123 protein-coding genes, 1 pseudogene and 3 riboswitches are annotated in these 115,092 nt (G+C 43.4%); of the genes and pseudogenes, 71 read left to right on the plus strand and 53 right to left on the minus strand.

What is annotated here, in order from left to right; translation table 11 throughout:
* Both JOD03_RS05550 and JOD03_RS05555 read left to right on the plus strand, forming a co-directional pair.
* Positions 1-249 (plus strand): hypothetical protein (locus JOD03_RS05550; protein ID WP_204589851.1); only part of this gene is annotated, 249 nt, incomplete at its 5' end.
* 223 nt (positions 250-472) lie between these two features.
* Complete coding sequence (locus JOD03_RS05555) at positions 473-694, plus strand: hypothetical protein (protein ID WP_204589852.1); 222 nt, start codon at positions 473-475, stop codon at positions 692-694.
* A 1,085-nt stretch (positions 695-1,779) separates the two neighbouring features.
* On the opposite strand, the gene JOD03_RS05560 is transcribed toward JOD03_RS05555, so the two are convergent.
* On the minus strand, positions 1,780-4,440 hold the full coding sequence (locus JOD03_RS05560) for an HAD-IC family P-type ATPase (protein ID WP_204589853.1): 2,661 nt from the start codon (positions 4,438-4,440) through the stop codon (positions 1,780-1,782).
* Positions 4,441-4,522: 82 nt separating this feature from the next.
* Positions 4,523-5,464 carry an IS30 family transposase gene (locus JOD03_RS05565; protein ID WP_204589854.1) on the minus strand — a complete coding sequence of 314 codons (942 nt, stop codon included), beginning with the start codon at positions 5,462-5,464 and terminating at the stop codon, positions 4,523-4,525.
* A gap of 282 nt (positions 5,465-5,746) precedes the next feature.
* Between JOD03_RS05565 and JOD03_RS05570 the strand changes: the two genes are divergently transcribed.
* The gene (locus JOD03_RS05570; protein WP_204589855.1) at positions 5,747-6,457 is read left to right on the plus strand and encodes a hypothetical protein; all 711 of its coding nucleotides are present in this window, start codon (positions 5,747-5,749) and stop codon (positions 6,455-6,457) included.
* Between the two features lie 775 nt (positions 6,458-7,232).
* On the opposite strand, the gene JOD03_RS05575 is transcribed toward JOD03_RS05570, so the two are convergent.
* Positions 7,233-7,433 carry a CsbD family protein gene (locus tag JOD03_RS05575; protein WP_204589856.1) on the minus strand — a complete coding sequence of 67 codons (201 nt, stop codon included), beginning with the start codon at positions 7,431-7,433 and terminating at the stop codon, positions 7,233-7,235.
* 122 nt (positions 7,434-7,555) lie between these two features.
* Here JOD03_RS05575 and JOD03_RS05580 point away from each other — a divergent pair, with 122 nt between their 5' ends.
* From JOD03_RS05580 to JOD03_RS05600, 5 genes are read left to right on the plus strand one after another with little or no spacing between them, the layout of a single operon-like run.
* On the plus strand, positions 7,556-7,759 hold the full coding sequence (locus JOD03_RS05580) for a PLD nuclease N-terminal domain-containing protein (RefSeq protein WP_204589857.1): 204 nt from the start codon (positions 7,556-7,558) through the stop codon (positions 7,757-7,759).
* The gene (locus tag JOD03_RS05585) at positions 7,756-8,658 is read left to right on the plus strand and encodes an ABC transporter ATP-binding protein (RefSeq protein ID WP_204589858.1); all 903 of its coding nucleotides are present in this window, start codon (positions 7,756-7,758) and stop codon (positions 8,656-8,658) included. Before JOD03_RS05580 ends, JOD03_RS05585 begins: the two co-directional genes overlap by 4 nt.
* Complete coding sequence (locus JOD03_RS05590; RefSeq protein WP_204589859.1) at positions 8,655-9,437, plus strand: ABC transporter permease; 783 nt, start codon at positions 8,655-8,657, stop codon at positions 9,435-9,437. Before JOD03_RS05585 ends, JOD03_RS05590 begins: the two co-directional genes overlap by 4 nt.
* A gap of 12 nt (positions 9,438-9,449) precedes the next feature.
* On the plus strand, positions 9,450-10,166 hold the full coding sequence (locus JOD03_RS05595; RefSeq protein WP_392455102.1) for a CBS domain-containing protein: 717 nt from the start codon (positions 9,450-9,452) through the stop codon (positions 10,164-10,166).
* Between the two features lie 36 nt (positions 10,167-10,202).
* Entirely contained in the window at positions 10,203-11,006 is an 804-nt protein-coding gene (locus JOD03_RS05600) for a metallophosphoesterase (protein ID WP_204589861.1), read from the plus strand.
* 128 nt (positions 11,007-11,134) lie between these two features.
* Here the strand turns inward: JOD03_RS05600 and JOD03_RS05605 are convergent, their stop codons facing one another.
* Positions 11,135-12,178: an acyl-CoA dehydrogenase family protein gene (locus JOD03_RS05605; RefSeq protein ID WP_204589862.1), complete on the minus strand. Its 1,044-nt coding sequence runs from the start codon at positions 12,176-12,178 to the stop codon at positions 11,135-11,137.
* 22 nt (positions 12,179-12,200) lie between these two features.
* The gene (locus JOD03_RS05610; protein ID WP_204589863.1) at positions 12,201-12,728 is read right to left on the minus strand and encodes a DUF4242 domain-containing protein; all 528 of its coding nucleotides are present in this window, start codon (positions 12,726-12,728) and stop codon (positions 12,201-12,203) included.
* A 146-nt stretch (positions 12,729-12,874) separates the two neighbouring features.
* Between JOD03_RS05610 and JOD03_RS05615 the strand changes: the two genes are divergently transcribed.
* On the plus strand, positions 12,875-13,318 hold the full coding sequence (locus JOD03_RS05615) for a winged helix-turn-helix transcriptional regulator (RefSeq protein WP_204589864.1): 444 nt from the start codon (positions 12,875-12,877) through the stop codon (positions 13,316-13,318).
* A 20-nt stretch (positions 13,319-13,338) separates the two neighbouring features.
* Here JOD03_RS05615 and JOD03_RS05620 read toward each other — a convergent pair whose 3' ends face one another.
* The 7 genes from JOD03_RS05620 to putP form a co-directional block, all read right to left on the minus strand.
* Complete coding sequence (locus tag JOD03_RS05620; protein WP_204589865.1) at positions 13,339-14,100, minus strand: ABC transporter permease; 762 nt, start codon at positions 14,098-14,100, stop codon at positions 13,339-13,341.
* A gap of 6 nt (positions 14,101-14,106) precedes the next feature.
* Positions 14,107-15,069 (minus strand): ABC transporter substrate-binding protein, encoded by a 963-nt coding sequence (locus tag JOD03_RS05625; protein ID WP_204589866.1) that lies wholly within the window; start codon positions 15,067-15,069, stop codon positions 14,107-14,109.
* A gap of 30 nt (positions 15,070-15,099) precedes the next feature.
* Positions 15,100-15,885, minus strand: a complete 786-nt coding sequence (locus tag JOD03_RS05630) for an ABC transporter ATP-binding protein (protein ID WP_204589867.1) — start codon at positions 15,883-15,885, stop codon at positions 15,100-15,102.
* Between the two features lie 248 nt (positions 15,886-16,133).
* A complete protein-coding gene (locus tag JOD03_RS05635; RefSeq protein ID WP_204589868.1) occupies positions 16,134-16,733 on the minus strand; it encodes a response regulator transcription factor in 600 nt (199 codons plus the stop codon).
* A gap of 5 nt (positions 16,734-16,738) precedes the next feature.
* Positions 16,739-17,860, minus strand: coding sequence for a sensor histidine kinase (locus tag JOD03_RS05640; protein ID WP_204589869.1), 1,122 nt, complete (start codon positions 17,858-17,860; stop codon positions 16,739-16,741).
* 100 nt (positions 17,861-17,960) lie between these two features.
* Complete coding sequence (gene desA / locus JOD03_RS05645; protein ID WP_204589870.1) at positions 17,961-18,986, minus strand: Delta(5) desaturase DesA; 1,026 nt, start codon at positions 18,984-18,986, stop codon at positions 17,961-17,963.
* A gap of 133 nt (positions 18,987-19,119) precedes the next feature.
* The gene (gene putP / locus JOD03_RS05650) at positions 19,120-20,610 is read right to left on the minus strand and encodes a sodium/proline symporter PutP (protein WP_204589871.1); all 1,491 of its coding nucleotides are present in this window, start codon (positions 20,608-20,610) and stop codon (positions 19,120-19,122) included.
* Between the two features lie 124 nt (positions 20,611-20,734).
* Here putP and JOD03_RS05655 point away from each other — a divergent pair, with 124 nt between their 5' ends.
* The 6 genes from JOD03_RS05655 (at position 20,735) to JOD03_RS05680 (ending at position 27,353) form a co-directional block, all read left to right on the plus strand.
* Positions 20,735-21,880, plus strand: coding sequence for an exonuclease SbcCD subunit D (locus JOD03_RS05655; protein WP_204589872.1), 1,146 nt, complete (start codon positions 20,735-20,737; stop codon positions 21,878-21,880).
* Complete coding sequence (locus JOD03_RS05660) at positions 21,880-24,927, plus strand: AAA family ATPase (protein ID WP_204589873.1); 3,048 nt, start codon at positions 21,880-21,882, stop codon at positions 24,925-24,927. Before JOD03_RS05655 ends, JOD03_RS05660 begins: the two co-directional genes overlap by 1 nt.
* Positions 24,928-24,934: 7 nt before the next feature.
* A complete protein-coding gene (locus tag JOD03_RS05665) occupies positions 24,935-25,390 on the plus strand; it encodes a YaiI/YqxD family protein (RefSeq protein ID WP_204589874.1) in 456 nt (151 codons plus the stop codon).
* Between the two features lie 63 nt (positions 25,391-25,453).
* Positions 25,454-26,410 (plus strand): oxygen-dependent tRNA uridine(34) hydroxylase TrhO, encoded by a 957-nt coding sequence (gene trhO, locus JOD03_RS05670; RefSeq protein ID WP_204589875.1) that lies wholly within the window; start codon positions 25,454-25,456, stop codon positions 26,408-26,410.
* 180 nt (positions 26,411-26,590) lie between these two features.
* Complete coding sequence (locus tag JOD03_RS05675) at positions 26,591-26,944, plus strand: hypothetical protein (RefSeq protein WP_204589876.1); 354 nt, start codon at positions 26,591-26,593, stop codon at positions 26,942-26,944.
* Between the two features lie 115 nt (positions 26,945-27,059).
* Complete coding sequence (locus JOD03_RS05680) at positions 27,060-27,353, plus strand: hypothetical protein (protein WP_204589877.1); 294 nt, start codon at positions 27,060-27,062, stop codon at positions 27,351-27,353.
* Between the two features lie 365 nt (positions 27,354-27,718).
* On the opposite strand, the gene JOD03_RS05685 is transcribed toward JOD03_RS05680, so the two are convergent.
* Positions 27,719-28,153: a peptidylprolyl isomerase gene (locus tag JOD03_RS05685; RefSeq protein WP_204589878.1), complete on the minus strand. Its 435-nt coding sequence runs from the start codon at positions 28,151-28,153 to the stop codon at positions 27,719-27,721.
* A 77-nt stretch (positions 28,154-28,230) separates the two neighbouring features.
* Here JOD03_RS05685 and JOD03_RS05690 point away from each other — a divergent pair, with 77 nt between their 5' ends.
* Together JOD03_RS05690 and nhaC are read left to right on the plus strand one after the other, a co-directional pair.
* The gene (locus tag JOD03_RS05690) at positions 28,231-29,328 is read left to right on the plus strand and encodes an amidohydrolase (RefSeq protein ID WP_204589879.1); all 1,098 of its coding nucleotides are present in this window, start codon (positions 28,231-28,233) and stop codon (positions 29,326-29,328) included.
* Between the two features lie 129 nt (positions 29,329-29,457).
* Positions 29,458-30,870, plus strand: coding sequence for a Na+/H+ antiporter NhaC (nhaC, locus tag JOD03_RS05695; protein WP_204589880.1), 1,413 nt, complete (start codon positions 29,458-29,460; stop codon positions 30,868-30,870).
* A gap of 34 nt (positions 30,871-30,904) precedes the next feature.
* Here the strand turns inward: nhaC and JOD03_RS05700 are convergent, their stop codons facing one another.
* The gene (locus tag JOD03_RS05700; protein WP_204589881.1) at positions 30,905-32,131 is read right to left on the minus strand and encodes a hypothetical protein; all 1,227 of its coding nucleotides are present in this window, start codon (positions 32,129-32,131) and stop codon (positions 30,905-30,907) included.
* A gap of 82 nt (positions 32,132-32,213) precedes the next feature.
* Between JOD03_RS05700 and JOD03_RS05705 the strand changes: the two genes are divergently transcribed.
* From JOD03_RS05705 to JOD03_RS05735, 7 genes are all read left to right on the plus strand, one after another.
* Positions 32,214-33,329 (plus strand): mandelate racemase/muconate lactonizing enzyme family protein, encoded by a 1,116-nt coding sequence (locus JOD03_RS05705; RefSeq protein ID WP_204589882.1) that lies wholly within the window; start codon positions 32,214-32,216, stop codon positions 33,327-33,329.
* 35 nt (positions 33,330-33,364) lie between these two features.
* Complete coding sequence (locus JOD03_RS05710) at positions 33,365-34,000, plus strand: hypothetical protein (RefSeq protein ID WP_204589883.1); 636 nt, start codon at positions 33,365-33,367, stop codon at positions 33,998-34,000.
* A gap of 46 nt (positions 34,001-34,046) precedes the next feature.
* Positions 34,047-35,927, plus strand: coding sequence for a putative bifunctional diguanylate cyclase/phosphodiesterase (locus JOD03_RS05715; protein ID WP_204589884.1), 1,881 nt, complete (start codon positions 34,047-34,049; stop codon positions 35,925-35,927).
* An 87-nt stretch (positions 35,928-36,014) separates the two neighbouring features.
* Positions 36,015-36,818: a squalene/phytoene synthase family protein gene (locus tag JOD03_RS05720; protein WP_420837247.1), complete on the plus strand. Its 804-nt coding sequence runs from the start codon at positions 36,015-36,017 to the stop codon at positions 36,816-36,818.
* The gene (locus JOD03_RS05725) at positions 36,815-37,015 is read left to right on the plus strand and encodes a hypothetical protein (RefSeq protein WP_204589885.1); all 201 of its coding nucleotides are present in this window, start codon (positions 36,815-36,817) and stop codon (positions 37,013-37,015) included. Before JOD03_RS05720 ends, JOD03_RS05725 begins: the two co-directional genes overlap by 4 nt.
* 5 nt (positions 37,016-37,020) lie before the next feature.
* Positions 37,021-38,100: an AI-2E family transporter gene (locus JOD03_RS05730; protein WP_204589886.1), complete on the plus strand. Its 1,080-nt coding sequence runs from the start codon at positions 37,021-37,023 to the stop codon at positions 38,098-38,100.
* 27 nt (positions 38,101-38,127) lie between these two features.
* Positions 38,128-38,448 (plus strand): chemotaxis protein CheB, encoded by a 321-nt coding sequence (locus tag JOD03_RS05735; RefSeq protein ID WP_204589887.1) that lies wholly within the window; start codon positions 38,128-38,130, stop codon positions 38,446-38,448.
* Positions 38,449-39,042: 594 nt separating this feature from the next.
* Here the strand turns inward: JOD03_RS05735 and JOD03_RS05740 are convergent.
* The 7 genes and pseudogenes from JOD03_RS05740 to JOD03_RS05770 form a co-directional block, all read right to left on the minus strand.
* Entirely contained in the window at positions 39,043-39,720 is a 678-nt protein-coding gene (locus tag JOD03_RS05740; protein ID WP_204589888.1) for a hypothetical protein, read from the minus strand.
* 187 nt (positions 39,721-39,907) lie between these two features.
* Positions 39,908-40,360, minus strand: a complete 453-nt coding sequence (locus tag JOD03_RS05745) for an efflux RND transporter permease subunit (protein WP_204589889.1) — start codon at positions 40,358-40,360, stop codon at positions 39,908-39,910.
* Positions 40,361-40,385: 25 nt separating this feature from the next.
* Positions 40,386-40,940, minus strand: a complete 555-nt coding sequence (locus tag JOD03_RS05750) for a TetR/AcrR family transcriptional regulator (RefSeq protein WP_204589890.1) — start codon at positions 40,938-40,940, stop codon at positions 40,386-40,388.
* 87 nt (positions 40,941-41,027) lie between these two features.
* Positions 41,028-41,333, minus strand: a pseudogene (locus JOD03_RS05755) (multidrug resistance efflux transporter family protein); the annotation flags it as partial.
* Positions 41,334-41,357: 24 nt separating this feature from the next.
* Positions 41,358-42,587 (minus strand): peptidase T, encoded by a 1,230-nt coding sequence (pepT, locus tag JOD03_RS05760; RefSeq protein WP_204589891.1) that lies wholly within the window; start codon positions 42,585-42,587, stop codon positions 41,358-41,360.
* An 11-nt stretch (positions 42,588-42,598) separates the two neighbouring features.
* Positions 42,599-43,438 (minus strand): STAS domain-containing protein, encoded by an 840-nt coding sequence (locus JOD03_RS05765; RefSeq protein WP_204589892.1) that lies wholly within the window; start codon positions 43,436-43,438, stop codon positions 42,599-42,601.
* A gap of 97 nt (positions 43,439-43,535) precedes the next feature.
* Positions 43,536-45,236, minus strand: a complete 1,701-nt coding sequence (locus tag JOD03_RS05770; RefSeq protein WP_204589893.1) for a M3 family oligoendopeptidase — start codon at positions 45,234-45,236, stop codon at positions 43,536-43,538.
* 173 nt (positions 45,237-45,409) lie between these two features.
* Positions 45,410-45,523: riboswitch (SAM riboswitch) on the plus strand.
* A 100-nt stretch (positions 45,524-45,623) separates the two neighbouring features.
* Between JOD03_RS05770 and JOD03_RS05775 the strand changes: the two genes are divergently transcribed.
* Positions 45,624-46,922 (plus strand): O-acetylhomoserine aminocarboxypropyltransferase/cysteine synthase family protein, encoded by a 1,299-nt coding sequence (locus JOD03_RS05775; protein ID WP_204589894.1) that lies wholly within the window; start codon positions 45,624-45,626, stop codon positions 46,920-46,922.
* A gap of 114 nt (positions 46,923-47,036) precedes the next feature.
* A complete protein-coding gene (locus JOD03_RS05780; RefSeq protein ID WP_204589895.1) occupies positions 47,037-48,023 on the plus strand; it encodes a homoserine dehydrogenase in 987 nt (328 codons plus the stop codon).
* 555 nt (positions 48,024-48,578) lie between these two features.
* On the opposite strand, the gene JOD03_RS05785 is transcribed toward JOD03_RS05780, so the two are convergent.
* From JOD03_RS05785 to JOD03_RS05795, 3 genes are all read right to left on the minus strand, one after another.
* Positions 48,579-49,136 (minus strand): hypothetical protein, encoded by a 558-nt coding sequence (locus JOD03_RS05785; protein ID WP_204589896.1) that lies wholly within the window; start codon positions 49,134-49,136, stop codon positions 48,579-48,581.
* A 109-nt stretch (positions 49,137-49,245) separates the two neighbouring features.
* Positions 49,246-50,775, minus strand: coding sequence for an AbgT family transporter (locus JOD03_RS05790; RefSeq protein WP_204589897.1), 1,530 nt, complete (start codon positions 50,773-50,775; stop codon positions 49,246-49,248).
* Between the two features lie 166 nt (positions 50,776-50,941).
* Positions 50,942-51,172, minus strand: a complete 231-nt coding sequence (locus JOD03_RS05795) for an excisionase family DNA-binding protein (protein ID WP_204589898.1) — start codon at positions 51,170-51,172, stop codon at positions 50,942-50,944.
* A gap of 64 nt (positions 51,173-51,236) precedes the next feature.
* Here JOD03_RS05795 and JOD03_RS05800 point away from each other — a divergent pair, with 64 nt between their 5' ends.
* The gene (locus JOD03_RS05800) at positions 51,237-52,124 is read left to right on the plus strand and encodes a DMT family transporter (RefSeq protein WP_204589899.1); all 888 of its coding nucleotides are present in this window, start codon (positions 51,237-51,239) and stop codon (positions 52,122-52,124) included.
* A gap of 168 nt (positions 52,125-52,292) precedes the next feature.
* On the opposite strand, the gene JOD03_RS05805 is transcribed toward JOD03_RS05800, so the two are convergent.
* Entirely contained in the window at positions 52,293-52,634 is a 342-nt protein-coding gene (locus JOD03_RS05805) for a LytR/AlgR family response regulator transcription factor (RefSeq protein ID WP_204589900.1), read from the minus strand.
* A gap of 168 nt (positions 52,635-52,802) precedes the next feature.
* Here JOD03_RS05805 and aceA point away from each other — a divergent pair, with 168 nt between their 5' ends.
* The 13 genes from aceA to JOD03_RS05870 all read left to right on the plus strand — a co-directional run bounded on the left by aceA (position 52,803) and on the right by JOD03_RS05870 (position 62,825).
* On the plus strand, positions 52,803-54,086 hold the full coding sequence (gene aceA, locus JOD03_RS05810; protein ID WP_204589901.1) for an isocitrate lyase: 1,284 nt from the start codon (positions 52,803-52,805) through the stop codon (positions 54,084-54,086).
* Between the two features lie 20 nt (positions 54,087-54,106).
* Positions 54,107-55,732 carry a malate synthase A gene (gene aceB, locus JOD03_RS05815; RefSeq protein WP_204589902.1) on the plus strand — a complete coding sequence of 542 codons (1,626 nt, stop codon included), beginning with the start codon at positions 54,107-54,109 and terminating at the stop codon, positions 55,730-55,732.
* On the plus strand, positions 55,713-55,835 hold the full coding sequence (gene yhfH, locus JOD03_RS05820; RefSeq protein WP_094944531.1) for a protein YhfH: 123 nt from the start codon (positions 55,713-55,715) through the stop codon (positions 55,833-55,835). Before aceB ends, yhfH begins: the two co-directional genes overlap by 20 nt.
* 231 nt (positions 55,836-56,066) lie before the next feature.
* Positions 56,067-56,768, plus strand: a complete 702-nt coding sequence (locus JOD03_RS05825) for a DUF421 domain-containing protein (protein WP_204589903.1) — start codon at positions 56,067-56,069, stop codon at positions 56,766-56,768.
* 117 nt (positions 56,769-56,885) lie between these two features.
* Positions 56,886-57,578 carry a response regulator transcription factor gene (locus tag JOD03_RS05830; protein ID WP_204589904.1) on the plus strand — a complete coding sequence of 231 codons (693 nt, stop codon included), beginning with the start codon at positions 56,886-56,888 and terminating at the stop codon, positions 57,576-57,578.
* Positions 57,556-57,723 (plus strand): hypothetical protein, encoded by a 168-nt coding sequence (locus tag JOD03_RS05835; protein ID WP_204589905.1) that lies wholly within the window; start codon positions 57,556-57,558, stop codon positions 57,721-57,723. The genes JOD03_RS05830 and JOD03_RS05835 overlap by 23 nt, the downstream gene beginning before the upstream one ends.
* Positions 57,720-59,834 (plus strand): sensor histidine kinase, encoded by a 2,115-nt coding sequence (locus tag JOD03_RS05840; RefSeq protein ID WP_204589906.1) that lies wholly within the window; start codon positions 57,720-57,722, stop codon positions 59,832-59,834. The genes JOD03_RS05835 and JOD03_RS05840 overlap by 4 nt, the downstream gene beginning before the upstream one ends.
* 2 nt (positions 59,835-59,836) lie before the next feature.
* Positions 59,837-60,313, plus strand: coding sequence for a DUF4825 domain-containing protein (locus JOD03_RS05845; RefSeq protein ID WP_204589907.1), 477 nt, complete (start codon positions 59,837-59,839; stop codon positions 60,311-60,313).
* Positions 60,314-60,345: 32 nt separating this feature from the next.
* Positions 60,346-60,717 carry a DUF2750 domain-containing protein gene (locus JOD03_RS05850; RefSeq protein ID WP_204589908.1) on the plus strand — a complete coding sequence of 124 codons (372 nt, stop codon included), beginning with the start codon at positions 60,346-60,348 and terminating at the stop codon, positions 60,715-60,717.
* A 4-nt stretch (positions 60,718-60,721) separates the two neighbouring features.
* Complete coding sequence (locus JOD03_RS05855; RefSeq protein WP_204589909.1) at positions 60,722-61,090, plus strand: MmcQ/YjbR family DNA-binding protein; 369 nt, start codon at positions 60,722-60,724, stop codon at positions 61,088-61,090.
* 113 nt (positions 61,091-61,203) lie between these two features.
* Positions 61,204-61,656 (plus strand): MarR family transcriptional regulator, encoded by a 453-nt coding sequence (locus JOD03_RS05860; RefSeq protein WP_204589910.1) that lies wholly within the window; start codon positions 61,204-61,206, stop codon positions 61,654-61,656.
* A gap of 18 nt (positions 61,657-61,674) precedes the next feature.
* Positions 61,675-62,205 (plus strand): GNAT family N-acetyltransferase, encoded by a 531-nt coding sequence (locus JOD03_RS05865; protein ID WP_204589911.1) that lies wholly within the window; start codon positions 61,675-61,677, stop codon positions 62,203-62,205.
* Positions 62,205-62,825, plus strand: coding sequence for an FMN-binding negative transcriptional regulator (locus tag JOD03_RS05870; protein ID WP_204589912.1), 621 nt, complete (start codon positions 62,205-62,207; stop codon positions 62,823-62,825). The genes JOD03_RS05865 and JOD03_RS05870 overlap by 1 nt, the downstream gene beginning before the upstream one ends.
* Positions 62,826-63,410: 585 nt before the next feature.
* Here the strand turns inward: JOD03_RS05870 and JOD03_RS05875 are convergent.
* From JOD03_RS05875 to JOD03_RS05915, 9 genes are all read right to left on the minus strand, one after another.
* Positions 63,411-64,223: an aldo/keto reductase gene (locus JOD03_RS05875; protein WP_204589913.1), complete on the minus strand. Its 813-nt coding sequence runs from the start codon at positions 64,221-64,223 to the stop codon at positions 63,411-63,413.
* A gap of 60 nt (positions 64,224-64,283) precedes the next feature.
* Positions 64,284-65,078, minus strand: a complete 795-nt coding sequence (locus tag JOD03_RS05880; RefSeq protein WP_204589914.1) for an ABC transporter permease subunit — start codon at positions 65,076-65,078, stop codon at positions 64,284-64,286.
* A complete protein-coding gene (locus JOD03_RS05885) occupies positions 65,075-65,956 on the minus strand; it encodes an ABC transporter ATP-binding protein (RefSeq protein WP_204589915.1) in 882 nt (293 codons plus the stop codon). The genes JOD03_RS05880 and JOD03_RS05885 overlap by 4 nt, the downstream gene beginning before the upstream one ends.
* Before the next feature lie 80 nt (positions 65,957-66,036).
* Positions 66,037-67,479: a magnesium transporter CorA family protein gene (locus tag JOD03_RS05890; protein WP_204589916.1), complete on the minus strand. Its 1,443-nt coding sequence runs from the start codon at positions 67,477-67,479 to the stop codon at positions 66,037-66,039.
* A 63-nt stretch (positions 67,480-67,542) separates the two neighbouring features.
* Positions 67,543-68,178, minus strand: coding sequence for a response regulator (locus tag JOD03_RS05895; RefSeq protein ID WP_204589917.1), 636 nt, complete (start codon positions 68,176-68,178; stop codon positions 67,543-67,545).
* Positions 68,175-69,194, minus strand: coding sequence for a sensor histidine kinase (locus JOD03_RS05900; RefSeq protein WP_204589918.1), 1,020 nt, complete (start codon positions 69,192-69,194; stop codon positions 68,175-68,177). Before JOD03_RS05900 ends, JOD03_RS05895 begins: the two co-directional genes overlap by 4 nt.
* Positions 69,191-69,889 carry a cell wall-active antibiotics response protein LiaF gene (gene liaF / locus JOD03_RS05905; protein WP_204589919.1) on the minus strand — a complete coding sequence of 233 codons (699 nt, stop codon included), beginning with the start codon at positions 69,887-69,889 and terminating at the stop codon, positions 69,191-69,193. Before liaF ends, JOD03_RS05900 begins: the two co-directional genes overlap by 4 nt.
* A gap of 50 nt (positions 69,890-69,939) precedes the next feature.
* Positions 69,940-70,605, minus strand: coding sequence for a PspA/IM30 family protein (locus tag JOD03_RS05910; RefSeq protein WP_204589920.1), 666 nt, complete (start codon positions 70,603-70,605; stop codon positions 69,940-69,942).
* A 12-nt stretch (positions 70,606-70,617) separates the two neighbouring features.
* Positions 70,618-70,959 carry a lmo0954 family membrane protein gene (locus JOD03_RS05915; RefSeq protein WP_204589921.1) on the minus strand — a complete coding sequence of 114 codons (342 nt, stop codon included), beginning with the start codon at positions 70,957-70,959 and terminating at the stop codon, positions 70,618-70,620.
* Positions 70,960-71,179: 220 nt separating this feature from the next.
* Between JOD03_RS05915 and JOD03_RS05920 the strand changes: the two genes are divergently transcribed.
* The 4 genes from JOD03_RS05920 (at position 71,180) to JOD03_RS05935 (ending at position 76,497) form a co-directional block, all read left to right on the plus strand.
* The gene (locus JOD03_RS05920; RefSeq protein WP_204589922.1) at positions 71,180-71,791 is read left to right on the plus strand and encodes a DedA family protein; all 612 of its coding nucleotides are present in this window, start codon (positions 71,180-71,182) and stop codon (positions 71,789-71,791) included.
* Between the two features lie 9 nt (positions 71,792-71,800).
* Positions 71,801-72,628: an undecaprenyl-diphosphate phosphatase gene (locus JOD03_RS05925; protein ID WP_204589923.1), complete on the plus strand. Its 828-nt coding sequence runs from the start codon at positions 71,801-71,803 to the stop codon at positions 72,626-72,628.
* 287 nt (positions 72,629-72,915) lie between these two features.
* A riboswitch (cobalamin riboswitch) is annotated at positions 72,916-73,098 on the plus strand.
* Positions 73,099-73,229: 131 nt separating this feature from the next.
* Positions 73,230-75,446 carry a ribonucleoside-diphosphate reductase subunit alpha gene (locus JOD03_RS05930; RefSeq protein WP_204589924.1) on the plus strand — a complete coding sequence of 739 codons (2,217 nt, stop codon included), beginning with the start codon at positions 73,230-73,232 and terminating at the stop codon, positions 75,444-75,446.
* A 13-nt stretch (positions 75,447-75,459) separates the two neighbouring features.
* Complete coding sequence (locus JOD03_RS05935) at positions 75,460-76,497, plus strand: ribonucleotide-diphosphate reductase subunit beta (RefSeq protein ID WP_204589925.1); 1,038 nt, start codon at positions 75,460-75,462, stop codon at positions 76,495-76,497.
* Between the two features lie 37 nt (positions 76,498-76,534).
* Here the strand turns inward: JOD03_RS05935 and JOD03_RS05940 are convergent, their stop codons facing one another.
* From JOD03_RS05940 to JOD03_RS05975, 8 genes are all read right to left on the minus strand, one after another.
* Positions 76,535-77,188, minus strand: coding sequence for a hypothetical protein (locus JOD03_RS05940; protein ID WP_204589926.1), 654 nt, complete (start codon positions 77,186-77,188; stop codon positions 76,535-76,537).
* 52 nt (positions 77,189-77,240) lie between these two features.
* Positions 77,241-78,098, minus strand: a complete 858-nt coding sequence (locus tag JOD03_RS05945) for a hypothetical protein (protein WP_204589927.1) — start codon at positions 78,096-78,098, stop codon at positions 77,241-77,243.
* On the minus strand, positions 78,099-78,569 hold the full coding sequence (locus tag JOD03_RS05950) for an RNA polymerase sigma factor (protein ID WP_204589928.1): 471 nt from the start codon (positions 78,567-78,569) through the stop codon (positions 78,099-78,101). It abuts the gene before it with no gap.
* Positions 78,570-78,668: 99 nt separating this feature from the next.
* A complete protein-coding gene (locus JOD03_RS05955) occupies positions 78,669-79,571 on the minus strand; it encodes a DMT family transporter (RefSeq protein ID WP_204589929.1) in 903 nt (300 codons plus the stop codon).
* A 49-nt stretch (positions 79,572-79,620) separates the two neighbouring features.
* Positions 79,621-80,328 (minus strand): energy-coupling factor transporter transmembrane component T family protein, encoded by a 708-nt coding sequence (locus tag JOD03_RS05960; protein WP_204589930.1) that lies wholly within the window; start codon positions 80,326-80,328, stop codon positions 79,621-79,623.
* Positions 80,291-81,685, minus strand: coding sequence for an ABC transporter ATP-binding protein (locus tag JOD03_RS05965; protein ID WP_338032439.1), 1,395 nt, complete (start codon positions 81,683-81,685; stop codon positions 80,291-80,293). The genes JOD03_RS05960 and JOD03_RS05965 overlap by 38 nt, the downstream gene beginning before the upstream one ends.
* Positions 81,678-82,256, minus strand: coding sequence for an ECF transporter S component (locus JOD03_RS05970; protein ID WP_204589931.1), 579 nt, complete (start codon positions 82,254-82,256; stop codon positions 81,678-81,680). Before JOD03_RS05970 ends, JOD03_RS05965 begins: the two co-directional genes overlap by 8 nt.
* Positions 82,246-82,839 (minus strand): YkoF family thiamine/hydroxymethylpyrimidine-binding protein, encoded by a 594-nt coding sequence (locus JOD03_RS05975; RefSeq protein WP_204589932.1) that lies wholly within the window; start codon positions 82,837-82,839, stop codon positions 82,246-82,248. Before JOD03_RS05975 ends, JOD03_RS05970 begins: the two co-directional genes overlap by 11 nt.
* 84 nt (positions 82,840-82,923) lie before the next feature.
* A riboswitch (TPP riboswitch) is annotated at positions 82,924-83,029 on the minus strand.
* A gap of 227 nt (positions 83,030-83,256) precedes the next feature.
* On the opposite strand from JOD03_RS05975, the gene JOD03_RS05980 reads away from it, so the two are divergent.
* Positions 83,257-84,303 carry a bifunctional glycosyltransferase family 2/GtrA family protein gene (locus JOD03_RS05980; protein WP_204589933.1) on the plus strand — a complete coding sequence of 349 codons (1,047 nt, stop codon included), beginning with the start codon at positions 83,257-83,259 and terminating at the stop codon, positions 84,301-84,303.
* Positions 84,304-84,341: 38 nt separating this feature from the next.
* Here JOD03_RS05980 and JOD03_RS05985 read toward each other — a convergent pair whose 3' ends face one another.
* Together JOD03_RS05985 and rpsN are read right to left on the minus strand one after the other, a co-directional pair.
* Entirely contained in the window at positions 84,342-84,671 is a 330-nt protein-coding gene (locus tag JOD03_RS05985; protein WP_204589934.1) for a hypothetical protein, read from the minus strand.
* A gap of 8 nt (positions 84,672-84,679) precedes the next feature.
* Positions 84,680-84,949 carry a 30S ribosomal protein S14 gene (gene rpsN, locus JOD03_RS05990; RefSeq protein ID WP_204589935.1) on the minus strand — a complete coding sequence of 90 codons (270 nt, stop codon included), beginning with the start codon at positions 84,947-84,949 and terminating at the stop codon, positions 84,680-84,682.
* A 137-nt stretch (positions 84,950-85,086) separates the two neighbouring features.
* Between rpsN and JOD03_RS05995 the strand changes: the two genes are divergently transcribed.
* Positions 85,087-86,013, plus strand: coding sequence for a CobW family GTP-binding protein (locus JOD03_RS05995; RefSeq protein WP_204589936.1), 927 nt, complete (start codon positions 85,087-85,089; stop codon positions 86,011-86,013).
* 18 nt (positions 86,014-86,031) lie between these two features.
* Here the strand turns inward: JOD03_RS05995 and JOD03_RS06000 are convergent, their stop codons facing one another.
* The 3 genes from JOD03_RS06000 to JOD03_RS06010 all read right to left on the minus strand — a co-directional run bounded on the left by JOD03_RS06000 (position 86,032) and on the right by JOD03_RS06010 (position 88,416).
* Positions 86,032-87,321 carry an ABC transporter permease gene (locus JOD03_RS06000; RefSeq protein WP_204589937.1) on the minus strand — a complete coding sequence of 430 codons (1,290 nt, stop codon included), beginning with the start codon at positions 87,319-87,321 and terminating at the stop codon, positions 86,032-86,034.
* Positions 87,311-88,006 (minus strand): ABC transporter ATP-binding protein, encoded by a 696-nt coding sequence (locus tag JOD03_RS06005; protein ID WP_204589938.1) that lies wholly within the window; start codon positions 88,004-88,006, stop codon positions 87,311-87,313. The genes JOD03_RS06000 and JOD03_RS06005 overlap by 11 nt, the downstream gene beginning before the upstream one ends.
* Before the next feature lie 185 nt (positions 88,007-88,191).
* The gene (locus JOD03_RS06010) at positions 88,192-88,416 is read right to left on the minus strand and encodes a deoxyribodipyrimidine photo-lyase (protein ID WP_204589939.1); all 225 of its coding nucleotides are present in this window, start codon (positions 88,414-88,416) and stop codon (positions 88,192-88,194) included.
* A 108-nt stretch (positions 88,417-88,524) separates the two neighbouring features.
* Between JOD03_RS06010 and JOD03_RS06015 the strand changes: the two genes are divergently transcribed.
* The 11 genes from JOD03_RS06015 to JOD03_RS06065 all read left to right on the plus strand — a co-directional run bounded on the left by JOD03_RS06015 (position 88,525) and on the right by JOD03_RS06065 (position 98,719).
* A complete protein-coding gene (locus JOD03_RS06015) occupies positions 88,525-89,820 on the plus strand; it encodes a DASH family cryptochrome (protein WP_204589940.1) in 1,296 nt (431 codons plus the stop codon).
* A 136-nt stretch (positions 89,821-89,956) separates the two neighbouring features.
* On the plus strand, positions 89,957-90,607 hold the full coding sequence (locus JOD03_RS06020) for a methyltransferase domain-containing protein (protein ID WP_204589941.1): 651 nt from the start codon (positions 89,957-89,959) through the stop codon (positions 90,605-90,607).
* Positions 90,604-91,080: an S-ribosylhomocysteine lyase gene (locus JOD03_RS06025; protein ID WP_204589942.1), complete on the plus strand. Its 477-nt coding sequence runs from the start codon at positions 90,604-90,606 to the stop codon at positions 91,078-91,080. Before JOD03_RS06020 ends, JOD03_RS06025 begins: the two co-directional genes overlap by 4 nt.
* The gene (locus tag JOD03_RS06030; RefSeq protein ID WP_204589943.1) at positions 91,077-92,015 is read left to right on the plus strand and encodes a PLP-dependent cysteine synthase family protein; all 939 of its coding nucleotides are present in this window, start codon (positions 91,077-91,079) and stop codon (positions 92,013-92,015) included. The genes JOD03_RS06025 and JOD03_RS06030 overlap by 4 nt, the downstream gene beginning before the upstream one ends.
* Entirely contained in the window at positions 92,008-93,144 is a 1,137-nt protein-coding gene (locus JOD03_RS06035; RefSeq protein WP_204589944.1) for a bifunctional cystathionine gamma-lyase/homocysteine desulfhydrase, read from the plus strand. The genes JOD03_RS06030 and JOD03_RS06035 overlap by 8 nt, the downstream gene beginning before the upstream one ends.
* Before the next feature lie 232 nt (positions 93,145-93,376).
* A complete protein-coding gene (locus tag JOD03_RS06040) occupies positions 93,377-93,721 on the plus strand; it encodes a zinc ribbon domain-containing protein YjdM (protein WP_204589945.1) in 345 nt (114 codons plus the stop codon).
* A 19-nt stretch (positions 93,722-93,740) separates the two neighbouring features.
* Positions 93,741-94,706: a Gfo/Idh/MocA family protein gene (locus tag JOD03_RS06045; RefSeq protein ID WP_204589946.1), complete on the plus strand. Its 966-nt coding sequence runs from the start codon at positions 93,741-93,743 to the stop codon at positions 94,704-94,706.
* 215 nt (positions 94,707-94,921) lie between these two features.
* Entirely contained in the window at positions 94,922-95,272 is a 351-nt protein-coding gene (locus JOD03_RS06050) for an ArsR/SmtB family transcription factor (protein WP_204589947.1), read from the plus strand.
* Positions 95,273-95,286: 14 nt separating this feature from the next.
* A complete protein-coding gene (locus JOD03_RS06055) occupies positions 95,287-96,585 on the plus strand; it encodes an arsenite/antimonite efflux transporter (RefSeq protein ID WP_204589948.1) in 1,299 nt (432 codons plus the stop codon).
* Between the two features lie 14 nt (positions 96,586-96,599).
* A complete protein-coding gene (gene arsC, locus JOD03_RS06060) occupies positions 96,600-97,022 on the plus strand; it encodes an arsenate reductase (thioredoxin) (RefSeq protein WP_204589949.1) in 423 nt (140 codons plus the stop codon).
* A 77-nt stretch (positions 97,023-97,099) separates the two neighbouring features.
* Positions 97,100-98,719: a Na/Pi cotransporter family protein gene (locus JOD03_RS06065; RefSeq protein ID WP_204589950.1), complete on the plus strand. Its 1,620-nt coding sequence runs from the start codon at positions 97,100-97,102 to the stop codon at positions 98,717-98,719.
* Positions 98,720-98,748: 29 nt separating this feature from the next.
* Here JOD03_RS06065 and JOD03_RS06070 read toward each other — a convergent pair whose 3' ends face one another.
* Positions 98,749-99,291 carry a recombinase family protein gene (locus JOD03_RS06070; RefSeq protein WP_204589951.1) on the minus strand — a complete coding sequence of 181 codons (543 nt, stop codon included), beginning with the start codon at positions 99,289-99,291 and terminating at the stop codon, positions 98,749-98,751.
* A gap of 107 nt (positions 99,292-99,398) precedes the next feature.
* Here JOD03_RS06070 and JOD03_RS06075 point away from each other — a divergent pair, with 107 nt between their 5' ends.
* The 7 genes from JOD03_RS06075 to JOD03_RS06105 all read left to right on the plus strand — a co-directional run bounded on the left by JOD03_RS06075 (position 99,399) and on the right by JOD03_RS06105 (position 105,814).
* Complete coding sequence (locus JOD03_RS06075) at positions 99,399-100,862, plus strand: SulP family inorganic anion transporter (RefSeq protein WP_204589952.1); 1,464 nt, start codon at positions 99,399-99,401, stop codon at positions 100,860-100,862.
* An 18-nt stretch (positions 100,863-100,880) separates the two neighbouring features.
* The gene (locus JOD03_RS06080) at positions 100,881-101,297 is read left to right on the plus strand and encodes a universal stress protein (RefSeq protein WP_204589953.1); all 417 of its coding nucleotides are present in this window, start codon (positions 100,881-100,883) and stop codon (positions 101,295-101,297) included.
* A 115-nt stretch (positions 101,298-101,412) separates the two neighbouring features.
* Positions 101,413-101,736, plus strand: coding sequence for a PadR family transcriptional regulator (locus tag JOD03_RS06085; RefSeq protein WP_204589954.1), 324 nt, complete (start codon positions 101,413-101,415; stop codon positions 101,734-101,736).
* Positions 101,737-101,915: 179 nt separating this feature from the next.
* Positions 101,916-102,929: an LD-carboxypeptidase gene (locus tag JOD03_RS06090; protein ID WP_204589955.1), complete on the plus strand. Its 1,014-nt coding sequence runs from the start codon at positions 101,916-101,918 to the stop codon at positions 102,927-102,929.
* A 169-nt stretch (positions 102,930-103,098) separates the two neighbouring features.
* On the plus strand, positions 103,099-104,136 hold the full coding sequence (locus tag JOD03_RS06095) for an ArsR/SmtB family transcription factor (RefSeq protein WP_204589956.1): 1,038 nt from the start codon (positions 103,099-103,101) through the stop codon (positions 104,134-104,136).
* Positions 104,133-105,350: an MFS transporter gene (locus tag JOD03_RS06100; protein WP_204589957.1), complete on the plus strand. Its 1,218-nt coding sequence runs from the start codon at positions 104,133-104,135 to the stop codon at positions 105,348-105,350. Before JOD03_RS06095 ends, JOD03_RS06100 begins: the two co-directional genes overlap by 4 nt.
* Before the next feature lie 20 nt (positions 105,351-105,370).
* Positions 105,371-105,814: a GNAT family N-acetyltransferase gene (locus JOD03_RS06105; RefSeq protein WP_204589958.1), complete on the plus strand. Its 444-nt coding sequence runs from the start codon at positions 105,371-105,373 to the stop codon at positions 105,812-105,814.
* A 411-nt stretch (positions 105,815-106,225) separates the two neighbouring features.
* Here the strand turns inward: JOD03_RS06105 and JOD03_RS06110 are convergent, their stop codons facing one another.
* The 3 genes from JOD03_RS06110 to JOD03_RS06120 are packed head-to-tail and all read right to left on the minus strand — an operon-like array spanning position 106,226 to position 107,414.
* A complete protein-coding gene (locus tag JOD03_RS06110; RefSeq protein WP_204589959.1) occupies positions 106,226-106,699 on the minus strand; it encodes a DinB family protein in 474 nt (157 codons plus the stop codon).
* Entirely contained in the window at positions 106,680-106,913 is a 234-nt protein-coding gene (locus JOD03_RS06115) for a helix-turn-helix domain-containing protein (protein ID WP_204589960.1), read from the minus strand. The genes JOD03_RS06110 and JOD03_RS06115 overlap by 20 nt, the downstream gene beginning before the upstream one ends.
* A 9-nt stretch (positions 106,914-106,922) precedes the next feature.
* Positions 106,923-107,414, minus strand: a complete 492-nt coding sequence (locus JOD03_RS06120) for a DUF2975 domain-containing protein (protein WP_204589961.1) — start codon at positions 107,412-107,414, stop codon at positions 106,923-106,925.
* Between the two features lie 170 nt (positions 107,415-107,584).
* Between JOD03_RS06120 and JOD03_RS06125 the strand changes: the two genes are divergently transcribed.
* Entirely contained in the window at positions 107,585-108,532 is a 948-nt protein-coding gene (locus JOD03_RS06125; RefSeq protein WP_338032440.1) for a sensor domain-containing diguanylate cyclase, read from the plus strand.
* A 32-nt stretch (positions 108,533-108,564) separates the two neighbouring features.
* Here the strand turns inward: JOD03_RS06125 and JOD03_RS06130 are convergent, their stop codons facing one another.
* Positions 108,565-110,133 carry a sensor domain-containing diguanylate cyclase gene (locus JOD03_RS06130; RefSeq protein WP_204589962.1) on the minus strand — a complete coding sequence of 523 codons (1,569 nt, stop codon included), beginning with the start codon at positions 110,131-110,133 and terminating at the stop codon, positions 108,565-108,567.
* Positions 110,134-110,478: 345 nt separating this feature from the next.
* On the opposite strand from JOD03_RS06130, the gene JOD03_RS06135 reads away from it, so the two are divergent.
* From JOD03_RS06135 to JOD03_RS06150, 4 genes are all read left to right on the plus strand, one after another.
* Positions 110,479-110,694, plus strand: a complete 216-nt coding sequence (locus tag JOD03_RS06135; RefSeq protein WP_204589963.1) for a hypothetical protein — start codon at positions 110,479-110,481, stop codon at positions 110,692-110,694.
* 222 nt (positions 110,695-110,916) lie between these two features.
* Positions 110,917-111,672, plus strand: coding sequence for a GTP cyclohydrolase II (locus JOD03_RS06140; RefSeq protein ID WP_204589964.1), 756 nt, complete (start codon positions 110,917-110,919; stop codon positions 111,670-111,672).
* On the plus strand, positions 111,665-112,759 hold the full coding sequence (gene ribD / locus JOD03_RS06145; protein WP_204589965.1) for a bifunctional diaminohydroxyphosphoribosylaminopyrimidine deaminase/5-amino-6-(5-phosphoribosylamino)uracil reductase RibD: 1,095 nt from the start codon (positions 111,665-111,667) through the stop codon (positions 112,757-112,759). The genes JOD03_RS06140 and ribD overlap by 8 nt, the downstream gene beginning before the upstream one ends.
* A 12-nt stretch (positions 112,760-112,771) precedes the next feature.
* A complete protein-coding gene (locus tag JOD03_RS06150) occupies positions 112,772-113,347 on the plus strand; it encodes a 5' nucleotidase, NT5C type (protein WP_204589966.1) in 576 nt (191 codons plus the stop codon).
* A 47-nt stretch (positions 113,348-113,394) separates the two neighbouring features.
* Here JOD03_RS06150 and JOD03_RS06155 read toward each other — a convergent pair whose 3' ends face one another.
* Positions 113,395-113,946, minus strand: a complete 552-nt coding sequence (locus JOD03_RS06155) for a GNAT family N-acetyltransferase (protein WP_204589967.1) — start codon at positions 113,944-113,946, stop codon at positions 113,395-113,397.
* A 169-nt stretch (positions 113,947-114,115) separates the two neighbouring features.
* Here JOD03_RS06155 and JOD03_RS06160 point away from each other — a divergent pair, with 169 nt between their 5' ends.
* Positions 114,116-114,325 carry a helix-turn-helix transcriptional regulator gene (locus tag JOD03_RS06160; protein ID WP_204589968.1) on the plus strand — a complete coding sequence of 70 codons (210 nt, stop codon included), beginning with the start codon at positions 114,116-114,118 and terminating at the stop codon, positions 114,323-114,325.
* Positions 114,322-114,705 carry a hypothetical protein gene (locus tag JOD03_RS06165; protein WP_204589969.1) on the plus strand — a complete coding sequence of 128 codons (384 nt, stop codon included), beginning with the start codon at positions 114,322-114,324 and terminating at the stop codon, positions 114,703-114,705. Before JOD03_RS06160 ends, JOD03_RS06165 begins: the two co-directional genes overlap by 4 nt.
* The last annotated feature ends 387 nt before the right edge of the window (positions 114,706-115,092 follow it).

A 115,092-nucleotide genomic window follows, 5' to 3' on the forward strand; every position in this document is an offset into this window, starting at 1 on the left:
AGCGCCGATGGTAGTTGGGGGTCTCCCCCTGTGAGAGTAGGACGTCGCTGGGCAACAGAGAAGAAGGTCATCCCGTCAGGGGTGGCCTTTTTTGTGTGCAAAAAAGTAGACATAATCTATTCCCGCGCTGTTTGTTCATCTGAATTCATCATTTTGATTTTCATGAAAAGTCTTTTTTCATTAAAAAGAAATGCATCCTCTACAAACTTCTACCTAACAAAAGTAGAAATTTCCCTTTTTGTTAGATAGTCTACTTATTTTCTTGATAAGATTTTCATTACTAAAACTGCTAATTTGCATGTGTATAAGAATCGTTTAGAATAACAAAAGTTAAAGAACTTTATTAGTAAAAACTTGAATGTCAAAGAACTCTTTCTAGGAAGACCTTAAATGTTCCAATGCCTTTCTATGTACCAACACAAACCGGATCTTACCTATCGATGAGTTGACGGAGCGTTATCATGTAGTAAATGTGTTAGAGAATAAGGGACAGCTCGCCACTGAATACAAAAAGGTAGAGGATATCGTAGAAGTGACGAAACTTGATGAAGGAAAATACGCTGTGACGATCGAAGGTGGAGAAAGCTCGCAACGGACGTTCTTTAAGAAATCCGAGGCTGAACGTTTCATCGATAAATCAGGTATTGCACAGTCTCTCAATACAGACAAATTCTTGAGTCAGACAAAGCACTAAGATGTACCAATACTTGAACAACTCAACTCGAATCATCTGAATGCTCAACTTGCGAAGGTTATTAAAGCAACCAAACCTTCAAGCCAAATCGAAACACGGGATTACGATAGGCTGGCAACTTGTTAAGAATCCTCAGATTCAATCAAAGATGGATTTTGAGAAACATTTAGAGGGTTTAAATCCCCATCTAAGCTCGACTAAAGAGTTGAAGCATACATTTTTACAATTAAATCGAGATACTAAAGAACAAGAAAGAGAGCTTGAAAGATAGTTTTCTCCCCTCAGAAAAAAATTCTGAGGGGATTTTTTTACAGATAGCTAAATCCGCTTATTCATCTAAAAGTTTAATAAAAAGATTTTATAGTAACCAAATAACATTATATAGATTTCAAGTTATATCTAGTATTCAGTTAGAGGTTATAGTTGATTATATTCACAATTAGTTTCATTATAAAATAATAATCAATGAGTTAAATAGAATTCATAATGAGAGCGTAAAATATCTTGTGTAAATAACTATGCAAGGAATTCTTATAGTGTATGAAGTTAATATATGAGGAATTATCGATAGGGAAGTGATTTTATTGAGGTCACTTCCTTTGCTGTTCGTTTAAGTGTACTTATACGAATTGTTTACTTTCAAATTAACTTACTAGATTTCAACAATAAACCGGTTCGTTCAAATTTAATCAAGTGAACAGCAATGAAGAGACAACACTATCAACTGTCTATCTTAATAAACGCTAAGTATGTGATGGTAAGCATTAAATGACGTTGCTGCGCTTACAACAGTAATCTGTGTAGTTTGTTCAATGTACATAGGAGCCCTTTTAACATTTTCATCATCTAAACAATATACATAAGATATCCTCACAAAGTTAAACTATAGATGTTCTGTGAATTATTCAAAGCTGTATCCGCAAAATTAAAATTTTCACATTTTTTTATACATAACTTAAAGTAAAAGCAAGCTCAAGAATAGCAAGACGACTCATCTAAAACTGAAAACCAATGAGTTCATCCCTTCTATTCCAGAACTTGCTGTTAACTAAAACCAGTATTTTGTTTCATTTCTCTGGAGTGTATCAAGTCCTTCTTTTCATAATTAATCGAGTAATCGCTTTCTCTAACTCGATGATACTGAAAATCACAACTCCGAGTGCTGCTGGAATTATCCAGTACTCAATTCCAAGCGGTACGGTTCCAAATGCAGTGTTCATAAAAGGCACGTAAAGGATGAGCACCTGCAGGAGAATAAGCACTCCAGACACGAGAAATGCAACTTTGTTTTTGAAAAAGTTCTTGTTAAACGCGAAACCTGTTTCATTTCGTACATTATACAGATGGAACAACTGCAGAATGACAATCGTATGCAGCACGACGGAATTGAGCAGTGCCTGATCATTCGTTTCATTTAGCAGCAATCTATAAAACCCAAAGGCAGTACCACCGATTAAAAGAGAGACGAAGATGATGCGGAAAATATAATAAGGTGTAAGGAGCGGTGTTTTTATTGGGCGTGGCGGCTTGTCCATCGCTCCTTTTTCCAGGGGCTCAAATGCTAAAGCAAAAGAAACGGTAATTGCAATCACCATGTTAATCCAAAGAATCTGCACCGGTGTAACCGGCATAACAGTGGCTCCGATTAAAATCGCGATGATAATTAAGAGCGCCTGCGCACCGTTAGTTGGCAGTAAAAACAGAATCGTTTTCTTCAAATTTGCATAGACTCTGCGTCCTTCCTCGACTGCTCCAACTATCGTTTCAAAGTTGTCGTCTACAAGGACCATTTGTGCCGATTCCTTTGCAACTTCTGTTCCTTTTATACCCATCGCAACTCCGATGTCCGCACGCTTCAGCGCAGGGGCATCGTTTACTCCATCGCCTGTCATTGCAGTAACATTGCCTTTTTTCTGTAATGCTTTAACGAGGCGAAGTTTATTATTGGGACTTGTTCTCGCAAACACATCGTTAGATAGAACAGACTCTTCCAGTTCTTCGTCCGACATTTTATCAATTTCTCTTCCTTCAATTCCATTTTTTCCATCACCAATACCTAACTGGCTGCTGATTGCAAGTGCTGTATCAAGATGGTCCCCTGTGATCATCTTGACGCCGATACCTGCTCGGTGGCAGTCTGCAACAGCGGAAATTGCTTCCTCACGTGGCGGATCGATGATGCCTGTCAATCCAAGCAAACGAATGCCGCTGGTGAGGTCCGCGTGCTCAATCTCCTCTTTCATCTTGTCCACTTCAATGACCCCAGCTGCAAGTACACGCTCTCCTTTGGATGTTCTGCTGTACATTGCTTTTTCCCAGGGCTCACGTGTGAAGTCCCCAGCTGCTTCTGCCATATCAAACAGACGATCTGGTGCACCTTTTACAAAAATCCGCTTTGTATCCGCCACTTCAATTAACACAGCCATGTACTTATAGTCAGAATCAAAGGGAATTTTAGAAATGATGGAATGTCTCGGAATTGGAGCAGAAGCTTTTTCAGCAACAGTTAATAGGCAACCCTCTGTCGGCTCTCCGCTCATTGTCCACGTTCCGTCCTCTTCTTGCTGCAGAGAAGCATCGTTACATGTTTTCATTGCAGTCAGTAGCTCATATATCTGCGCGTGTTCCTTTACTTGCAATACAGACCCATCCTCGAGTATTTCTCCATTCGGATCGTAGCCAGTGCCAGTCACTTCGTACATTTTTTCATTTGTAAGCAGGGTGGTGACAGTCATTTCGTTTTTTGTCAGTGTCCCGGTTTTATCTGAGCAGATGACAGAAACAGCGCCAAGCGTTTCCACAGAAGGAAGATTCCGCACAATGGCGTTGCGCTTCACCATATTCTGAACTCCGAGAGCCAAAATAATCGAGATGATTGCCGGGAGCCCTTCCGGAATCGCTGCTATAGCGAGACCGATAGTGTAGAGCAGCAAGTCCGTTGGAGCATAGTCGCGGAAAAAGAATCCGAATGCGTAGATGAATAGTGAAGCACCGACGATAAACAAAGCAATTGTTTTACCGAAGCGGTCCGTCTGATTCATAAGCGGCGTTTTCAACTCATCTACTTCACTGACTGACTCATTAATTTTTCCTATTTCCGTATCTTTACCGGTAGCTATGACGACACCGGTTCCGCTTCCTGACGTGATCGATGTGCTCGAGAAAAGCATGTTTGTTTGGTCACCTAATACAGTATCTTCACTCAAAGGACCGGTCTGCTTTCTTGCAGAAACAGATTCACCGGTAAGTGCGGCTTCTTCTGCCCCTAAATTCGCAGCAGTTAGAATTCGAATATCTGCCGGTACTTTATCTCCTGCATTCAGTATCACTATATCCCCTGGAACCAGATCTGCAGCTTCAATTTCCTGGCGTTTTCCTTCTCTGATAACTACTGCATGAAGAGACAGCATGTTTTTTATTCCTTCAAGCGCTTTCTCTGCCTTGCTTTCCTGCAAAAACCCAATGGTGGCATTAATTACGGCTACTAATACAATAATCCCCGTGTCAATGTAGGACCCGAGCAGAAATTTAATAACTCCTGCTACAAGCAGAATATAGATCAGAATATCATTAAAGTGTTTGAAAAATTTAACGAAACTATTCTCCGCTTTTTTTTCAGGCAGTTCATTTTTTCCATACGCTTCTAATCGCTCTTCAGCATTTGAAGCGGTGATCCCCTGATCAAAATCCGTCTTTAACTCTTCTACAACGTCTTCTACTGATAGAGAAAACCACTTTTTGTTCATAACTCCTCCTTATAGTGAATTTGACTTTTGATATAATTAACCGAGTATATACAATATGCCCGTATATTTGTAAATTGTCAACTCAAGTCGAACGAGGCAAGAAACTCATGAATACCTCAAATGGCGTATTGTAATTCAGTACTTTCCGGGGGACCTGATTGAATACTAGGAGAAAGTCCATAATCTCCTTCTGGGTCATTCGGCTGAAGTCGGTTCCTTTTGGATAGGTGCGGCGAACACGGCCATTGCTGTTTTCGTTGGTGCCGCGTTGGCCCGGCACGCCAGGATCGGAAAAGTAAACGGGAAGTTCCAGGGCCTTCTCCACCTCGACCCATCCGTGGAATTCCTTGCCCCTGTCGGCGGTGATGGATTTCACCATTTTCTTTGGCAGGTTTTTCAACACATGGATGATTGCCTGCGTTGTTTCACTTGCCGTCTTCGCAGCCAGCTTGTAGATAATCTCAAACCGGGTGGTGCGTTCAGTCAATGTGAGGATCTGGCTCTTGTGCGACTTGCCGATGACGGTATCGACTTCCCAATGTCCCACCTGGCTTCGTGGCGCCAGACGTGCATGAATCTTTTTCAGACGGGGCATCTTGCCTCGCGTCTCCACTTCATTGTTCTTTAACTTTCTCCCTTTGCGGATCAGAAGCTTTTGGGACAGCTTGAACAGGCCGAGTGCAGCGTACCGGTAGATGCTCGAGACACTGATAGGAAAGGGTTTCTTATGCGTTTTCCAGTACCGTCCAACGATGCTTTCGGGCGACCAGCCCAACTTCAGTTTGGACAGGATATAATCGACGTCTTCTTGATTAACTGATCGTCTGGAGCCGCAGTTTTCACGTTTGGCATCGTAGTCAGCCTGCGCCAAAAGGGCGTTATACGGCTTACAGTGTTTCAACTCATAGTTGATGGTGCTTTTACTTCGTTTCAACTGTTTCGCCATGTAGGACAGCGATTTTTCTTCTAGGCAATAACTCTCGATTAGCACACGTTCCCGTGATATAATGTGGGCATAGCTCATTTGGGGACACTCCTTTAGTTGATTCGCGTTAACTATTGTGTACCCATTTGAGCTATTTTTAATTTCTAACCGTTCGACTTAATATGATAATCTACAATTAATTAAATAATATTCATGTTTTTTGAAATGTGTGAATTTTTTATGACGTTAGAGTGCTCTTATAACAGGATTTCCAATTTAGAGTGACGCTTTTATTCGAAATAAACGAACTGCAAATGTATAATATATGTATACATATTCCTTGAAGAAAAAAGGGATACCATTCTGACTGGAGGTATAATAATGTCATTTATTCCGTTTGTCGTCGGGATCGTTTATATCATCATTCATTTTTTTGCTAATGTACTCCTCCCGTCAGAAAGATTAAAGCGGATCAGATGGTTTTCTTTTTCCGGGGGACTTGCTGTTTCTTACATTTTCGTATACCTACTCCCAACGCTTCATAAAGAGCAGGCTAATATTGAAGAGCCTTACCGTCATTTGACCATGGAATCGGAGATTTATTTTGTTGGACTTATCGGCGTCGTTGTTTTCCACGGACTTCAGATTGTTATCACACAGAATTATGTATCCCATACCTCCTCGTTTTGGTCCGCGATTTCTTTTTACGCATTATATAATGCCCTCGTTTCCTTTACAGTTCTTTCTTTTGAAGTTTCTGTTATTCAGGCAATCTTTTACTGTATAGCGATCGGCCTGCATTTCATTGCAGTAGCGCATGATATGTGGAGAGAATTCCCTGTAGAATATAATAAATACGGAAAATACGTACTTGCATTGGGAATCGTCGCCGGCTGGATTTTTGCCCTTACTGTAAACCTAAGCCCTATCCTAAATTCAATTGTTTTCGCTTTTATCGCTGGAGCAATGATGTTTCACGTATTTACACATGAGTTGCCAAGCGAAAAAGAAACTCACTTTCCTACTTTCGCAGTTGCTGTCGTCATGTACTCTGCCCTTACGATGTCTTTGAAATTTTTCTTCGAGTGGTAGAAAAAGTGCGATCGGTTTTCGTGTTGTTTTATGTACCTAAGAAAAAGGCTGTTCACATCCCGCAAAAAGCCCTACTATAATTAAGCAGACATCCTTAGAGAATGATAATCATTAAGGCAACCTGCTTATTTATTTAATGCTTGTAAGAAATTATCTTAATATCACTCAGAATTTTTAAATATTAGGTTTACATATGATAATTTATCGGTAGTAGCATTAAATGGAATAATAGAACAAAAGAGGAAGACGGATGCTGATTGACCCTTTTAAAGTTATCAATGTCTAACGTAAAATAACCGAACAGTTCTTTATGTGATTCTATATTTCTAGTAAATACTGATCTGTCAGTGGTCGAACGCCAGTTTACAAAGATTAAATAAGAAATTAAGAGTGATGACTTCTCAGTGGCAATCAATCCCGGAGTCCAGGTCGTCATTTCCCGGGCTATCTGAGTTTTCCCGAGACCCGGCAACGAAGATGAAAGTGCTCTTCTTTCAGCTTACGTGGGGAGGCTCGGGGAAACTCACCCAGGAAATGGCGGCCTGGATGGAGGGATTGACAGCTAAGAAACACCTCCACCTGTCCTCTTCGTTCTTACTTTAATCTTTAGAACAAGCATCGTAAGATGGATCTGGCTTTTTGAAATACATTCCGCTATACCAAACGTCTTAAGATGAATCTAGCAGTTGTTTTTATTCAAAAATAAAAAGCACAAGACACGCTACTCAACGTGTCTTGTACTGAAAACATATAGTGAGAGAAACATATCCGTCAATTAACGACGATCCTTCGTAACATCTTCGAAATCTTGCTGTACTTTTCCTGCCTTTTCTTGAACATTCCCTTTAAGCTGCTCTTTCTTCCCTTCACGCTCCAGTGAACGGTTATCTGTAGCATCTCCTACCGCTTCTTTAATTTTACCCGAAACTTTTTCAAGTTTACCTTCAACTTTATTCGTGAATCCGTCTTTTGCCATTGTAAAATCCTCCTTAAAAGTTCATTCTAGTTTTAATAATACCCTTCTTACCAAAAATCAAACGAAACGAACTGACATCTAAAACGTATACTTAAATAAGTACTAGACTAGGGGGAAGAAAAATGCAAATGACACTTAGTGAAATTCCGTGGGGATTGGTAGCACCTATTCTAATTTTGCAATTTATTCTTATAGTAGTTGCGCTTATTGACTTAGTTCGAATTGAAGCAACAAATGGCCCGAAGTGGGTGTGGGCGATTGTGATTGTTTTAGGTAACTTGATTGGTCCCATCATCTATTTTGCTGTAGGGAGGAATGCGCAATGACAGGAACGATTCATGTAGAGAATTTAACAAAAAAGTTTGGCCAAGAGACGGCTGTAGAAGATGTTAGTTTTACATTGACACCTCATACAGCAACGGCATTGATTGGTCCGAACGGCGCTGGGAAGACGACGACATTATCAATGCTTACGAAACTATTGGATCCGACATCGGGAACAATAGTTGTAGAGGGACGATCAGATTATGATTACCGGGATAAGATTGGTTTTCTATCACAATATCCAAAGTTCTATGGGTGGATGAATACTTTAGAATATTTGGAAATGGCCGCTCGTTTAAGCGGTGTCGATGCAAAATCGGCGCGAGTAGAATCTGAAAAAGCATTGCAATTTGTTGGCCTTGGCGATGTCATGAAGAAGAAAATTGCTGGGTTTTCTGGTGGGATGCGGCAACGACTAGGTCTAGCACAAGCTATTGTACATAAGCCACACTTTTTATTTTTAGATGAGCCTGTATCTGCGCTTGATCCGATTGGTCGAAGAGAAATGCTGAACTTAATCAAAGAATTGCAGCAATCGACCACCATTTTATACTCCACACATATTTTAAATGATGCGCAGGAGATGACGGATCAATTGCTGTTCATGCGCAAAGGGCAACTAATTGAGCAGGGGTCTTTGCGTGATATTCAGAAAAAATACGAAGATGCACATTATGAAGTGCATTTCACAACGGCGGAAGATGCGGCGAGCTTTGTAGACGCCTCGCTCCTTCCCGCACGTCAAGAAGACCATATTGTGTATATCGCAATCGAGCAGGAACAACCTACGATGCAGGAAGTTCTTCATCAACTCGTTAGACAACAACATGCGATTACAAAAGTAGAACGCGCACGTGTTAGTTTAGAAGACATTTTCTTAAAGGTGGTGAACGGACGATGAACCAGTTCTCAGTGTTGGCTTTAAAAGAATGGCGCGAAGTCGTCCGCAGTTTCAAATGGCTATGGATTCCAATTGTTTTTATTTTGTTAGGGATCATGGAACCTGTGATTACATATTTTCTTCCGCAGATTTTAGAATCTGCCGGAAACATGCCGGAAGATGCGGTTTTTCAGCTTCCTGATATGACACCTGAACAGATTTTCTTGTCGACATTAGGACAGTACCAATTTATCGGGATGCTTGTAGTTGCTTTTGCTTTCTCAGGATTGATTGCGCGAGAACGAAAGAATGGCACGGCTGCATTTTTATATGTACGGCCTTTGTCGTATCCATCTTATGTTTTAAGCAAATGGGCAGTTAGTAGTGTCGTCCTTATCGGCAGTTTCATTCTCGGTATCAGTGCGAGTGCCTACTACATCATGCTGTTGTTTGGCGAGTTTTCGTTCACGAACTTTTTGGGGCTAGTAGGCGTCTACTCATTATGGATTGTGTTAGCGATTAGCCTAACCCTTCTCATGAGTGCTCTATTTACTCCTGGAATCGCGACAGCCTTGTCCCTGTTTCTTATTGTATTCTTTCCAATGATCGACGGTTTAATTTTCCGGTATTGGCCGTATACGCCTTGGAAACTTGCCAACTATGCCGGAATGATCATGGTCGGTGAAGCGTCAACCTCGGATGTTGTCTGGACGATTGCTATTGCTGTACTTCTAATTGCTGTTTGCGTTACGCTATCCATACTTATTTCAAAACGACGAGCTGCAAGCGTCACTATCTAGGGTGGGATGAAATTGGCACAGAAGAGTCCGGAACGTAATTCAGACCGATTTATTTCGGCATACAATCGAATCGATCAAGAGATGAAAGAGATAGCAGGGGCAAAAGAACACCATTCTTTTTTCCGTTTAATCGATATGGCCAAAAAGAAAAGCGCTGTTATTCGTCGGTACGAGGCAGATTTGCGCGAATATGGGGACTTGCGAAATGCGATTGTCCACCACCGTACATCGGTAGAATATGTGATTGCGGAGCCACATGATGATGTTGTAGAGAAAATGGAAGAAATCGAGCAAGCTCTTCTTCATCCAAACTCAGTAGGTGAAATTTTTCAGCGAAACGTACTTACATTTCAATTGGGAGATTCGTTAAGCTACGCTCTTAAAATCATTCGTGAGAAAAAATTTAATCAATTTCCGGTCTATTTAGGCTCAGAATTTAAAGGCCTGATTACGCCTGTCGGAATCACGGCATTTTTGGCCAGCAATATTAAGGAAGACACCATTTCTCTGCGAAAGACAACACTTGCAGATATTCTGGTACATGAGAACAAACGAGATAATCACCGTTTTGTCCGATCGAATACTTCAGCTTATGTGGCGGAGGAAATTTTTAAATCGGAACTTTCTAGAGGCCATCGTTTAGAAGCTTTGTTAATCACTGAAGACGGTGCGTCAGCAAGTGAACTGATTGGTATCGTCACCCCGTTCGACATATTAAAACTAAATTAGCTATTTCCCGGGAAATAATTCAACAAGGAATGACATATGAAAAAATTAGCAGTGTTCATAGCAGTACTAGCAGTTTTAGTTGGTAGTTTTTATTACAGCAATACAGGTCTTTCGGTAACAGAGATGACATTACAGGTTGGGGAAGAAGGTGCTTCCTTAGAAGGTCTTCAGATTGCGCATGTTTCGGACTTACATGACGCCACATTTGGTGAAGAGCAAGTAGATCTGATTGATGCAGTAAAACAGAAACAACCAGACCTCATTTTTATAACAGGCGATTTAATTGATAGTAATCGGTATGATTTGGAGCAAAGTCTAGCGGCAGTTCGGGGATTTGTTGATATTGCGCCTATCTATTATGTCACGGGGAATCATGAGATTGCTACAGGTGAAGAAAACGCCATCAAATCAAAATTGACGCAACTTGGCGTAACAGTGCTATCAAATGAACTCACGACAATCTCTTATCAAGGACAGTCAATTGAGATTTTAGGAATTGAAGATCCGCTGAGTGGCACCTCTGTTTCAGATGTATTATCTCTTCATCCACGGAGTGAGCTTCCAAGACTTACATTGTCGCACCGTCCTGAAGTGTTTGAGGACTATGTCGCAGCTAGAGAGCAGCTCGTGTTTTCAGGTCACGCACACGGGGGACAATTGCGCATCCCTGGAGTTGGTGGATTGATTGCACCTGGACAAGGGTTCTTTCCGTCCTATACAGCAGGTGTTTATGAAGAACAAGGGACACAAATGATTGTCAGTCGCGGGCTAGGAAACAGTCTTTTTCCATACCGTATTTTCAATCGACCAGAAGTCATTTTCATTACACTAGAACGTTAAAAGGCTAGTTCTCATAATTCCAGTTCTACTATTTACGATTTACCTCACAAAAAAGGCAAAGAACTTTGTAAAGAGTTCTTTGCCTTTGAATTTACCTATTGAAATACTACTAGCTGCCTTCTTCAGAATCAGTTTGAGTGAAGGAGTTTTTCTAAATGTTTTACCGTAGGAGTCAGGTTTAACAAGAAATAGGACTCACGCAATCTCCGTGACGGACCACTAGACATTAAATAACCTGCCCCTCCTTGATGCAACATCGTACCGTGAGTAGCTTTGGCTGCCAAATAAGCGACATCAAGCCTTAGCTTGAGTAACTCTTTCCAATCCTCAACACTAGGACCGGCTTTTGCTATAGCGTAGACGCTGTTTTTTAGCGTAACCAATTGTTCCTCAAGTTCTTCAGACTGGATCGGCAAGTAACTATTACACCCCATCTGTTTATTGCAGACTTGGAGAATCGAGTCAATGGATCCTCTCGTGACCCCAAACCCTAAGGGAGTTTGATAAAGAACAAATGCAGGTCGGATTATAGGGATGAATACGTCAGCATCTTCTGCCGCAATCCAATTGTCCGGAATCCAAACCTCTTCAAACGAACATGCAAAAGTAGCACTACCGTTGACTCCCAAATACTCCGCTTTTGCCTTTAGAGACAAGCCCTCTGTTCGGCAGGGAACAATAGCCATTATGCGTCTCGTGTCATCCACTTCGGCCACTATTCCAAACCAGTGGTCGTCACCTAAGTTCGAGACTGAAGGTAACTTCCCTGAAATGATATAACCGCCGTCCACCTTCTTCGCCCGCAAATGTAGCTTTTCAAGTCCTGCATAATATTTCATCGGGTTTGAGAGCCCTGTGGCACCTAAAATTGAGCCGTTTTCAAATTGTGGCAGTAGATGTTCCTTCAGATGAAGGTTTGTACTTTGACGGATGTAGGTCATCGCAGCCAAATGGCACCAAAAATTAAATGCCGTGGTCATACATACCTTCGCAATTTCCTCTACCATCATCACCTCACGTGAATAGGGAATACCTTCAGAAGAATCGAGGAACCCATTTTGCCCTAAACTTTTTAAAAAGTCAGATGCATAATACGCCTCTGTATCGATTCTCTTCACATATGGCTTTAATTTTTCAGCAATCAGCTCTTGCAAACGGTCTGTGTGTGCCACAGGAACTCCCCCATTTCCATACTTACGATAGTTCAGTCAATGTATCAATCGGTGCCATTACAGCCTCACGCGCCTTCTTAACGGTTGATTCATCAGGAGAATCATAGAAGCATAGACATTTCGTCATATCTTCACACACATAAGTGCGGGAGAACTTCACTTCAGGGACCTCATCATAGTGAACCGAGTTCTTCGATTTTCTTTCTAAGTAAGCATCCATTGTAAGGTTCTCTGGAAGGTTCCACTCTACCAAATAATTTACCGTTTCCGCCTGTTTTTTCACTTCTTCTAAATCCGTACCGACCAGTCGAACCGGTTTGATCAGAGTGACCGGAACTTCTAGTTTGCGTAATGATTCATTCACTAAAGTTCGTTCTTCAGCTTCGATAATGAAAAAAGCACGTGATAAGTCTTTTGCTACCTGGACTTCGATCAAACCAGCACCTTGAGTGCCAATTTCGTCACGAACAGCTTCTACTTTTTGCTCGAAGGATGCCTTGTCCGTGATAGTGCCATTAAAAACAGATTCGACTAGATATAAAGTGGTCATTGAAATTCCTCCTTTTGATTCAAAATCCAACCATTGAAGTGGGATATCGATTAAAGATTATTTTAAATGACTAAGTAATAAAAAACAACTTAGTTGTATCAAAATTTTCTATATGATTAAATAAGTAATAATGGAGGGAGCACAACATGCGCGAAACACGATACAATTTGCCTTGCAATATAGCACAGACTTTAAACTTGATTGGGGACCGCTGGACGTTACTCGTCCTCCATGAGATTTTGGTCGGCACAAAGACTTTCAATGATTTAAAAAAAAAACTGCTAGGAATCTCATCGAATATACTTTCTGACCGATTGAAGCACTTAGAAAAATCGGGACTCGTCCGTTCATCTCTTTATTCGGAGCATCCACCTCGATACGAATACGCTCTCACAGAAAGCGGGAAGGCACTAGAACCCGTATTTAATGCCATGGTTCTATGGGGGAGCGAGCACCTGGACCCTTGCTATAAAAAGCTAGTCCATACTACTTGTCAACATGAAGTGGAGATTGCCTATTATTGCCCCCATTGCGAAGAAAATGTAACACAGCTCGAAACGACTGTTTTGAGAGATGAAGTAACAGAGTAGAGCAGAGATGCTCTACTTTTTCATGTGGCCCGAATACCCCATTGTCTATTGATCCATCTTTCGAATACCCCTACTACCTTATCTAAAAGCAAACCTAAGACCCCTATAAATACAATTCCCGCCATCACAAAGTCTAGCCGCATGGAATTTCGTGCATCCACAATGAGATAGCCAAGTCCAGATTGTGCCCCGACCATTTCACCAGCTACTAAGAATATCCACGCTGTTCCCACTGCTATATGAAGTCCATTCGCAATGAATGGAAAGGCTGCAGGGAAGATCACCTTAAAAAGGAGCGGAAACCCTTTCACCTCAAAATTCTCAGCCACCTTTAGATAACTGGCATCTACTTTACGGACTGCCCCAACTGTTGATAGCAGAACAGGGAAGAAGGCAGCAATAAAGATGATGACGATGGCTGGAATATCCCCGATTCCAAACCATAGGACAATAAATGGGGACCAGGCGATGGGAGATACAGGTCGAATCACTTGGGCAATCGGGTCGAGTATGCTCCAAAGCAGTGGTAGTCTTCCCAATAGGAGTCCTAGACCGACAGCAATAACAACAGCAGATAAATATCCTAGCAGGAAACGATAGAGGCTAACTTGAATGTGTGTTATCAGTGTCCCATCTTGTATGAGACTCAAAATGGCTGCACCCACTGCTAGTGGCGGTGGGAACAATACAGCATCGTAATTGCCAAAGGTATAGACCATTTGCCACACAGCGATGAGGAGTATAAAGCCAATCCCTGCCGGCGCTAAAAATTTTAGTTTCATTTGTCGTCACATCGCTTCATCTAGTAATGAGTGGTCTACAAAATCAGTGTAACTTGGTGGATTGTCCATAAGCCCCATTTCTATGAGACTTGCACGTAATGCTTCATACTCATCTTCTCGAATCACCAGATCATCATACGCGATCCACTCAAATGATAAATCCAATACCTCTTCTTCGACGTTCATATATTTTGATGACATTTCATGTGTATGTTCATCTTTTGCTTCTGCCACTTCGCCGGCAGCCACATAGTAATTGACGAACTCCTGAGCGACCTCTTTCTCGTTTTGAATGAAATCATTACGAAGCACAAGAGTACAATCGATGGAGTTCTCCCAGACATCTTGATCCTGATACAGGACTTTGCCCTTTTCAAGCGAGACGGAAATAGCACCAAATGGCTCAGCCACCACGTAGCCTGCAATACGGCCCTCAGCAAGAGCAGCTGGCATCTCTGCAGGTGGTAGTTCAATGACATTCACATCTTCATACGCCATCTGGTTTTGCTGTAGCATTTGGTACAGCAACACATTATGCGTAGAAAATTTATGAGGTATGGCAAAGTTCTTTCCTTTCAAGTCCTGAGCTGTATCGATTGAAGGGTCTGCAACAAATACATTGCCGTCACGATGTCCCAGGGCTACTGCTTTAAGATCGATTCCCTGCTCTTTTGCTCTCATCGCTAATGTGACGAGGACAGAAGCCCCATCAATACGGCCTGTATTCAAGGCATCCATCAACTCAGGCCATGAACCAAACTTCACTAATTCCAATTCAAAATTTTTATAGTCTTCTAGCTCTTTTTCGATGTACAACGGTACAGCATGAGTTATGGGTAAATACCCTATTTTGACCACGCGTTTTTCATCGTTTGAACCAGAGGATGAGCTATTCTCCGTACCGCAAGCCGTGAGGACCAGGGCAAAAACCAAAAGTAGTGTGAGTAGCAATGTGAATGATTTTTTCATCGGATTCTCCTTATTGAGTTTAGTCATTGGTCAAATATGAAATTCTATGGCCGATTCCTGTCGGCTGAAATGGAATTCATCCAATATTTGTTTGCGGTATGCATAAAAATCCGGATGACTTCGATCGCGAGGTTTCGACAGTTCAACATGGATCTCATGGTGAATACGACCTGGATTGGAATGCATAATAAAGATGCGATCAGCTAGATAGATAGCTTCATCAATGTCGTGAGTCACCAACACGATAGTAGTTTGTTCCTTGGCTTGTATGTTGAGTAGTTGATCTTGCAGATGGTATCGATTAAATGTATCCAACGCAGCAAATGGTTCGTCCATCAAGATCAGTTCGGGCTGTGGTGCGAGTGCCCTCGCTATCGCGATACGTTGTTTCATACCGCCTGACACTTCATGGGGAAACATTTGACTCTTGCCTGAAAGACCTACCAGGTCAAGATAATGGCGTGCTCTTTCTGCTCGTTCTTTGGCTGATAGAGAAGAACTTTCGAGACCGAATTCCACATTTTTTAACGCGGATTTCCACGGAAGCAATCCGTAGTGCTGAAAAAGCATGATTGCTTTTCGGCTAGGTTTTGTAATGGGCTCATTCTGCAGCTTCACAAAGCCCTGATCTGGTCTTTCAAATCCTCCAATAATATTTAGAAGGGTACTTTTCCCACATCCACTCTCTCCCAACAGAGCAATAGTCTCTCCCCGTTGGATAGTGAATGAAATGGAGTCAAGAACCTGGTTCACTACTTGGTCAGAGTGAAAAGTCTTTGAAATTTCTTCTACCGATAAAAACGGTGCATCTCCCATACCTATGATCCCAACCTCCCGTTAATTTATTATTCCTATTGATATACTATGATTTAACTTTAGGTTATTTTATTATACTCTGTTGTTTTTTACAACTCATTATTCAGAATATATTAATTAATGTATTAAAATAACCCTAGGGTCTAACGAGGTCTAGGTGTAATCAAGACTTCGGTAGACTCTAGGGTCTTACTGTAGTTATGGGTATATTTGTATCTTCTATAATTCTTTGTTTTTCATCGCCCACCTCATTTGAACCAGCCTTTTTCTTTTGCACGGGACAGGGCTTCGATTCGGTTGTTGACTTGCAATTTATCGAGGATGACAGATATATAGTTGCGTACAGTTCCGGAAGATAAGAAAAGTACTGAGGAGATTTCTTTTGAACTTTTTCCTTCTGCCATCAGTTCCATAATTTGAAGCTCGCGCTCGGTCAAAGGGTTTGGCGCATCGAAAGCAAGCTCCATCAGTTCTGGAGAATACATCTTGCGGCCGCTTAGGATAGAACGGATTGCGTAGGCGAGCTCTTCACTCGGGCTATCTTTGATCAAATACCCGTCGACATCCGCTTGTCGGGCTTTTTCAAAATAGCCAGAGCGAGCAAACGTTGTCAAAATGAGGACTTTGCATGAATGGCCTTTCAACTTCTCTGCGAGCTCTAGGCCGGTCATTTTCGGCATTTCAATATCTGTGATACAAATGTCTGGAGAAAGGTCTTGAACGAGCTGTAAGGCCTCTTCTCCGTCGCGTGCAAGGCCAACGACCTCCATATCTTCTTCAAGCTCAAGCAGGGAGCCCAATGCGCCTAAGAGCATACGCTGATCTTCGGCTAATACAATTCGAATCATACTCTCTACTCCTTCCGTGGGGCAACATGTGGAACAGCAATTGTGAGACGTGTTCCGTGATGAAGTTCAATCGTTAATGAGCCGTTTACGAATTCAATTCGTTCTCGCATACCAGCGAGACCATTGCCTTCTGTAAAACGTTCTCTATCACCGCTACCTACACCATCATCTTCAATCTGCAGGACGGTCAGTTGTGAGGAGCTGTTTAAAACTACACGACAATAGGTCGCTTGACTGTGCTTGACCACGTTTGTCACGGCTTCTTTTAAACACATACTTAAGATAGACTCCATCAATAGGGGTAAATTTTCATGGACGCGTCCACCTTCTCGGATGAGCTGGATATCTGCGGCTTCGAGCAGTTGCGCGGCAGCTTCAACTTCATCTTCAAAGTGGATGGTGCGGATTGTGGAAACGAGCTCACGTACTTCTTTTAATGCAAGACGCGCAGTTTGATGCACTTCTTTTAATTCTTTTTTCGCGCGGTCGGGATCTTTATCTATCAATTTTGAAGCCAGCTCACTTTTAAGACCAATCAGAGAAAGTTTTTGACCAAGCGTATCGTGAAGGTCTCGGGCGATCCGTTGACGTTCCTCGACTACACTCATATGGGCGATTTGTTCATGTGCAGTTTCAAGTTCTCCCGTAAGATAGTCTTGCCGTGCTTTTGAAAACGTCGCAAATGGCAACAAGACGATTCCAATTAATGTAATGATAACAAAAGGCAAGTAGGACATAAAGACATCAAATTCTAAAAAGAAGCCAAACACGACGCTAAGCGTTACGATTAAAACATGAATCCCGTAGAGAATAAAAAATCTTGTCTTGCTTTCGATAAAGCCGATAAAGAAGGACAAGAAGATACTCAAATAGACGTACCCGAACAACAAGGTCATCGCGGCGGCTATTGCCATTTCCAAAAAAACAGCTATGTAAAAGAGTGTGCCTTTTAAAAAAAACGTAAATCGGTACAACAAGAAAAACAGACCAAGTAGACTTAGGCCTAAAACGATTTCTTCCCAGCCTGTCGAGCGAAACAGGAAGAAGAAAGGCAAGACGCAAAACACGATCCAGGCGTAGAGACTGAGCCATGGGGACCGAGGGAATAGCTGATACCATTTGGGCATGATTCGGACCTCCAACTAAAAATTGCCTGGCCAGAGAGCGGCCAGGCAAGCAATTCTCTGCTTCCTCTAGTATACGTTTTGCTTCTTGGGAGGGAAAGGCTTAGCTCTTTACCCCTGAAGTGGAAGTGCGTAGTTGACGTTGCTTCCAGTCTTTGAACGAAATGAATGTTTTTGCTGCTTCGTCATAGAGACGGAACTTTAAAGATGTCAAACTAGTTGCCAAAGTGATTGTTGTCGCTTTGTGTAGAGGTGGAGTCTTTTCATGCGCTTCTTCAAGTAAGTAGTTCGGGACACGCGGGCTTAAGTGATGCACATGGTGGTACCCAATATTTCCTGTCAGCCACTGAAGGACTTTCGGTAGTTGGTAGAACGAGCTTCCGTCTACAGCTGCTTTGACGTAATCCCACTCTGACTCTTCTTCGAAATACGAATCTTCGAATTGATGCTGGACGTAGAATAACCAGATACCAAGAACTCCAGCAACATAAACTGTTGTACCTTGGATAATCGCGAACTCTTTCCAGCCTAATAAGAAACCAGCTAGTGTGTAAAGAATAACCACACTTAGTGTGATGAAGTGTGTGTTCCAACGCTCTTTTGGACGTGCATCCTTACGGTTGATACGGCTTGATACTAAGAATAAGTAAAGGGGTCCAATCCCAAACATGACGATTGGATTGCGGTAAAGACGATACGCTAAACGCAAACCTGGAGAGGCTGCAGTATACTCTTCAACTGTCATGACCCACATATCGCCAGTGCCTCGTTTGTCTAGGTTACTGCTCGTTGCGTGGTGAATCGAGTGCTCGCGTTTCCATTTCTCATAAGCAAATAGAGTCAAAATTCCTGTGATATTTCCCATGATGTTGTTGGCTTTTTTGTTTTTAAAGAATGATCCGTGTGTACAGTCGTGGAAGATGATGAATGTACGTACCATGAATCCTGCTGCGATGACTGCAAGTCCAAGGCTTAGCCAGATTGATACGTCGAACGCCATATAAGCAAGTGCCCATACTAAAAAGAGGGGCGGAATTGTGTTTAGGACCTGTGTAACACTTTTGCGAAGCTGTGATTTTTCAAAGGGAGCGACTTGTTTGCGTAGCTCACGAATGCGTTGCTTATCCATGTGAAGCCTCCTGGTCGTAATGTAGTACTCTAAGTTTACGAAAGATTAGGACCAGATAGTAGAAACAGATGTAAGCAAAGCAAGGTGACAGTTGTCATAAAAAAATCTCCGCCGAGGCGGAGATTAAGAACAATTATTTATTTTCGTTGATTAAACGGTTTGTTTCATCAAACTCACGTTCAATCTCTAGGTTTGGTTTATACGTTAAGATACTTACTATGATTGCAACAAGTAAGCTTAGGATGAAACCAGGGACAATTTCATACATGGCGTCTTTCAAGACAGGTACGTTTGCCCAAATGATAACAACAATTGCACCAATAAGCATCCCTGCTAATGCACCTTCAGACGTCAGCTTTTTCCAGTAAAGAGAAAGTAGGATGACTGGACCGAATGAAGCACCGAATCCTGCCCATGCAAACTCAACTAAACCTAAAATTGTTTCATTTTGTTCCCAAGCAAGAGCTCCGGCAACAAGTGCTACTAGAAGAACAGCGATACGTCCAAGTAAGACGTATGTTTTATCCTCTGCATCTGATTTCACAACTTTTTTATATAAGTCTTCAACTAAAGCTGAAGACGTCACAATCAATTGAGATGAAATTGTGCTCATGATTGCCGCTAAAATTGCCGCTAGCATAAGCCCAGCGATGAATGGATGGAATACAGCTTGTCCGAGGACGATGAAAACTGTTTCAGCAGTCGTCTCTGTTAGAGGTGTTTGCCCAGCTTGGTTGAAGTAAGCAACCCCAACTAATGCTGTAGAAATCGCACCTAGTAAGCTGAAAATCATCCAACCAATTCCAATGCGACGAGCAGATTTTGCTTCACGCACAGATTTGATAGCCATGAAACGTACGATAATGTGTGGCTGTCCAAAATAACCAAGACCCCAAGCGGCTGTTGAAATAATGCCAAGTACAGTTGTACCTGCAAATAAGCTAAAGTGGTTTGGTTCTACAGCTTGAATCGCATCTACAGTTTCGCTAAATCCACCGAGTGCAATTACACCAATAGATGGTACCAAAATCAAAGCTATAAACATCATAAGACCTTGCAAGAAGTCCGTGTAACTTACAGCTAGAAATCCACCGAACAATGTGTACGCGACTACAACAGCCGATACAATCAGAAGTCCTGTGTGGTAATCGAGACCAAATGAACTGTCGAAGAATTTCCCACCAGCTACCATTCCAGACGATACATAGAACGTAAAGAATAGTAAAATGATGATACCTGACGCAATTCGAATAAGAGAAGATTTACCTTTTAGACGGTTATCCAAGTAACTTGGGATAGTGATAGCGTTACTTGATACTTCTGTATAGACACGCAGGCGAGGGGCTACATACACCCAGTTTAAATAAGCTCCGATTGTAAGTCCGATGGCAATCCAAGCACTTGTTAAACCAGATAGATAGATTGCTCCTGGTAGACCCATGAGCAACCAAGCGGACATATCTGCTGCCCCGGCACTTAATGCAGTTACTGCTGGACCAAGATCACGTCCACCTAACATATAGTCATTTAAGTTTGTTGTTTTGCGGTAAGCGTAGTAACCAATAGCAAGCATGGCAATCATATAAATGATAATGGCAATAATTTGATAAGTTTCTGCTGACATGATAATACCCTCCTTTTCAAATTTCATAGTAACAAGTATAGTGCATTCTGTATAGAGCATTTTGACTATTATAGTCATATAGGAAATAACCCGATAAAATCTACCTGACAGAAGGAGACATGATATGAAAATTTTACATACAGCCGATTGGCATTTAGGTAAATGGTTACAGGGAATATCATTACTTGATGATCAGCGCCACATGTTGTGGAAGTTGTTAGAAGTTATCGACGAAGAACAACCGGACGTCATTGTACTGGCGGGTGACATTTATGACCGAGCAATTCCTCCTGTAGAAGCGATTCAGCTCTTTGGAGAGTGGTTGCAGGAAGTCATTGAGGTGCGTAAAATCCCTTTCTTAGCAATTACGGGTAACCATGATAGTCCGGGGCGTGTCCATTTCGGTTCGGCATTTATGAAATCGACGGGGCTGCATCTTGCTGGAGACTGGCTGCCCGGAAATCATATCGTCCGTCTTGAAGACGAAGCAGGACCAGTAGACTTTCACCTCGTTCCGTATATGGACCCCGCGCAAGTCAAATTTCGTTTGCAGCAAGAACAATCAATGAGCCATCAACAAGCGATGGAGAATATCCTGGAGACATGTCTGCCGCTAGATAAAAATGTACGGCATGTATTTGTCGGTCATGCGTTTGTCACGCCATACGGAGAGCCGGAAGACAACACGAGTGAAGCGGAGCGACCCCTCGCAATCGGCGGGGCGGAATATGTCTCTGCTCAACTGTTCCATGACTTCAACTACACTGCTCTCGGACATCTTCATCGTGCCCATCATTGTGGGACGGATCATGTACGCTTTGCCGGAAGTCCGATGACCTATGCCATCTCAGAAGCAGGAACCGATAAAGGTGTTTTGCTCGTGGACTTAGCAGCAGATGGAAAAGTGGACGTCTCGTTTCATGCCCTCGAACCGCGTAGAAAAATGCGTCGGATTGAAGGGAACTTACAGGAGGTATTGCAACATGAAGTCAGTGAGGACTATGTCATCGTTAAATTACTCGACGACGGGCCTATCCTTTCCCCGATGGAGCAACTACGCACGGTGTACCCGAACACGCTTCATGTCGAACGCCAATTGGTGGCGATGGATGCTAAACCGTCTGTTGCACTTGCTGAACGAAAGCAGTTAAGTGAAAAAGCGTTGTTCACAGCGTTTCTTCATGAACTGGCGAGTGAAGAGCCGGATGAAGATACAATGGCTCTCTTTCAAGAGGCATGGCACCATGCAGAACAGGAGGGCGACAACTGATGCGACCACTTCATTTAAAAATGACCGCTTTTGGTCCTTACCGCGAACAAGAGACAATTGAATTTTCGGAGCTAGGCGGGCATACATTATTTGTGATTGCAGGTCCAACTGGTGCTGGGAAGACGAGCATTTTTGATGCGCTGTCTTTTGCGTTGTTTGGTACAGGAAGCGGGGAAGACCGACAAGATACGCGCATGTTACGTAGTGACTTTGCACCAGATGATTTGCATACAGCAGTTGAGCTAACGTTCGAAATCCGTGGACGCACCATTCGGATTTATCGGCAAATGGCTCATATCAAAGCTGGAAACAAGACAGCGACTGGTGAGAAATATGAACTTGTCGAAATTACAGAAGAAGGTGAAATTCCTCTTGTCGAGCGGTATACGATTCGGGAAATCAATGCAAAACTGATGGAACTTGTGGGGATGACAGCCGATCAGTTCCACCAAATCGTCATGCTCCCTCAAGGAGAGTTCCGCAAGTTCTTGACGTCGTCCACCGATCAAAAAGAAGTGATTTTACGGAAACTCTTCCGAACAGAACGTTTTCAAAAGATGACCGATTACTTGCGGGAGAAGCGACAGCATCTCGTGGACGTATCTGCACAGCACCGCGCTGTTCAAAGTACACTCGTCAGTCAAGCAGCAGGTTTGTTCCCAGAAGAACCTATATTTATGCAGCAAGAAGTGAACTTGTATCAAATCGAGACCGCTTTGCAAAAAGGAATGGATGAGACGACTGCGCAACACGCCACTTCCAGACAGCAAGAAGAAAACGCATGGAACCTGTTTCAGTCGGAACAAAAAAAGCTTCAACAGCTTGAATGGTTGGCTGCTAAACAAGCGAGACTTCAGGACCTTTTAAAGAAGCACGAGACACTTACGAACCAACAACCGCTCATGAAGAAAGTACAAGTGCGTATCGAAGCAGCTGTGCGTGCCGCCGCCATTTCGCATATTCATGGGATGAAACAAAAAGCTTCTAAAGAGTTGTTGGAAAAACGTACACATGTTGAAACTCTTCGCCAGAAGCTTGCACAGACAACGGACACCTTTACAAAGCTGGAAGAAGAATTTCAGGAGTTAAAAAACCAAGAACCAGCACGTCAGGCTTTGCGCCAACAAATCGAGCGATTAAATGAACGGATAGGGCAGCTTGAAAAGCTTGAACACCTCATGAAACAAGAACAAGAACTCGCCACCACTGTTTCGGAAAAACAGGCAGAACACAAGAAGCTTCAACAGACTGTCGAGCACAAAGAGCAGCGACTACAGCATTTGCTGGATCAGTACCAAGAGCTGCACAGCGAGAGTAATGCATTACCGGAAGTGAAAGCAGCGTACCAGTCTCTCGGTGAACAGATTCGATTGGTCGACCGGTACAATGAACAAATGATGGAACGAAAAGCAGCCCAAGAAAAGGTAGAGCGTGCGACCGCAGCTAAACAACAAGCCCATCACGACTGGCAAGCCTTTCAAGCAGAGCAAGCTAACCAACTTGCACTGCAGCTTGTGGGACACCTTCATGATGGAAAAGCCTGCCCAGTATGCGGATCTATAGAGCATCCGGACCCGGCTCGGCCAACCACTAATACGGGGAACGGTGATGGACGCGCCCTCGAGCAAAAGCTAGAACAAGCTAAAGCACAAGAGCTACGCTTTACTTTAGAGATGGAACGGCTTGACCAAGATCTTACCAATTTTCAAGCCAACCATTCCGAACTCGTTGATAGTCGGGAACAGGTAGTACTAGAGCAGGAACAAAAAGCGCAACAGATTCAAGTGCTTGAAAACAAGCGCCAACAAGCAGAGGCCTGCATCAAAGAAGGCAAGCCACTTCGTCAAGAAGTAAATGACTTAAAAAAGGCGCTTCCTGAAAAAGAACACCAACTGGCAACCGTCATGCAACAGTGGCAGCAGTTACAAGGCCAACTAGTGGCGCTCCAAGAGTCACAGGACGGGGCATCCCTTCAGGAGACGAAACAACTGTCTGCTTCTAAAATAGCGGAACTGAATGAACAATTGACACGTTGGCAGCAAACGGAGCGGACTTATGGGGAAGTGCGTGATGCCTATCAGTCTCTGACCCAACAAGTGAGCTGGGAGACCGAGCAACTCAAGCGTGTTGAAGCGGAATGCACGCAACTTGAAACAGACTGGGAGCAAGCCCTTGCCGAGCAACACTTCCAGACAGAGGACGACTACCGACAGGCTGTCCTGCCAACTGGAGATATTTCACGTTACCAGAAGGAGCTTCGGGACTATGAACAACAAGTGCAACAAGTCACAACCGAACGTCAACTATTAGAGAACGAACTGGAAGGATACAAAGAAGACGGCTCGCTCGAAGTACAGAAAGGCTTGGTGAGCCAAGTCAAAACGCAGTGGGAAACGTACAAACAGGAGACGCAACAACTAGCGAACAAGCTACAAACGGCGAATCGCCTCGTTGTTCAGTTCGTTGAATTGAAAGAGAGAGTCGGGGATACAGAGAACAAACTTGCGACAACCACAGCCCTATACGATGCACTCCGGGGACAAAACGCAAAGAAGCTTTCATTTGAGCGCTATATGTTGGTTGCCTACTTGGAGCAGATTACAGAAGCAGCCAATCAGCGTCTAGAGTCACTTTCCGGTGGGCAATTCCGTTTGGTCCGTAGCGAGAGACAAGAAAGTCACGGCAAGCAAAGTGGTCTGCAACTCGATGTCTATGACGGATATACGGGCCAGTTCCGTGATGTCAAAAGCTTGTCAGGTGGCGAAAAGTTCCATGCTTCCCTTAGCCTCGCACTTGGTATGGCGGACGTTATGCAAGAGATGAACGGTGGTATTCAAATCGATACGATGTTTATCGATGAAGGCTTTGGTTCACTTGATGAAGAATCGCTTCAAAAAGCAATCGATGCACTGGTACAACTGCAACGAACCGGCCGTTTGATTGGTGTCATTTCACACGTCAAAGAATTACAAGCGGCCATTCCAGCCAAACTGAAAGTCCACAAGTCTGCGAGTGGGACGAGTTCTACTCGCTTTGAAATAAGCTAGGGGGAAAATGATGCGAATTATTGTAGATGCAGACGGATGCCCCGTCGTTTCAGAAGTCATTGAAAGTGGGCAAAAACTTTCTCTACCGGTTCTCTTGATTTGTGACACAGCACACGTCATGGAACGAGAAGGAGCCGAGACGCTTACTGTTTTAAAAGGGGCGGATGCCGTCGACTTTGTACTAGTGAATCAAATGAACAAAGGAGATGTCGTCGTCACCCAGGATTACGGGCTTGCAGCGATGGTGCTAGCACGGGGTGGCTATGTCATGGATCAAAATGGGCATGAATACACGAATGACAACATCTTGGGTATGCTCGAAAGACGACATGTCGCGAAAAAGATTCGCCAAGCAGGCGGGCGAATGAAAGGGCCGAAAAAACGGTCTAAAGAAGCCAACGCACATTTTCAACAAAATTTTGAACACTTGCTTTTGCGCTTACAAAATGAGGAATACATCTAGAAATTTTGATAAACCTTTGGTATACTGTTTTGATGAATAAAACTAAAGGTGGAACAAGCTAACATGAAAGAGTATCGTGTATTACTTTATTATAAATATGTCGCAATCGAAGACCCGGAAACATTTGCAGCAGAACATTTGGCTGCGTGTAAGGAAATCGGATTAAAAGGACGCATCCTCGTGTCGCATGAAGGAATCAATGGAACGTGTTCAGGAACAATTGAACAAACCGACGCCTACATGGATATGATGAACAACGATGAGCGCTTCAAAGACATCATGTGGAAGATGGATGACGCAGATGAGCATGCCTTCAAAAAAATGCATGTTCGTGCGAAAAATGAAATCGTTCACCTCGGCCTTGAAGAGGACATCAATCCAAATGAATTAACAGGCACGTATCTGTCGCCTAAAGAATTCTTCGAGCAGATGCAACAAGAAGATACGATTGTATTAGATGCACGCAATGATTACGAATATGACCTTGGTCACTTCCGTGGTTCTGTGCGTCCGGACATTCGCAATTTCCGCGACTTGCCACAATGGATCAAAGACAATAAAGACAAATTAGAAGGTAAAAAGATCCTTACGTATTGCACAGGCGGAATTCGTTGTGAAAAATTCTCTGGCTGGTTGAAACGTGAAGGGTTTGAAGATGTGGGTCAATTGCACGGTGGAATTCACACATACGGGACAGATCCAGAGGTGAAAGGACAGCTTTGGGATGGTCAAATGTACGTATTTGATAACCGTATTGCTGTACCGATCAACCGCGTCGAGCATGTAATCGTCGGGAAGGACCACTTTGACGGAACGCCATGTGAACGCTACGTAAACTGTGCGAACCCAGAGTGTAATGACAAGATTTTAACTTCAGAAGAAAACGAACACAAATACATGCGTTCTTGTTCACACGAGTGCCGTACGCATCCACGCAACCGCTATGTCGTCGAGCACAACATGACACCGGAGCAAGTGGAAGAGCGTTTAGCAGCAATTGAAACAGCAGACGTAAACTAATACTGCTTAGGAAGCCCCTCTTATTTGGAGGGGTTTTTCTTATAACCTAATTTATACCGAATTGTCAGAAAAGTGGCTTATTATACACAAGTGTTTGATAAATTGCAAATGCGGATATAATAAGAGTGCTAAGCAGGAATAGACCCTCCGCAACATAAGGGTCTGGCAGGAGTGAACGCAATGGAGAAAATCGGATTTTTTATTCAAAATTTTATGGAAGTGCTAATGGATCAAGCGGCAATTGTAGACCCGGACGGCACGATACTATACACAAATCCTGAATGGGATCTTTACCACTTAAATCAAGTGGAAACAGCGCCGCTATTTACTGGAGAGAATATCTTTACATTGACAACATCACGGCAAGTGGAGGAATTATCAGTAGGGTTAGAAGGTCTGAAACAGCGCAAGATTGATGAAGTGAGGATTGACCTCGATTCTGCACACCAACTGATTGCACGACGTTGTCTACTAGACTCAGACAAGGAAGGATTTGTACTTTTCAACCGTGAACACACATCATATCCAAATTAATCGAACCTAGCTCTTTCTCATGAATTCATTCATGCTGAGGGAGCTATTTTTATTTTCTTAAAAATAGTAAATATGTTGGAAATCATCGTATAATGAGACAAAAGGAGGGGGGATTATGGATCAAGTGTTGCTCGACTCTTTTCAAGAGAACCTGGCGCTTATACACCCAGACGGCAAGATTTATGCGACAAATTTGGCATGGAAAAAATTTGCTCTAGAAAATGGTGCGGACCCTTCTTATTCTGATATTGATCGCAACTACATAGAATTATTGGAAATAGCTGACTCATTCGAAGAGATAGCGGGTATTCAAGCAGTCCTGGACGGAAAACTATCTATGTATGAGTCAGGGTATGAATGTCCAGCTCCAACAGAAGAACGCTGGTATTTGATGCGTGTCGTTTTTTAGGTACCTGTCCCACAAACTATTCTGATATTCATGACTATTCACTAAGTATGCATTGTGAACCCGCATTCCTGCGTTGATTTCTACATTTTCATAAATTGTGTTGGAATTGTGCGGGTACCAGGTACCTTTTGGAAGTTGATTCCAATTATTCACAAACGACTACTTAGCTAACAAAAAAACTCCGACACACACCAAATCGGTGTATGCCGGAGTTTCTAGAGTGGCGTTCTCCACATCTAAATGGAATCGAGTTGCGCCTCCTAGAAATCCCGCAAACTACCATCGCGTTCTATGAAGCAAAAAGCGCTTCACAGCCCACGCTGGTAGTTCGCACAATTTCTGAACAGTCGGCTCCACATCTAAAATTAAGCGTGAACGCGTACTTCTTTCATTTTGTCGCCATTCGACATATTGCGTGCAACATCCACGCCAGACGTTAATTTGCCGAACACTGTGTGGACGCCATCTAAGTGTGGTTGTGACTCATGCACGATGAAGAATTGGCTTGACCCTGTATCACGGCCAGCGTGTGCCATAGAAAGGCTGCCTGGCTCATGCTTATGTGGGTTGCCTTCTGTTTCACATTTAATTGTTTTGCCGCTGCCGCCCATACCTGTACCAGTTGGGTCGCCACCTTGTGAAACGAAACCTGGGATAACGCGGTGGAAGATGACACCATCGTAGAATCCTGAGTTTGCAAGTTGTTCAAAGTTTGCTACTGTGTTTGGTGCTTCGTTTGGAAATAGTTCGAATTCTAGCTTGTCGCCAGATTCCATTAAAAAGTAACCTGTTTTCGCCATTGAAAAGTCCTCCATTTCAAATTATCATCAGTACTAGTATAGCACGGATAGAGAGCGATACAAAAAGGGGGAGCACGATGACAAGAGTACAACAGATTTTAGAGTGGTACACACACTTTCACACACATGCTGAGGTCAGCTGGAAGGAAATCAAAACGACGAACAAGCTTGCGCAGATCATGGACGAGCTTGGTGTTCGCTATCAAACCTTCGACGATGTGACAGGACTTGTTGCAGAAATCGGCCAGGGGGAGGAGGTCATTGCTATCCGAGCGGACATCGATGCTTTGTGGCAGGAAGTAAACGGCGCCTATCAAGCCAATCATTCCTGTGGTCACGATGCTAATATGGCGATGGTGCTGGGTGCGCTCGCAGAACTCAAAGATGAAGACTTCCAAAAAACAATCCGGTTCATTTTCCAGCCGGCAGAAGAAAAAGGGAACGGAGCGAATGCGATGATCGATCGCGGTGCTGTAGACGGCGTAACGCATCTTTTTGGTGTGCACTTGCGACCTGCAGAAGAGCTAGACTTCGGTAAGTTTTCACCAGCCATCCATCATGGGGCCGCGATGTTCTTGAAAGGAAAGATACATGGTGTGGATGCGCACGGTGCACGACCGCATCAAGGGAAAAATGCGATTGATGTCATCGTAGCGATTCATCAGATGCTGAATACGATTTACTATTCTCCATTCGAGGCGTACTCTGTAAAACTGACAAATATTCATGCCGGTGGAGAGAGTTTAAACATCATTCCAGGGCAAGCATCTTTCGCTATTGATGCGAGGGCACAAAAAAATGAGGTGCTGCATCAGATGAAAGAGCAACTCGAGCGCAAGTTACGTGCAGTCGGACAACAATTTGACGTGACGATTGACTGGGAATGGCAAGACATTACACCAGGAGCAGAGGTCGCAGATGAAGCAGCTAATCTAGCGCGCGAAGGAATACTTGACTCAGTTGGAGACGAGGCCTTAGAACCAGAAGTCCACACGTCGGGAAGCGACGATTTCCATTGCTATACGGTGCGACGCCCTGACTTGAAAGCAGCTATGATTGGTGTGGGTGCTGGTATGACACACGGTTTGCATCATCCGGACATGTCGTTTGATACATCAATTTTACCGGAAGCTTCGCGTGTACTAGCGCAAGTCCTCCGTCACGCAACAAAATAGGGCTAGAAAGGAGGTCCCTGAATTCACGAAACAGGGACCTTTTTTCTGCATATTTATCATTGACAAAATTCTGTCACACTCGTATGATTACTCCATTACCGACATATTACCGACATAAGGGGTGTTGAAATGGAAAAACCAACAATCGAGAAAAAGGAAATGGCACTGGGATGGGCTGTTCTTCCTCTATTTCTCATGATTCTTGTGATGTTTTACACGATTGTTGTCCTCGAACAAGGACCGCATATTCCATTGATTATTGGAACATCCATAGCTGCATTAGTAGCATGGAAACATGGCTTTAAGTGGAAAGAAATCGAAGAGATGATGTATAAAGGGATTCGCTTAGCGCTCCCAGCTGTCGTCATCATTATTTTGGTAGGGCTTACAATTGGGGCTTGGATCGGTAGTGGCGTCGTTGCTACGATGATTTACTTCGGGCTGAAAATTATTTCACCGGCGTTTTTCCTTGTCACGATTACACTCATCTGTGCGGTCGTAGCGCTTGCGATCGGTAGTTCGTGGTCAACGATGGGAACGATCGGTGTAGCCGGTATGGGAATTGGTCTTAGTATGGGGATTCCTGCACCGATGATTGCAGGTGCAGTTATTTCTGGTGCTTATTTCGGAGATAAAATGTCTCCGCTTTCCGATACGACGAACTTGGCTTCTGGACTGACTGGAACTGATCTCTTTGTACATATTAGACACATGTTGTTTACAACGATTCCGGGAATTTTGATTGCTCTTGCGGTGTACTGGGTACTTGGTCAGAACTTTGCAGACGGAGCAATTGACCAACAGGCGATCAATCAAACGATTATCGAATTGAATCAGCAGTTTGATATTTCCGCTTGGTTACTCTTGATTCCTTTAGCGGTTATTGTACTGGTCGCTCTAAAAGTACCAGCTATTCCAGCGCTGATTGTTGGAATTGTGCTCGGTGTTCTCGCTCAAATTTTTGTGCAAGGTGGATCTTTAGCTGGTGCAGTTTCGGCACTGCAAGCAGGTTATGTGATTGATAGCGGGAACGAACTCGTAGATGATTTGTTCAACCGTGGTGGTCTTGATTCCATGATGTATACAGTATCCATGACGATTGTTGCGATGACGTTTGGTGGGATTCTTGAATATTCAGGAATGCTTCAATCTATCATGTCGCACATTCTTCGTCTGGCGAAATCGACCGGATCTCTTATTGCGGCTACGATTGCTGCTGCAGTCACAACGAATGCAACATGTTCTGAGCAATATATATCGATTGTTGTTCCGGCACGTATGTTTGCAGATTCATACGAAGAGAAGGGTCTCGATTCACGTAACTTGTCTCGTGCGCTTGAAGACGGTGGAACATTGACATCCGTTTTCTTCCCATGGAATACGTGTGGTGTGTTCATACTTGGAACACTAGGCGTTGGTGCATTTGAATACGCACCTTACGCAGTACTAAACTTTGTTGTTCCAGTAATTTCGATCTTGTATGCATTTACTGGATTTACAATTGTCAAAATCCAACAACAAGTCGCGGTTCAAAGCGCATAAAAAAATCCGGCCCACTAGTGGGTCGGATTTTCTCTCAACTAAGGTAATCAGGTAGTGTAAACGTGTAAATTGTACGAGGTCGTCCTTGTTGGTATGTCATTTCCTCACCGCTAGCTATAATAAGGCCATGATCTACACATTTTTTGATGATTCGTTCCGTGGAGCGACGCGTGACTTGTAAATGGTTTTCGAGATCTTGCGCTGTAAATTGATTTGACGGATGAATCGCATGGAATCTGAGAAGCTTGGATAAGTTTGCAGGACTCAGTCCCATTCGTTTGGCAAGTTGCACTTGATTCGGTTCCGTGAGCTTCAACGAAATGCGTGCGGAGGATATCGGACTGGATAAGTTCTTTTGGGCATCCATCATGAAAATTTCGCCAGGTCCACTGTAATCAAGCGCGTCTACTGCGTGTTTTGTGGCAGAAAGAATATCGAGTCCATAGCCGATTCCGGTCTGTGCTCCAGAAGTTTCAAGGTACTCACGAAACTCGGAAAGGCCGATGACATAATCGACATGCTTACGTGTCGTAATGAATTGAGCCGTATCTGCGTCGTAGGAAAACCAAGGACTTTGGAGATACTGACGAAGCATTGTTGTAAAATGTGGATCATTTCCGGAATGACGAGCAAGTAAGACCGCTGGCTCTGCTTTTTGGCTTTTGGCTAGTCGTGCAAGATACGCTGTTTGTGCAAGTGCTCGTGACAATGTGCGACGCAATTCATGCATGAACAGAGAAGGCATTCCTCTGCTTGAGAGTTCTTCATGCACCGCATGTATGCTCGTAACAGCGACTTTTGCGCGACCACTCGTTTGCGCGCGTGTGTGAAATTGAACGATTGCTGATAAAGGCATTTCCGGCGTAATTTGCAGCACGGGGCCAACAGGGTGCGAAGGAGAAATTTCTCCGATTATTTCATGAACTAGTTGTGGCTCCGTCACATCAATTGAAATTTCATCAGACGAAACTTGATAAGTCCAGCTCGCTTGTAACAGAGACGCCGTAATGACCGCTTCATCTTGGCGCATCACATAGACGGGAATACCTCGTTCTTCAATAATAGGTTTAGCGTGGTAGTACGGAAACGTTCCGGCAAAAAAGATAGCATCTACTTCACGCATCGTTTGGGCAATCTCTCTTGCGTCGGAGGCTTGTTTATACGTATAATAATAAAAGTGAACATCAGAAAATTCTGAAGATACCTCCTGAATTCTTGGAACAAATAACTCAGAACTGACAATGCCGATTGCAAATGCCATGAAAAGCCCCCTTTCTTTTTATATAACGACTATTTAACGACAACTATAAACAACCCAACTCTTTTTGTAAAGGATGATTGTTATGAAAATTACTCAAATTGACCTCTATGCTATTCGACTGCCACTCATCAGTCCGTTTATTGTGAGTTATCACACGTATGATGATATGCCATCGATTATCGTGAAAATTACTACAGATGAAGGGATTGTGGGCTACGGAGAAGCTGTTGCGGATGATCATGTGACGGGTGAATCTTGGGAGAGCACATTCGCACTTCTTCAACACTCCTTGGCACCAGCTCTGATTGGCCACAATCCGATGCACTTTGAGACGCTTCATGACAAGATGGATGCCATCGTCTATCAAGCACCTGCTGCAAAAGCTGCACTGGATATTGCGTGTTATGACGTTGTCGGTAAAAAACTAGGTGTACCCGTTTATGATTTACTAGGCGGACGTTTCCATGAACGTTTCCCTATTACACATGTGCTAAGTATCGGTGAGCCAGAAGCAATGGCACAAGAAGCTCGTGAGCGAATGGAACAAGGGTATTCCTCATTTAAAATGAAAGTGGGGCGTGATGTGACAAGTGATGTCGCGCGCATTCGTGCTGTACGTAATGAAGTGGGACCTGATATCGCCATTCGCGTAGACGTGAATCAAGGATGGGTCAATGCGTCGTCCACATTGCAAGCTATTGAACAGATGAAAGACCTAGGCATTGATTGGTTAGAGCAACCTGTAAAAGCGGATGACCTAGACGGAATGGTAGAGATCAAGTCAAAGTCTGCTATTCCATTGATGATTGATGAAGGGCTCAAATACAAGCGGGAAATGTTGCAAGTTATTAAGCTAGGCGCAGCACACAAAGCGAACATTAAACTCATGAAGTGCGGAGGGATTTATCCAGCGATGAAACTCGCGCATATGGCGGAGATGGCAGGGATTGATTGTCAGATTGGCTCGATGGTCGAGTCTTCAGTGGGGTCAGCAGCTGGTTTCCATGTGGCCTTTGCTAAAAAGATTTTCTCTAGTGTAGAACTGACTGGCCCATTAAAATTCTCAAAAGATATTGGCAATCTCCACTATGACGTTCCGTTTATTGCACTAAATGACCAAGCAGGCCTTGGCGTCGATGTAGACGAGTCGGTGCTTGAGGAGTTAACAGTACGTCACCAAACGGTCATTGCGCCATGATATCACTAGGTGATAAAAAAGGTGTTATGAGACTCTTGGGAAATCAAGATCGAGATGCACTGTATGAATTGCAAGAAAAAGTAGCGCAGTCCTTAGATGATCCGTCGAGACTGCAAAAGCTCACCACGGATGAAATAAATACGATTATTGAACAAAAGTTATTTGCAGGTGTGTGGGGATCTGAAAAATTAGTCGCAGCACGGGCCTTTTTAGTACCACCACCAAATGACCCGGAACACTTAGCACTCGATGCACACATTCCCAATGAGTTGTGGCCCCAAGTGATTTATTCTGAAATCTCATTAGTTGATCCAGACGTACAAGGATTTGGTCTACAGCGCCAGATGGGAGAGTGGTGGATGGAGCAACTTACCACTACTCCGTACCGCTACGTTTGTGCGACGGTTGCACCTTTTAATATTCCCAGTTTAAAAGACAAATTTTCACTCGGCATGCACATTATCGCATTGAAAGAAAAATACGGCGGGAAGATGCGCTATGTATTTTTAAAAGATTTCCAGAACAAAGTGGAGGAAGCCTTTTTCGAAGACATCCCGATGGCAGACATAAAACGCCAACAACAGCTGTTAAAACAAGGCTATGTTGGACTCGCACTTTTACAAAAAGATTCTGAATGGGTTGTACGCTATTCCCACTACCCAATTTCATAACAATCCGGTAAACTGAAGCTAAACGCAAAAAGGCGGTGGCAAACGAATGACGACCCGATTCTCGATGGTGATGTTTGGTCTTATTTTGTCTGTTGCTGCCTTTTTCTATTCTTTTTTTGGAGCGGATCTTCCTACGTATCACATCGCATTAGATGTTGCAGGGGCAGGGGCAATTGGAGTGGTGATTGGGTGGTTGGTGTCTTCCCGAAATCGCTTGTCAAAAGAGAAGATTCTGACCTTTTACGACTTGGAAGGTAAACAGGCCGAACTAAAAAAAGTTCAAACAGAACTGGATGCACTTTATTTTAATTCAAGTGCTTGGATTTGGAGCATAGATGTAGCGACCAAAAAACTAAAAGTATCTACAGGTATTGTGCAATTGTTTGGCTATTCAGAGGAAGAAATAGATGAAGATTACCAGATTTGGTATACCCATGCTGTAGAGGCTGACAAGCATATCGTGAAACGTCAATTTGATCGATTGTTGAGTGGCGAGCGCTCGGAAGCAGAGTGGCGTCTTCACAAAAAAGACGGATCAATTGCCCACGTTCGCTCTGTTGGAGAACCTATTAAAGATGATGCAGGGAAGGTCATACGAATTGTCGGCGTTACATTTGATTTCACGAAAGAAGTTGAACTGCAAGAAACGATGCGTCGAATTGCGATGACAGATACATTGACGCAACTACCGAATCAAGTCTTTTTTAATCGCCAGTTAGAGCAGCAATTAGAACGAGCAGAAGATGGAGAGCAAATTGCACTTCTTTATTTCAATGTAGACCGATTAAAGTTTATTAATGAAATGATGGGCTTCGAGACAGGTGATGAAGTTTTACAACTTATTGCAGAACGAATCCCTATGTATTTTGGTCAAGAGACATTGATGGCACGTTATGGTGGAGATGAATTTATTATTGCTTATCCATTCTATGACCGGGAAGCAATGGGACTGAAAATCCAACAGTTTATGGAGTCCTTTCAAAGCCCGTTCCTTGTGAAGCAAGAGGAGTTATTTGTTAGTGTAAGTATTGGGGTTGCAAGCTTCCCTGAGGATGCTACAAACGTAGATAGCTTATTATCGAAAGCAAATGCAACACTTAAGAGAGCCAAGCGAAAAGGAAAAAACAATGTGCAATACTACGTACGGGAAAATGAAGAGCTACAAAAACGACGCTTGCGTATCGAACACGATTTGAAGCGGGCGCTTGATTTTCAAGAGTTTGAGCTGTACTATCAGCCGAAAGTGTCTTTAGTCTCCAATAAAATTCAAGGCGCTGAAGCACTGATCCGTTGGCACCATCCGATACTCGGAGAAATCTCACCTGCAGAGTTTATTCCGATTGCAGAAGAATCTGGCCAAATTGTAGCGATAGGAGAATGGGTATTAAAACAGGCTATTCGCCAAGTGAGCATTTGGGATAAAGCGGGAACACCACTCCGTATAGCAGTAAACGTATCGAGCGCACAGTTAGAAGTGTCGAACTTTATGGATCGATTGGAATTGATGCTGATTGAAAGTGGCATTCCCGCAAAACTGTTAGGCATCGAATTAACGGAAGGCATGGTACAAAATATTGATGCGGCAATTCCTATTTTGTTTAAACTCCGTCAACTTGGTGTGAGGATTTACATTGATGACTTTGGGACAGGGTATTCATCGCTCGGTATTTTGAATCAGTTACCGATTGATTTTATCAAGATCGATAAGTCGTTTATTAAAGAAGTACCCGCTAACAAAGGACAAGCTACCCTAGTTAAAACAATTATTGAAATGGGTAGAAATCTTGGATTTGAATTGGTCGCAGAAGGAATTGAGCGTGAAGAGCAAGCCGAATTCTTATTGCAAAACGGGTGTACAAAAGGGCAGGGCTTTTATTTTTCGCATCCACTGCCCGTTCAACAATTTGAGCAGCGCTACCTAGGCTGACCTCTCCGTCTGGGGAGGTTTTTTGGTACAATGAAAGAGATGAAGGATATAGAACGGAGGATTCACTTGACTAGTACACGTGATGCGATGCGTGTCTTAAAAGAGACGAGCCGCACATTTTACATACCGATTACCTTTTTACAACGTGATTTGAAAAAAGCAGTTGCATCCGCTTATTTATGTATGCGGGCAATTGATGAAATTGAAGACCATGAAGAGATTCCGAAAGAGCTAAAGGCAGATATCTTGAAGAAAACCGCTGCCTTATTAGAAGGGCCGTTTGATGACGTGGCTTACCAACAAGTACTCCAACCCATTCTACCTTTGATGCCAGAAGTGACGCGCCGTCTGGGAGATTGGATCGACTACTGCCCAGCAGGTGCTCGGATGCGAATGCAACTGGCAACAGCTGAAATGGCTGAAGGTATGGCCAAATGGGCACTAAAAGAATGGAAAGTCGAAACACATGAAGATTTAGACGATTACACGTACTACGTCGCGGGTCTTGTAGGGGTCATGTTATCGGATTTATGGGAATGGGATTCCGGAATCCGCACAGACCGTGATCTTGCCATTGGTTACGGACGTGGCCTACAAGCCGTGAATATTTTGCGCAATCAAGAAGAAGATTCTGAACGTGGAGTAGGTTATTTTCCGAAAGAATGGACGCGAGCGGATATGTTTTCTTATGCAGAAGAGAACCTTGCGAAGGCGGATGCGTATATGGAGGATATCTCAAAAAGGAGTATCCGCTTGTTCTGTCAATTGCCACTGACGTTTGCGCATAAAACATTAGATGCGATGAAGTCCGGTCGCGAGAAGATGACGCGCGCTGAAGTCGAACGAACTGTGCAAGAAGTCGCAGGCGATGATTGGGAGGAGAACGCATGAAAAAAGTGAAATGGCTCGTTCCAATCATGGTTATTTCCGCATTTTTCTCCGTCTTAATCTTACGTGATCATCCGGACGTAACTTTTCAAAACAAAGTACTCATTACGATGGGTGCATCTTTAGTATCTGCAGTCATTGGCTTCATCTTATTGAAACAAGATATTGATAAAGTGGATCCAAAACCACCAAAGGAGTAGATGGAATGACAAAAAAGCTTTGGTTCCAAGTAGGCGTCGCGATTCTTTTGACGCTTCTCATTATTCGAATGGTAATAGAGGTGCAAGCGATATTCAGTCCGCTGTTTATTGTCCTTAGCACAATTTTCATACCTGCCTTATTAGGTGGCGTATTATTCTATCTGATGCGCCCGTTAGTCAAATTTTTAGAAAAGCGTAAAGTCCCTCGTTGGGGATCTATCTCGATTGTTCTGCTTTTACTTGTAGGTGCAATCTCTGCATTTGTTGCTGTAGTCGCTCCTCCACTTACAAAACAGGTGAATCAATTAGTAGAAAACGCACCTGTTATTATACGGGAAGTAGAGAATATGACGGCCTATTTGTTAGATCAACGTGATCGACTCCCTGAAAATATGCAAGACTCTATTCAAGAAGCAATTGGTCGTGTGAACGAATTTGCAGTTATGGGTGGAGCCGTACTAATCAACTTCTTCCAAAGCTTGTTCCAAGGAATCTTTATGCTTGTCTTAGTTCCGTTTTTCCTAATTTATATGTTGAAAGATCATGAACGCTTTGCACCATTTGTTGCAAAGTTCTTCAAAGGTGAGCGCAAGACATGGATTCGCAAAACGCTAGCGGACATTGATGAAACATTGAAAACATACATACAAGGTCAGTTACTTGTTAGTTTTTTAGTAGGAGTTATGCTGTACATCGGATACTTGATTATCGGCTTAGAGTACTCTCTATTGCTTGCTCTATTTGGAATGCTGACGAATGTTATTCCATTCTTAGGTCCATATTTGGCTGTTATTCCGGCTATGGTGATTGGGTTTATCCAAGACCCGATTATGGCCGTTTGGGTAGCGATCATTATGCTCGTGGCACAACAGATTGAAAGTAACTTGATTACACCGAACGTCATGGGGAAATCTTTGGACATCCACCCATTGACAGTCATCACAATTATCTTGTCTGCAGGAAGTTTAGCGGGTCTTTGGGGAATTATTTTAGCTATCCCAACTTACGCGGTTATCAAAGCAATTTTAAGTAATATTTACGCACATCGAACGGAAATACGCGACACAGCGAACAAAGACGTTTAGACCTATAGGAGAGATGGAGGAAAGACGATGACACATGTACCGGAGTATTACATTGGTATTGGCGCATCTGCTGGTGGGTTAGAGGCACTTGAACAATTTTTTCGAAAACTTCCATCCTCAACGGGAATGGCGTATATCGTTGTGCAGCACTTGTCCCCTGACTTTAAAAGTTTAATGGATGAATTACTCGCCCGCTATACAAAAATGCCGGTCTTGCTCGCAGAAGCCGGAATGAAAGTAGAAGCCGATCACGTCTACTTGATTCCGCCCAAAAAGAATTTAACGATTTTTCATGGCAAGCTCGATCATGCTGGATATGTTTCGCTAGAAAGGCGAGCTGGGGAGTAAGCAACTTGAGCTTGGCAAATTAGTTTCAATAAAACAACTTCGAGCACAAAGTCGCTCGATCAGGGCACAAAACCTTTAGCTACCCAATCCGTTACTAGTAAGATTTTAAGAAATTAAGGGTTTGACTTGCGAATTAGTTTCCATAATATGACTTCGGTAGAAGAAATGTGGATTTGGGTAGAATAAATCTCAGTTTCGGTAGAAGAAAGTATGGTTTCGGTAGAAGAACGACCGCTCAGTTCGCAAACAAAAAACCGGCATACACCCAAATTGGTGTATGCCGGCGTTCTCCACATCTAAATCTAAAGTTGAGTGGAATGGAGGGGTTGACTCCAGTGGGATTACAGTCTGCCGTGAGATCCCGCAGGAGCCTGCGACGAGGAAGCTCACGCAGCGCCCACGGAAAGCAGCCCCGCAGTGGAACTCAACGTCTTACTTTGCACAATTTCTGAACAGTCGGCTCCACATCTAAATGGAATCGAGCTCCGAACGCCAGAAACACGCTCCGGAATCAGCCGCACCCGCAAAGGCTGAAGAGCGCCTTCACGGGCACGTCTGATTTCCTCGGAGTTTCTAGAGTGGCGTTCTCCACATCTAGTTAGGTAATGGGCAAAAGCCACAAGTAAGTTGCCCAGGAATATCTTTTGCAAGACAACAAGTAGAGCGTACCGGCATGCGGACGAGTTCACCCGGTGTGCGACCTTGAACAAACGCTTCAAATGGATTGTCCGTTACCCAGGAATCGGCATGTTGAAGCAATAACCAATCGGTCAAAGCTTTTTCACGTAAATCGGATTGCTGCATGAAAACAGAGTAGTGCCAAACGATATACCCAAAAACATTTTCCCAGTGAATGCGCTGCAATGCCTTCGAGCTTGACAGAGATTCAATACAAATCCGAGCAAACTTCCAAATCTCAGCTACCACTTCTTGCCGACTCTGATCAGAAGCAAGAGACCTCCACTCTTCCTCCTCACAAAATGCACTAATTGCAGGATAGCCATACTCTCTGACGGCAATCCAATTTAAATCTTCTGGTCTACCACTCCAATACTCATCATAAAGAGTGAGATTCCAAAATTGCATCGAAACAAACATCCCTAAACGGCGTGTCAGATAGGAGGCTGCAGCCGTGCGGTGAGGGGCCTGGATGATTTCTTGAACGACTGTAAGATGCTCTTTCCATTCTCCTGTATGAAAGAGTACCGGACCTGCTGGCTGCATATAGACACTGTATTGTCGGAGTTGTTGGCGTTGGTATGAGGTTAACATAGCTTCAGTATAAGGGATTTTTAAGAAACTTGCTTGACTTTATAATTGAAAATGATTATCATTACCATAAGGTCAACAAACCATCGTGCTTTTCTCCAAAAACACGATTCTCACACCCCCCTCAGATGTGAGAAAGGACGCTACCCATTATCGGTTAGCGTCCTTTTATTAGGCTTTTTTTGTCTGCTTACGTACCCACAGAAACAGAATTGATGCCTGGAATTTTCTCAAGAGCTGGGATAACTTCTGAATCTAGAAATTCATCTAAATCTACATCTTCTTCCCCGAATAAGGAGATATTGAAAATTGGGAAGGCACCGAATGATAAACGACTTACTTCAACCGCTGCTTCATCTGGAAGACCCGCTTCCGCAATCGTGTCGTAAGAAGCACTCTGTATTTCTTGAACACCTTCTAGACCTTCAAACGCCTGCTCGAGCGGTGTGATCACTTGTTCATTTACCGCATCAAGAGAAGCTCCTGGATAGACGATTTGTGCAGAGAGTTGTGGAAACTCAATGTTTGGAAGTAGATCGATTTTCAAACGACTGAATGAAAAGATTCCTAGCAAAATTAATAAGAACGAAAAGATAAAGATAGCTACAGCATTGCGTAAGCTAAATCGCGTGATCCACCCCATAGTGGCTCCTTCTTAAAGTGAAAGTTTAAAATCCGTTGATAACAATTTGATCGATTTGATTTTGAATTTCTTCTAACCTGGCTTCGTTGAAGGTAGGGTCCATAAAAATCTCATTACGAAAACTATCAAGCATTCCCGTATACAGTCTGGCCTTCATGTCTGCGTTTTCAATCCCGTGTTTCTCAAAAAATTGCTGAATAACAGCGATGTACTCTTCAATAAAGGCCATGAGAGCATCCATCGCCTCTTCATGTTTATGATTGAGTTGCAGATACATACCAGACCGGTGTCGCTGTTTCCACGTATTTTGAAGATGTGTCTTTGTAATGGCTTGAAGTGTCTCTTCAAATGAATGGTTTTGATTGATCTGGTGCTGGATGTTGGATAAAAAAAGTGAAAATGTAAATTTCATCATCTCCGTATAAAGGTCTTCCTTTGAAGGAAACATCGCATATAAAGTTGATTTTGAAATTTTTGCGAGCTTGGCGATCGTCAGCATTTTAGCCTCGAAAAACCCTTCTTTTCCGAAGGTTTCAAGAGCTGCAAAAAGAATGCGTGAACGCAGTTCTTGCTCGGTCATGAAACTCCTCCTTTCTTATCAGTACCCATGAGTACTCTGAATGTACACCCTCTGTATAACTTCTGTCAAACAAAAACCACATTTCTTTTAAGAAGAAATGTGGTGACTTGTCGACATATTAATTTTGCGCTGTTCCCAAACCGTATGAAGACTGTGTGCCACTAAACCAATGATGATAATGCCCATCCCTGCGAGTGCGATCGGAGCAGGAAGCGGGAGGCTAAGTAGGAGCATTTCACCCGCAACGACGAACAAGATTTCTGTAGACTGAGTAGCTTCAACAGAAGCAAGGCGGCTCTGGTTGTGTCGTGCTAAATCAGTTGCCATGAAAAACAAGACAGTCGCAATGACACCCGAGCTAATTCCGACTAAAAATGATTGGAAAAGCTGATTGCCTTCATTGCTTCATCCCGTCCTTTAATTTGTTGGTTGTACGGCGCGTTTCACGATTTCTTGTACGACTTGTGTCGCTTTTTCCATGTTTTCAATTGAAATATATTCATATTTGCCATGATAGTTTTCGCCGCCTGTGAAAATGTTTGGCGTCGGCATGCCCATGTAAGATAGTTGTGAGCCATCCGTACCACCGCGGATTGGAATAATAAGAGGTGCAATTTCTAAATCTTCCATGATTGCTTTCACATGATCGACGATATGCATAACAGGCGTGATCTTCTCACCCATGTTGTAGTACTGGTCGTTTAGTTCAACTGTGATTGCGTCCTCTCCGTACTGTGCACGGATTGCATTTGCCGCATCATGGAAACGTTGTTTTTTCTCTTCAAATTTTGCTTTATCAAAGTCTCGGATGATATAGTCCATCACAGTTTTTTCGACTTTGCCGTGAATGTCCATCAAGTGAACGAACCCATCATAGCCATCCGTCTTTTCTGGTACTTCTTGTGGAGGCATATGCGACTGGAATTTCATCGCCATCGTGATGGCATTGACCATCTTATCTTTCGCAGAACCTGGGTGAACGCTGACTCCATGTGTTGTCACGCGTGCGCCTGCTGCATTAAAGCTCTCAAATTGTAGTTCGCCAAGAGGGCCACCGTCCATCGTGTACGCATAATCTGCACCAAATGCTTCCACGTCAAACTTGTGCGGGCCTCTACCGATTTCTTCATCCGGTGTAAAACCGACACGAATCTTACCATGCGGAATATCTGGGTTTTGTAAAAAGTAATCCATCGCTGTCAAGATGATGGCGATACCTGCTTTATTATCTGCACCTAGAAGGGTTGTTCCATCCGTCGTCATCAGTGTGTGGCCTTTGTAGTTTTTGAGTTCTGGGAAGTCGGCCACTTTCATGACCGTTGAGTCGTTTAACGGAAGATCTTCGCCATCATAGTTTTCGACGAGTTGAGGCTTCACATCTTTCCCCGTGTAATCTGTCGCAGTATCCACGTGTGCTAAGAAGCCGATCGTTGGAACGTCTTCAGTAGTTGTCGCAGGAAGAGTAGCAAATAGATAGCCGTTGTCATCAAGCGTGATCTCTGTCATTCCCATCGTTTCAAGTTCTTCTTTGAGTACATGAAGCAGATCCCATTGACCTTCAGTTGAAGGGGTGGACGTGCTTGCTGCGTCAGATTGTGTATCAATTTTCACGTAACGCGTCAGGCGTTCGATTAATGTGTGTTTCATCTAAATCCTCCTTATTTTTCAGTGAACAGACGCTGAACAGCGCGTTCAATTGTAGAGATCGTGTTGACATCTTGGAAGCTGATGCCGAGTTGAACAGCTGTTTGGGCAATCTCTGGACGAATTCCCGATAGTGTCGATTCAACACCTAGAAGGCGTAAAGCCTCAATCAATTGGAAAATCTGTTGAGCAACCATTGTATCGATGATGGCCACTCCAGAAATATCTATGAGTAAGCTGTGGACACGCTTTTGTGTACATTGAGAAAGTGCGTTTTCAAATATGTATTTCGCGCGGTTTGTATCAATATCGCCAACGAGTGGTAATAGAGCAACCCCTTTACTGAGCGAAATAACTGGCGTGCTGAGCTCATTGATCATCTCTTGTTGTGCACGTAACTTAGAAAGTGAGTAGTTATGATGCTCTTCTGTGAACCATGTCATGAGCTTGCCAAACATTTTTGTGACACTTGCAATCCACTTCTGTACAGTCTCATGCGAAAGGTCTTCAGCTTGTCGTTCATATTTAAACAATAACTCTATATATTGTTGTTGGGTATTGAAAAATTCTTGCAGGATATGGTGAAGCGGTGTGTTTAGATGTTCTGGGTCACGTGCAATCTCTAACACCCATTCTTCAAAGTGTTTTACGAATACCTCTTCGTCTTCAATAAAGAGTTTACAAAAACGCTCATGAAATCCGTGGTTTTGCTCTTTGATTGTCTGAATCACTTTAGGGTCGTTCGATGCGTAGACCCCGCTTGTCGAGTTTTTATCAAGGGCTGCATACCACGCTTCTGTTAAGTCCCATGTGTTGTTCACTAGATAGTCGTAGAGCTTTTGTTCGGGTGTCATTACACAATCTCTCCTTTAAGGTAGAATCACTTAACTCCTAGTGTAGAGGACAATCATGAAAATAGGCAAGTCCGCGCGGGACCTGCCTACTTACAAGTTAAAGTGCCTCGTCATTCACGCTGTTTAAATACGCTTCGATTTCTTCAATGACGCCTTCGATGCTGCCTTGTTCAAACGGTGATTTCAGGTTTGCCGCTTCTACTAACTTTGTGAATGGAAGAGATCCTCCAAGAGTACAAAGGTGAAGGTAGTCTTTCCAAGCGCCCTCAAAATCTTCACGTGAACGTTTCCAGAACTGGAATGCACAGATTTGCGCGAGTGTATAATCAATGTAGTAGAAAGGTGATGCATAGATGTGGCCTTGGCGCTGCCAGAATGACCCTTCTTCTAAATATGCATTCCCATCATAGTCGCGATGAGGAAGATACGTTTGTTCGATCTTTTTCCAGGCTGCTTTACGCTCAGCGGGTGTCATTTCAGGGTTTTCATAAACAACATGCTGGAATTCATCGACAGCTACCCCATAGGGTAAGAACAATAGCCCGCTCATCAAGTGCGAGTACTTATATTTTTCTGTCTGATCTTTAAAGAAGTTTTCCATCCATGGCCATGTGAAAAACTCCATACTCATCGAATGAATTTCTGCAGATTCATAAGTCGGCCAAATGTACTCAGGAATTCCAATGTTGCGGCTTGAGAATACCTGGAATGCGTGACCCGCTTCGTGTGTCAACACGTCGATGTCCCCAGATGTCCCATTAAAGTTTGAGAAGATGAACGGAGAATCGTGGTTTTCGATAAATGTACAGTATCCGCCTGCTTCTTTCCCTTTTTTCGCGACAAGGTCCATCAAATTACGGTCGAGCATGAACTGGAAAAACTCGTTTGTCTCAGGAGACAGCTCTTCGTACATCTTCTTTCCACCTTCAATGATCCATTCGGGCGAACCTTGTGGCGTTGCGTTTCCTGTTAAGAAGGTTAGTGGCTCATCGTAGTGTTTTAATTTCTCTACACCGATGCGCTTTGCTTGTTTCTCATACAGTTTAGTCGCGACAGGTACAATATAGTCGCGCACTTGGTCGCGGAACGTCTTTACCATCTCCGCATTGTAATCGATACGGTTCATACGGATATAGCCAAGTTCGACGAAGTTTTTATAGCCCATCTTGTGCGCAATCTCTGTACGTACTTTTACAAGCTCATCATAAATTGCATCGAATTTCTCTGCGTGAGATGCGAAGAAACCAAACGATGCTTCTTTTGCCTTTTTACGCGTTTCACGGTCTGTCGATTCTGCAAACGGTCCTAGTTGAGCAAGTGTCAGCGTTTCGCCGTTAAATTCAACTTGAGCAGAAGCCACAAGCTTTGAATAATCCGATGCCAATTTATTTTCTTTTTGAAGAAGTGGCATGATCTCTGGTGAGAACGATTTGATTTGGAACTCGGCTAAATCAAACAATTGTTGTCCCCAACGTTCTTCTAAATTTGAACGAAATGGTGAGTCTACAAGGGCTTTGTAATAGTCTGTCACGATCTCTTCCATCTCAGGAGAGATTTCATCAAAATAATCCCGTTCACTTTGATAAAATTCATCGTTCGTGTCAATGGATGCGCGGATGTAGACAAGGTTTGCCATTGTCGAAAAGTCTGCACGCAGTGTGTTGAGAGTTTGAATCGCTTCATTTTGCTCTTCATAAGAAGACGCGGCCTTGAATGCTTCTAATGCCTCTTTTGCGCGTGATTTGAGAGCACCCATATCGGGACGTTCGTATGTATACTCTTGGAATTGTGTTGTCATGCAAAATCCTCCTTGGATTCTTCGATAATCGAAGGTCTCACCGTCTATTCTTTCGCAATTCAGAGTGTTTGGCAAGCGATTTCTGGCTGAAAAAACAGAAAATTTCAAATGGGGTGTTGACAGATGTTTCCTTGCTGTTTTATACTTCAATGCAATAGACAGACGTATATGTACTCTTATCCAGAGTGGCGGAGGGACTAGGCCCTGCGAAGCCCGGCAACCAACAAGCAATTTTGCTTGGAAAGGTGCTAATTCCTACAGATCGATTTCGGTCTGGAAGATAAGAGGAGGACAAGCTGAGGCTCCTCTTCTTAATTGAAGAGGGGCCTTTTCATTGTCTCTTCCTCTCTGGATGTCTGCTCTACCCAACAAAAAGGAGGAAGAACAATGACAAACTTACGACCAGAAACGATTTTACTTCACGGAGGCCAACAACCAGACCCCGTCACAGGATCACGCGCGGTACCCATCCATAAGACCACTTCATTCGTTTTCCAAAACACAGAGCACGCGCAAAATTTATTCGCACTGAAAGAGGCAGGCAACATTTACACACGTATCGGCAATCCGACAGTCGATGTGTTTGAACAACGCGTCGCCCAACTTGAAGGAGGGACAGCTGCCGTTGCATTATCCTCTGGAATGTCTGCAATCGCCTTTTCTATTTTGAATATTGCAGGGGCAGGCGATGAAATTGTTGCCGCATCGAACCTGTACGGTGGAACATACAACTTATTCGCCCATACACTTCCACGCTACGGAATCACTGTGAAGTTTGTCGATTCCACAGATCCTGAGAATTTCCGTGCAGCGGTCACTTCGAACACGAAAGGTTTCTTTGCTGAAACGATTGGAAATCCAAGTTTGAACGTACTGGATATCGAAGCAGTCGCGCAGGTTGCGAACGAAGTGGGTGTACCTCTCTTGATCGATAACACATTTGCTACACCGTACGGAACACAGCCGATTCGCCACGGTGCCCACGTTGTCATCCATTCCGCTACAAAATGGATTGGTGGGCACGGGACTACAATTGGAGGTGTAGTGGTCGATGGCGGAAATTTTGACTGGAACTCAGATAAATTCCCGGGATATACAGAGCCAGACGTGACCTACCACGGTCTGCGTTACGGAATTGACGTACCACAAGTAGCATTTGCTATCCGACTTCGCGTGCAATTGCTGCGTGATTTTGGACCCGCTCTAAGCCCGGAATCGGCTTTTTCTTTCCTGCAAGGTCTGGAGACACTTCACTTACGCGTCCCAAGACACAATGAGAACGCACAAGTTGTGGCAAACTATTTGAAGCAACATGAAGAAGTAGAGTGGGTGAACTATCCGGGACTTGAAGAGCATCCTTCTCATGAACTGGCGAAGAAGTATTTAGGACAAGGTGCCGGCTCGATTCTAACGTTCGGAGTAAAAGGTGGGAAACAGGCAGGGCAATTATTAATTGATTCCATTCCATTGTTCTCACATGTAGCAAATGTAGGAGATGCCAAATCATTGATCATCCATCCGGCCTCCACAACACACCAGCAATTAGGTGAAGGTGAAGAACTTGCGCGAACAGGTGTGACGCCAGAACTTGTTCGTTTGTCGATTGGATTGGAGCATATTGACGATATTTTAGAAGCACTAGATGCAGGATTACAAGCTGTTAAAAAAGCCGCTCTTCCTGTCTGATTTGTCCGTACAAGAAAAACAAATGTATCCTCAGGAAAGATTTTTCTTGTTTTCTTTAAAATCTTCCTCTAAAATAGGAAAAATACTACGGTGAATGGACTTGGAGGAATGAAGATGGCAAAACTACGAGCAGCAATTTTAGGATACGGGACAGTGGGACAAGGGATTTACCGCATCTTGCAAGATAAACGAGAAGAGTTGCAACGCTCTCTTGGCCTCGACATTGAAGTTGGCGCAATTCTTGTGAATGATTTGGAAAAACCTCGTCCTGCAACCCCGGGCGTTCTCATCACAGATAAGTTCGACGACATCTTGGCCATTCCTGGATTGCAGGTCGTATTTGAAGCGATTGTAGGGGAAGACCCAGCCTATGGGTATTTATGCCAGGCAATTGACAAAGGGTGCCATGTCATCACAGCAAATAAAGTCATGTTCTCGCGCTATCATATCGATCTTCATGAACGAGCGAAATCAAAGGGTGTCTATATCGGCTACGAAGCCACTACAGCAGGGGGCGTACCGGTCATCAAGACACTCAAGAACCTGTTGCAAGTCAACACGGTCCATCGCATTCAAGGGATTTTGAACGGGACGTCGAATTATATCCTGACTTCAATGCGCACAGACAATAGTGCCTTCGACGCTGCACTTCGTGATGCGCAAGCACTTGGCTATGCAGAAGCAGATCCTTACAACGATGTATCCGGAATGGATGCGTTTCATAAGCTGATGATTTTGAGTGCGCTCGCATTTGATAAGCAACCAGAACGAAGCGAGGTGGATGTAAGAGGAATCGATACAATCACATTAGAAGATGTTCAGCGTGCGCAATCTGAAGGGTTACGCTACCGTCATGTCGCTGAAATCGTTCAGCACCCCGATGGACGTTTAGAAGCTTCTGTAGGCCCACAACTAGTGGGACCAGACCACCCACTGTATGCAATCGAAGGAGTGAACAATGCAGTGGCAGTCGATACAAACTACATCGGCACATTGACACTTGTTGGCCCTGGAGCAGGGATGTACCCGACGGCGAGTGTGATGGTAGAAGATTACGCGGAGATTATTGGGAAGCGGGCTGGGTTTATGATTTCGATTTAGTTTTAGATGTGGAGCCGACTGTTCAGAAATTGTGCAAAGTAAGACGTTGAGTTCCACTGCGAGGCTGCTTTCCGTGGGCGCTGCGTGAGCTTCCTCGTCGCAGGCTCCTGCGGGATCTCACGGCAGACTGTGATCCCTACTGGAGTCAACCCCTCCATTCCACTCAACTTTAGATTTAGATGTGGAGAACGCCGGCATACACCAATTTGGGTGTATGCCGGTTTTTTGTTTGCGAACTGAGCGGTCGTTCTTCTACCGAAACCATACTTTCTTCTACCGAAACTGAGATTTATTCTACCCAAATCCACATTTCTTCTACCGAAGTCATATTATGGAAACTAATTCGCAGGCCAAACCCTTATTTTCTTAAAATCTTACTAGTAAGGGCTTAGGTAGCTAAAGGTTTTGTGCCCTGATCGAGCGACTTTGTGCCAGAAGTCATATTATGGAAACTAATTCAGATCCCAAACGTCCACTATCCCAAAATTTTTCCTAGCAAGGGCATCAATCTAACGAAAAAAAAGTATCCTCTCTTTCGAGAAGATACTGATTTTTTTAGTTCTCTATAATTTGTTCAGCAAAGTTGAATGCCTCGTCAATCGTTTGATTAACTGCTAGATAGTACGTAATCATATAACCAGCGCCGTCTTTATCAAACCCAAGGACAGCAGTGTCCCGTACAGGGCCAGGAATCACTTTATAGGCCACTTCTTTGCCTGCAATTTCCTGCGTTTCCGCGTCAGCTAGTTCTCCAAAAGTTTCTGGAAAGATATCAAGTTCTGCTAATGGTGCGTCTTTAAATAAGTCACCGTGTAATACTTCATACTCATTTTGCTCACTCCACGTATCTACGTTGAATCCATCTGCTGGCTTCGTCGTTGTTTGATAAATCAAGTGAGCCGACGTAGACTCAGCCGCCGAGTCCAGATACGCAAGACCGATATCATGATTTTGCATAGTAGGGATTGAAACGTCTGTCCCCAATGCTTCTTCAATTTTTGTTTCAACTTCTCCAGCAGGACCTGTCGCTTCTGAGGATGGTGTCTCTACTGTTTCATCTTGACACCCAACTAAAAATGCGAGGGCTGCCATAGGTAAAAGCCATTTCTTCATAATCTGATAATTCCTCCTCTTCTCTTCGTTACTTTATCACTGATTGAAAAATCTGAAAAGAGGGCGAGAGAACTAAAAAACCGACTCTCAAAAGAGAGCCGGCTAGTAATTATTCAGGCATGTAAATGCCAGAACCAGGACCTAAGTCGATCCCAAACGCCATCCACACAAACAACATGATCGTCCAAACGACGAAGAATGCAATAGAATATGGAAGCATTGTAGCGATCAGCGTACCAATCCCAACTTTTTTATCATACTTCTGAGCAAACGCAATCACGATTGCGAAATACGGCATCAATGGTGAAATGATATTTGTAGATGAATCGGCAATACGGTAAACAACTTGCGTCAATTCTGGTGAATAGCCAAGTTCCATCATGATCGGCACGAATACCGGCGCCATGATTGCCCATTTCGCCGATGCGCTTCCGATGAACAAGTTAATGAAACCAGTAATCAATAAGAATGCTAAGATAAGCGGATAGCCTGTAAATCCTGTACTATCTAAGAATTCAGCCCCGTTTACTGCGAGCACAAGGCCGAGATTCGACGTTGTAAAGTAAGCAACGAATTGAGCAGCTACAAACGCAAGAACGATGTATGAACCCATTGTTTCCATCGTTTCAGACAACTGATTCGCTACATCTTTGTCGTTGCGGATTGCTTTTGTGATGACACCATATACAAACCCAGGGACAATGAAGAGAATCAAGATAACCGGAACAAGTACTTGGAAGAATGGCGCGTTGACGATTTCTTCAGCACCTGCACGAAGTGGTCCCCAAGAAGGAACAACTAGTAGAGCGATTCCGATTGAAACGACGATGATGGAAGCAAGAGCTCCCCAAAGTCCTTTTTTCTCAAGAGAAGAAAGTGTATTGACTTCTTCTGTAACCGTTCCTTTGTATGCACCTAAACGTGGCTCAACAATTTTCTCAGTTACAAGTGTACCTACGATTGTGATCATGAATACAGATGCAATCATGAAGTAGTAGTTCATCGCGTAGTTGATGGACTCTGCGTATTCAGGATTCAAAATTGCAGCCGCATCTTGCGTGATTCCACCTAACAATGGATCAAGAGATGTTAGCAACAAGTTTGCACTGAATCCACCAGATACCCCAGCGAACGCAGCAGCTAGACCTGCAAGTGGGTGACGACCCATCCCAGCGAAAAGAACGGCTCCAAGTGGAGTTAGAACAACATACCCAGCATCTGCAGCCATGGATGACATAACACCACCAAATACTAATGCAGCTGTAAGAAGTTGTTTTGGCACAGACGTGACTAGTCCACGAAGAGCGGCACTGATCAAACCTGAACGTTCAGCAAGACCAATTCCGAGCATTGTGACAAGAACAGTTCCAAGGGGTGCGAATCCTGTGAAGTTTGTGACCATGCTCTGGAACAGGTACAAGATTCCTTCTGAATTAAGTAAGTTTCTAACCGTTAACGTTTCTCCTGGATTCATCGGATCTTCTACACTTACGCCGAGTGTTGAGAAGATAGCGGAAAGCACTAAGATGAGAACAGAGAAAATCGCAAATAACGTAACCGGGTGCGGCAATTTATTTCCTGTACGCTCGATACCATCGAGGGAACGAAGAATGAAGCCACGGTTTTTCGTGTTTTCCATTTCAAAACCTCCAAATCATATCACTATTCTGACAATTACCTGTATAGGCATTTGTTTATTATAAGAAGAAATGCTCCGAATAGAAAGTCATCTGCAAATATCCGGAATTGCAAAAGGATTGTGAATAGGGGGAACAGTAAAAATCCCAATCGCATCAGGATTGGGATTAGTCTTCATCTTTTATGTCCGGATCTTCAGGGATTGGCGTATTCCGCCACTCCTCAATTAAAGCTTTGACATGTTCCAGCTGTTCAAAGTGACGTGTGAATTGTTCGTCATTAATCAGAAACTGTTCCCCGTCATGTACAGCTTTGATGCGTCTTTCGAGAATATAGCGCCGAACTTGTTCTTCTGGCATACCGAGGTAAGCGGCTGTTTCTTCAAGAGTCCTATACATTTTTAGGTGACCTCCTTGTATACTGAATAGATAGAGTGATTACTAGCTGCAAGGAGCGATTTCATTGTCTAGTTTACCATACCTACTTGTTTTACTTGGCGCAATCTTATGGGGAACGACGGGAACTGCGCAAACATTTTTACCTGAAGATGCGCATCCATTTGTTGTTGCGGCAGCACGTTCTGCAATTGGGGGATTTGCTTTGTTGATTCCGCTCGTCGTGATGCGGAAAATTGATTTTCGGAATTGGTCGTGGAAAGAAACAATTCTCGCAGCGCTTTGTATCGGTCTCTTTCAAATGCTGTTCTTTAGCAGTGTTAAACTCACTGGTGTTGCGATTGCGAGTGTAGTTGCAATCGGGAGTGCGCCCGTGTTCTCGGGTCTTGTCGAGTGGTTCATCTTTAAACAAAGACCGACTCGTATCTGGATGGTGTCGACATTGTTTGCACTTGTCGGATGCGGTTTTTTGTTCTTAAATTCTGGTGCAGTCACCGTAAATCCAGTGGGCGTGATGCTCTCTCTTGGAGCCGGAATCGTGTTTGCAATCTACACGATGTCGAGCAAAGTACTTGTTGCGAAACAAGATGCCATGTCAGCAGTCGCCATGACATTTAGCGTCGCGGCTATTTTGTTGAGTCCATTCTACGTAGTGAATGGAGCAGCGTGGACCGTTGAACCTACAAATGCAGGGATTCTTCTGTATCTTGGGATTGGCACGACGACTATTGCCTATGTGTTTTACACGACAGGTCTGAAAAAGATTCCGTCGAGTTCCGCACTTACATTGTCCCTTGCTGAACCGACGACTGCCGCTGTGCTAGGAGTGTTAGTTGTTGGAGAAATCTTTACATGGAATTCATGGGTGGGGATTGTTCTTCTTCTCGGAAGTATTGTTGTTCTAACTATAGGTGCGAGGTACCAACGTCCACTAAAAAACCCTGAGGCTGTTTAAGTGCTCAGGGCTTTTTTTTGTCTTATAGCGTTTGTTCACCAATTGTGTCGGGAGATTCGCAGTCTAATGCTTGCCGTTCACCAATTGTGTCGGGAGATTCGCAGTCTAATGCTTGCCGTTCACCAATTGTGTCGGGAGATTCGCAGGAAGGTGATGTTATGGAAACTATTACATCCCTAAAATCCGCTTCACGTCCGCTAAATACGACTGGCCCACGGGCAACTCGCTGCCATCTTCAAGTACCATGATGAGATTCGAGGCGAGGTCCCGCGTGATTCGATCGACCGCTACTAGATTTACAATAAACGACCGGTGGATCCGGACAAAATCTTCTGGCAGTCGTCGCTCGAGCTCCTTCAGCGGATGTGTGACAGAATAGGCTTCCCCGTCTGCGTACACCCACGTCTTCTTATGTAAACTCTCCACGTGTGTTATAGAAGAAAGGCGCAAAGGCTTCCAATCCTCCTCTTGTCGAACCGTTAAAAAGCGAGTTGCAGTGAGCTGTTCCATTGTGTTCCTCCTTTGATTTTCAAGTTTATCGCGAAAAAAAGTGGGTTTATCCAAAAATTTCAGCGGTTTATCAAAAAGCCGTGTCATTTTGAATTATCTGTTATATATTAATTTACAAGAACTATAACTGTTATGCAACAGAAACTTACGCGAAGGGTGAGATACAGGATGATGACACGACAAGAGCAGGTTGAACAACTACGTAAAGAATGGAACGAAAATGAACGTTGGCAAGGAATTGAACGTCCATATTCTCCGGAAGAGGTTGTAAAGCTACGCGGTTCGGTTGTAGTAGAGCAGACGCTGGCACGACGTGGAGCAGATCGACTTTGGAACTCACTTCATACAGAAGATTTTATTAACGCGCTGGGTGCACTTACTGGGAACCAAGCCGTTCAACAAGTGAAAGCAGGCTTGCAAGCTATCTATTTAAGCGGATGGCAGGTAGCAGCAGATGCAAACCTTTCCGGTCAAATGTATCCAGACCAGAGCTTGTACCCGGCAAACTCAGTCCCAGCAGTGGTGAAGCGGATCAACCAAGCACTACAGCGCGCGGATCAAATTGATCATGCAGAAGGACGCGAAGATGGATTTGACTGGTTTGCACCAATCGTTGCAGATGCAGAAGCAGGATTTGGCGGACCACTGAACGTATTCGAATTGATTAAAGGGATGATTGAAGCCGGAGCAGCGGGCGTCCACTTAGAAGATCAACTCGCTTCAGAGAAAAAATGTGGACACTTGGGCGGGAAAGTTCTTCTCCCAACACAGAATGCTATCCGCAACTTAGTGGCAGCTCGACTAGCAGCAGACGTACTAGACGTTCCAACCTTGATCGTAGCACGCACAGATGCAGATGCAGCGGACATGGTGACAAGTGATATCGATGAGCGCGATCACGCATTCATTACAGGCGAGCGTACACCAGAAGGATTCTTCAAAACAAACCCTGGTATCGAACAAGCCATTGCACGTGGACTTGCGTACGCTCCGTATGCAGACCTTGTCTGGTGTGAAACGTCTCACCCGAGTTTAGAAGAAGCGAAACAATTCGCAGATGCCATTCACGCGCAGTTCCCAGGAAAGATGCTCGCGTATAACTGTTCACCATCCTTTAACTGGGAAGCAAACCTAGACCAGGAGACAATTGCGAAATACCAAGTCGAACTTGGCAAGATGGGCTACAAGTTCCAGTTCGTGACACTTGCAGGTTTCCATAGCTTGAACCACGGTATGTTCGAACTAGCACATGCTTACAAAACAGAAGGAATGGCTGCTTACTCTCGCTTGCAACAAGCTGAATTTGATTCAGAAGTAAAAGGATACACAGCGACGAAGCACCAACGCGAAGTTGGAACAGGATACTTTGATGAAGTATCACAGATCGTTTCAGGTGGTATGTCATCGACAACCGCAATGAAAGGCTCAACAGAAGTCGCGCAATTTGCGTGATTCGGGAAGGAGGGAAACTGATGACGCAACTGACTACTTCGATTGCAATCAAAGCGCCTCAGGATGAAGCCGTCCGCCAGGTGCTGACACCGGAAGCCCTGCAGTTTCTAGAAGGACTCCACCGGACATTCAATGCACGTCGAAAAGAGCTTTTAGAGGCACGTGAAGTGCGTCAAAAAGAACTAGACTCAGGTAGCAAGCTCGACTTTTTACCAGAGACGAAAGAGATTCGGGAAGGCGACTGGACGGTCGCCGAACTCCCGAAAGATTTACAAGACCGCCGTGTGGAAATCACGGGACCTGTTGACCGGAAGATGGTTATCAATGCCTTGAACTCAGGGGCAAAACTATTCATGGCTTGTTTCGAAGATGCGACAGCACCGACGTGGCATAACATGATCCATGGTCAGATTAATATGTACGATGCGATTCGGAAGACAATTTCCTACACGCAGCCTGGGACTGGCAAGACCTACGCATTAAACGATGAGGTCGCAGTATTACAAATTCGCCCCCGTGGGTGGCATTTGCTAGAGAAGCATGTAGAAGTAGACGGAGAGCCTATGTCAGGGGGACTATTCGATTTCGGACTCTACTTTTTCCACAACGCCAAAGAACTGTTGGCCCGAGGAAGTGGCCCGTATTTCTATCTACCGAAGCTCGAGCATCATTTAGAAGCGCGTTTATGGAATGACGTGTTTAGATATGCACAAGATACACTTGGGGTTCCCCAAGGCTCGATTCGTGCAACGGTGCTGATCGAGACGATACCTGCAGCTTTCCAAATGGACGAGATCTTGTACGAATTACGTGACCATTCAGCAGGTCTCAACTGTGGGCGTTGGGATTATATCTTCAGCTACATTAAACGTCTGCGGAATCAACCGGACGTTATCTTGCCGGATCGTGGTCAAGTCACGATGACCTCACCATTCATGCGCGCGTATACATTACTTGCCATTAAGACGTGCCATAAACGTAATGCGCCGGCAATGGGTGGGATGGCTGCTCAAATTCCGATTAAAGGAGACGAAGCAGCAAACGCGGCGGCATTTGATAAAGTACGAGAAGACAAACGCCGTGAAGTGACGGATGGGCATGACGGCACATGGGTTGCACACCCAGCGTTAGTTGCCGTGGCAATCGATGAGTTCAACGAGCATATGCCAGAGCCGAATCAGATTTTGCGAAAGCGAGACGATGTAACTGTAACGGCTGAAGACTTAGTGGAAGTATTGAAGGGCACTATCACAGAAAATGGTTTACGTGTGAACTGCTCAGTAGGTGTCCAGTACATCGCTTCATGGTTACGAGGGAACGGAGCAGCACCTATCAATCACTTGATGGAAGACGCTGCAACAGCCGAAATCTCTCGCACCCAAGTCTGGCAATGGATTCGCCATCCGGAAGGGAAGGTAGAGGATGGTCGTAAAATTACAGCTGACCTTGTAGACCAGGTCCTCGAGGAAGAATTGCACAAGCTACAAGAGCAATTTGGAAACGATGTATATGCCAACGGACGATTTGAAGAGGCTGCTAGTCTCTTTAGACGATTAGTTCTAAACGATGAGTTTATCGAGTTTCTCACAGTACCTGGCTATGACCAGTTGGAGGAGGTGACTGACCATGAATCAACCGAATCGTGAAGCGAACCCAAAAGTATGCCGCGAGTGTGGCACTGTCATTCGTGAGCAAGTCGAGTCTCAACTATTTGAATGTGAGCGTTGCTTGAACAACCAACCGGAATAACTTAGAGTGCCCCTTCTGCTTCGGCAGAAGGGGTTTTTTCTAAGGAAGGCCGAGTTTAGTTTCCATAAAATCATTTGGGGCGTTAAAGAAGGAAGTACGGTCTTTAATGAGGGAAGTACGGGCGTTAAGTGCTGCATTTGGGGCGTTAAAGAAGGAAGTACGGGCGTTAATTCAAGTTTACAGTCTAACGCCGATTACTTCCGCTCATACTATCCACAAGAGGTGATCCCCATGTGGACCGAAGACATCAACGCACTTGAAATGATCCTGCGTACCACCGTAACGTTTATAGCTCTACTTCTACTCACCCGCTTTCTAGGAAAAGAACAACTTAGCCAGCTCACTATGTTCAACTATATTACCGGCATCACCATCGGATCCATTGCTGCCGATTTGGCCGGGCAAGCAGAGACACCATTCATCGACGGTATGATTTCACTCATCATCTGGACGCTGCTCACACTTCTCGTTAGTTGGATCTCTTTAAAATCCATGCGTGCAAAAACCTTACTAAATGATGAACCATCCGTTGTCATTCGAAAAGGAAAAATTCTGCATCGTGAACTGAAAGCCAGTCGTCTTCCGGTAGAAGATTTGAAGATGCTGCTCCGCCTTCAAGGAATTTTCTCCATTACAGAAGTCGAGCACGCCATCCTTGAAACAAATGGAGAACTGAGTGTCTACAAAAAATCGGCGAACCAACCCGCCACCAAAAAGGATATGCAGTTGCCGACGAAACCGACATATTATATTCCCACTCAACTCATCACGGACGGGGTGATCATTGAACGTAATTTAGTGGAACTTGGTCTTTCGAAAGGCTGGCTTTTGAAAGAACTCAAAAAAGCGGGGTACCAAGAACCCGATCAAATATTCTATGCGGAACTTCAAGAGAACGGTAAACTCTATATCGACAGTGGCAATGACGAGTAATCTCTTCGCAAACGCGAGGGGATTTTTTGATTTCTTAAGAATTTCTTCAGAAATCTCCCCCTTACTTGTTAAGAATTGAGAGGTACAATAGAAATAGATGGAAGGAGGCGGTCGAACATGACACCATTTACAGTACTCGTCACAGATGATGACCAAGAAATTCGAGATGGGATTGAAATCTATTTAAAAAATGAAGGGTACCAGGTGCTAAAGGCCGCTAACGGACTAGAAGCACTTGCACTATTAGAACAACAGGAAGTTCACTTGATGATTATGGATATTATGATGCCTCAGATGGACGGAATCCAAGCGACATTTAAAGCGCGGGAAACACAAAACATCCCCATCATCATGCTCTCTGCAAAATCAGAGGATACCGATAAGATTCACGGCTTATCCGTTGGTGCAGACGATTACGTAACAAAGCCATTCCACCCGATGGAGCTCGTTGCTCGCGTGAAATCACAGCTACGTCGGTACACAAAGCTGGGGACCTATGAAGGTTTGCAGTCGGTAATTGAGAAAGATGGTTTAGTGTTAAACCAAGAGTCGAAAGAAGTCACGCTCGAGGGAGAACCCCTAAAGTTGACACCAACGGAGTTCAAAATCACGGAGCTGTTCATGCGTAACCAAGGGCGTGTGTTCTCGATTCCGGAAATCTATGAACGTGTGTGGCAAGAGCCTGCGTACAATGCAGAGAACATTGTGGCGGTACATATTCGAAAGATACGTGAAAAAATGGAAGCGGATCCGAAAAATCCGCGCTATATAAAGGTGGTGTGGGGCGTTGGCTACAAGATGGACAAGTAAATGGGAGACGATTCTTTCGGTAGTTGTCATGTTAATCGGCCTCGCCACCATTGGCTATTGTGCGTACTGCTTCACACAAGCGGCGGAGACATCGAGCTGGCTTGCTCAGTTGAAGCGTTTTATTGATCGAGGGGGATTAGGATGAAAAAAGAACGACATTTGGGGAAATGGATCACGGTGGGAGTGCTCATCACACTGATTTTGACGACCCTGCTCACTTGGACAGGAAACCGTCATGAGTTTTTGAACGACTTTCAAGATACAGATAGTTTTCACGGCACTATTGATTATGAAATCTTGGAGCGGTTGGGAGCTCTTTTAGTAGAACCCTTAACAGAAGAAGAGTTGTTAACAATGTACTCTGTTTCTTCTGGAGACATCGAAGAATATCGATTTCGCTATGGAAATCTAAATACACAAATTCAAAGTATCATGGACCAATATGAGCCTGTGGAAGGACAAGAACTTGGTCCAGAGTTACAAGAAGAGCGCGACGCGAAAATTGCGGATATCCGTAAAAACTTTAGTGATGATGACTATGTGAGCGAGAAGTTGGAGGCAGAGTGGGAACGAGATGTAGCAACATACTTGGCGAATCTTAAAGTTGCGCAGCGCAACTATTTGTCGAACTATCCTGGCATTGGTTACTCTTTGACAAACAATGAGACAGGTGAGACCTTTGATCGAGAAGGTTCAGCTGGCGTTAAGTTTACGTATGGTAGTGATGGTAGATGGCTACAAATGTCTCGCTTTGATAATTACGGGGAAAACACAGTATCTCTCAATGAAAAAGTGGATACAATCTATGCAAATTATAGCGGAACAGTTACGATTCCAAATGCATTTGTTGGCCAACCATTACAGCAGTACAAGGTTCGCCAAACATTGTTTTGGGTTCTCACTGTTCTGGGGTTACTTTCCTTATTAGGGGGAGTGATTGCCTGGAGAAAATGGAAGCAAGATCTACTAGCAAGTTCATTGGTGTCAGATTTAAATTCGAAACCGCAAGAAGTCCGAGCGTTATTCGCAGGAGCTACAATGTGGCTAGGCTACTCTATTACAGAAATGATTGCTAGAGGTTTAGCTTATTCTAGTTCGTATCAAACCATCCCGATTCTTGAATTTGGGTTTGCTGTACTCTTTTTTACTGTATTTATGATTTTGTTAATCAGTATTACGCAAACAATAGACGACTATTCATATGAAACTTCACTGCTGAAAAGAGTGGTTGAAGGCTTAAAAGGTTTATTTCTAAACCGAAGTCTTGCTTGGCAAGCCATCATTATCTTGGTCATTGTCTTCTTCTGGGGATTTGGAACAGTATTGTCTGGTATAGTCGGCGGATTGATTCTCGTTTGGATTCCTGCTACGGTATTCATCGGGATTCCAGCGCTTTACTTCCTATTTAGTCGAATTGCTTACTTGAATCGAACAATGGTGCAAACGGCTCGATTAAGCGATGGTGTGGTGAATGAGCCATTTGAAATCAAGGGGCGTTCCCGATTAACAGAGCATGCAAAAGTGCTGAATGGCTTGCGCGACCAACTAGTGACGTCACAGTCGTCTCAAGTGAAGAGCGAACGATTAAAGTCCGAGCTGATTACAAACGTGAGTCATGATTTACGTACACCATTGACTTCTATCATTACGTATACAGATTTACTGAAGAATCCAGAGTTAACTGCTGAACAGCGTGAGCAGTATGTAGGTGTTCTGGAACGGAAATCCGCGCGTTTGAAAACATTAATTGAAGATCTATTCGATGTGTCGAAAATGGCTTCCGGCAATATCGAATTGCACAAAACAAAAGTCGATGTCGCTTCCTTACTGCAGCAAGCCATTGCGGAGCAGCAGGAAGCACTGGATAAACAAAATCTAGATGTACGTGTCAGCATCGCTTCTCAGCCGGTACATGCATATATGGATGGACAGAAAGTATGGCGCGTGTTTGATAATTTACTTCTAAACATCAGCAAATATTCAATGCCTGGAACGCGCGTATACGTGGCGTTACAAGAAACACCAACGCACGCCGTCGTCACTTTCAAAAACATTTCGCAATATGAGTTAGGGGACGATACGGCAGAACTAACGGAACGGTTTAAACGAGGAGATCAAGCGCGTCACACAGAAGGATCTGGTTTAGGTCTTGCTATTGCGCAATCGATTGTGACGTTGCATAACGGTGAGTTTGATCTGAGCTTGGACGGAGATTTGTTCAAAGTGACGATTCTGCTTCCTAAAGGGGCGATGTAGGTATGAAGAGAGTGCTGATAGTGCTAATGTCAGTAGTACTACTAGCTGGATGTGCCAATGAAAATGCTGGGGAAACGAAGGTGGAACTGTTTGACTATGAGGGCTCCTATGTAGGATCTCCAATGTCGACAACCAATATTTTAAAGCTTCTACCGGACTATGGCCTCGAGTGGAAACAAATGGCCCTAGAAACAAAGAAAGAACCTTATGGCATTGAGCTCTATTACGAGAAAGCAGAACCGGAAATTGCGAGGGAAGCGGCTCGAACTTATAGCCTGCACTTGCTACGATTGATTACGAATGCTGACTTCGTAACACTACATGCAGGAACTACTTCCTATACGTATACACGTGAACAATGGGAATCGTGGCTCGGGCTTCCTCTTGAACGCTACGCATCAGAAGAGGAACTGAAGCAAGCGGTTCAAATGAAAGTGGAGCAAGATCCGGGCAGAGAAGGTCTCAACGAAACCTCATAATGTGGTACGATGGGGAAAAGGAGGCGGTTCGGATGAAAAAAGAATTGCATGAACTGACACGTCTACCAGCAGATACGCGGTATGAGGTCTTTTTACACACAGTAGTAGAGAACAAAGAAGTGTGGGGACTGTTCCAAGAAGGCTGGGCAACAGCTGAAGATACAAAAGGTGCTCAACGTATTTTCTTCTGGCCTTCAGAAGAATTTGCCAAGCACCAAGCGGCAAAAGAATGGCCCGGGTTCACACCTAAACCGATTGCGCTGGATGAGTTTATAGAAGCGTGGCTACCAGGTCTTGAAAAGGATGAGATTCAAATTTCAGTGTTCTCAACTGCAAAAGATGAAATTTTGGTTGAGGCAGAGACGTTGCTTGAGGATTTGGAAGATCTAGAAAGCGAGGCGTAATCAGATGCTGAACGATAACGAAGCTCTCCATGCGTTCTTTCTATCTTTACCAGGAACTACTCATGATTACAAAGAAGAGTGGACCGCTGACCGCTATATGATTGGTGACAAGATGTACGCGATGCTTGGCGGAGACAAAGAGGGAACAGCTATATTGACGTTAAAAGCAGAACCTTCGTATGCAGAAGAACTTCGTACAGAGTATGAAGCGATTGTCCCTGGCTACTACATGAACAAAACACACTGGAACTCAATCTATCGTGACGCAGGATTACCAGATGAATTGATTGGAAAGTTAATCCGACATTCGTATGAACAGGTTTTGGAAAAGCTTCCGAAGCGCACAAAACGTGAAATTTTAGGCGATTATTAAACTCAACCCCCTTTCTCTTTTCGAGAAGGGGATTTATTTTATGGAATTTTTGTTGCATTTGCAATAAAATGCATTTACAGTGAAGAGAACGACTAGTAAATAGGGGTGGCAAGGTGGCAGAGATTTTAAGAGAGATTGGAATGATTGCGAGGGCCCTCGATTCCATCAGTAATAGTGAGTTTAAAGAGTTTGAATTAGCAAAAGGCCATTATTTGTACTTAGTCCGAATCTGCGAACAGCCAGGAATTATTCAAGAGAAGGTGGCCGAACAAATCAAAGTGGATCGCACTACGGCAGCAAGAGCTATTCAGAAGTTGGAACAAAATGGACTGATTGAAAAACGACTTGAACCGTCGAATCGTAAAAATAAATATTTATACCCGACTGCAAAAGGTTTACAGATATATCCTCAGATTTTAAAAGAACATAGACATTCAGAGAATGTTGCGCTAAATGAATTAACTGAACGTGAAGCCGAGCTATTAGAACAATTGTTGGTTCGAGTAAGGCATAATATTGAGAAAGACTGGGAAGCCGTAAAAAAAGGACAGAAACGAATCTATTGAGAAGGGTTGAAGGAAAAGATGACAGTGACACTACGAAAATGCAGTATAGAAGACATTGAAACGATTCAACAGATAGGCCGCCAAACCTACTTTGAAACATTTGTTGCTTACAACACGGAAGAAAACATGAATGATTATTTGCAAAAGGCATTTGCAAATTCAAAACTTCATAAAGAACTAAAGAACCCTGACTCAGAATTTTACGTGGCAGAAAAAGACGGGAAAGTCGCCGCTTATTTAAAAATCAACCAGTCGGGCGCACAAACTGAACCTATGGATTCTGATCATCTAGAAATTGAAAGAATCTATGTATTGAAGGAATTCCAGAAGCTCGGATTAGGAAAATTACTTTATGATAAAGCGCTTGAAAGAGCGAAGGAACTTGCGAAATCTAAAATCTGGTTGGGTGTCTGGGAAAATAATCACAATGCGCTCGCCTTTTATTCAAAGATTGGATTTGAGCGAATTGGACAGCACTCCTTCTTCATGGGAGACGATGAACAAATTGACTACATCTTACTCAAAGTAGTGAAAGAAGAGGTGTATTGATGTATATCCCTAAACGATTCAACGTAAAAGATCCCGAAGAAATCTTTTCTTTTTTGAAGACGCACAGTTTTGCCACACTCATCACAACTAAGGATGGACGACCCGTAGCAACCCATATTCCTGTAATCGTGCATCAAGAAGGTGGGAACTTGCTAATCAGTGGGCATGTCGCTTATGGAAATTCACAATGGCGGACGTGGGAAGAGATAGAAGAAGCATTGCTTATCTTTCAAGGACCACACTCCTATATTTCATCCTCTTGGTATGCTGAAGAACAAGTCCCAACCTGGAACTATCAAGCAGTACATATCTACGGGGCCATTCGTGAACAGACAGATGAAGAGTTGCGAGCAGATTTGAAACAATTGATGTTTACATATGAACAACAGCGAGAAAACCCTGTCTTGTGGGAGACCGTAACACCGGAACTTCTTGAGCGTGAAATCAAAGGAATCGTAGGGTTTGTAATGGAAGCAAGCCAAGTACAAGCTGCCTACAAGATGAGTCAAAATCGAAAAGATCACGACTACGCGAACATCATCGAGCAATTAAAGGAAGAACCCGATGCTGGGTCTCACCAAGTTGCTAGTGAGATGGAGCGACTGCGAGAAAAAGATTAACAGTATTAGAAGGTGAATGCTGCTTTCTGGAAACCAATCCTTTTTAGTGTCAGTCAAATTTTCTAATTTAGAAAGAAGGAGCACCTACGCGTTGGCGTAGGTGCTTTTGGCATTTAGAGGGAGTTCCCGGGCTTGGTACTGGGTTTCGATAGATTCTGTGCGACTTTTTTACGTTACACTTTTGAGTTTCTGGAAAGATAAGAGAAATAGAGGTCCGTTCGTCGCTAGAATTGCGGTTTGCGTCGCTGAAATCGGCGCATTCGTCGCTCAAAGTAGGATTTGCGTCGCTGGAAACACGATACGAGGTCCGTTCGTCGCTAGAATTGAGATTTGCGTCGCTGAAATCGGCGCATTCGTCGCTCAAAGTAGGATTTGCGTCGCTGGAAACACTATACGGGGTCCGTTCGTCGCTAGAATTGCGGTTTGCGTCGCTGGATTTTCATGATTCGTCGCTGGATTCGTAACTTTCGTCGCTGGAAACACGATGGCGATTCTGAACAGGTGATGCCTGTAGCCTGTTTAAAATGAATTACAAAAACCCCTGAATCCATTCACAGATTCGGGGATTCATTTCTATACATTTACTTAAAAATCAATTTCGTCTGGATCTGGACCTAAACGAACATCTGTTGCAATGGCATCAATTGCTGCCATGTCGTCTGCAGAAAGCTCGAAGTCAAAGACAGCTAAGTTTTCGTGGATACGAGCAGGTGTCACAGATTTCGGTAAAGCGATGTGACCATGCTGCAAGTGCCAGCGAAGAACCACTTGAGAAAGGGCTTTGCCGTGTTTTTCTGCAAGCTCTTCAAATAGTGGAAAGTCTAAAAACTTCCCTTGCATCAATGGACTCCATGCTTCCACATGAATTCCTGCCTCTTGTAGAGACGTCACAAACGCACGCTGTGGGTTTTGTGGATGCAATTCAATTTGATTCACCATTGGTTTCATCAAACCAGCTTCTTCTAATTGATCCAAGTGATGTTGCTTGAAGTTTGAAACACCAATCGTCTTGATTTTGCCTTCTTCATAGAGGTCAACAAGTGCAGCCCATGCTTCAACGATGCCATCTACTGGCCAGTGCAATAAGCAAAGGTCCATATAGTTCGTCTGCAGACGCTCAAGGGATTCAGCGAATGCTTCTTTTGTGCGACGTGCACGGATATCGTCGTTCCAAATCTTACTCGTCAAGAAGATTTCTTCACGGGCAACGCCAGAAGCTGCAATTCCTTTAGCAACGCCTTCTTCATTTTTATAAACAGCTGCTGTATCAATGTGACGGTAGCCTGCACGCAACGCTTCTTCTACAGCTGCCGGTGCTTCTGTGTCATTGTCGACACGCCAGACGCCAAACCCGATTTGGGGAATCTTTGTACCATTGCTTAATGTAACAAAATCCATGAAAACCTCTCCTTTCGGTTCGGTCTTCATTTTACCACTAGTATTTCGATTATCAAAACATTATAGCGTGAGGTTGCGACGTTTAAACGTAAACAATGAAAGACTAAAAAATATACCTGCAACTAACACTAATAAGCCACTGTGCCATATCCAATCGGGTTGGTCTTTAAGAATGCCGTTCGCATCAAACAATGTAAATAAAGAGAGAATCTTCAACCATTCCAAGTCGCTACTCAAGCCACTCATAATAACGGAGATGACCATGAACCCGAATACACCAGCCCCGAGCATATACGATTTTCCGCTTTCATTGAACAATGTTGCGAAGAACAGGGCGATCGCTCCGAGTGCTAAAAGTAAAGTAAAGCTATTGATGAGAAGCGCGAGTACATAGGAGTAGTTCAGATCTAAATTCCAAAGAATATCTGCTAGAAATAAGAATGCTCCGTTTAAACCTGCTACAAGTAACGATGCACTGACTAAAATGCCTCCTACAGCTACTACGTACGTGTTTCGAGATATAGGGGCACTCAAATACAACATGAGTTCACCGGAGTCAATTGGACGCGCTAAAAGACGAGAGGCCATCGTTAGTGCAAAGAGTAACGCAACAATTTGAAAAATAAGCCCGTAGTAGTTACCGGATAAAATGTTCAGGACACTATCCATCATCGTGGCAGGATCATATTGAAAGATATCGAGCAACTCTTTCGGGAGTGAATCAATCTTAGCGTCAATCAAGCCAGTTTCCGCGATAGAAGGATAAATCGCTGCAATCATAAAAATGTAAAGGCTTGTCCCAATACTATAGCCTAGAATCCAACCAAGGTTGTCTTTCACAAGTGCGCGAATCATACGGACTCCTCCTCTGCATAATAATGGATGAAGACAGTTTCAAGGTCCGCTGGTGCTGAACGGAACGAGATGACTCGGTAAGTAGCAAGAGATTGAAGTAAGGTGTTCAATTCATCTGTCGTAGAAACCGAAACGTCGACTCGAGTTCCCATAGATTTTCCGTGCATCGCCTCAGAGAACTGTTGGGCAGACTGAGTATTCTCAAACTCAATGTGAAACAGTTTTCTGCTAGAAGCAATTAGGCCATCGATTGAATCCGACACGACAATCCGCCCGTTGCGAATCAAAGCGGCATGATCACATGTCTTTTCCATCTCAGGAAAGTGGTGAGAACTCATCAAAATCGCTTTGCCGGCCTCTTTCTCGCGGAGTACAAGTTCTAAAAATCGTTCTTGCATGAGTGGGTCGAGTCCACTGGTCGGTTCATCCAACAAGTAAACAGGTGCATCTTTCATAAAGCAGCGAATGATTGCGAGCTTTTGCTTCATACCTTTAGACATCTTACGTACTTTAACTTTTGTATCAAGCGGAAAAAGTGCGAGTAATTCGTTTTCACGTTCCGGAGATGTACGATCCATTCGGCGTGTAAGCGTCAAGATGTCGTCACCCGTCAAATCAGCAGGAAAGCTGATTTCACCCGGAAGGTAGCCGACGAGTTTTTTCACGTTCGGGGAAGAAGACCAACAATCGTAGCCACCAATCGTTGCTTTTCCAGAATCGGGTTGCAGAAGACCCATGAGATGGCGAATAGCTGTCGATTTTCCAGCACCATTTGGTCCGATAAAGCCAAATACGGTTCCAGGTTCAACAGTAAACGACACATCAAACAATCCCTTGTTTTGTGCAAATTTCTTGGTAAGGTTCTTGAGTTGTATCATGTTCATCACTTCTTTCTCTTGACGTCGTTGCTTATATACTTCTACAAATCAAAAAAGAATCCTCCAGAATAACGGAGGATTCAAAATTGGCTCCGTCGATAGCGACGGTATTTTTTCTTAATAGTTGTAGCAATAGTCGTCACGATTAATAGGAATGAGAGAGCGATTCCCGAGAGTGCAACTACTAGTGCGACCCACTCGAAGAAGGAATACCCAGGTGCTTTGCCCCAATCCGTAAATCCTTTCCAATCTTCAATGACGAGATTCATTCCGTAAATCCCAGAGACTACAGTAAACGTTGTGAGCATAAATAGTAAAAAGTTTTGTTGTTTGTCTGCTTGGTTTTCTTGCGTTCGGTAAAGCTCTTGTAATGTATCCCGTACTTCTTGGAATGTTTCGTCAAGGTGAAAGACGTCGACAAATGTCTTTGCGTGTTCCTTCCCAGTAGTACGGACGGATACTTCTCCAAAATAGTAGCGAGCGGAAAATTTAGAAATCATCTCAATCAACTCTTCCACATACGCCTCGTCCTTCTTCCAGCTGACGTTACTATGTTCGAAAGAAAGACGAAGTAACATGATACGGTAGAAGTAATGTAAGAGCAAATTGTAATAATGTGTACTCATAAACTGACGTAATTCATCCTGCATATCAGATGGATCACATACGGTGACTGTCGAGTGCGTGTACTCGGAAGTGACCGTATAGGTAAAGGGCGCAGATCGGTCATTTGCATGGCGCTTTAGGTAACGTTCTACATAATTAGGGGATGTGCTAGAAATGAAAGGCTCGCCTTTTAGGTTAATGCCGTCTAATTGCCCTAAACGATAGATCTGATCATTCGTTAGTTGTTGTCCAGATTTCGCAAAGATGAAGGCCGAACTATACATTCGTTCATCTTCAAAATATGGCAGTGTGCCAAAATAGCCTGGTAAGCGGTGTTCTCGTAAAATAAACGGATGCAAACAAGGAATCATATGTTGAAAAATATAGTCATTTGTCGAATTGAATGTGCGTTCTGCAGCACGTATAATAGCCCCTTTTTCTTCATCAAGTTTTGCTTCAACTACACGGAAATGATGAATGAAATTTAGCATATGATGCAAAGCCATCTCATTGTTTACTTCTAATCGAATTGTTAAAAGACCGATACCAAATGGGCACAGGGTAATGTCTAAACTATGTAATTGGAAAGGTGTAGTAGACCCATCAACCAAGAGTTCTCCGTGCTCTTCAAAAGAGCGGGAAAAGCGACTAAAGCTATTGTCGTGTGGAGAGGAAGGGAACAACTTGTCTTCGACGAATGGAAAAAAGAATTGTTCGAGCTCTGCATGGCGAACCGCGATATCAGGTCCATAGAAGGCATCTTCCAATTCCGTTTTATTCAAGCAAAAGAATGTATAGTCCTCTCGCTCCAATTCATCAATCAGCTCTTGGCGTTTTTTCTCATGAAACGCAAAAGGGAATAGAAAATTCACATACCCATGTTCAATGTCTAATGGTGTAATTTCCACAGGTTTCATAAGACTACCTCCAATTCGTCAAGTCTTTCCTCACTTTTCCACTCTTCCGTCAAACGTAAACGTCTAACTACGAGAAATGAGCTGATGTTCATAGGCATAAATAACAGCTTGTGTCCGGTCTTGTACATCGAGTTTTGATAAAATGTTGCTCACATGTGTCTTGGCTGTTTTGAGTGTGATATAGGCTTGATCGGCGATTTCTTGATTGCTTAAGCCTTTTGCCATGAACAGTAAGATCTCCATTTCACGCTCGGTTAGGGAGTCGTGTAACGCATGTTGAGGAGAGCGCATACGTTGCATCATTTTTGTCGTCACTTCTGGTTCTAACACCGCTTGACCTATATAAGTCTTTCGAATGGCTTCTGCGATATGAGAAGCTTTTGAGGTTTTTAAAAGATAACTGACAGCACCCGCTTCAAGAGCAGCGTACACTTTGTCGTCATCAATGAAACTGGTCACCATCATGATGCGAGCTTCCGGCCAAGCTTTCACAATTTCAGCAGTCGCTTCTGCACCCGTTAGAATGGGCATCACCATATCCATCAAAATCACATCAGGTTTATGTTCAAGAGCCAAAGACACGGCTTCTTGACCATTAGAGGCTTCTGCTACAACATCCATATCGGGTTGCGCTTGAAGATACGCAGCGACACCGATACGGACCATTTCATGATCGTCTGCGAGCAATATTCGAATCATTGGATTTCCTCCTGACGTTTTGGTACTTGAACTTCAACAAATGTTCCTTGGTTTGGGACAGAGACGACTTTTGCTGTAGCACCCATCTCTACTGCACGTTCATACACATTTCCTAATCCATATGCACCTGGTTTTAACTGCGTGGAATGAAAACCGACTCCATTGTCTTGTACCCGGAAAATCACGAGTTGGGGTTGATCCATCAAGCGAATCTCCATCTCTGTTGCTTGCGCGTGACGCAGTGTGTTAGACAAAGTCTCTTGCGCAATACGAAATAAATGGTCTTCAGAAGCTTTGGTTAACTTCACAGGGTCTAACTTCCATTTCAGTTGAAGCTGCACTTTTTGTTGGAGTTCTTCTAAAAGTTCCTCCAGGCCTTCTGCTAGCGTCCGGTCATGCAATCCTGCAGGACGTAAGTGAAGCAAAAGGGCACGCATTTCGAGTTGCGCTTGGTGGATAGCCCGCTCCAATTGTTCCATACTGCGCTTCGGCGGATTTTCGAGTTCCACCATACTAGAAGCGAGCATCGATGCACCAAACAGCTGTTGAGAAACCGAGTCATGTAATTCACGAGCTAAGCGTTGGCGCTCTTCTACCACTCGCTCTTGAATGAGCTTCGCTTGCGAATCTGCTTTTTGCTCGGAAATTCGTGTGAGTGTCTTTCGTTGTGTGGCCAGAAGATGAGAGGTTTTTTCAAACGCCTCGTTTAGACGTTTACTAAAGTTTGGTTGTAAACGTTTCGGGAATCCATCTCCTTCATAAAGAGAAACAAGTCCTGTTTGAACAGATCGATCCAAACTCCGCGTGCTTTGGCGAGCGAGTAAATAGGATAAAAAGCTGAATGCAAAAATTGAAAAACTCAGCCAAAACGCGAGTGGCAGGTCTGCAAATGTGATGTCATAGAGTGGAGCCCATGTTTCAAAAGTAGGCGTTCCCAACAGAACGACAAATAAACTGACGAGGAGAAGGTGCCAAAGCAGTGCAAAGCCAAGGAACAGCGTTGTAAACTGTCTCATTTGCGCAGCACCTCCAAATCCCCAAGCCAGCTAGCTACAGTAATTATCAGTTCAGGTGAATCCGCGTCTGTCGAACTGCGGTCTTCTTTATAAAAACTCTGATTCCAAAGTCGTGTTACGGGTTCATCGAATACACAGACTTCCCCAATGATAGTTGAGTAGTAAACTCGAACGTTCACGCCATATGGGACAAGGATAGTCGTCTTGCCGACTACTTTTCGAATCGATATAAAACAAGTATCTTTTGGCAAGATTGTGTTCGTAAGATCTAAATCATATTCTCCAAACACGCTTTGGATATGCACATCTTTCCATGCGTATGGTTCGGAAGAGGTGACTTGAGTTGAAAACATACGTTGTTGTAAAACAGGTGAATCCGCTGTCGTATCTGAAAAGTGAAGTTGTTCCCAAGTCGGAATTGGTTCCTTTTTCCAGACTTTATAAAGGATATAGAGAACAATTCCAAAGAGTAGTAAGCGCGTGGTGACCATCGAGAATACCGAGATAAACAATAACACGAGACCGATCCAAAACAATACGCGATTGTCTCTGCGTAATCCCATGTAAATCAGCACACACCCAATGATGACGACCACGATTGAGCCGTTTTCAAACAGCAATGTCTCGGCTGCAAGTAATGTGAGGAAGCCGATTAGAATAAGCGAGTACTGGTTGGTCTGGTTGTCTTTCGTCATTTGTGTTCCCCCTCTCGTTGGAAAAAACAGAGGGGAGTTCCCTCTGCTTTCTATTCTACACGTGATTGTTCATTTGTCTCTTGCTTTTTTGATAGGTTCTCCAGGCGTTCTTCTAAAGTCGAAGCTGGTGTTGTCTCCTCAGCAGGTTCTTGCGCTTTCGGTGATTCAAAATAACGCTCCATTTCTTCGTGAGAAGCAAGTGGGCGAGCGTGCAATGATTCCTCAATCACTTGATCCATGTCCCGGTGTGCTTTTGCAACATTTTCCGTGCTCATCAGTTGTAGTTGACGCACTTTCATATTTTTCACTTTATGCTTCATTTCCTCATGCTTGCGTTCTAGAATAATTAATTCATCCGTCGCGCGTTGAATGCTAGATGTTAGCACGTGGATACGGTTTTCATACGTGTCTACTTCCATTTTCGCAAAGTCAATCAAGTCCTGCTCATTTGTAAGAAGAGCCAGTTCATATTGTTCTTGGCGTTTCGTCAACAAATCTTGTGCCTGCTTTTGTTCTTCTTCCAGTTTTGCTTTTAAGTGAGCTTGTCGGTCGACCCATCGTTTGGTCTGTTCTGTACGTTTTTCTGCCTCCCGTACATAGACGTTTAAGGCCTGAATAGGGTTGTCACGTCGCTCCTGCTCAGTTTTCGGTCTGTCGAAAAGTTGGCGTACATCGTGTTCAAAGGTTTCAGCTAGTCGAGTAAAAATGTTTGTCATGGAAGTTCCTCCTTAGTTTTTGTTGATTGTTTTCCATTCACGTTCAAAGTTTTCAAATGGATCGTTTGAGCTGCGTGTAAGTGGTGCGTCACTGCATTTGCGGATCGCATACCAGACAAGTGCTAGTGCTGCGATGCCGATGAAAGCTGGGATGTTTGAAACAGCTGTCAGTAATCCGACGATTCCAACAGTTGCCCAAAAGACCTTACCAAGCGTGGAATGACTTTGAAGGAAGTAGTGAAGTCCTCCGATAACGAGTAGTGCGGAAAAGGCAAGTCCGATCAGCGAGCCTAAGTTGGCTAAGACGACGATTGCGCCAGTGATGCCGAGTAAAACGTATAGAAATTTTTTCATCATGTTTCCCTCCTTGTTTGTATAGTCTAAGTATAGAAGGGTTTTTCGTTTGACCAAACGGGCGCTAAGCCGATTTTCCTATCGGTCTTAAGATGTAGAGGCACTACACCTTGTCATCTGCTATACTATTTCGGGGAACCTTTATATATAGGAGACGTTTCATGTATTGTGAATTCGGGAACAGACTCGAAGGTCAAGTACAAAGTAAAGGCGGCTTATTATGGAGCAATGGATTACCGATTGGCTCAGTGAGTTTGGTTACTGGGGCGTTTTTCTCTTAATCATGATTGAAAATGTATTTCCACCGATTCCTTCCGAGATCATTTTGACGCTTGGTGGGTTCATGACAACGACGACATCAATGACAATTGTCGGTGTGATTACAGTGGCTACGCTTGGTTCTGTAGCGGGTGCTGTAATTTTATACTTCATCGGACTGCAGTTAGATGTCGAGCGACTTGAGAAAATCGTTGAAAAACATGGTCGTTGGTTACGTGTCACGAAAGAAGATATTCACCGGGCAGAAGCCTGGTTTGACCGCATTGGCCCGTGGGCTGTATTTTTTGGTCGTTTGGTTCCACTTGTGCGCAGTTTAATTTCGATTCCTGCGGGGATGTCGAATATGCGATTTAGTGTGTTTTTACTTTTCACAACGCTGGGGACTGTGATTTGGAATACGATTCTCGTGTCCGTAGGTGCGGCACTCGGGGAAAATTGGCATACGCTCGTCGGCTATTTTGATATTTATTCGAATGTTATCTACGTAGTCCTAGTTTTGGTAGCCATTGCTTGGTTTATTTGGTTTATAAATAAGAAAAAGAAACATTCATAAGGAGATCTCATGGAAATTATTGAATTATTAAAAGCATTATTACTTGGTTTTGTGGAAGGGATGACGGAGTTTGCACCGGTATCTTCTACGGGTCACATGATTATCGTGGATGATTTGTGGCTGCAGACGAAAGAGTTTTTAGGGCAGAGTTCAGCGAATACATTTAAAGTCGTCATTCAGCTCGGCTCGATTTTAGCGGTTGTGTTTATTTTCTGGAAGCGTCTTTTAAGTCTTGTGGGTCTACATAAGATGGAAGGCACAGCTCCAGGGCATCGCTTCAACATTGCGCACGTGTTGGTGGGGATTTTACCAGCAGGTGTCTTAGGGTTGTTGTTCGAAGATATTATCGATTCGTATTTATTCACGATTGAATGGGTAATCGTCAGCTTATTTGTCGGAGCCATCTTCATGATTATTGCGGACAAGTTCGGACCGAAAAACCCAAGTATTACAACTTTGGATGACATGACATACGGCAAAGCATTGAAAATCGGTTTGATTCAGTGTTTATCGTTGTGGCCAGGATTCTCGCGCTCAGGCGCAACGATTTCAGGGGGAGTTTTACTTGGTCTTGACCACAAGACGGCAGCGGACTTTACATTCATCATGGCGGTACCGATCATGTTCGGTGCTAGTGCGGTATCGTTGATTTCGAACATGGAAGAAATCAATATGAGCCACATGGGCTTTTATGCGGTTGGATTTGTCAGTGCATTTGTGTTCGCATTAATTTCTATCAAGTTTTTCTTGAAGTTAATCGCGCGCGTGAAACTGACACCGTTTGCGATTTATCGTATGGTACTTGCAACGGTTCTAGCCTTCATCGTATTTTTATAAGATCTGATTGGCCCGCTCCTATTTGAAGGAGCGGGTTTTTGTTTGGGGTGGGGTTAGGCGTGGAATTAGTTTCCATAATATCAGTATCTGGTGAACGGAAGGAATTAGAAGTCGAAACTCGCCAAACAACTGTCGAATCTCCCGACACAATTGCCAAAACGCCCGACACAATTGCCGAACTCCCATCCAAATTCTCAATCCTATACTTCCGACCTTATTTCCCAAAAAGTCAAGACTTCCATTCTCAGATTGAGTATGGTTTAATAAACACAAGTACACAACATTTAGTGATGAAGCGAGTTACAGGTACCATATCTATGGTTTAATAGGGAATCCAGTGAAAAACTGGAGCTGTCCCCGCAACTGTAAGTGCGGACGACTGCCAACACAAGCCACTGCGTGAGAACGTGGGAAGGCACGGCAGAAGGAAGATGCACAAGCCAGTAGACCTGCCTGTTCTCGCATGAGCTTCACCTTCTTCGGGGATTGAGAAGGGAACGCGAGACGCCTTTAGGCATACGCGTTTTTTTTGTCGTTTATAGCGACGGTTTCCCTGAAAAGGAGAGCCGTCGCTTTTTTGTGTCAAAAAGGAGGAATTCCGATGACGACGCATACCCTCTTCCGCAGTGAAGAACGACTCAAGCAGCTGTTTACTGCTGAACAATTAGACGAATTTTGGCGTCTCTCAAAACGCTGGAAAATTCGTCACCCGCAAGGCGCGGAGGACGCCTGGCTACACGCTATGAGTCTAGAAGCATTAAACTTACTTGATGAACAACACCCGTACTACACATTTGTCGCCGCTACACTCTATGAAGAACAACTCTATACGCAAGTTGCTACTAAACGAAATGTAGCTGTAGAAGACGTTCATACCGTGTTTGGCAAAGAAGCAAACCGACTTGCTGCACGCGGACTCTATCAAGCAGAAGTGATTACGAGTTACAGTCAACAAGAACTGACCGAGATGAGTAGCTGGCTCGACCGATCGCGTAATCAGCTATTCACCTATATTGGTTTGAAAACACTCGTTGACCGCTACGTGACTCGAGACTTTAACCGGGAAATCGTAGAACTTCCACAAGAGCGATGGCTTATGATTGCGATGACACTTCATAGACAGGAAAAAACCAATCGGTTACAAAAAGTGAAAGACGCCTATTGGGCACTTAGCAATCTCTACATGACAGTGGCAACTCCTACATTAGCTAACGCCGGGAAACCGAATGGACAACTCTCTAGTTGTTTCATCGATACAGTCGACGATAGCCTGCAAGGGATTTATGACAGTAACACCGACGTTGCGACTCTTTCCAAATATGGTGGAGGTATAGGTGTATACATGGGGAAAGTTCGGAGTCGAGGGTCAAGCATTCGCGGATTCAAAAATGCTTCAAGCGGTGTCGTTCCTTGGATCAAACAACTGAACAACACAGCAGTCAGTGTGGACCAACTCGGGCAGCGGCAAGGTGCAATTGCTGTGTACCTCGACATTTGGCACAAAGATATTCTGGCATTTCTGGATTTACGTCTAAACAATGGGGATGAACGGCTGCGTGCGCATGACATTTTTACAGGTATTTGCTTGCCAGACTTATTCATGGAGAAAGTAGAGGCGCGTGAGGAATGGTACTTGTTCGACCCACATGAAGTACGCACACTTATGGGCTTCTCTTTAGAAGACTGCTATGACGAGCAGGAAGGACGCGGAACATTCCGTACGCGATACCAGCAATGTGTGGAAAATGAAGCACTTTCGAAAGATACGATCCCAGCCATTGATATTATGAAGCGTATCATGAAAAGTCAGTTAGAGACCGGCGTGCCATTTCATTTTTACCGTGACGAGGTCAATCGACAAAACCCGAATGCGCATGAAGGCATGATTTACTCCAGTAATTTATGCACGGAAATTATGCAGAACATGTCAGCGACGACGTTTGAGTCGACAAAAATTGAAGAAGACGTCATTGTCACAAAGCGTCACCCCGGGGACTTTGTCGTTTGTAACTTGTCCTCTATTCATTTAGCTCGCGCGGTGGAAGACGATGTACTCGAACGGTTAATTCCTATACAAGTTCGTATGTTAGATAACGTCATCGAGCTCAATGATCTCCCGATTCCACAAGCCAAGCGTACAAACCTTCGTTACAGGGGAATCGGACTTGGTACGTTCGGATGGCATCATCTCCTTGCGAAAAAAGCGATTCGTTGGGAGTCGAAAGAAGCGATAGAACTGGCGGATGAACTTTATGAAGAAATTGCCTTCCTGACAATTCAAGCGTCAGCCGACCTTGCAAAAGAAAGAGGGAGCTATCCGCTCTTCACAGGCTCTGATTGGGAACAGGGGGCGTACTTTACAAAGCGTGGCTACACGTCCGGGCGTTGGAGACAATTGAAAAAGCAGGTTGGAGAGACGGGCATTCGAAATGGATACTTGATGGCTGTAGCTCCGAATTCATCAACTGCAATCATTGCGGGAACGACAGCAAGTATTGATCCGATTTTCCAGAAGCGCTACTCAGAAGAAAAGAAAGACTACAAGATTCCCGTAACAGCGCCAGAGCTCAATGAAGAAACGACATGGTATTACAAGTCGGCGTACTATATCGATCAACACTGGACGATTCGACAAAATGCAGCACGACAGAAACATATCGATCAGAGTATATCTTTAAACTTCTATGTACAAAACACGATACAGGCAAAAGAGTTACTCGCACTCCACTTAGAAGCCTGGAAACAAAAAATGAAATCTACGTACTATGTTCGATCAACATCCATAGAATTGATTGACTGCGATTCGTGTTCAAGTTAAGGGGGAGACAAAGTTGGAACTAAAACAACGTATACTACTAGACGAACAAGCACCTAACCGCTCGACTGGAATCGTGAACGGAGAATCCTCGAACATACTAAACTGGGATGACGTCCGTTTTCGCTGGGCGTATCCAAAATATAAGAAAATGCTCGGGAACTTTTGGACGCCTTTCGAAATCAATATGAGCCAAGACATCCGACAGTTTCCAGAGTTGTCTGCAGATGAACGAGAATCCTTTTTAAAAATCATCGGGCTTTTAGCACTTCTCGATAGTGTCCAAACAGACTTCGCCGGGAAAGTGGCTGATTACCTCACAGATTCAAGTTTGTCCGCACTGATGATCATCTTGGCGCAACAGGAAGTAATTCATAATCATTCCTATTCATATGTACTCTCAAGTCTCGTCAGCGAGTCGGAGCAAAAGCGTGTATTTGACTACTGGCGAACAGAAGACAGTTTGAAGGAACGCAATCGATTCGTAGTTGAAGGCTATCAATCGTTTGCGGAAAGTCCAACTGTGGAGGGTCTTTTAGATGCTGTCATTTATGATGTAATCCTAGAAGGGTTGTTCTTCTATTCGGGCTTTGCGTATTTCTATCATCTGGCACGTCATCAAAAGATGGTCGCAACAAGTACAATGATCAATTACATCAACCGAGATGAACAGCTTCACGTCGACTTGTTCGTTAAAATCTATCAGTCGTTATTGGAAGAACACCCACATCTCGATACACCAGAACAGCGAGCCAAAGTCACGGCAACATTCAAACAAGCAGCAGAACTTGAAATTGACTGGGCGTATGAAGTGATCGGGAATAAGATTGAAGGTTTAGAAGTAGACGATGTGGAAGAGTACATTCGTTTTATGGCCAATATCCGATGTAACCAACTAGGTGCTGAGAAGCCATATCCGGAAGTACGTCAAAATCCGATTCGATGGATCAAAGCGTACGAGGAAGTCGATCAAGGAAAGACAGATTTCTTTGAGCAGAAGTCGAGACAATATGTAAAAGTAAATGTTGTTGATAATGGATTTGATGAATTATAAGAAAGAGCCTTTGTTCAGTAGTGAACAAGGGCTCTTATTATTCGGTCTCACGCGTATCTTTCATTTGAAATGAAGCAACCATTGCCTGTAAGCGCGGCGCATAGTTTTCTTCAGCACCTTCTGGGTAGCGGAGCGTTAAAAGAAAAGTAGCATCTTGCATAGGATTCATCAAAAGATAGACATCGAGCGCTTCTGTCTCTGAAGAACCTTCTAAATGAAGTGCGTCGAGTGGGTCCGTGACTTCTACAGGAGCTTGCACACTGAAGTCTTGGCGATATTGTTCGGCTCTAGTTCGTGCCACTTGTTGCGGTGTCTGGTCAGGCACGTTTTCAATCGTCAGCGTGATTAGTGGACTTTCTTTGGCTGTGATTGTTTGAGAGAGACCATCTTCTACTGTGAAGAGAGATTCGTCTATATAGATAACGTACGTATTCAGTTCATCTGAAAAACGTGTCATCTCGACAGTTTGTTGCACACCCTCAATTTCTAATGCGATTTCTTTTGTTTCTGGATGATTGGATACCTCAGGAGGTGTAACAAGTGGCTGTTCTGTCGGTTCAAGGTTGTCATCAATTTGTTGCTCATCGACTAAGTCACCTTCTTTACCAGGGAAGAGGTCAGAAGAGAGAAGGTAGATGAGCGCAATCATAGCGATTCCGAGAATGGCTGCATATCCTATTGATTTTCGCATAATCCGACGCCTCCTTTTTCACTCTCTATTCCCTGAATCAAAAAAATTACACTCAATCGAGCACTTGCAATGTTTTTAGCATAGAAAAGAAACGGGCACCGTGGCCTTCTTGTGCTTCTAAAAATACAGTTTGAGTAACTACAATTGTAGATTCATCATGTTGTTGGTCGAGTACATAGATAGTAGTGACTTCACTAGAAGGGGAGTCGCCTTCACGCGCATGAAGCTTATAACCCACTACTGGTTCTGTTACAAGTTCAGAGTCAATTGTGGCGCCTGAATACTTTTCTTCTAAAAGAGCCGCTTTCTCAGAAGCTAGTTCTGTAGGCTTTTTCCCAGGAATTGTATCAATTTGTAGCTTCACCTCCGGATAATCAGTGCCTAATGAATTACGCGCCACAATAGAAGCTGAAGATTCATCTGTAGTGTTGGAGTCGAAACGAGAATCAAAGGAAATCTCATAAAGCTCTTCATCTGCGTATAGAACATAAGCAAAATTCCCAGGCACGACGCGGCTCATAGCAATCATTTCTTCTGTGCCTTCAATTTGAAGCGGGACCTCTTTCGTTTCTGGGAAACGCGCATCTATCTTGGTTAATTCCTGTTCCACAAATCCAGGCTCACCTCTTGTCAGCTGATCATCTCCAGTAGTAGTAGTCGAATCTGAATCAGACGTACTGGGGACCTCTGAAGTTATTTCCGGTGATTGATTGTTTATAGAAAAATAAATGAGAGTTCCGAGCACTAAAACCATAGTAGCGACTGCACCTATCCAAGATCGCTGCATCATCAATCGCCTCCTTTCTTTTCGTAAATCTCGATCCATTTCCCCATTAATTCGCTCCCAAACATCTTCAATATCTTTCTGTTCTGTAGAAATTTTCTTTAATTCGTTCTCCCATTTCTCCATTTAAACACCTTCCCCGTAACTCTCACGCATTAGCTCACGAGCTTTTGCAAGTCGAGATTTTAATGTATTGACATTCACGGATAATAAGTCAGCAATTTCGTATTCTTTCCAACCATCCAGATACTTGAGAAGTAAGGGTACACGATAGGTTTCTGGTAATTTTGAAACAGCATCCATCACATCACTAAACGGTTCTCTAGAAGGAGTGGATTGTTCGATTTCGAGTCCGTTTGAAGGAAAACTTCGTGCTTCTTTTTTCTGTAGACGTCGACATTCATTGATAAGTATTCGATACAACCAAGGCTTCACAGGTTGGTTGGAATCGTATGTGCTCGAAAATCGGTAAACGCGAAGAAACGTTTCCTGCAAAGCATCTTTTGCTAGTTCACGGCGTCCCGTAATAGCAAGAGCCATCCGATAAAGGTCAGGGGCAAAGTCTGTATACAGTTGTTGGAATTGTGACCGGTCCATACAAGTCCTCCTTCGTGTTACACCTATACTACCCGAGACAACTGGAAAAAGTTGATGAGAAATGAAATAAAATAAAAAAACCACCGCACAGGGTGGTTTTTAAGAACGATTAACCGTATAAATTCCGAAAGCTACGAACACCAGAGCTAACAAAATTGGCAATGTGAATGTCTCACCAGGGAGCAATAGAACAGACAAACCGACGCCACTTACAGGAACAAAAAACTTATAGATCCCGACGTGACTTGCTTTATGATACTGCAAAATTGCAAACCATAGAGCGAATGCAATGGCGGACAAAGCTACCATGTAGAGAAGTAAACCTATAGCTAAAGGTGTCCATGTAAGCGAGGCTGTATCGGCAAATGGAAAAGCGGTTATGAGAAGTAAAATCGCACCAAGTGTAAGTTGCCAGCCGGATAACGTGAACGGATGAATGCCTTTCCCCATTTCTTTCGCCATAATCGTTCCTACCGCACTCGTAAATGCAGAGAGAAGTAAAAAGCCTTCCCCCAGAAATTCAAAGCTTCCATCAAACGATTGGCCCCAGTTGGCGAAAAAGATTCCTGTAAATCCGGCAGCAAGACCTAACCATTTCTGCCACCCGAGTCGATCATTCGCATAGATAAAATGAGCAAGCAAGATTGTGAAGAACGTATTGCTTGAGATGATAATAGACGCCTGAACTCCAGATGTATTCGAAACTCCAACGTAAAAAAACAAATACTGAAGCGTCGTCTGAACGATTCCGAAAATCAGCAAGATGCCGTATTGTCTACGCGTCAGTTTTAATGCACTTCGCTTGATTAGTAGTAAACCACCAAGGACTAGTAGGCCTGCAAATAAAAAACGGAGTCCAGCAAGCCACATCTGTTCCGCGATTCCAGTACTTGGGATGCCGAGTTCACTATACGATAATTTTAATGCAGGGAACGCGCTCCCCCATAATAAGGCACAAAAAATCGCAATGACGACCATGACCCATTTCTTTTGTAAATTCATATGTACCCGACCTTTCCTGTACGAATTGTAGCAGGCAGGTCAGGGGAAATCAAAGAGTTGCGCCTACAACTAAACAACTTGTGAAAATCACAATCAGGACCACAGAAAAATAGAGATCAAACCGCTCTAAGCGCACTTCATGGAAGTACGTTCGGTCACGTGTGCCTGTAAATCCTCTGGCTTCCATTGCAAACGCCGTTTTCTCCGCTTTTCGAACAGCTCCAGCGAGTAAAGGGATTGCCACACTTGGAAGTGCGCGTAGCTTTGCAAGAGTTGACTTCTGAACTTGTGGCTTGCGAAGTTGCTGCACTTGACGAATCTGGATGAACTCATCTTTTAGAACCGGAAGAAACTGATAACCCACTAGAAGGCTATAGGCAAGCTTTGGAGAAAGCTTCAATTGTTGCATCACACTCATGATGAATTGCATCGGAGACGTCGTCAGAACAAACAAGAGAGATAACGACGAAAAGGCAAATACGCGAAAGCTCAGCGATAATGCGGTTTCCAGTCGATCATCAGATGTACCGAAAACGTACGTCGTCCAAAAGTACCCGACCGCTCCAAGTGAGAACGGCAACATGAGTAGCGCCCAACGTTTCCAGTTGATACGGGAGAACAGTAACTGAACTACTAGCACGGCAATAAATACAAAAAGCGGTGTCCATGGGTCAAAATAAAAAGCGAGTGCAAATATAAACACAAATGTCACAAGCATTTTAATGGACGGATTCAAGCGATGAAGCCACGTCGACATCGCGAGCACCTCCTGTCGGTTGGACTAAACGATACGTCCTGAGTAAGCTAGGGTCTGAGAAGACGTTTGCTGGATGGAACGGGCCACTAAGTACACCATCTTTCAATAAGAGCATCGAATCTGCAATACGCTCTGCAAAATTCATATCGTGTGTAACCACAACAACGGCGGTACCTTCTGCTGCAACTTGAAATAAAGCGTCTTCAAGCTCATGCAGTGCAAACGCATCCTGACCCGCAGTCGGTTCATCAAGAAGCAAAACGGGTCGCCCATCGTTCAGCATCGCCGCAATTGCTGTCCTACGCTTTTGTCCCTGACTGACGGCGAAGGGATTAGAATTTGCTACACCTTCTAATAGAAGTTTAGTTAAAAACTCTTCTGTACGAAGACCTCCGCCAAAACTAACTTCCTGTCGAACGGAAGGTGTGATAAATAAAAACTCAGGTGACTGGGGGACATATCCAATCGTTTCGTCACTTTGTTCTCTATCTGCTTTTGGAATCAGTCCGGCCAGTGCCTTCAAGAGAGTCGACTTTCCAGCTCCGTTTGGTCCGGCAAGCACTGTAATACTTCCACCAGTGACTTCGAGCTTTGCCTCATGCAAAATGCCAGGGACGCGCACTTCTGCACGGAAGTCTTGTTGACTTTTCACTTCTTTAGCATAAGCACTTTTTGCTTTCAAAGGAGGCATACTCGTTTCTTCCAACACAAGTGTGTAATCGAAGAAGGATTCCCAAATCGCATCTTGATGGTCGATCACAAGAACTGTCCATCCATTTTTCACTTGTAAGTCAGAAAACCAGGCAACATATTCTCTTGCAGTTAATGGGTCTAGATGTGCGAGTGGTTCATCGAGTAATACAATTTTCGGGTTCATCAATAATGCACAGGCAGTAGCGACGCGCTGTTTTTCACCACCAGACAATGTCTGAATAACACGTGTTCGAAACTGAGTGAGACCTGTCTCTTCTAAAATTCGAGTAATCTGCAGATCCATCTCCTCACGTGGTATAGACCGGTTCTCTAAAGTGAACGCGAGTTCTTCTTCAACTGTCGGCATACAAAATTGGCTGTCGGGATCTTGGAAGACGGTGGCAATCGACTGACTGATCTCACCAGGTCGGTACTCATCGTATGGTTTCCCGAATAGTAGACGCGTCCCATCGACTTCGCCATCACAAGCTTCCGGATACAGCCCGTTCAACAAGAAAAAGAGTGTCGACTTCCCGCAACCACTTGGTCCTTTAATGAGCCATTTTTCTCCTTCAGAAAGTGTTAATGACATATCAGAGAGAACGGGTGTGTCTTCATCAGGATAATGAAATGTTACGTTGTGAAACTCAATCCATTTAGACACGTACATCACGCTTTTGACGTGCAATCGCATAGCCACGGAGTGAACCTGTTGCATACAGTCCGTTTACGATTAAACTTCCACCGTATCCAGCAATCACAGCACCACTTAAGATGCGAATTCCGAGCATCAGTGCTACGTACCATGGAGATAAGGCAGAGAATCCACCAAGAAGATATCCATACGCAAAACTGAAGAGAGAGGCTCCAACACCTGCCATAATCAATACGGGTAAATCAAAACGACGATAACGCGTCGCTGCAAAAGCTGCCTCTGCACCGAGACCTTGCACAAGACCAGCTAAAATCAGACGAGGACCTACAGCATTCCCGAGCATGACCTCGATTGCAGCAGCCATTACTTCCGGAACAACAGCAGCCCCTGGTTTGCGAATGATAGCCATTGCGACGATTGAGACTAAGAACCAAACACCGAAAATCCATTCATAGGCAATCGGCCCAATCAGACTCGACCAAATATTCCCGATGTGTAAAAACACTAAATAGATAATCCCGAAAACGACTGCAAGCAGGGACATCAGTACGACTTCTTTCAATTTCCAATTAGCGAGCATTGTCAGGACCTCCGTGAGAAGGACTGTGAATACTCATGTTGATTGTCATGACGACGTGGGGGTGCTCCCCAATTTGCGCCTCTGTGAACGTCTCTTCATAAAACGCAAAAACGTTTTTCAATGAACCGTGGATACCCGTCGCATAATGCATGGACTCGTTATAAACACCACGCTCTTTGGCACGGTCAATCTCTCTATAAATCGTCTCCATATAATCACTTTGGTTGAGCGGATAAAGCGAGAACTGGCTAGAAACGTAGGGGCCTTCAGGAATTTCATTCTTCACTGGATCTTCAATCCCCATATACGAATCCCCCGACGTATCTCCAGGGCACCCTACAGAAAACGTTGCATTCATGGCTATATGTTTGCCGTGCGAAGCCGCTTTCTCTGTAAGGGCAGCTAACGCATTAAAGACATGCGGACCTTCTCCTCGAATGACCGTCGATACGTCGTCTGTATGGCGCCATACCGTCGATAGGTCGACTTCTGATAAAGCACCTTTGATAATTGAAATAAACTCTGAATCCATCGGGTGTAGAGAAAAACGACATCCAATGATTTTACTTGTTCCACAGTGCATGGGAACGCCTCCTTAGATTTTATGAGAAAAAGAAAAAAGCTACATCCGCGAAAGATGTAGCCACTACTTCCCATAAAAATTCAAGAAAGAGTCACTACACTTCCTCACGCAGGTATTATCCTGATCGAGTCATAAGGGATCGGAGCTCAAGCTCTCATCTCAGCCAATTTGGGCACCCCTAGTGCAGGTTGTCGGTATGTAGTTCTTTTTCGCCCTCATCATAGCAGACATAAAAATTCTGTGCAAGTGCAGTAGGAAAAAAAGAAGGATAGTAAAGGGTGAGAAGCGAAGTACTTAGTAATGAAATCGATTGTGGAGTGTATAGGGAAGCATTTACACAAAAATGAACCAATTGCAGTATTAGATTTCTCAAAGGAAGGGTAAAGAAGTGGAGTAGCAGTAGAAAAGAGGTGACCTATGGAACTTGCGATTGTGATTCCTTCGTATAAACCAGATGACAAGTGCCGTGCGGTCATCGATGAACTGATTGCTTCGCAGTTCTCTCGCATTATCGTGGTTGATGATGGGGGAGAAGAGGAGTATGCATCCTTCTTCACAAAATTGAAAACTTTTAAAGAAGTGACGGTCTTGCATCATGCGAAAAATCAAGGCAAAGGACGAGCTTTAAAGACGGCTTTTCATTACATATTGAATGAAGATATTCCAGTAGACGGTGTCATTACAATTGATGCGGACGGTCAACATCTACTATCAGATATGCAAAAAGTCGCTGAACAAATGCGCGAAACACCTGATGCAGTAATACTTGGTGCACGAGACTTCACTCAAAAGGATGTGCCGTTTCGAAGTCGGTTTGGCAATCGATTTACACGTTTGTTGTTTCGATTATCTACAGGGACAGTCTTAACGGATACACAAACGGGGCTTCGTGGGTTGCCGATTCAACATTTACCTTTGATGCTTGAAATCAAAGGAGAGCGATTCGAATACGAGATGAACGTCCTCGGATCTTTGAAGCGAAATGAGATCCCTATTGAGGAAGTGGAGATTGAAACAGTATATTTAGATGAAAATAAATCGTCTCATTTTCATCCATTGCGTGATTCATTTCATATTTATAAAATCTTCTTATTTTATGGGATGTCGGGTGGAGCTTCACTTGCGCTCGACCTCGGTCTTTATTCATTATTTATCTATTTGTGGAAAGAAGACTCGCCTCAGATGTTCATCATCTTTGCGACGATTGCTGCACGTGTTTTATCCAGCCTCTTTAATTATTTTGTAAATCGTCATAAAGTATTCGGTCAAGGATCAAGTAAGTCATTCGTTCGCTATTACTTGCTCGCAGCATTTATTATGGCTGCCTCAGCTGGGTCCGTGCACTTACTTTATACGGAGTGGCTAGGGCGAGGAGAAGTAGTGTTGAAGGTACTAGTAGACAGCGTGCTCTTCATCTTTGGATTTATCGTCCAACGTGCTTGGGTTTTCCGAAAAGAAAATTAAAAATCAGCATCGTCCCTGTCGGGAAGATGCTGATTTTTTTATAGTGTCAATAAGAAAGAATGCGTAGCTGTACCTTGTTCAAGCTTAAACCAGCCAACGCGTTTCATTCGTTCACTAACATTTGTTTGTATCTGACGCTCGCAATGATTCACAATCTCCACAATTTCGAGTCCAGTCATTTTAAAAAGTTGAGCTGCAGCCTCGTAAGGTTCCCGGCTCAGTAAGAGGACTTTAAATTCCTCTTCTGTGGCCGCCCGGTCTGCGAGAGACTCTTCATAATTCACTACATACTCATAAATTTCTCTATGCTTCTCAGGTAACTTTTGGATTTCGGCTTGCGCAGCAAAATGCAGTGCGATTTCATTCATATGATCACCTACCAGCTGGCTTTTTTGACACCTGGAAGTTGTCCTTTATGGGCAAGTTCGCGGAATGCGATACGAGAAAGTTTGAATTTCCGCATGACTCCACGAGGTCTTCCAGTTAATTCACAACGATTCTTTAGACGCGTAGGGGAAGAGTCGCGTGGCAATTTCGCAAGTGCGGCATAATCCCCTTTTTCCTTAAGCTCTTTGCGCTTCTCTGCATAACGCTCCACTAACTCACGTTGTTTTTTATCTCGTGCTACTTTTGATTTCTTAGCCATCTTTAGTATCCTCCTAATGCTTCTGTTTGTCATTCAAAATAAAATAGCCTATCATTAAAACGTAATCATTACGATTTAAGTATAGAATGACTTTATCATGGTTCCCATAAATGTGCAACAGCAAGAGGAGGAATTAGATGCACAAGAAAATACGATTAATTCTTTTGACGGGCTTCTTAGGAAGTGGAAAGTCAACTTGGTTAGCAAAACTTTTGAAAGAGGAGAAGCAAAAAGGAAGTAAAGCGGCAGTCCTAATGAATGAGTTAGGGGACTATTCTGTAGATACGACGCTTGTTGGTGATGACGTACCACTGCAAGAACTATTGAAAGGATGTATTTGCTGTACATTGAAAGATGAGGTGGAGATTCAACTAATCAACTTGGTCATGATGCATGAACCTGATGTGATTTTTATTGAATCAACTGGCGTTGCGCATCCGATGGAGATTATAGATGCCTGCATGTCGCCCTTAATTGTTCAAAAGCTTGATCTAGTTGGAGTGTATCATGCAGTGGATGCAGAGCGGTGGGCGAACCGAGAAAAGCTGCCAAGACCTATTCGTCATCTACTCGAAGATCAAGTCCGATATGCTGATGAGCTTCTCCTAAATAAGATTGACACTGTATCCAAGGAAGAGCGGGAGGCAATTTCACTAGAATTAAGAGCATTGAATCAGACAGCACGTTACTACGAATCCTCATTCGCTGAGATTCTTCATATGCCAGCACCCCGTCGTATGACAGTAGTGGAGGAGAGGATGGATACATTTCATGTTAAAAAAGAGTTGGGAATCAAGTCACTCGCTTATACATTTTCTTCTTCGATATCGCGAAAGGCCTTTGAAGAGTGGCTTAAGAATGTACCAGATTCTGTGTTACGCGTAAAAGGATTTGTTCAATATGAAGATCAAAACGGACCGACTCTTGTTCAAGTAGCTTATGGCGTCGCAAATTATGTAGAACAAGAGATTCGTTTTCCAACAACATTAATTGTTATTGGTCATCACCTCGAAAAACAAGAGATTATCGACAGTTTAGAAATGCTAGAAAGAGCCGCCAGCTAGAACGGCTCTTTTAGATCTTCAGGATTCTTTTAGTGCTTGAATAACATCAATCTGTGTGGCATTACGTGCTGGACGCCAGCCGGACAATACGGCAACACCAATACTGATGAGTGCAGCAACCACTACGAGCTGCCAAGGAATATAAGAAACCGTGATGGTCATGTCGGTTGGCGCTTCTTCTCCAACAGAACTAAATACAATCATCGGAACAATTATGTTCACTAGTAAACTCATCCCATATGAGACAGCGACTGCTATACATGTACCAATCAAACCAATTGCAGTGCTTTCCACAAGGAAGAGGCGCTGGATGAGCCTTGGTTGTGCACCGATAGCTTTCATGATCCCAATTTCACGTGTGCGTTCTGTAACGGCCATTGTCATGGTATTAAAGATTCCGATAGAGGCAATGAGTACAGCAACTGTGCCCACAATAACTAAACCAATCTGAATTACTGTAAACAGCATATTCATTTGACCTAGTTCTTCTGTAACAGAGTAGACGAGGAACCCTTCCCCTTTTAACGATTCTGTTAAGTCCGCTACATGTTGAAAGTCTGTAGCATGAACCGTGATTGATTTATCTGGGGATTCAATACCAAACGCAGTGAGTACTTCCGCGCTTTTTGAGGTATCTGCATAGATTTTGTCATCATACGCCCAATCTTTTCTTGGCTTTTTGGCAATACCAGTAATCGTATAGGTCTGGGTGGAAACGACTTCTTCCGTCTCATAATCTGTGATGTCGATTGAAATCGTCTTACCAATTAGTTCATCTCGAATCGGTTTCGCAAGCTCTTCTTGTTTTTCAAGATAATTTTCAGCATTTCCAAGCTCTTCATGTTGTTCATCTGTTAAAAAGTTACCCGCAAAGTGATAGCCGACCACAACTTCTGTGGAGTCATTCGGCATCTCCCCATCAAACAAGGCTAGGTTGGCTGCTTGTTCAGCTTCTAAATCTGTATAAACAAGTTGTCCATAGCCCTCTTTCCCATCTAAATTGACAACAGGTGAACCCGGAACATTAATGCGCTCTACAACTGTTTTGACATTCTCCATCTTCTGAATCGCCGCAAGCTCTTCTGGAGTAACGGTGCCTCCATTTTCTTTGCCAAATAGTTCTACTTCTGTGACGATGCGACTCGACAACACTTCGTCTTGAATTGTTTTATGTAATCCGAAGCCGACAGACGCAATGATAATCAAAAATGCACAGCCCATTGCCGCTGCTAAAATCGTCATGAAGACGCGAAGTTTGTTTCGTTTCATATGTTGCGAGATAAACTCGCGTTGATCTTTAGCTAACATAGGTCAATTCCTCCTGGATTGCGCCGTCATGCATACGGTACTGACGATGTGCAGAACGAGCTACTTCTTCATCGTGTGTAATGATGACAAATGTGATGCCATAGTGGGCATTCAGCAATTGGATAAGCTGTAAAATTTCTTGTTCAGTTTCAGAATCCAAGCTCCCTGTCGGTTCATCGGCCAGTAAGATAGACGGACGACCAATTAGTGCACGGGCGATACTGACGCGTTGTTGCTGACCTCCAGAAAGTTCGTTCGGATAATGGTCACTGACTTCTGTCAATCCAACTTGCTGCAGCAGTTCTTTCACCCGTATTAATCGCTGTTGCTTTGCCACGCCCTGAAGTTTTAGAGGAAGTTCGATGTTTTCGAATGCCGTGAGTCCAGGCATCAATTGAAAGCTTTGAAAAATGAACCCATAATTTTGCAAGCGGAACTTCGCTTTTTCAGCTTCTGTTTTACCGACCAGTTCTTCACCGGTCACTTGAATAGAACCTGACTCTGGGGTCATAAAACCAGCAATCAAATTCAATAGCGTAGATTTCCCTGAGCCACTTTTTCCTAAAATGGCGACGACTTCGCCTTTGTTTATTTCTAAATTGACATCTTTAAGAACTGGAACACTCTTTTCTTGGCCTTTTTTTCCGATTTTGAATGTATGATTCAAGTCTTGAATCGTAATCATGTAGACACGTCCTTTCTGATATAGTTTCAGTATACGAAGCATTTCTTAGGAAAAAGGTACTGACTTTCTGAAGAAATTCTTAAGATTGGAGGAACTTGGATGTTCGAAGTGATTGAAAAGGCAGGGGAGTGATGCGAAAAGACCTGCAAAGGGAGTAAATTTACTCTGCAGGTCTTTCTTCAACCCTATCGAATTCTAAACGCAATTGTTCTCCTTCTGATCGCTTGGTCTGCGGTGGTGAAGACCGACTCCAACACAAAGTGGAAATGCCGAAGAGAAAGGTCAGATTGTTTCCAGACAGAAGGCCCTACTACATATAAAAGTAAAGTCGGTCCAGCTTTAGACGCATGATAAATAGGAGCGTGATCTTGTAGTCGTATATCACGCTTTAACCAAACAATTTGGTGCATGCCGTCACCTCATTTTAAGATTTCAACTAATAAATGACATTCTAATTTTTCTATTGTATAATTACTGTATAAAGTTTGTAAAACGTTAACTGAAAGCGAGGGATTGACATGTCTACAACGGTTGTATGGTTTCGTACCGATCTGCGCACATCAGATCATGAACCTTTGCTGAAAGCAGTGTCCACAAGACAACCAGTTCGTGCAGTATACTGTCATGAACCACGCTTTCAACAAAAAAATGAGTATGGATTTCCAAAACAGCGCTCGTTTCGCGCTGAGTTTATTCGTGAAAGTCTAGATGATTTAAAGAGTCAATTGCAGGAAGCTGGAATTCCTTTGGACGAACTTCATGGTGAAAGTGGAGTAGAGTTGAAGAACTATGCAAAACTTCATCATGTCAATAAGTTGTATTTCCATGACAGCGTAGGTACAGAGGAACGAGAGTCCGAACAACAAGTTCGCGCAGCACTTCCTGACGTTGAAATCGAATCGTTCATTGGTGACCATTTGATCCATCCAGATGACTTACCGTTCGCACTGGAAGAGTTACCAAAAACCTTTACTCCATTTCGAAAGATGGTCGAGAATCAGCTGCAGGTGCATCCGGCATATCCACCGATTGCACATTTCACAAAGCCCGATCACCATTCTAAAGAAAATTGGGTACAGCCTCCTCCAGATGGCTTTAAGGGTGGAACCAAAGCAGGACTCGCTAGACTCCATGACTTTACGTTTGGAACACGAGCGATTGATACGTACAAAGAAACACGCAACGGGTTGATGGCATGGAACGACTCTACAAAGCTATCACCTTATTTAGCACTTGGATGCTTATCACCTCGAATGATCTACTGGCATATCAAGAGGTATGAACGAGAATATAGCGCTAACCAAAGTACTTACTGGGTCGTGTTTGAATTGCTTTGGCGAGACTACTTCAAACTTGTCCACCGAAAGTTCAAGGAGAAAATCTTCAGTAGCCGAGGATTGAACGGACGTCGAATCTCTACGCGGCGTGATCCTCTTGACTTTGCGAAATGGGCAGAAGGAAGAACCGGAGCTCCATTAGTGGATGCTGCTATGCGCGAACTGAAGGCTACAGGTTTTATGTCCAACCGCTGTCGTCAGAACGCAGCGAGTTATTTGGTCCATGATCTAAATTTAGATTGGCGTTTAGGCGCTGCTTGGTTTGAATCTTGGCTCGTTGATTACGATACTGCTAGTAATTATGGCAATTGGATGTATGTCGCAGGTGTTGGAAACGACCCGCGCGTCGGTCGTAAATTCAATGTGACGAAACAGGGGCTTGATTACGATGGAAAAGGGGACTATGCTCGTTTATGGATTCCAGAGCTTGCGGACAAGGCTGGCGACGAGATTTACAATGGAGCACTTTACTCCTGATATGAACTCACGAACTTCACCGTTCGTGAGTTTTTTTGTTTTCCATACGTTTCACTTTTAAATTTCAACAACATATGATATAAATATTCATAGTATTCGACTAGGAATAATTATGTTTAGGATGGGGAGCACGAACGTGGGGAAAGAATTTTTACACATTTTTGATGAATGGGCTGACCAATACGATGCGAGTGTGAGTGGACAAGATCCACAGTATGCGGATGTATTTTTCCGATATGAAGAAATTTTAGAAGCTGTTGCACAGCGTGTACACGGCACTGTAATTGAATTTGGGCCTGGGACAGGCAATTTAACCAAAAGGGTTTTAGAGAAGGGTGTCGAAGTACTACCAGTAGAACCTCATGATAAGATGCGCGCACTCTTTCAAAATCGTTTTCCACAACTTGAAGCGCAAGAGGGAGACCTTTTAGAATTTGTGACTCCCGAAGGCCAAGTAGACGGCTTCATCAGCAGTTACGTGTTTCATCACTTAACGGATGCTGAAAAAGGCGAAGCACTTAAACGCTATGCAGAACTGCTGCCAGTCGGTGGAAAAGTGGTCTTTGCAGACACGGTGTTTTCTTCGGAAGACGCAAAACAAGCGCAGATTTTAAAAGAGAAGGCACGAGGCTATGTAGCTGTTGCTGAAGACTTGGAGCGTGAGTATTACACAACGATTCCAGTGCTCACGAGCTTATTTGAACAAGCGGGCTTTGGCGTGACGTTCACGCAGATGAACGATTACGTTTGGCTCATGGATGCCACTAAAGGAGGAACTACACAATGAAACAAATGAATGTAGAAAGCTTTAATTTAGATCACACGAAAGTCGATGCGCCTTACGTGCGTCTTGCGGGGACAAAGTCAGGTCAAGCAGGCGATACAGTTCTGAAATACGATATTCGTTTCAAACAGCCGAATGAAGAATTCATGGAAATGAAGGGTCTTCACTCTTTAGAGCATTTGATGGCAGAAAACATCCGCAATCATACAGACAAAGTGGTCGACTTGAGTCCGATGGGATGCCAAACAGGATTTTACCTATCTGTAATTAACCATGACAACTATGATGAAGTATTGACGATTCTTGAGAACACACTGGAAGATGTGTTGAAAGCAACGGAAGTACCTGCATGCAACGTCGTTCAGTGCGGATGGGCAGCGAATCATTCATTAGAAGGCGCGCAAGAGATTGCACGGGACATGTTAGCGAAAAAAGATACATGGCACATCGTTTTTAAGGATGGCGAAGAGGCATGATTTACACACACGTGCACCAATTGATTGGGAATACACCGCTCTTTGAGATTTCACAAATTGCCGTTCCCAACAACTGTCGCATCGTGGCAAAGCTGGAATATATGAATCCGGGAGGCAGTGTCAAGGACCGTCTTGGCATTGCCTTATTGCGTGATGCGGAACAACGTGGAAAGTTAGCACCTGGTGGAACGGTTATCGAACCGACAGCAGGAAACACAGGGATTGGGTTGGCACTTGCGGCAATCGGAAGAGGATTTCGTGTCATCTGTGTCGTTCCTGAAAAATTCAGCATTGAAAAGCAAAAATTGATGAAGGCACTTGGAGCCGAACTTGTAAACACACCGACTTCAGAAGGAATGAAAGGCGCGATTGCCAAAGCACATGCGCTAGCGTCAGAAATTCCAGGGAGTTTTGTGCCAGGACAGTTCGAAAATCCAGCAAACCCAGCAGCGTATATCGATACAATGGGGCCAGAAATTTATGAGGCACTTGATGGTAAAATCGACGCGTTCGTTGCTGGTGGTGGGTCAGGTGGAACGTTTATGGGCGTTGCCACTTACTTGAAGCAGCAAGATTCGACGATTCGCACGGTGATTGTAGAGCCAGAGGGTTCCATATTGAACGGCGGAGAAAGTGGTCCCCATGACACAGAAGGTATTGGCATGGAATTTTTGCCACCTTTCATGAAAGAAGAGTATATGGAAGGCATTCATACCATCACGGACAAGGAAGCATTCTACTGGATGCGTGAACTGGCAAAGCAAGAAGGATTGCTTGTGGGATCTTCAGCAGGAGCTGCGTTTGCTGCCGCTTTGAAAGAAGCTGAAACACTTCCCGAAGGCAGTGTGATTGCGACCGTGTTTGCCGATTCGAGTGAGAGGTATTTAAGCAAGGATGTATACGAACTATGGAAAGAGGAGGATTCACATGCGTGAAAAAACGAAGTTGATCCATGCAGGAATCGTAGGAGACGCTACGACTGGAGCGGTTTCCACACCAATTTATCAAGTGAGCACGTATAAGCAAGAAGCAGTTGGCAAGTTCAATGGCTATGAGTATTCACGAACAGGCAACCCGACGCGCCATGCTTTAGAAGAGTTAATCAAAGATTTAGAGAGCGGACACGCAGGATTTGCATTTGGTTCAGGGATGGCAGCCATCACATCGGTGATGATGTTGTTCTCCTCAGGTGATCATATCGTGGCAACAGATGATGTGTACGGTGGGACTTACCGCGTGTTGACGAAAGTGTTGAACCGTTTTGGTTTAGATGTAACCTTTGTGGATACATCTTCTTTGGAAGACGTGGAAGCAGCCATCAAGCCGAATACAAAAGCTTTATTCATCGAGACACCGACGAATCCGTTATTGAAAGTTTCTGATGTGCGTGCGTTGACAGAACTTGCGAAATCAAAAGATTTAGTGACGATTGTCGACAATACATTTATGACACCTTACTTGCAGAAGCCGCTCGAACTTGGAGCAGACATTGTATTGCATAGCGCGACAAAGTATCTCGGCGGTCACAGTGATGTCGTCGCAGGATTAGTCGTTGTAAATACACCAGAGCTTGCACAAGATATGCATTTCGTACAAAACTCGGTTGGTGCTATTTTGGGGCCACAAGATTCTTGGTTATTGATTCGCGGAATCAAGACACTAGGTCTACGTATGGAAGAACACATCACGAGCGCTCAAAAAATCGCAGAGTACCTTGATGCGCACGAAAAAGTAGGCAAAGTCTATTATCCTGGCTTAGCAGCTCATCCGGGCCGCGAGACGATGGCCGGACAATCACGTGGTTTTGGCGGCATGATTTCGTTTGATGTCGGCTCTGCTGAAAAAGCAGATGAAGTGTTAGCAAAACTCCTCTATTTCACGTTAGCAGAGAGCCTTGGCGCAGTAGAGAGTTTGATTTCTGTTCCAGCTCGCATGACCCACGCGTCGATTCCAGCAGAACGTCGCGCGGAACTTGGAATTGTCGACGGTCTAGTTCGCATCAGTGTCGGAATTGAAGACGTTGAGGACCTTTTAGAAGATTTAGAGCAAGCTTTACAAGCATAAAAGACGAATTGGGCCGCTTTTGCGGCTCTTTTTTTGTGGGTGGGGGGTTACGCAGACATTGAAATGGGTTATGCGGACATTGAATCCATGTTAGCGGACATTGAGCCAGAGTGTCGGACATTGAATCCGTGTTAGCGGACATTGAAACTGTTTATGCGGACATTGACATCTCCCCGGCCGCGACTCGGTGTGCTACACTTAGGAAAACGAAATAAAAAGGAGTCTACACATCATGACAACGCAACTTCCTGCCTGTCCCCAGTGCCAATCACCCTATACATACGAAGATGGGGATTTACTTGTCTGCCCAGAATGTGCGCATGAATGGTCAGCTACTCAAACGACTGAGAATACTGAAACATCCATCATCGCAAAAGACGCGAACGGAAATTTGTTAACAGATGGAGACGCTGTGACGGTCATCAAAGATCTGAAAGTAAAAGGAAGCTCGTCTACTTTAAAGCAAGGTACCAAGGTCAAATCGATTCGATTGGTTGAAGGGGATCACAACATCGACTGTAAAATTGATGGCTTTGGAGCAATGAAATTAAAATCTGAATTTGTGAAGAAACTATAGAAACGGGAGACGATTCTCTATGACAAAGCAACTGAAAATTGGTGTCATCGGAACTGGGATGATGGCAGAGCGTATGATGAACAGTTTTATGAATCATCCTCGTTTACAAATAAACGGTATATGTGATGTAAATAAAGAACGCGTTCAATTTTTAGCAGAAAAATTCCAAACAACAGCCTATACTTCGCATCAAGAGCTGTTAGACACTGAAGAACTCGATATCGTGTATGTGGCAGTTCCTCCAAAGTGGCATCATGAAATAGCAACTGCTGTACTTCAAAAAGGATTACATATTTTATGTGAAAAGCCGCTTGCCAATTCTGTAGAGGAAGCAGCGGACCTATTGAAACTCGCGCAACAAAAAGGCGTCGTGAATGCGATGAACTTCCCACTGAATTATGAAGAGGGGACACGTCAATTTGAAAAATTGATGCATGAAAACTACGTAGGGAAATTACGCCGCGTAGAGCTTCGCATGGAATTTCCGAATTGGCCGCGCCCTCGTCAGCAAAATAGTTGGATCAGCACACGTGAGCAAGGTGGATTTGTCTTTGAAGTTGCAGGTCACCTCGTTCAGCAGATTTTGCGTACATTTGGACCTATCACAGAGGTTACGTCCGATTTAGAACTTCCCGAAGATCCCACTCTATCCGAAACAGGGATTGTCGCGACGATGCAGCTTGCTTCTGGCACAAAAATCTACTTTAACGGAATTGCGGGAACAGCCGGCGCATATAGCCAAGACATCGAGTTATCTGCGTACGGCACAGAAGGGACTGTAAAACTCTCGAACTATTCCAATCTCACAGTGGGGAAAATCGGTGAAGACATGACATCATATCCACTTGAAGACAACGTTCGTGCAGATGAACTTCTAGATGCATTTGTAGCAGCGGTAGACGGCCAACCAGCCGAGCTCTACGATTTCCAAGTAGGGTACGATGTGCAAGTGGTATTAGAAAAATTACGTAAAGTAAAGAACTAAACAAAAGGTCGCTCACTACTCCACAGTGGGCGACTTTTTTATAGAATAGTGACGCATTTTGTCATATTTCCTTCTTATATATATAAAACGTAAATTTGGGACTTGATAATTTCATATAATAAGAGCATTATGATAGGGAATCAATCACTATTCAAATAAGTGTTGACTAATATAACTGAACGATTATATAATGTCGTCAGATGGAGGTTTTTCTTATGCAAACAATTCATCATCATTTATCGATTGACCATATGTCCCAGCTCTTAAAACTGATCAGTGATCCGACACGCCTCACGATGCTAAAAGTCATGCAGACAAATCAGTGTTGTGTATGTGAATTTGTCGAGATGTTCGACATTAGCCAGCCTGCAATTAGTCAGCACTTGAAAAAGTTGAAAGATGGGGGACTTGTTCACGAGAAGCGAAACGGTCACTGGATCTTCTATTCATTGAATCCAAGCTATCCACATGCAGAAATGTTGCAAACTGTCTTGGATGCAGTGACGAGTCAAGATGATCGCCTCGATGAACTGACGAAAAAAGGGTTACGCGTTAGCTGTAATTAGAAAGGAGTCTTTTTGTGTTTTTAGCCATTGCTGCAGCCGTCATTTTTATCGTGACGCTCATTTTTGTTATCTGGCAGCCGAAAGGGCTGTCAATTGGATGGTCAGCTACTGCTGGCGCCGTCCTTGCTCTGCTGGTAGGAGTTGTCGATTTTGGCGACGTTCAAGACGTAACTTCTATTGTATGGAATGCAACACTTACGTTTGTTGCATTAATTTTGATTTCACTCATTCTAGATGAAATCGGATTCTTTGAATGGGCAGCGTTACATATGGCCCGCATTGCAGGCGGAAATGGTCTGCGTATGTTCATTTATGTAATTCTTCTTGGTGCCGTTGTTGCAGCGTTATTTGCGAATGATGGGGCAGCGCTTATTTTGACCCCAATTGTTCTTGCGATGGTGCGAAATTTGAAATTTGAAGAAAAGATGATTTTTCCATTTATTATGGCAAGTGGATTTATTGCAGATACGACATCACTACCACTCGTCATCAGTAACTTGGTAAACATTGTATCAGCAGATTTCTTTGGCATCGGTTTTATTGAATACGCAAGCCGCATGATTGTTCCGAACTTTTTCTCATTAGGTGCGAGTATTCTCGTACTGTACTTGTTCTTCCGAAAAGATTTGCCAAAGAACTACAATATGTCAGATCTTAAAAAACCGGTCGAAGCAATTAAAGACAACCGAATGTTCCGTATCTCATGGGTAGTACTAGCAGTTTTACTGGTCGGCTATTTCGCAAGTGAGCCTTTACACATTCCGGTATCATTCATTGCAGGTTCTGTAGCAATTGTCTTTTTAATTCTAGCGCGCCGAAGCCCTGCGGTTCATACGAAAGCAGTTGTGAAAGGTGCACCATGGGCTATCGTGTTCTTCTCAATTGGTATGTACGTTGTCGTTTACGGACTTCGAAATGCAGGACTTACATCGGTATTAACAGATGTCATTCAGTGGACGGCTGATCAAGGATTATTTGCAGCAACAATCGGAATGGGCTTCATCGCTGCGATTTTATCGTCTGTTATGAACAACATGCCAACTGTAATGATTAATGCACTTGCGATCGCAGACACGAACACAACTGGAATTGTGCGCGAAGCATTGATCTACGCAAATGTGATTGGTTCGGATTTAGGTCCAAAAATTACTCCGATTGGTTCACTCGCAACTTTATTGTGGTTGCATGTATTGAGTTTAAAAGGTGTGAAAATCTCTTGGGGTACTTACTTTAAAGTCGGAATCATTCTAACGATTCCAACGCTATTCATAACATTAGTTGGACTTTATATTTGGTTACTAATCATCTACTAAGAGGAGTGTTCAAGATGGAAAAGAAAATCATTTACTTTTTATGTACAGGAAATTCATGCCGCAGCCAAATGGCCGACGGTTGGGCAAAGAAGTATTTAGATAGCAGTGAATGGGAAGTATACAGCGCAGGAATAGAAGCACATGGTGTGAATCCTAAGGCAATCAAAGCAATGGAAGAGGTGGGCGTCGACATTTCGACACATACTTCTGATATCATTGTCCCAGAATTGTTGAACCGTGCTACAATTGCTGTTACACTATGCGGGGACGCAGCAGATAAGTGCCCGATGACTCCACCATCTGTTCGCCGTGAGCACTGGGGATTCCCAGATCCTGCGAAAGCGACAGGGACGGACGAAGAAGTATGGGCCGTTTTCCAAGATGTGCGTGACGCGATTGGCGAGCGCATTGAAGAATTTGCGAAAACAGGAAACTAAACAGTAGCCGAGAGAGAGTTCTCTCGGCTTTCCATTTGTTGTAAATATAAGTTTTTACTTATTTTTAGGAGGCGACAATGAGTACGCAAGAAGTGATTTTTTATTTTCTAGGTGGTTTGGGGATTTTTCTTTTTGGAATTAAGTTTCTAGGAGACAATCTACAAAAAATAGCTGGTGATGGTCTTCGCAATATGTTGGACCGGTTTACTACAAACCCGATAAAAGGTATGCTCGCTGGTATTTTTGTGACGATTTTACTTCAAACAAGTACCGGTACGACTGTTTTGACAATTGGACTTGTTAACGCCGGATTTATGACGCTCCGTCAAGCGATTGGTGTCATCATTGGAGCGAACATCGGAACGACGGCAACAGCATTTATTATCGGAATCAATATCTCGGAATACGCGCTTCCGATTGTAGCGCTCGGAAGCTTTATGATCTTCTTCTTGAAGTCTGAAAAGATTCGAAATGTAGGCCGTGCTATTTTAGGATTTGGTGCCTTATTCTTAGGATTGAACTTCATGAGTGATGGCTTGTATCCACTTCGCGATGCACAGATTTTCCAAGACCTAACGATATCTATGAGTGACAATCCATTATTAGGTGTGTTAATTGGGACTATCTTTACAATGACGATTCAAAGTTCGTCAGCAGCTATTGGATTACTCCAGACGTTGTTTGCACAAGGAGCAATGACGCTCGATGCAGCACTACCCGTCTTGTTTGGAGATAATATCGGGACGACGATTACAGCAGTATTAGCAGCACTTGGCGCATCGATTACAGCAAAACGTGCCGCTCTTGTCCATGTTATCTTTAATGTCATCGGAACGGTCATTGTATTGATCTTATTGAGTCCATTCACAGCACTTGTGCAGTTCTTGCAAGGTCGATTAGATCTAAACCCTGAAATGACAATTGCCTTTGCACACGGTATATTCAACATCTCAAACGCTTTGATTCAACTTCCGTTTGTAGCGGTGCTTGCTTGGATAGTTGTCAAAGCAATACCAGGTGAACAGAAAGTGGTCAGTCATAAAGTAGAGCATTTGGATGAGAAGTTTATTGCGCAATCCCCATCAGTTGCTGTTGGGCAAGCACAGAAAGAAGTGCTTCGTATGGCGGAGCTTGCAGAACAAGGACTTGAAGAGACGATTGCATACTTTAAAACGAAGAAAACGTCTCATCGGGATTACATCGTTCAATATGAATTAGCGATTAACAACTTGGACCAAACTATCTCAGATTATTTAATCAAACTCTCGTCTCAGCCGCTTTCAAAGCAGGATTCGGAGCTTCATCAGGTGCTACTTAATACGATTCGAGATATCGAACGAATCGGAGATCATATGGAAAATATCATGGAATTAACAGACTATAAAAAGTCGAAAAAACTCGACTTTACAGAGACAGCAGATGCTGAAATCGAAGAGATGTTTGAATTGGTGCGTACAACATTCCGCCAGTCAATCCGCTCGATTGAGATTCATAGTAAAGAAGAGGCCCGTGGTGTCGTTGAGAAAGAGAATGAGATCGACCGTATGGAACGCGTGTTGCGCAAGAATCATATCGTGCGTGTAAATGAAGGTGCTTGCACGGGTGCAGCGGGAATTGTATTTACCGATATCGTCAGCAACTTGGAGCGAATCGGAGATCACTCTGTCAATATCGCTGAAACTGTTTTAGAAGGATAAGGAAAAGAGAGGCCGCGGCCTCTCTTTTTTTAATAGTCTTCATTCAAATAACGGTACAGTGTAGATTTACTGATATTGGTCATTTCTTTGATTTGCTTAAGTGTGTACTCACCACTTGTGTAAAGTTCAATTGCTCGGTTCACATTGGCGTCTTTTTTTCGTGGCCGACCCGTGGCAACTCCTCGCTCTTTTGCTTCTTCCATCGCAGCCTTTGTCATGAGGCTGGTAGATTCTGTTTGGAAGAGAGCAATCAAGTGAACGATATCGCTGAATGAGTGGATAAGCGGTCGGTCGATTTGGATACTTTCCGTTACAAAGTGAAGAGACACTTTTTTCTTTGTAAACGTTTCAAGTAATGCACGCAATTGGTTTAGAGATTGTGCGAATGTTGTCAACGAGCTTGTATAGACCTGATCTCCTTCTTCTAAAAGGTCGATCATCTCTGCGAGTTGATCGTTTAGACGATACGATTCTTCTGTGAAGAGCTGGTCAATTTGGATAGTTGAAAGTAGAGCTACTTGTTGAGAAGTGTCTTTTTCACCGGGAAGTGAACGAATATAGCCGTATTTCATAGGAGTCATCCTTTCAGAGAGGAAATCAATTGGTTCAAAAGGGTTCCTTTTTGGAACTCGAAATGCTACACTAATTCAATCATTTGAAACATGAAGAGGTGTAGTACGTGATAGCGAAACTTAAACAAGAATGGTTCGGAAATGTCCGAGCCGATATATTAGCTGGAATCGTCGTGGCGTTGGCCCTCATTCCAGAAGCAATAGCGTTCTCAATTATTGCAGGCGTTGACCCGATGGTTGGGCTTTACGCATCTTTTAGTATAGCAGTGATTATCGCATTTGTCGGGGGCAGATCGGGAATGATTTCAGCTGCGACTGGTGCAATGGCGCTATTGATGGTACCACTAGTTCGCGACTATGGATTAGATTATTTATTAGCAGCGACGATTTTAACAGGTATCATACAGATTCTATTTGGTGTCTTTAAAGTGGCGAAGGTGATGCGTTTTGTCCCACGTGCGGTGATGATTGGATTTGTGAATGCATTAGCCATCTTAATATTTATGGCACAAGTGCCACACTTTTTAGGGATTAGCACAATGACATACGTATTTGTGGCTATTACTTTAGCAATCGTATACATCTTGCCGCGCTTCTTTACAGCGATTCCCGCACCGCTGATTGCTATTGTGGCTTTGACTGCACTGGTGATTTTCTCTGGTATCGAGCTTCGAACAGTTGGGGATCTTGGAAACATTTCTCAAACACTTCCGAGCTTCTTTATTCCAGACGTTCCATATACATTTGAGACACTTCAAATCATTTTTCCGTATGCACTCGCACTTTCAATAGTTGGATTGTTAGAGTCTCTATTAACTGCTCAAATTGTTGATGTTATGACAGATACGGGAAGCGATAAAAATAAAGAGTCCCGTGGACAAGGAATTGCCAACTTCGTGACAGGTTTCTTTGGGGGTATGGCGGGCTGTGCTATGATCGGCCAATCCGTTATAAACGTAAAAAGTGGAGGGCGCGGCCGGCTTTCGACATTTGTTGCTGGAGCACTTTTGATGTTCTTGATTATCGTAGTAGGAGATCTTGTCGTGCAGATTCCTATGCCCGTGCTTGTTGGAATCATGATTATGGTATCGATTGGTACATTTGATTGGGGTTCCTTCACATATCTGAAAAAAGCACCACGTACAGATGCGATTGTTATGGTTGCGACAGTAGGGATTGTCGTGATTACACATGATTTATCAAAAGGTGTTTTCGCAGGGGTACTCTTAAGTGCCATCTTTTTCGTGGCGAAGATCTCGAAGTTACAAGTTGAGAAAGCATTATCAGGAGAAGACATTCACTATTCAGTTCGAGGCCAGTTGTTTTTTGCATCTGTTGAAGATTTTGTAGCAGGGATTGATTTGACGGAACGCGAAAGAACTATCTACATCGATTTCACGGAATCCCATGTATGGGACGATTCAGCAGTTGGTGCAATCGATAAAGTAGTGATGAAGCTTCGTCAGAATCAAAATGAAGTTGTGTTAAAAGGATTAAATGCTTCAAGTCGGAAGATAGTAGAGAAACTTGCGATTTATGACCAAGCGAGTGCTAAGTTGTCGACACATTAATCAAAGGAGATGTCGCATATGTATAAACATATTGTTTTAGCAGCTGATGGCTCGGAGAATTCTGTTCGTGCTGCGCAACATGCATTACTGATGGCTAGGCAAGGGGCAGAATTAATCGAAGTGGTAGTGGTAGCTGACTTTGCAAAAGCGAAGCAAGATGTTTTGCACGCAGAAAGTCGAGAGTCCCTTGATTATGAGAGACGCCAAAAGGTGCGTGTGATTGAAGAATTATTGCAACGTGAAAAGATAGTGTATGAGGTGAAAGTCTTACATGGTGATCCTGGTCCAACACTTGTCGACTATGCAAATAGCCAAAATGTTGATTTGGTCATAATCGGTAGTAGAGGCCTAAACTCCCTACAAGAAATGGTATTAGGTAGTGTGAGTCATAAAGTTGTGAAACGTGTAAAGGCGCCAGTTTTGGTTGTGAAGTAATGAGCGAGAGTCCACAAATTATTTGTGGGCTTTTTTCTATTTACAAAAAAAGGTTGCCTCATTATGTCGCGTCGTGATATAGTCGAGCTACGACATAGTGAAGGTAGGCAATAAAATGGATAAACGGGTGAAACGATACTTACCTATGACAGAGTCAGCATTTTATATCTTGCTTGCTTTGACAGAACCTCGGCATGGTTACGGGATCATCAAACAAGTAGAAGAGATGACTTCTGGGCGTCTTAAGCTCGGGTCCGGAACGATTTACGGGACGCTGACAAAGATGCAGGATGACGACATGATTACAGTATATGCGGATGAAAAACGCAAGACGATTTATGAAGTGACGGATATCGGCAAGCAGATTTTGCAATTGGAGTTCGACCGATTGGATGAACTCCATGCCAACAAAGAGCGGTATAAGGGGGATTTAGCATGAAAGACGATTTTGCTGTTTGGACTATCACCAGAGATTTTTACACTTCCAAGTGATGGAGATGGGTCGCTCACATTTTTACATGTGGTGCTGCAGATAGTAACTGCTTTTTGGATACTGCTGCTCTTTAAAGTTGTAAGAAGTTACTTTCATTATCGCAAGACATTGAAGGAGGAATTCGAGTGATCAAGTATCCAAATTTAGTCGATCACGCCACAATCGGTGTGACTTCGCCATCATCTGGAGTTGAAAAAGAGCTTCACCATCTGATCAATTCCGCAAAAGAACGTTTTGAGAGAGAAGGGCACGTGCTTGTAACGGGAGACACGGCTTGGACGCAAGACAAAGCAAAATCTGCACCTGCTAGAGAGCGTGCTGCGGAATTCACGTCGATGATGCAAAATCCTGAGATTGATATGATTTTACCGCCATGGGGCGGCGAGCTACTCATTGAGATTCTTGAGCACATTGATTTTGATGCCCTGCCTGCAAAATGGGTTCTTGGATATTCGGACACGAGTCTCTTGTTGTTTGCGATAACTTTGAAAACAGGTATTGCGACTGCACATGGAGTGAATCTTGTTGATTTACGAGGAGAGTATTCAGATGAAACGACAGCTATGTGGAAGAAAGTATTGATGACAAGGCAAGGAGAGACGGTGGAGCAACATTCGTCTGAGAACTATCAGTTGAAGTGGGATCATGCCAATCCAACGCCTTGTATTTATGACTTAACTGAGTCAACTAAGTGGAAGACGACTTCAGACGAAGCCGTTCATATTAAAGGGCGCTTATTGGGCGGCTGTATCGATATTATTCGCAATATCGTCGGAACTCCATTTGGAGACGTTGCTAATTTCCGAGATAAATTTTTGAATGATGAGCCAATCATTTGGTATTTTGAGAATTGCGATATGGAAACGACGGATCTTCGGCGTGCATTGGTACAAATGAAGCTTGCAGGTTGGTTTGATAATACATCGGGAGTTTTGTTTGGAAGAAGTCCTGCAAATGGACCTGTTGAGAACTATACTGTGGGAGATGTGTATCAGGAACTAGCTCAAGAATTGCAAGTACCAGTGGTCTACGATATCGATTGTGGGCATGTTCCTCCTCAGATGACATTGATCAACGGGGCGCATGCAGTAGTGCACGTGGCTGAGGGTAAAGGAACTGTGGTGCAGACGTTTAAGTAAATGATTCAGTTAGACCGAGTAAAAGACTAGAGTGCCATGAGCGAAATCGCTCATGGTTTTTGTTTGTTAAAAGACAAGTTGTTAAAGTCATTCTATATTTATAGAATTATTAATTCTAAATAAATAGAATTTATGATAAAGTTACTATACAACATTCAAGGAGTGGTTTTTGGAAATCCTTCATACAACAAGTCGTAAACGCCAAACGTATCAAGTCCAGCTTGAGCATTCTATGTTATGGGAGAATGCACTGGCTATTGCTGCAATTACAAATCCCCGATTACTAGAGACACTGGATGAATCCTCAATCTATTGGAATACGGAAATATTTTCGACCGAGTTACAAGCTCAATTGGATTATGTAGAAAAGCACAATACGTGGAAAGCAATCCTGCAACTGCTTCACAAAAAACCATTTGAGAACCATGAAGAATTTCAAACATACATAGAAGAATTATCAGAGATGGAAATTAGGTTTAGTTGTATACCTTTTATTGGAGGAGAGTTTCAGCAGATTCGCACTAATGCTGCTATAGGAGATATAGAAGCACAAAGAGATCTTCAAGAAGAGACTAAGGATAACCCATTCTTTCCGGATTACATTCACTACATTTGTACAGTTGAAATACAGGAGTTGAAAGAACATCTATGTGCAGTGATGGCTCTATGGAACGAAGAGGTTATACGGCATAATTATGCAAAAATCTCATCTGTTTTAAATCGCGATTATGAAGATAAGAAGAATATTTTAGCAAACCTTCACCCTGAGGAATTCGTTCGTTGGGTAACTGGAGGGATTGAGTATAGTCCTGAACCAAGTGTCCATCATGTCCTGCTGATTCCACAAATCAGTTATCGACCATGGAATATAGTGGCTGATTTAGAAGACACGAAAGTTTTTTATTATCCTGTCGCAAATGAGAGTATTACTCCAGAAGACCGTTTCACCCCAGATCAGTTTTTGGTCCTCCGCTACAAAGCACTGGGAGATGAAGTTCGACTCAAGTTGGTAAAAATGCTTGTAGAAAAGGAACAGACATTGCAGGAATTGACGGAACGATTAGATGTCGGGAAATCCACTATTCACCATCACTTGAAAATTCTTCGATCTGCACGGCTTGTGGAGGTGAATGCCTCAACGTATCGCATTAAACAAGATGCATTAAATGTCTTACAGTCAGAACTGATAAGGTTTCTTGAGAGATGACAACTAAATCCTCACTCTTCAAAAACCGCTCATTTCTCTCTGTCTGGTCCGGCAATGCTGCTTCTGAACTCGGCGGGGCATTCGGCACCTTTTGTAATTCAATTCTTGTCTTTCAATTGACTGGTTCGGGACTGGCACTAGGAAGTATGTGGATCTTGTATTATGTCCCGTCACTACTTTTACAATTTGTAATCGGTCCTTTCATCGATCGATGGAGTCGCAAGAGAATTATGATTTTTAGCCAACTTGTTCGTGGAACTGTATTTCTTGTACCACTCTTCTTATTGTATATAAATGAACTAGAAGTTTTGCACGTCTATGCAGTTCAGCTTGTAATTGGTTTGATTACGCCTCTTTATGTACCAGCAAATCAAGCGATTACTCCAACTTTGGTTAAAGAAGGGGAACTACATCAGGCAAATGCCTATTTAGATGGGACTGCCAGACTAATGTCTTTCCTAGCTCCAGTGCTTGCGGGCGTAGTGATCGAATTCACGAGTGTCCAAGTTACTTTATATTTCGTGAGTGGTTTACTTCTCTCTAGTGGTTTATTATTATTACTGGTAGAAGAGCGAAAACAAGTAGGCGCGATACGAGCTTCTTGGTGGTCGGAGATGAAAGTAGGGTACCGGATGTTCTTTCAAAATCCTGTCCTTCTCTGGCTAGGTGTTTTCTTAGGGTTTGTACAATTTGGGGTGGGTGTCACACTCATTACCACACTTCCATACATTACAACGGAGCTGAATGGTTCGTACGCAGACTATGGATACTTTATGGCTGGTTTCCCTGTTGGTTATATTTTGGGTGCTGTTTTAGTGCCGAAGATTAAAATGAAGGGGTTAGGTTTGATGATAGGCTCTCTTTTCATTGGGGGCCTTACCTTCATAGCACTCTATTTTATTGATTGGCTACCTCTTGCAATTCTGACAGAAGTAGTTGGAGGAGTGGCGATGGCTGTGTTTAGTATTCAAAATCTAACTTTATTCCAAAAATCTATTTCAAATTCTATGCTAGGAAAAGTAGCATCTGTTCGTTTATTGCTTATACGAACCTTTATGCTTGCAGGTATTGTGGTTGGAGGTTTGCTAAGTGAACTCTGGGGCATTCGTCCGCTCTATCTTTTGATAGGTATAGTGATATGTATAGTTTCAGTTTGTGGAATTGTGTTACCGTACTTTAAGTTTTTACGCAATTTTAAAGCAGTTGGCGGATAACGAACGCAGGAGGAGAAGTGATGTATCACTATCATTTATTTGAAAAGCTTCCACACAAGAGGTATCTAAAAGGAATAGTTACTCTCCATGAAGCAATTTTTGGAGATGGGGAAAATATGCTTAAAAAACTAGCAGAGTTAAAACAAGTAGTTATTCAAATAGTGGTATTAGATGAGGATGTTATTGCCTATAAAATAGGATATCCATTTGATGATCAGACTTTTTATAGCTGGGTTGGCGGAGTGAATCCTAAGCATAGAAATAAAGGGCTCGCTCAACAACTTATGAATAAGCAGCATATCTATTTAAAGAAAAAGGGATATAAGGTTGTACAAACTAAGACGATGAATAAATGGAGAAGTATGTTATTACTTAATATAAAGAATGGTTTCGATATTGTAAGTACTTCAATCGATGATAACAACCGTCATAAAATTTTGCTTCAAAAATTTTTAAAAGAGTAGCATGCCATGAGCGAAATCGCTCATGGTTTTTTGTTCGTTGGGCAGTTCATGGTACTTAATGGTCAACTTTTACTGTTTAGTGATGCACTTTTCCTGAAATGGTGATGTACTTTCGGGATTTACTGCTGGGAGAGGTGCTTAGTCCTGAACTACCGCCATAAAATAGCCACGAACAGCAGCTGAATCTACTAGTTCTGGTTTTACCTCACACCATACATCAGTGTATACTTATATCAGATACTGAAGAGTGGGGGTTGACCTATGGATAAACAACCTGAAAATCGACCAAATCGCAGTGGAAAGATACTAGGCGGCATCGTGCTTGCGGTACTATTCCTGATCATGAGCTTTGCGATGTATAATTCGTTATTCAACTAACCAAAAAAGTGACATTCCAGACAAACCGGAATGTCACTTTTCTATATCCAAAAACTCCACGTCGCGTGGTAACAAGTCACAGTTAACGGGTGCGAGCCCAAGCTCACGAGACCAAACAGATAGCTGACCGATATGGTGTACTTCATGTGTTGCGATGTGCATCATCACCTTGATATGAGAAAACTGCCGTCCACGCAAATCCAAAACTGCGTCATTAAAAACAGTCTCTTGTTCAAACCATTGGAGCGTCCGTTCACGTGTGATCGCCTCAAAAGCACGAATATTAGCTAGCGTTCGGATCTTCTCGATGGGTTGAATGTTTACATCTATACCAAGAAGCTGGCTGACCCAGATATGTTCGCAATACACGACATGATACAAATTATGAAGGATGGATTTCATACCACCAAAACGTGGTTTCACAAGTTCCTCATACGGTAACTCTTCACACCACTTCATCCAATCCGCACGCACTTGCCAATTGTAATCAAACAACGGTCGAATCATTTTCTTCCTCCTCTGGTACATACTCCAAAATATCACCCGGCTGACAATCCAGTGCCTTGCAAATGGCTTCTAGTGTCGAAAAGCGTACGGCTTTTGCTTTCCCGTTCTTCAAGACAGACAGATTTGCCATGGTGATGCCGACCTTTTCCGTGAGTTCTGTCACACTCATCTTACGTTTTGCTAACTGGACATCAATATGAATTTGAATGGGCATGTTCTCACCTCAGATCGTCAATTCGTTTTCAGTTTTATACGTAATCGCTTCTTGCAGTAGGGCTTCTAAAACAGCTGCAAATACTGAAACGACTAGTGAAGCTCCAACAATTACCATTCCGATTAGAACTAAACCAGGTGCGTCGTCCCACTGCGCAACAACAAAAATGAGAGGTAACGCAAGCGTATACAAGAAACTAATCCATAGTCCGGAACGTTTAATTTTCTTTAATGCGGCAACAGATGCGGCTGAAAAGGCACCATTGGTTTCAATTAAACGTAATAATTTATAAGCTTGAAATAATGCGATGTAATAAGGGATAGCAGAAAGTAGAGCAGCTGTTACTAATCCTAACATAATGAAAGGCAAAATGTTCTCCCCGTTCATATGAGTAAAGGCTTCCATAGCTAATAAGGGCAGAGCATAGAGACAGAGGCCGGCGACAGGTAATGCGATCACTACTAGCGCAAGTTTTAACAAAACAGTGGTACCTTTTTTCACAAAGCTTGCTCCTCTCCAACAATGATTTGAGTTAAGAATACTCTATAATTTATCGTTTATCAATAAATTTATATTTAAAATCGATTTTATTACATCATTTCAGAGTTTGGAGAAAATGGGGTATACTAGAAGGTAATTAAAGAAAAAGATGAGGACAGGAGGGATTACTCGTGACACCTACACAAGAAGTGCAAATGTACCGGAATTTTGATGAGCTTGCAACAGATGTTTTAGATCTTGCGAAGGAGATCTTGCCTAACAAACTCATCTATTTGTCCTCTCTTACAGATGTTCAACAAGTCGTTTTAAAAGTTTCTGATGAACATTCAGAAATTCTCGTCTCTGAAGGTACTGTTGTGCCACTCCCGAAGTCTGTATGCAACCGAATCGACTTTTCTAAAAATGAACCTCTAATTTATGAAGATGTGGAGCGAGATGCGGATTCCGTGACTGTCAAACGACTCCTGAAAGGTGCGAATATTCACTCTTATATGGGATTGCCCATCAAACATATGAACGGAGAGCGATTCGGGACGCTGTGCGTAGCAGATAGTAAGGCAAGTGAATACGATGAGAAAAGTATCAAATTGCTCCAACGCATCGTTCGGATGTTCTCGTATTATTTGGAATTGGAACGATGTGCGTTTCGGGATCCACTCACGGATTTATACAATCGCCGCTATTTATCAGATCGTTTTAAAGAAACGGCAAACAACGGTGGAAGTCTGTTCTACCTTGACTTGGACGGATTCAAGAAGGTCAATGATACCTTGGGACATGATGCAGGCGACGAGGTACTAAAAGAAGTTGCAAAACGCTTGATAGAAGCAACTCGTGGAAATAAGGAAAGCTGTGCAGTACGGTTAGGTGGAGATGAATTTATCATTCACTTTGCGTATCCAAGTACGGAAGAAGAGGTATCTCACTGCGCAACACAATTAGTAAAAGCGATGGAGAAATGGGAAGATGGATATCGAATATCTGCAAGTATCGGAGTAGCAATTTTTGATGCTGATGAAGAGATAGACTTAGATGCAGTTCTAAAAAAGGCAAATCATGCATTGTATACAGCTAAACTTTCTGGTAAAAATACATTTTTTATCTATAAAGACTTTTAAAACCTATGTCCGGTGTGGACATAGGTTTTTTGTTAGGAAAACTCTTTTGTGCCATTAATGAAGGAAACACGTTCAATGCGATTTCGTCCGTTTGCTTTGGCTTTATAGAGTTGTGTATCTACATCACTAAAAAACGTTTCAAGGTCGCATTGCGTACAATCGAAATACCCGACACCAATAGATACGGTAATCGTTTGTGGAGCAGGAAAATTAGTGTGTTCGACCTCTTGTCTGAATCTCTCTGCAAATGCTACTACTTCGTCTTCAGTCGTGCCTTGTATGACAAATGCAAATTCTTCTCCGCCCAGACGTACAGGTAGACTGGTCGCTGGCATAGAGGATTTCATCAGCTCTCCGAGTTTGATTAGGACTTGGTCTCCAACTAAATGCCCGTACGAGTCATTGATGGATTTGAAATGGTCGATATCAAGGATGACTAAGCCAAACGGTTCTTGGTTTTCGTGAATAAGTTCAAGCATGTGTGCATATCGACGTCTGTTTACAAGACCTGTCAGCGGGTCGGTAATTGCTAAAGATTCTAATTCTCCTAGCAATCGTTGCTGATTTTGCGCAAAGGAAAGGATCATCTGTTTGATTGCGGCAGATTCTCGATAAGGTGAAGGGATAGCTTGCGTCTCTTGAATGACTTCATATATAGGTTTTGAATAATCGACCTGTGATAGACGGTTTAGAGGTCTAGTGATGAACAGTATGAGTCCTAATAATACAAGAAAAGCTACAACGATAAAAGGTAGACTAATCAGAATGGCGCGATTTGCAGAGAGCTCTGCAGGCGCTAAAGCAATTTCTTCAGGTGTCATAGAAATAATACCCCAATCACTTTCTTCTACTTTGTCATATCCCGCATAAAACACGGCACCTGTTCGATCTTCAATAATACTTTTTCCTGCTTGATCTTGAGCTAAATCGCTGGTTGCTTGATTTTCAAAAACTTTCGAGCCTATCCATTCCTTCCGTGGGTGATAAATATAGTGTCCTTCGTTATCATAAACAGTTGCTAAAGTGGAATCATCTCCATAAGTTTGTTCCAGTAGACGAGTTAAGAAGTTCTGTTCTTCTAACCAAACGAGTCCGTTCAGCATACCGTAATACTCTCCGTCTTGATAGAGCGCTGTAGAGATGATGAGCATGAGTTTGCTATTCGTACCTATGTAAGGGTTGGAAATGAAATCTTGTTTAACCTCAATCCCACGTTTCACACCTTCTGTATTAATATAGATACCCACAAGCCCCATATCGGGATAGTTGGCGCGGCCGGTCCCATTGTCATTGATGATGGTAACGGAATTAAAGTTAAAGTTTGATTCTTGGATAGTTTTGAGAATAGACGTTAATTCTTCTGGGTCGTCCCAGTTCTCCAGAACATTTGCATGGTTTGCTTGTAAACTCTCACGCATCAAGATAAAGGTATCATTTGTTAAAGTACTCAATTTTTGTGCATTGGAGTAGTTCAGTTCAAGGGTAGATTCAGTTAGAGTCTGTCTGTTTACATAGTATTCTGTAGCAAATACAACAGCTAGCGTAACAAATAGGCTAATGGTAGTTACTAAAATAATGGAAAATTTTATAGGAAGTTTCATAAGAGTTCACTCATTTCAGGATAGTTTCCTTAGTAGGTAAAGTATACCAACTATTGTAGGGGGAAACTATCTCAAATTAAGAGGAATGTCGGCCTAGAAAGTCGAGTTGTTTTCTATGGTTTATTTTGTAAATTAAAGCTAGTATTTTCTGAATCGTTTGATATAGTTAGAAATAAATGGCTATTTTCCAATTGCATTGATAGTTCATTAAGGGAGAAATGACGTGTTAGAAAATAAGGGGATTTGTTTAGGGTGAAGAGATTTCTGTTATTACTCATTTTCGCATTGTCGTTGACAGCATGTACTGGCGATTTTCCTTCTGAGATTAAGGGGAAGGTCTATAGAGTGGATGAGAGTTCAGTTCATATCGCAGTTTATGGCGATGACCCAGAAGCAGAGTATCCGGTCTATGAAGTAATCATCGATGACGCCACGATTATTGAAAAGGTAGGGGCAAACTCAGCATCTGCAGAATCGTTAGAAATTGGTGATAGGGTAGTTGCGGAGATTCGTGATTGGGAAAAACAGATAGCTTCGAAGATTGTAGTAGAGGAGGAATGAGGCGACTTACATGATGGCTTTCGATATTCAATAAGAGACTGCAAATCGCTATTGGATTTGCAGTTTTTTCTATTTGTATAAAGTTTATGTACCATCTAACAGCCTTCGAAGCCCGCCACCACTTGAAAATTCCCGAGTTCTTTTACTCACGGATTTTTTATCCTCCATGATAGAATGATGAAAACTCAATCAAAATTCAGAACTTGAGCAGGAGTGGACATCATGATACAAGAAAAATTAGACTCAAAAGTGGTTGCAGCATTACAAGATAAAATTCAATTGATTCATAAAGAGGATGGGGCGATTTACTTAGTCGGTCCGATTCGTTTACCTGTAAATCTTTACGGGGAAACTGTTGTGTTCCAGTGGTATAGCTGGTTGAACTGTGACGAAGTGACAAGTGATGTGAATCGCATCATTGAGAAACTCTCTTCATCGAATTTAGCTGAACTGCAACAATCCAGTGTACTGGCCTATGGAGACTTCGCAAATGGAGAAGATGCCATCATTCGTATGCATTCGATTTGTCACACAGGAGATATTTTCGGTAGCAAACGATGCGACTGTGGCTACCAATTGAAAGAATCAATGAAAATGATTGTGGACCATGGAACGGGGGCTTTATTCTATTTAGCCAATCATGAAGGCCGGGGAATTGGTCTGTTCAGTAAAGCGATGGCGTATATCCTCCAAGAAAATGGCTACGATACGGTAGATGCCAATGAAAGCCTTGGTTTTGTGGACGATTCGCGTGACTATAGCGATGCCATTCATGTACTGAAGGCACTTCGCTCAAAACCGATCAAACTGATGACAAATAACCCGAAAAAATTACAGGCTCTGCAAGATGCAGGCTTAGAATTATCTGGCCGCCAACAGTTATGGGGCGATTTGTCCGAGTTCAATGAGGTCTACCTGCAGACAAAAGTAAAACGCTCAGGTCATATACAACAAGAAGGGACACCTGTTCATGACTGATCATACATTTTATATGGAACTGGCACTTAAAAATGCACAGGCCATGAAAGGACAGACCGATCCGAACCCGTTAGTGGGCGCTGTCATTGTCAATGACAACCGCATTGTGGGAGTAGGTGCTCATTTAAAAGCAGGGGAACCACATGCTGAGATTCATGCACTTCGCATGGCTGGTGAACATGCAAAAGGTGGCACGATCTACGTTACACTTGAGCCATGTTCGCATCATGGTAGAACCGGCCCTTGTGCGGAAGCTATCGTCGCCGCTGGACTCAAACGAGTGGTCATTGCTACGTTAGACCCAAATCCTATCGTGGCAGGAAATGGTGTGAAAATCTTAGAGCAAGCAGGGATTGAAGTCATCACCGGCGTCTGTGAAGAGCAGTCTCAGCAAATGAATGAAGTGTTCAATAAATTTATCACACGCAAAATCCCGTTCATCACTATGAAATCAGGGATCACGCTAGACGGTAAAATTGCTACGCATACATCTGATAGCAAATGGATTACTTCAGAAGAATCCAGAAAAGACGCCCATCACTTGCGAAATGAACACCGGGCCATCATGGTCGGCGTGAATACGGTGTTAAAAGATGATCCTGAACTGACGACTCGAATTCCGAATGGTAGAAATCCAATCCGGGTACTTATAGACTCCCACTTAAACGTTCCCTTAACGGCGAAAGTAGTCGTCGATCAACAAGCGGAAACGTGGGTCTTCACCAGTCAGAATGCAGATTCTGAGAAAGAAGCACAACTGCGGTCTCGAGGTGTTCAAGTGTTTCGAACGGACAGCTCAGAACGTGTCAATGTACAACAAGTCGTTGACATTCTTGGTGAGAATCTCGTCTCTTCTGTACTCCTTGAAGGAGGAGGAACGATCAACGCTTCTTTCCTCGAGCATCAACTGATTGATAAAGTGGTGTTATATGTGGCTCCGAAACTGATTGGCGGAAAAGATGCACCTACGTTTTTAGAGGGCACAGGCTTCGCCAAAATGAATCAAGCCATTGAATTGTCCGCCACTCAAATTGAAAAAACAGGCAAAGACTTTAAAATAAGCGGTTATCCCGTCTATCTTACGTAAAGGAGTTCCATCATGAAATTTGGTTTCGATATTGACGATACGTTGATTGATCTGCGCAAGCATGCGTTTGACATCTACAATCAAAAGCTAGGAAAGAACGTGCCGCTCGACCAGTTCACGAAGCTCGAGCGCGTTGAAATCCATGAGTTGTTTGACATGACGGACGAACAAGGCGGCGAGATGTGGAAATCATCTTTAGAAGACATTTACTACACGACTTGCCCCGTTTATCCAAATGCTTTAGAAACATTGGTAGAGCTTGATCAACAAGGCCATGAGATTTATTACATTACAGCAAGACCGAAGGAACACGGGGAGCGAACAAAAGAGTGGATGAAAGCACAAGGATTCCCGGTTCAAGATGAGCGTTTCTTCTATGGCATGAAAGACGATGAAAAAGTACAAATCATTAAACGCTTAGATCTGGATTATTATTTTGATGATAAACCGGATGTGGTAAATACGTTGGTGAAAGAAGAGAATCTCAAAGTCATCCTCAAAGATCAGTCCTATAACCGACATTTGACGTTCACGCGTCTTGTCGACTGGACAGAGATTCAGGAGATTTTAGAAGCGAAGCAGGCATAAATACAAATACTGCGTCGAGGCCCTCTGGATTCATTCCAGGGGGCTTTTTAAGTTACATGATGACTAGATATCTCTTCCCATTCTTCCCTCAACAGTCCCATTCGAATAGAGTCGTAGTATTCGCCATTATAGAAACGGCATTTTCTAAGTCTTGCTTCCATCTGCATGCCAAGTTTTTCTCCTACTTTGACCATCCTATGATTTCCCGACCAGGTGGTAAAACCTACTCTTACCAGTGGCAAGGTTGTAAAGAGATGATGGATCCATAAAGTAAGGGCCCTCGTTCCAAACCCGCCACTCCAATAATTCGGGTCGTAAATACCTATCCCCATTTCAAGCCAGTTGGAAGGTTTGTGCTCCCAGTAGTAACCCACTGTTCCGATAATGATGCCGTCGACTTCAATCAGCCAGAAATCATCTTGATTAACAATGGTTTCTTTGTTTAGTATGTAGTCCTTAAACGATTTCGCCTTATGTTCATAGTAAGGCGCATCCCACTTTTTCCATTCAGGCGATGCTTCTTTAAAAGTTAATTCCCACATTCGCTGTAAATCATCTTCTTTGATTTTTCTTAGTACTAGTTCATTATCTTTATACATTTAATTCCTCTTTTCCTTTATTCAAACAGAACGCTAGTAGTACTATTCGCCAGTAACTGTAAAAGTCCTTTAATTTAACATGTAAACATATCTTTACTTTTAATGGGGAGTGTATTACACTTTACGTAAAGATATCTTTACATTTCTGTTCGGAAGGTAGGGAAGAGACATGCCGGTTCGAAACAATATCCAGCAGATTCGCAAAGAAAGAGGCATTAAGCAAATCACGATGGCCGAGGATCTGCAGGTGACGCGGCAGACATTCACAGCCATTGAAAAAAACAAATACAATCCGAGTCTTGAGCTCGCACTCAAAATCTTGAAGTATTTTGATTTGCCGATGGAAGACGTGTTCATTTTAGAAGAGGAACGAAAATGAAAAAATTTAAGAAGTGGTATCTAACACTCGCAACATTTGGTGGGTTCATTGGAGTGGTGATTGGAACATTTATCTTCAATGATGGGGACATCTCCTCAATTCTAGGGGCAGCAACAGGCTTGCTCATTATCTTCTTGATCAACCTTATTTATGTGAAATCAAAAAAAGGCAATACGCCAGAGATAGATGAACGTACGCGCAACAATACGCGGACATATTATGCGGTCGTCGGTAACATCTTTATGGGTGTTCTATTTTTAGCGCTGACAGCTCTTAGTTACGCAGGAGAGTCAGCTGTATCCCTTAGTTATCTCTGGATGTTTGTAATTGCCTATATGCTCATCAGTGGCATTGGAGCACTGGTTGTAAGCAAACGTTAATAGTACGCCTCTATAGCTCTAGAAGGGAAGAGCGCCGGAAAACAATGTAGAACCGGGTCGCAAGGTAAGGGTTTCAGAAGCACCGAAAAGCAAATTAGCTGAGATGGGTGAAAGTCCTGTCGGTGAAAGTCCGTAGGGAAGCGTGTTCCCCCTAGCCTATGCTTACGAAAGGAGTGCGGGTTCGAATCCCGCTGGAGGCATCTTTATTATTTTCCAAAAATATGCTATTCTAGATGAAATTAAGTTTAGGAGTGAACATGACTGAAACGTTTTAATTGCTACAATGGTTGGTTGTTAATGACGCCAAATAATGACCGTAAGTTGATGGATGATTTTGTCCAAGTCCTGACGGATTTTTTGTCATTAGACAAATGGGAGGCTGCCAGT

It is taken from the genome of Chryseomicrobium aureum (assembly GCF_016909155.1).
Classification (GTDB): domain Bacteria; phylum Bacillota; class Bacilli; order Bacillales_A; family Planococcaceae; genus Chryseomicrobium; species Chryseomicrobium aureum.

Bases quoted from the DNA above. Each gene is read 5' to 3' on its own strand.
- JOD03_RS05635 (WP_204589868.1), bottom strand. From the start codon at position 16,733: ATGATTCGAATTGTATTAGCCGAAGATCAGCGTATGCTCTTAGGCGCA.
- JOD03_RS05750 (WP_204589890.1), bottom strand. From the start codon at position 40,940: ATGACCGAGCAAGAACTGCGTTCACGCATTCTTTTTGCAGCTCTTGAA.
- JOD03_RS05730 (WP_204589886.1), top strand. From the start codon at position 37,021: ATGACAAAAAAGCTTTGGTTCCAAGTAGGCGTCGCGATTCTTTTGACG.
- JOD03_RS05640 (WP_204589869.1), bottom strand. From the start codon at position 17,860: ATGCCCAAATGGTATCAGCTATTCCCTCGGTCCCCATGGCTCAGTCTC.
- putP (WP_204589871.1), bottom strand. From the start codon at position 20,610: ATGTCAGCAGAAACTTATCAAATTATTGCCATTATCATTTATATGATT.
- yhfH (WP_094944531.1), top strand. From the start codon at position 55,713: ATGAATCAACCGAATCGTGAAGCGAACCCAAAAGTATGCCGCGAGTGT.
- JOD03_RS05700 (WP_204589881.1), bottom strand. From the start codon at position 32,131: ATGGCATTTGCAATCGGCATTGTCAGTTCTGAGTTATTTGTTCCAAGA.
- JOD03_RS05895 (WP_204589917.1), bottom strand. From the start codon at position 68,178: ATGATTCGAATATTGCTCGCAGACGATCATGAAATGGTCCGTATCGGT.
- JOD03_RS06080 (WP_204589953.1), top strand. From the start codon at position 100,881: ATGTATAAACATATTGTTTTAGCAGCTGATGGCTCGGAGAATTCTGTT.
- ribD (WP_204589965.1), top strand. From the start codon at position 111,665: ATGACTGATCATACATTTTATATGGAACTGGCACTTAAAAATGCACAG.
- nhaC (WP_204589880.1), top strand. From the start codon at position 29,458: ATGGAAAAACCAACAATCGAGAAAAAGGAAATGGCACTGGGATGGGCT.
- JOD03_RS05655 (WP_204589872.1), top strand. From the start codon at position 20,735: ATGAAAATTTTACATACAGCCGATTGGCATTTAGGTAAATGGTTACAG.
- JOD03_RS05660 (WP_204589873.1), top strand. From the start codon at position 21,880: ATGCGACCACTTCATTTAAAAATGACCGCTTTTGGTCCTTACCGCGAA.
- JOD03_RS05735 (WP_204589887.1), top strand. From the start codon at position 38,128: ATGACACATGTACCGGAGTATTACATTGGTATTGGCGCATCTGCTGGT.
- JOD03_RS05945 (WP_204589927.1), bottom strand. From the start codon at position 78,098: ATGGAGAAATGGGAGAACGAATTAAAGAAAATTTCTACAGAACAGAAA.
- JOD03_RS05725 (WP_204589885.1), top strand. From the start codon at position 36,815: ATGAAAAAAGTGAAATGGCTCGTTCCAATCATGGTTATTTCCGCATTT.
- JOD03_RS06150 (WP_204589966.1), top strand. From the start codon at position 112,772: ATGAAATTTGGTTTCGATATTGACGATACGTTGATTGATCTGCGCAAG.
- JOD03_RS05840 (WP_204589906.1), top strand. From the start codon at position 57,720: ATGAAAAAAGAACGACATTTGGGGAAATGGATCACGGTGGGAGTGCTC.
- JOD03_RS05985 (WP_204589934.1), bottom strand. From the start codon at position 84,671: ATGAATGAAATCGCACTGCATTTTGCTGCGCAAGCCGAAATCCAAAAG.
- JOD03_RS05830 (WP_204589904.1), top strand. From the start codon at position 56,886: ATGACACCATTTACAGTACTCGTCACAGATGATGACCAAGAAATTCGA.
- JOD03_RS06070 (WP_204589951.1), bottom strand. From the start codon at position 99,291: ATGAAATACGGCTATATTCGTTCACTTCCCGGTGAAAAAGACACTTCT.
- JOD03_RS06160 (WP_204589968.1), top strand. From the start codon at position 114,116: ATGCCGGTTCGAAACAATATCCAGCAGATTCGCAAAGAAAGAGGCATT.
- aceA (WP_204589901.1), top strand. From the start codon at position 52,803: ATGATGACACGACAAGAGCAGGTTGAACAACTACGTAAAGAATGGAAC.
- JOD03_RS05665 (WP_204589874.1), top strand. From the start codon at position 24,935: ATGATGCGAATTATTGTAGATGCAGACGGATGCCCCGTCGTTTCAGAA.
- JOD03_RS05600 (WP_204589861.1), top strand. From the start codon at position 10,203: ATGAAAAAATTAGCAGTGTTCATAGCAGTACTAGCAGTTTTAGTTGGT.
- JOD03_RS06030 (WP_204589943.1), top strand. From the start codon at position 91,077: ATGATTTACACACACGTGCACCAATTGATTGGGAATACACCGCTCTTT.
- JOD03_RS06015 (WP_204589940.1), top strand. From the start codon at position 88,525: ATGTCTACAACGGTTGTATGGTTTCGTACCGATCTGCGCACATCAGAT.
- JOD03_RS06100 (WP_204589957.1), top strand. From the start codon at position 104,133: ATGACAACTAAATCCTCACTCTTCAAAAACCGCTCATTTCTCTCTGTC.
- JOD03_RS05970 (WP_204589931.1), bottom strand. From the start codon at position 82,256: ATGCTCGCTAATTGGAAATTGAAAGAAGTCGTACTGATGTCCCTGCTT.
- JOD03_RS05870 (WP_204589912.1), top strand. From the start codon at position 62,205: ATGTATATCCCTAAACGATTCAACGTAAAAGATCCCGAAGAAATCTTT.
- liaF (WP_204589919.1), bottom strand. From the start codon at position 69,889: ATGACGAAAGACAACCAGACCAACCAGTACTCGCTTATTCTAATCGGC.
- JOD03_RS05825 (WP_204589903.1), top strand. From the start codon at position 56,067: ATGTGGACCGAAGACATCAACGCACTTGAAATGATCCTGCGTACCACC.
- JOD03_RS06040 (WP_204589945.1), top strand. From the start codon at position 93,377: ATGACAACGCAACTTCCTGCCTGTCCCCAGTGCCAATCACCCTATACA.
- JOD03_RS05705 (WP_204589882.1), top strand. From the start codon at position 32,214: ATGAAAATTACTCAAATTGACCTCTATGCTATTCGACTGCCACTCATC.
- JOD03_RS05795 (WP_204589898.1), bottom strand. From the start codon at position 51,172: ATGTATAGGACTCTTGAAGAAACAGCCGCTTACCTCGGTATGCCAGAA.
- JOD03_RS05855 (WP_204589909.1), top strand. From the start codon at position 60,722: ATGCTGAACGATAACGAAGCTCTCCATGCGTTCTTTCTATCTTTACCA.
- JOD03_RS05765 (WP_204589892.1), bottom strand. From the start codon at position 43,438: ATGACACCCGAACAAAAGCTCTACGACTATCTAGTGAACAACACATGG.
- JOD03_RS05775 (WP_204589894.1), top strand. From the start codon at position 45,624: ATGACAAACTTACGACCAGAAACGATTTTACTTCACGGAGGCCAACAA.
- JOD03_RS05720 (WP_420837247.1), top strand. From the start codon at position 36,015: ATGCGTGTCTTAAAAGAGACGAGCCGCACATTTTACATACCGATTACC.
- JOD03_RS06035 (WP_204589944.1), top strand. From the start codon at position 92,008: ATGCGTGAAAAAACGAAGTTGATCCATGCAGGAATCGTAGGAGACGCT.
- JOD03_RS05900 (WP_204589918.1), bottom strand. From the start codon at position 69,194: ATGAGACAGTTTACAACGCTGTTCCTTGGCTTTGCACTGCTTTGGCAC.
- JOD03_RS06130 (WP_204589962.1), bottom strand. From the start codon at position 110,133: ATGAAACTTCCTATAAAATTTTCCATTATTTTAGTAACTACCATTAGC.
- JOD03_RS05560 (WP_204589853.1), bottom strand. From the start codon at position 4,440: ATGAACAAAAAGTGGTTTTCTCTATCAGTAGAAGACGTTGTAGAAGAG.
- JOD03_RS06045 (WP_204589946.1), top strand. From the start codon at position 93,741: ATGACAAAGCAACTGAAAATTGGTGTCATCGGAACTGGGATGATGGCA.
- JOD03_RS05740 (WP_204589888.1), bottom strand. From the start codon at position 39,720: ATGTTAACCTCATACCAACGCCAACAACTCCGACAATACAGTGTCTAT.
- JOD03_RS06010 (WP_204589939.1), bottom strand. From the start codon at position 88,416: ATGCACCAAATTGTTTGGTTAAAGCGTGATATACGACTACAAGATCAC.
- JOD03_RS05950 (WP_204589928.1), bottom strand. From the start codon at position 78,569: ATGGACCGGTCACAATTCCAACAACTGTATACAGACTTTGCCCCTGAC.
- JOD03_RS05675 (WP_204589876.1), top strand. From the start codon at position 26,591: ATGGAGAAAATCGGATTTTTTATTCAAAATTTTATGGAAGTGCTAATG.
- JOD03_RS05960 (WP_204589930.1), bottom strand. From the start codon at position 80,328: ATGTCGACGTGGCTTCATCGCTTGAATCCGTCCATTAAAATGCTTGTG.
- JOD03_RS05805 (WP_204589900.1), bottom strand. From the start codon at position 52,634: ATGGAACAGCTCACTGCAACTCGCTTTTTAACGGTTCGACAAGAGGAG.
- JOD03_RS05685 (WP_204589878.1), bottom strand. From the start codon at position 28,153: ATGGCGAAAACAGGTTACTTTTTAATGGAATCTGGCGACAAGCTAGAA.
- desA (WP_204589870.1), bottom strand. From the start codon at position 18,986: ATGGATAAGCAACGCATTCGTGAGCTACGCAAACAAGTCGCTCCCTTT.
- JOD03_RS05565 (WP_204589854.1), bottom strand. From the start codon at position 5,464: ATGAGCTATGCCCACATTATATCACGGGAACGTGTGCTAATCGAGAGT.
- JOD03_RS06155 (WP_204589967.1), bottom strand. From the start codon at position 113,946: ATGTATAAAGATAATGAACTAGTACTAAGAAAAATCAAAGAAGATGAT.
- JOD03_RS06050 (WP_204589947.1), top strand. From the start codon at position 94,922: ATGCAAACAATTCATCATCATTTATCGATTGACCATATGTCCCAGCTC.
- JOD03_RS05885 (WP_204589915.1), bottom strand. From the start codon at position 65,956: ATGATACAACTCAAGAACCTTACCAAGAAATTTGCACAAAACAAGGGA.
- JOD03_RS05995 (WP_204589936.1), top strand. From the start codon at position 85,087: ATGCACAAGAAAATACGATTAATTCTTTTGACGGGCTTCTTAGGAAGT.
- trhO (WP_204589875.1), top strand. From the start codon at position 25,454: ATGAAAGAGTATCGTGTATTACTTTATTATAAATATGTCGCAATCGAA.
- pepT (WP_204589891.1), bottom strand. From the start codon at position 42,587: ATGAAACACACATTAATCGAACGCCTGACGCGTTACGTGAAAATTGAT.
- JOD03_RS05630 (WP_204589867.1), bottom strand. From the start codon at position 15,885: ATGGGAGATGCACCGTTTTTATCGGTAGAAGAAATTTCAAAGACTTTT.
- JOD03_RS05680 (WP_204589877.1), top strand. From the start codon at position 27,060: ATGGATCAAGTGTTGCTCGACTCTTTTCAAGAGAACCTGGCGCTTATA.
- JOD03_RS05580 (WP_204589857.1), top strand. From the start codon at position 7,556: ATGCAAATGACACTTAGTGAAATTCCGTGGGGATTGGTAGCACCTATT.
- JOD03_RS06065 (WP_204589950.1), top strand. From the start codon at position 97,100: ATGAGTACGCAAGAAGTGATTTTTTATTTTCTAGGTGGTTTGGGGATT.
- JOD03_RS05625 (WP_204589866.1), bottom strand. From the start codon at position 15,069: ATGAAAAAATCATTCACATTGCTACTCACACTACTTTTGGTTTTTGCC.
- JOD03_RS06140 (WP_204589964.1), top strand. From the start codon at position 110,917: ATGATACAAGAAAAATTAGACTCAAAAGTGGTTGCAGCATTACAAGAT.
- JOD03_RS05745 (WP_204589889.1), bottom strand. From the start codon at position 40,360: ATGGGGTGGATCACGCGATTTAGCTTACGCAATGCTGTAGCTATCTTT.
- JOD03_RS05925 (WP_204589923.1), top strand. From the start codon at position 71,801: ATGGAAATTATTGAATTATTAAAAGCATTATTACTTGGTTTTGTGGAA.
- JOD03_RS05910 (WP_204589920.1), bottom strand. From the start codon at position 70,605: ATGACAAACATTTTTACTCGACTAGCTGAAACCTTTGAACACGATGTA.
- JOD03_RS06110 (WP_204589959.1), bottom strand. From the start codon at position 106,699: ATGATTCGACCGTTGTTTGATTACAATTGGCAAGTGCGTGCGGATTGG.
- JOD03_RS06165 (WP_204589969.1), top strand. From the start codon at position 114,322: ATGAAAAAATTTAAGAAGTGGTATCTAACACTCGCAACATTTGGTGGG.
- JOD03_RS05850 (WP_204589908.1), top strand. From the start codon at position 60,346: ATGAAAAAAGAATTGCATGAACTGACACGTCTACCAGCAGATACGCGG.
- JOD03_RS05980 (WP_204589933.1), top strand. From the start codon at position 83,257: ATGGAACTTGCGATTGTGATTCCTTCGTATAAACCAGATGACAAGTGC.
- JOD03_RS05890 (WP_204589916.1), bottom strand. From the start codon at position 67,479: ATGAAACCTGTGGAAATTACACCATTAGACATTGAACATGGGTATGTG.
- JOD03_RS06005 (WP_204589938.1), bottom strand. From the start codon at position 88,006: ATGATTACGATTCAAGACTTGAATCATACATTCAAAATCGGAAAAAAA.
- JOD03_RS06105 (WP_204589958.1), top strand. From the start codon at position 105,371: ATGTATCACTATCATTTATTTGAAAAGCTTCCACACAAGAGGTATCTA.
- JOD03_RS05575 (WP_204589856.1), bottom strand. From the start codon at position 7,433: ATGGCAAAAGACGGATTCACGAATAAAGTTGAAGGTAAACTTGAAAAA.
- JOD03_RS06000 (WP_204589937.1), bottom strand. From the start codon at position 87,321: ATGTTAGCTAAAGATCAACGCGAGTTTATCTCGCAACATATGAAACGA.
- JOD03_RS05915 (WP_204589921.1), bottom strand. From the start codon at position 70,959: ATGAAAAAATTTCTATACGTTTTACTCGGCATCACTGGCGCAATCGTC.
- JOD03_RS05975 (WP_204589932.1), bottom strand. From the start codon at position 82,839: ATGCACTGTGGAACAAGTAAAATCATTGGATGTCGTTTTTCTCTACAC.
- JOD03_RS05780 (WP_204589895.1), top strand. From the start codon at position 47,037: ATGGCAAAACTACGAGCAGCAATTTTAGGATACGGGACAGTGGGACAA.
- arsC (WP_204589949.1), top strand. From the start codon at position 96,600: ATGGAAAAGAAAATCATTTACTTTTTATGTACAGGAAATTCATGCCGC.
- rpsN (WP_204589935.1), bottom strand. From the start codon at position 84,949: ATGGCTAAGAAATCAAAAGTAGCACGAGATAAAAAACAACGTGAGTTA.
- JOD03_RS05715 (WP_204589884.1), top strand. From the start codon at position 34,047: ATGACGACCCGATTCTCGATGGTGATGTTTGGTCTTATTTTGTCTGTT.
- JOD03_RS05845 (WP_204589907.1), top strand. From the start codon at position 59,837: ATGAAGAGAGTGCTGATAGTGCTAATGTCAGTAGTACTACTAGCTGGA.
- aceB (WP_204589902.1), top strand. From the start codon at position 54,107: ATGACGCAACTGACTACTTCGATTGCAATCAAAGCGCCTCAGGATGAA.
- JOD03_RS06025 (WP_204589942.1), top strand. From the start codon at position 90,604: ATGAAACAAATGAATGTAGAAAGCTTTAATTTAGATCACACGAAAGTC.
- JOD03_RS05920 (WP_204589922.1), top strand. From the start codon at position 71,180: ATGGAGCAATGGATTACCGATTGGCTCAGTGAGTTTGGTTACTGGGGC.
- JOD03_RS05585 (WP_204589858.1), top strand. From the start codon at position 7,756: ATGACAGGAACGATTCATGTAGAGAATTTAACAAAAAAGTTTGGCCAA.
- JOD03_RS05620 (WP_204589865.1), bottom strand. From the start codon at position 14,100: ATGAAACTAAAATTTTTAGCGCCGGCAGGGATTGGCTTTATACTCCTC.
- JOD03_RS05880 (WP_204589914.1), bottom strand. From the start codon at position 65,078: ATGATTCGCGCACTTGTGAAAGACAACCTTGGTTGGATTCTAGGCTAT.
- JOD03_RS05590 (WP_204589859.1), top strand. From the start codon at position 8,655: ATGAACCAGTTCTCAGTGTTGGCTTTAAAAGAATGGCGCGAAGTCGTC.
- JOD03_RS05930 (WP_204589924.1), top strand. From the start codon at position 73,230: ATGACGACGCATACCCTCTTCCGCAGTGAAGAACGACTCAAGCAGCTG.
- JOD03_RS05940 (WP_204589926.1), bottom strand. From the start codon at position 77,188: ATGCGAAAATCAATAGGATATGCAGCCATTCTCGGAATCGCTATGATT.
- JOD03_RS05690 (WP_204589879.1), top strand. From the start codon at position 28,231: ATGACAAGAGTACAACAGATTTTAGAGTGGTACACACACTTTCACACA.
- JOD03_RS05865 (WP_204589911.1), top strand. From the start codon at position 61,675: ATGACAGTGACACTACGAAAATGCAGTATAGAAGACATTGAAACGATT.
- JOD03_RS05615 (WP_204589864.1), top strand. From the start codon at position 12,875: ATGCGCGAAACACGATACAATTTGCCTTGCAATATAGCACAGACTTTA.
- JOD03_RS05770 (WP_204589893.1), bottom strand. From the start codon at position 45,236: ATGACAACACAATTCCAAGAGTATACATACGAACGTCCCGATATGGGT.
- JOD03_RS06085 (WP_204589954.1), top strand. From the start codon at position 101,413: ATGGATAAACGGGTGAAACGATACTTACCTATGACAGAGTCAGCATTT.
- JOD03_RS05785 (WP_204589896.1), bottom strand. From the start codon at position 49,136: ATGAAGAAATGGCTTTTACCTATGGCAGCCCTCGCATTTTTAGTTGGG.
- JOD03_RS05955 (WP_204589929.1), bottom strand. From the start codon at position 79,571: ATGAATTTACAAAAGAAATGGGTCATGGTCGTCATTGCGATTTTTTGT.
- JOD03_RS05570 (WP_204589855.1), top strand. From the start codon at position 5,747: ATGTCATTTATTCCGTTTGTCGTCGGGATCGTTTATATCATCATTCAT.
- JOD03_RS05875 (WP_204589913.1), bottom strand. From the start codon at position 64,223: ATGGATTTTGTTACATTAAGCAATGGTACAAAGATTCCCCAAATCGGG.
- JOD03_RS06115 (WP_204589960.1), bottom strand. From the start codon at position 106,913: ATGCCCATTCAAATTCATATTGATGTCCAGTTAGCAAAACGTAAGATG.
- JOD03_RS05790 (WP_204589897.1), bottom strand. From the start codon at position 50,775: ATGGAAAACACGAAAAACCGTGGCTTCATTCTTCGTTCCCTCGATGGT.
- JOD03_RS05610 (WP_204589863.1), bottom strand. From the start codon at position 12,728: ATGACCACTTTATATCTAGTCGAATCTGTTTTTAATGGCACTATCACG.